Origin of the sequence: Oceanisphaera avium, assembly GCF_002157875.1 — a bacterium.
GTDB classification, from domain to species: domain Bacteria; phylum Pseudomonadota; class Gammaproteobacteria; order Enterobacterales; family Aeromonadaceae; genus Oceanimonas; species Oceanimonas avium.
The window spans coordinates 1,782,844-1,890,000 of the sequence record NZ_CP021376.1; the positions used below are offsets into that span (position 1 = coordinate 1,782,844).

Sequence of the window (107,157 nt, forward strand, 5' to 3'; positions counted from 1 at the left end):
GGCTGCGATTATTTGAGCCCATCCCTAAGCAAGAAATTTCTCAGCTAACCGGAGTTTCTGCTACCGAGCTAGAAGCCCCGCTAGCAGAAGCTTTACGCCGCGAGCTGCTTATTGAAACCGCGAACCATTGGCAAGTGAGCCCACTGGGACGGCGCTTTCTTAACCCGTTACTGGATTTGTTTATTGGCCACTAATCTGGGTAACATTAGCCCCATTACAGCCTTCACTCGCAGGCCGGAGCCTTATGTCGACACTGATTTACGAATATCCCCTTAATGAAAAATGCCGTAACTATTTACGCTTAAGTGATTTATTTCAACAAATTAATCAATGCCGTAGTTTAGAAGCCAGTGGCCAAACCGTGGCCTTATTTAAAGCATTGCTTGATATTATTGAATTATTAGAACGTTGCGATATTCGCACCGAACTCGCTAAAGACTTAACCATTGAAAAAGATAAATTAGCCGCGTGGTCAGAAGTCCCCGGCATCGACACCAGCGCGCTTGATCATATGCAGGTGCAGTTAGCTGACTTTAGCCAGCAACTGCCTCGTGCACCGCGCTTTGGCCAGCTATTACGCGAAGATAAATTGCTGGCTGCGGTGCGCAGTCGCTTTTCTATTCCTGGTGGCTTGTGCTCTTTTGATGTGCCCCAGCTGCACTATTGGTTACATCAACCTAAAGCAAATCAACAGCAAGATATTGATGGCTGGTTAAAGCAATTGCAGCTTTTACAACAAGGGCTAGAATTACTACTTACCTTGTGGCGCGAGGTAGGCCAGTTTCAGCCCCTCACCGCCCATAATGGCTTTTACCAAGATGATGCTGCCAATACTCATATTATTCGGGTGCGCGTCCCCGCTGCTCAGGCTATTTATCCGGTAGTCAGCGGTAATAAATATCGCTACACCATACGCTTTATGCCGGTGGATAATCATGAGATTGGTAATGTTGAATTTGAATTGGCGAATATAAAATGACTGCTCCTTTAACTGTCTCCTGCCCCACTTGTAACGCCACTGTGCCATGGGGCGAACAAAGCCCCTATCGCCCTTTTTGCAGTAAGCGCTGTCAGCTTATTGACTTAGGGGAATGGGCAGATGAAGAAAAGCGTATTGCCGGCGATCCGGTATGGCTACCCGAGCAAGATAATGAAAACGAGTACTAACACCACGCCAGCAGCCATAGCTAAGGTGCTAGTAGCGGTAGGCGTAATAGAAAATAGCCAAGGCCAAATTTTTATCTGTCGCCGAAGCGCGCATCAGCATCAAGCGAATAAATGGGAGTTTCCTGGCGGCAAGGTAGAAAGTGGCGAAACAATCCCCCAAGCACTGGCGCGCGAATTAGCAGAAGAAGTGGGGATTACCGTTTTAGCTTGCGAGCCGTTAATGCAAATAGAGCACGATTACGCAGATAAACACGTCTCCTTAGCCATTCGCAAAGTGATTGCCTTTAGTGGCGAGCCTAGCGGCTTAGAAGGCCAGGTCAGCCGCTGGGTGGCGGTGAGTGAGCTTAGTCATTACGACTTCCCTAAGGCTAACGGCCCTATTATCGCTAAGCTGCAACAAGCCGCACTCGACGAATCATCAAGTGATACTTTGGACGGGCTGTAGTCCGTTATCTTAGCGAAAGTCAGGAGCTCAGCTTTCGCTTTTAAGGACTAAGAACGAGATACCGAGGCAAGCTCGGTATGGCGATAGTATCGGCTTTATATATGCCGTCATCTCAGCTCAAGATGACGGCATGCATTTTAGGTTAGCTTACGGCTGCCCTACTCGGCGCTTGGCGTGACTTCCTCAACCTCTAAACTATCTACGCGCTGCAAGCCACGTGGCAAGAGTGCACCGCGACGGCCCCGCTCACCTTGATAGTGCGCGAGATCGGTCGCCTTTAAGGTGAGCTTGCGCTTACCGGCATACAAGGTGACGCTCGCACCCTCTGGCACCACCACCAATTGCTTAATAAAGTCTTCTCGAGCTTGGACTTTAGCACCTGTAATGCCGATGATCTTATTGCCCTTACCTTTACTTAATAGCGGCAAGTCTTGCAGCGGGAACAACAGCATGCGCCCCTCATTGGTTACTGCTAAACATTGGCTATTTTCAACCTGAGTAATGGCTGCCGGCGCTAATACTTGCCCGCCTTTAGGCACACTTAATAATGCTTTACCGTTTTTATTACGACTGAGCATATCGGCAAAACGACACACGAAGCCGTAACCTGCATCTGAGGCCAATAAGAATAATTGTTCCTCCTCAGCCATCAATACAAAACTGGGTTGTTCGCCAGGGCTTAAACTGCAGCGCCCTGTTAAAGGCTCGCCTTGGCCGCGCGCTGAGGGTAGGCCATGAGCTTCTTGGCCATAGGCACGACCAATGCTGGTTAAAAACACCGCCATTTGGTTACTGCGACCTTTAGCCGCCGACAAAAAGCTATCGCCAGCGCGATAGCTTAAACTGCTGCCATCGACCTCATGCCCTCTAGCCGAGCGGATCCAGCCTTTTTCTGACAAGACGACGGTGACCGGCTCACTGGGGATCAGCTCTTTTTCACTTAAGGCTTTTGCTTCACTGCGCTCTACTAAGGGCGAGCGACGTTCGTCGCCATATTTTTCGGCATCAGCTTGGATTTCTTTGCGGATCAAGGTGCTTAAACGACGCTCTGAGCCTAATAAAGCGGTGAGTTTATCGCGCTCGGCGGCAAGCTCATCTTGCTCCCCGCGGATTTTCATTTCTTCTAACTTGGCTAAATGGCGTAATTTTAACTCTAAAATGGCTTCTGCTTGAGTGCTAGTAAGCTCAAATCGACTCATTAGTACCGGCTTTGGCTCATCTTCGCGGCGAATAATCTCAATGACTTCGTCAATATTTAAAAACGCCGCTAATAAGCCCGCTAAAATATGCAGCCGAGCTTCCACTTTATCTAGTCGATGCTGCAAACGATTGCGCACTGTTTGGCGGCGAAAGCTAAGCCACTCGCTTAAGATGATATCGAGAGTTTTCACTTGCGGCTTATTATTTAAGCCCAGCATATTTAAGTTAACGCGATAGCTTTTTTCCAGATCGGTACTAGCAAACAAGTGCTGCATTAACTGTTCAACGTCTACCCGATTAGAGCGAGGAATTATTACTAGCCGAGTGGGGTTTTCATGATCCGCCTCATCACGCAAGTCCGCTACCATCGGCAGCTTCTTCGCCTGCATTTGCGCGGCAATTTGTTCTAAAATCTTGCCACTGCTGGCTTGGTGCGGCAATGCCGTCACAACAATATCGCCGTGCTCCATCTCATAAACGGCGCGCATCTTGATACTGCCGCGCCCCGTTTCGTAGATTTTTTGGATATCGGCAGGCGGCGTAATAATCTCGGCATCGGTGGGATAATCTGGCCCTTTTACAAACTGCATCAACTCAGAGACATCGGCCTTAGGATGATCTAACAGATGCACACACGCACTCGCCAGCTCACGAATATTATGGGGCGGAATATCGGTGGCCATGCCCACGGCAATGCCAGTAATGCCATTCATTAGAATGTGCGGTAGGCGCGCCGGTAACATGCGCGGCTCATCCATGGTGCCATCAAAATTGGGGATCCACTCTACCGTGCCTTGACCCAATTCTGACAAGAGCAATTCTGAATAACGAGACAGTCGCGCTTCTGTATAACGCATGGCGGCAAATGATTTAGGATCATCCGGTGCCCCCCAGTTTCCTTGACCATCTACTAATGGATAGCGATAAGAAAAAGGTTGCGCCATTAACACCATGGCTTCATAACAGGCCGAGTCGCCGTGAGGGTGATATTTACCTAATACATCGCCGACGGTACGCGCCGATTTTTTATGTTTAGAGCTGGCCGATAAACCTAGCTCACTCATGGCATAGATAATGCGCCGCTGCACCGGCTTTAGACCATCACCGATATGGGGCAAGGCCCGATCCATGATTACATACATGGAGTAATTAAGGTAAGCCTGCTCGGTAAAGGTGTGCATGGGCAGGCGTTCAACGCCTTCCATGGTAAAATCATTTGTACTCATTTAATCTTTTCCTCAAAGCAGCGGATCGACCAAGTTACCCTTGGTTTCTAACCATTCTCGACGATCCCCAGCGCGCTTTTTGGCCAGCAACATATCCATTAAGGTGTCTGTGGCTTGCATATCTTCTACGGTGAGTTGTACTAAGCGGCGCGTGTTAGGATCGAGCGTGGTTTCACGCAGCTGCTTAGGGTTCATTTCACCTAAGCCTTTAAAGCGGGTGACTTGGATCTTGCCTCGTTTTTTCTCGGCTTTAATGCGATCTAAGATGCCATCGCGCTCGCCTTCATCCAGCGCGTAGTGCACCTCTTTTCCAATATCAATACGATATAAAGGCGGCATCGCCACATAGACATGGCCTTGTTCCACCAGATGGCGAAAATGGCGCATAAAAAGCGCACATAATAGAGTGGCAATGTGTAAGCCATCGGAGTCGGCATCGGCCAAGATACAAATCTTGCCATAGCGCAGATCCGTTAAATCTGTGGAGTCAGGATCCAGACCAATAGCTACCGAAATATCGTGTACCTCTTGCGAGGCCAATACTTGGCCAGAGTCCACTTCCCAAGTATTTAAAATTTTACCGCGCAGCGGCATAATCGCTTGAAACTCCCGATCGCGCGCTTGCTTAGCACTGCCGCCTGCTGAGTCGCCCTCTACTAAAAACAGCTCACCGCGCAGCGGATCTGAGCAAGCACAGTCGGTGAGTTTGCCAGGTAAGGCAGGCCCTTGGGTAACTTTTTTGCGTACCACTTTTTTCGCTTGGCGCAAGCGACGCTGAGCACTGCTAATACACAGTTCAGCAATTTGCTCAGCTAATTCAGTATGTTGGTTTAGCCACAGACTAAAGGCGTCTTTAACCACGCCAGAGACAAAGGCCGAGCTTTGGCGAGAAGATAAGCGCTCTTTAGTTTGGCCAGCAAATTGCGGGTCTTGCATTTTTACCGATAAAATATAGGCACAGCGCTCCCAAATATCATCGGGAGTTAGCTTAACGCCTCTTGGCAGCAAGTTTCTAAATTCGCAAAACTCACGCATGGCATCAAGCAAGCCTTGGCGCAAACCATTTACGTGGGTTCCGCCTTGAGTTGTGGGGATTAAGTTTACATAACTCTCACCTATGCCCTCGCCCCCCTCGGGTAGCCAAGTGAGCGCCCATTCCGCAGCGCTAAATTCGGCGCTAAAATTGCCAACAAAGGGGACTTCTGGCAAACAAGTAAAGTCTTTTACCGACTCTACTAAATAATCTTGTAAGCCATCCTCATAAAACCACTCTAAGGTTTCGTCATTTACTTTATCAACAAAGCGCAGCGTCAGGCCTGGGCATAATACTGCCTTGGCTTTTAATAAGTGCTTAAGGCGAGAGACAGAAAATTTTCCGGAGTCAAAATAGCTAGCATCGGGCCAAAAATGCACGCGAGTCCCCGTATTACGCTGGCCACAGGTGCCAGTGACGGTAAGCTCGCTTACCTTAGTGCCATGCTCAAAGGCCATTTCATAGACTTGACCACCGCGGCGGATAGTTACATCTAGGCGGGAGCTCAGCGCACTTACCACAGAAATACCCACCCCGTGTAAGCCACCGGAAAACTGATAACTCTTATTAGAAAATTTACCGCCAGCATGCAGCTTGGTAAAAATAAGCTCCACCCCTGAAATACCTTCTTCAGGGTGAATATCCACCGGCATGCCGCGACCATTATCAATCACTTCCAGCGATTGATCGGGATGTAATATCACTTCTATCTTATTGGCGTGGCCGGCGAGGGCCTCATCAACGCTGTTGTCGATGACTTCTTGGCCAAGGTGATTAGGGCGCGTAGTGTCGGTATACATGCCGGGACGACGACGCACCGGCTCTAGGCCATTGAGTACCTCAATGGCATCAGCAGTATATTGACTGGATGACATATTGACCCTAAATAATCAGAATTCGTGGCCGCATCTTACTACTTAGCACTAGTGGCTGTCAGCTTTAAGAGAATTCGCGAATAAGGGAGCAGAGATTGAGGATGAGTAGGTGCGTGTAGATCAAAGCTGTAAAAAGCGAATGATTTGCGCGCAGTAATGATGAAAGCCAATAAAGGAATGATCGCCACCTTTTTGGATACACACCCGAGCAAAGCGGTAATATTCTAATGCCTCACGATAATCGAGTACTTCATCACCTTGTTGCTGTAATAGCCAAATACGATCCATGCAGCTGGGCGTATTTACTCGCAACTCCCTCAGCACTTGTATGTGTTGTTCAGTGAGAAGATAGCGCTGCTGAGTATAGGGATTAAGTTGCTCGCCTAAATAATCTTTAAGCAACCAATGAGGATTAACAGCCGGATTAATAACCACAGCCCGTACGCCATACGTTTCGGCGACACGCGTTGCTAAAAAGCCACCTAAGGAGCTACCCGCTACGCCAAATGGCTCATCGGCTTCAACTAAGGCCTCACATATAGTGGCGATTTGTGTCCAAGCGTCGGCAGGCGTAACCGCTAACTGCGGGCAAATAAACTGAATATCGGGGCGTTTTTGCTGCAGATAGGCCTGCATTTCTTGCGCCTTAATGGATTGCGGCGAGGAGTTAAAGCCGTGTAAGTAAAGCAGAGTCGACATCTTAATATCCGGTAGCGCTAAAATCGGGAGCAAAGGCATGGTGGGGTAAACGCCACACTTGGGTACTTAAACGGCCATCGGGATACAAAGACAGCGCTCGCCAACCTGGCGCCATGCTATCGAGCGCAAAGTCATCAGACAGTGGCTTGAATTGAATACAAGTAGCGGGACTCGCCAAAAAACGAATGCCTTGGTGATATTCGTCAAATCCTTGGTGGACATGCCCACATAACACTACTTTGGCCGCTTTATGTTGCATTAACAGCGCCTTTAGCGCCTCGCTGTTACGCAAATTATGTTGATCAAGCCAAGCACACCCCACAGGTACCGCCTGATGATGCACCGCCAGTAATAGGTGATGCTCAGGGTAGTGAGTGATGGCTTGCTCTAATAAGCTTAATTGCGCACTTGATAGCTCACCAAAAGTTTCACCGGGTATTTGGGTATCTAAAAGCAACATTTGCCATTGGCCACACACTAAATGTTTGGCGTTGCTAATGCCGGCCGCATCTAATTCCGCTTGCATCAATTGGCCATCATCGTGATTGCCAGGCAACCAAAATACCGGCGGAGCCAGCTCACTCATCAGTGAGCTAAAGTGACGATAAGAAGCCGGCGTTTGGTCTTGAGATAGATCGCCGGTCGCTAAAATAAAATCATGGGCCAGCGGCGTTAATTCAGTCGCATTTTCTAAGATAGCATCTACCACAGCACGCGCACTATGCCAGGGCGCTATACCTAAAAAGTCAGCATTTTTATCCGCAAATAAATGGGTGTCGGTAATTTGTAGCACTTCCACCACACGGTCTGTACGGTGCGGTGCAAGGAGTTGAGAATGTAATTGTTGGGGCGTGTGCGTCAAATTTGTTTAACCGTGCTAAAGCCATGTTGTAGGCAACATTTTAGCCATTCGGCTAAAAAAAGATTCACCTGCTCTTTTTCATTACGCTGGTGCATTTTGTCATTAGGGTAATAATAACTCGAACGCAGGGTCAATATCTGTTGGCTAGCACACACTTCGGCCATTCTTACATCATGATATAAGCGCGCTCTCACTTTCATGCGCATAAAAGAAGGTAAGTGAGGGCTACATTGCTCAATAGAGATATGCCAAGTGTAGGGGGCGACTTCTAATACCTTAAGCACAAACAAGATATGGTCGCTAATGGCCACCGACACGCAATCACCTACCTCGGCCTTGTGAGGTAGCAATTTCATCAACGCCATGTAATTAACCTCACAGGTTCGCTGTAAGGTTTTTAAATCAGGTACATAGCGGCGTGAGAGAACTGTGGTGGTCAAATAATTTCTCCTTGCCACCTCAATTAGGTGGCCTTTATTTCGCGTGCTTAATGTGTGTAAGCACCCGCTTTATTATGCACTATTACACCTGTTTTTAGGATTAACGCCAAGTGAGTCAGTCGGGGCCTGCGAAAGGGGCTTCATAAAGGACAGCTTAATTGAACACTTGTTCCCGATTTAGCGCCAACCATTGCAGAGCAATAATCGTACTGGCGTTATCTAACTTGCCTTCACTCATCCATTGCATCGCCTGCTGACGAGGCACTCGGTGTACGCGGATATCTTCACTCTCATCGCTTAATCCGCCAAGACGAGGGGCTAAACTGGCATCCACTTCCCCTAAAAATAAGCTAATACGCTCACTACACCCACCCGGGCTTGGGTAATAGGTGCTAATGGGGATAAGCTTATTTAAAGTGAGCCCAGCTTCTTCTTCGGCCTCGCGATGCACCACGTCTTCGGCGGTTTCGCCCTCTTCTACTATGCCGGCTACTACTTCTAGTAACCAAGGGCTACCGGGTTCATAAATGGCACCGACGCGAAACTGCTCCACTAAGATAATTTCATCACGCACAGCGTCATAAGGCAGCACAGCTGCCGCATGGCCGCGAATAAATAGCTCACGAGTAATTTCTTCGCTCCAGCCGCCCTTAAATAATTTATGGCGCAAATGCACGCGCAATAAGCGAAAAAAGCCGCGATATCCGACCTCTTGGCGAATAATTTCTGCATCTTCTGCCCCAAACTGGGCGTCATCTTTAATAGTCATAGCGACTCCTTCTTGACTTTTAAGCGGTAAATTTTAGACTAATGCTCCAAATGAATGAACGTTCATTCATAAAACGTTTTATATTTTAGTGACTGGGCTAAACTCTGAGTTAGGGAGTCATGAATAAGCTGCCTAACTCAGAATACTGATGTTACTCTTACATTTATCCATATCAAACATCTAGCCTGCCCGCTCGGCTTCATGGCTTACCTGTTACATAAGGCAAAAAAATAATGAAAAAAACGCTATTATCGACCTTGATCTTGCTTAGCGTCGCAGGTCCTACCCACGCCGAAGACTTACTCGATATTTATCAGCAAGCCACCCAAAACGATCCTGTGGTAAGAGAAGCTAAAGCGGTAAGAGATCAGGCATTTGAAAAAATAAACGAGTCACGCGCCCCGCTATTGCCGCAAGTTAATTTAAGTGCCGATGCAAATTACATTCAAAGCAGTCGAAGTGATCGCAACACCGCCGGCGCTAACTTAGGCTTAAGCCAAGCACTCTATCGCCGTTCGAGCTGGGTAAATCTAGATATTAGCGAAAAGCTCGCCACCCAAGCCGATGTTAACTATAAACAAATACAACAAGATTTAATTCTGCGTGCTAGTCGTGCCTACTTTGATGTCCTCAATGCTGAAGACGCCTTAAGCTTTGTGCAAGCCAATAAAGAAGCCCTTAATCGCCAGTTAGAACAAACCAAACAGCGTTTTGAAGTAGGGTTAAGTGCCATGACTGATGTGCATGAAGCCCAAGCACAATATGACCAAGCCTTAGCAGAAGAAGTTAGCGCTGAAAACGAGGTTAATAACAGCAAAGAAGCGCTGCGCGAGCTAACCAACATGGGCTACGCCCAGCTTGATAAACTCAACACTGAGTCCTTTAGTCCAGAAAAATCCATTATTAATGCCGATGCATGGTTAGAGATAGCACTAGAGCAAAATTTAGAGCTGCATAAACAGCGCATTGCTAAAGACATTGCTAATGAACAAATTGATTTAGCCCGCTCCGGCTATCACCCCACCCTCGACTTAAAAGCGGGCTTGGGTAGTAATTATGTGGATTATAAAGACGCCAATGTCCCAGGTAACCAAGATGGCACCGTGAACGAGGGTACCATCGGCTTGTCTTTTAATTTACCGGTCTTTACCGGCGGCGCCACCAATTCCCAAGTTAAACAAGCGCAATTTAATTATGTGGCGGCCAGCGAACAACTGGAGCGCAGCTTTCGCTCGGTGAAAAGCCAAGTGTATTCTAATTATAATGATGTGGGCGCCGCCGCAGGCTCAGTGCGAGCCTTTGAGCAATTTGTTATCTCAGCCCAAAGTGCGCTCGATGCCACTGAAGCCGGTTATGAAGTAGGGACGCGCACCATAGTTGATGTGCTCATTGCCACGCGCCAGCTTTATAACGCTAAGCAAAACCTAGCCTCGGCGCGCTATAACTATATTATTAACCAGCTCGCACTAAGACAGGCGGCCGGCAATCTTACCGAGCAAGACTTAGTAGCCATTAATAGCGGCTTAATAAGAAAGTAATTAAGCGCTATGCCCCAAAAATAATCAGCACCGCCTCAACAGAGGCGGTGCTTTTTTAGCCTCTCAATCGCCCCCCAAGCTCGCTCAGTCTCTTTGTAAATCCCAACTCTCATTTTTTTCAAGATGCGAAGCTAAGCTGTTAATTTGGCATCTCGTAGCGCCACCACTTAGCTAACTGTTATTTGCCTATAAAGCACTAACATCGCTAAATTTAAAACATCAAGAGCGCTAGTCCATTGTTATAAGGAGTGTAAATGAACTCAGCATGGTCCGCGGCGTGGTGGGGCTTAGTCGGTGGTGGCGCTTTAGTGTTTGGAGCGGCAACGGGGTATTGGCTTAACGTGCCTAAGCGCGTCATTGCCGGCGTGATGGCTTTTGGCAGTGGCGTTTTAATCTCGGCATTATCATTTGAGCTAATGGCCGCCGCTTTTAAGGGTGCAGGGATCACCGCTACTGCACTGGGCTTTTTGCTCGGTGCTGTTTGTTATGCCGCCGCTAATCGCCTGCTGGTTAGCTATGGCGCCAAGCATCGTAAACGCTCTGCAGATAAGCAACCCAGTGAAGCAGAGCAACCCGGCAGTGGCGCCGCCATTGCTATGGGTGCCTTGTTAGATGGCATACCTGAGTCGATAGTGATTGGCTTAAGCATATTACACGGTGGTGAGGTGAGTGTAGCGGTGGTGGTGGCTATCTTTTTATCTAATATTCCAGAGGGGCTATCAAGCTCAGCAGGTATGAAAAAAGCCAAGCGCTCCGCTTACTTTATATTTGGGGTTTGGTCGGTAATAGCCGTGCTCTGTAGCCTAGCCGCCTTGGGTGGGTATGTGTTATTTGCACAAGTGTCACCCTTTGTTATTGGCCTAACTACGGCCATCGCAGCCGGAGCCATGCTCACTATGGTAGTCGATACTATGATCCCCGAAGCCTTTGCCAGTGCACATAACTGGACAGGCTTAATTGCCGTATTAGGTTATTTGATGTCTTTTTCTTTATCTATGCTGGGCTGATAGACGTATTTTAAATAAAAAAACCGAGCGCTGAGCTCGGTTTCCTTCTTTAGCGGTATTAGAAACTCTGTTAACCTCGAGTACGGATCGCTTGAATAATGGCGGTGGTGGAGCAGCCTTCTTCAAAGTTCAGTACTTTAACTTCTCCGCCATTCGCAGTCACTTCCTCAAAGCCGGCAATCTCTTCGGGTTTATAATCACCGCCTTTTACTAATACATCGGGCAAGGTTTCGCTAATTAAGCGCTGTGGGGTATCTTCAGCAAAGGGCACTACCCAGTCTACTGCGCCTAAACCGGCTAATACCGCCATGCGTCTATCTACGGTATTCACAGGACGACCCTCGCCTTTAAGCGCGCGCACTGAGGCATCGGTATTCACTGCCACCACTAAGCGATCGCCTAGTTGGCGAGCATGGTTTAAGTAAGATACGTGGCCGGCATGCAAAATATCAAAGCAGCCATTGGTCATTACTATTTTTTCACCGCGGCGGCGTGCAGCTTCCATTACTTGCTTTAATTGCACCTCGGTAACCACCCCCATGCCCGACTCAGGCGTGCCATATAGCACATTAGCCAATTCAATCGCCGATACCGTAGAGGTGCCAAGCTTGCCCACCACGATACTGGCAGCCACGTTGGCTAAGGCACAGGCTTCATCTAAATGCAGCCCTGCGGCCAGTGCGGTGGCCAGCGTAGCAATGACGGTATCGCCCGCCCCTGTTACATCAAACACCTCATGAGCTTGGGCGGGCAAGTGTAACTCGTGCTCGTCGGCATGAATTAACGTCATGCCATGCTCTGAGCGGGTGACAAGCAGTGCTTTAAAGCCGAACTTTTTCATTAATTCGCGACCACGGCGCACTAAGTCTTGTTCATCTTGCACCTTGCCCACCACAGCTTCAAATTCGCTCATATTAGGAGTAAGCAAAGTAGCGCCGCGATATTTTTCAAAGTCGGATCCTTTAGGATCCACTAATACCGGCACTCCAGCGCGATTAGCTTCTTGGATAAGTGCTTGGACTTGTGTGAGAGCACCTTTGGCGTAGTCTGATAAAATAAGCACCCCCGCCTGAGTCAAGGCGCTGCGCGTTTTTTCAGTTAGCGGCGCGGCGTCATCAGGCCCAAAGCTGTCTTCAAAGTCTAAGCGCAATAATTGCTGATTACGGCTCATTACCCGCAACTTAGTAATAGTAGGGTGGCTATTTAAGCGTACAAAATCACATTCCACGCCGACACCGTGCATTTTCTCATGTAGCGCGCGAGCGGCTTCATCGTTACCGGTTAACCCTAGTAGACGCGCATTTGCGCCAAGGGCCGCGATATTAAGCGCCACGTTCGCCGCTCCCCCTGGGCGCTCCTCGTTATGCTCAACTTTTACGATAGGCACAGGTGCTTCTGGAGAAATACGTTGAGTAGGGCCAGACCAGTAGCGGTCTAGCATCACATCGCCAACAACTAGCACCTTGGCATGATCGAATTCCGGTAACTTGATTTTCATGGTCTGACTCTTTTGCACAGGAAAGGGGAAATCTTATCATAAACCCTCTTAAAACATAGCGCCCCGCCTAGCCGCTAGCGGGTGTATTAGTGGTCTTTGGTGTCGAAGTTAATTAGAATTCCTACATTCACTGTTCACGGCGATCACTGTTTATGGCTTTGCAACCTGCTTTCCAAGCGTCCTTTTCCTTAGCGCTACTTCATCCTCGTTATCTGGCTAATTGGTTAGGCTTAAGTCTGTTATGGCTATTAGTCACTTTTTTGCCTTGGCGCGCGCAAATGGCTATAGGCAGAGGTTTAGGTCGCCTATCGATGCGAGTATTAGGCTCGCGGGTAAAGATTGCTCAGCGAAATTTAGCCTTGGCTTTACCCGAGCTTGACCAAGCTGAACGCGAGCGCCTACTGATTGCTAACTTTGAAAGCGTGGGCTGTGCAGTATTTGAAACTGGTATGGCCTGGTTTTGGCCCGATTGGCGAATGCGAGCACTCACTCGCATGGAAGGCACCGAGCATGTGGATGCGGCCGTTAACCAAGGTCAAGGCATGCTGTTATTGTCGGCACACTTTTTAACGCTGGAGCTTAACGCTCGCCAATTTGGTCTCTATCGCCCAGGCGTTGGGGTGTATCGGCCTAATACCAATGCGGTATTAGAATATGCCCAAGTGAGTGGCCGCTGTCGCTCTAATAAATACTTAGTGGATCGGCTCAATATTAAAGGCATGCTTAAGGCATTGCGCCAAGGCGATGCGCTTTGGTACGCACCAGACCATGATTATGGTAGTCATGCCAGCGTTTTCGTGCCCTTTTTTGCCGTAGAGCAGGCCGCCACTATTACCGGTACTGCCACCTTGGCTCGCGTTAAAAAAACCGTGACCTTGCCTTGCTTTACTGTTCGTGAAGCAAATGGCTATCGCCTATTAATTCAAGCACCTATGGCCAACTTTCCGATTGGTGATGATAGACAAGATGCCATGGCAAGCAATCAAGTCATTGAAGCGGCTATTCGCTTAGCGCCAGAGCAATATATGTGGTTGCACCGACGCTTTAAAACCACGCCCGAGGGCGTAGCGTATCGCTATTAAAAGCCGTGATACGCTGTCCGTCACATAAAACTGTACGTTCTATGTAACACTGTCCTGCTGAACTTGATTCAGCATCTTGTACGTATGATAGATAATTCCAAATAAGATCCTGATTGCCATCAGGATGACAGCGTACTCATGGCGATCATGCGATTTTTATTTAACGTACGGCTTAAAGCTTGCGCTTACGGCTGTGTCTTGAGCCATTTTTGCCAACTGGCGATCACCCACTCTCTTTGTGTCAGCAACTCGCTATCGGGCACTCGACTTGGCTCATCCAATAAACTTAAACGGTGCCCGCGGTTGCGAATAGCACAATACGCGCTTTTAAGACGCTCGGCCTCTTGTTCACCTAACAAGTCGACCGCCACCGCAGCGTCTAAAATACGGATATTGTCCGACCAGCGCGTAAGCGCTTGAGTATATTGATGAGCCCAAGCCAACACTAAGTATTGCGTTAAAAACTCAATATCCACTAAGCCACCGGGTGATTGCTTTAAATCAAATTCGCCCGCTTGGCCTTTTATTAAATGTGCTCGCATTCGCTCGCGCATCTTCAGCACCTCTTGGGTAAGTGAGGTACAGTCGCGCGGCTGACTCAGTATTTGTTGGCGAATATTAATAAAGTCTTGTTTTAATGCCGCATCACCCACAATAAAGCGACTGCGTACTAAGGCTTGCTGCTCCCACACCCAAGCTTGATGTTGTAAATACTGCTGATAGGCATCGAGGGGGATAACCATTAAACCCGACTCGCCACTGGGGCGCAGTCGCATATCTAGCTCATACAAGACGCCACTGGCGGTGCGAGTATTAAATAAATGAATAATGCGCTGCGCTAAGCGCAAATAAAACTGGCGCACATCTACCGGTTTAGCACCATTGGTTTGGCCTTCAATACCTGATTGCTGCACAAAGACTAAATCTAGATCTGAGCTATATGCCAGCTCTATCCCGCCTAGCTTACCGTAGGCCACCACGCCAAAGCCGCGCTCTGTACTATGCGCCAAGCAGGTGGGCACACCGTGGCGGGCGCTAATTTGCAACCATGCTTGATTCACAACTTCTTCTACTATGGCTTCGGCTAACCACGTTAAGTGATCGCTAACTTGCATTAAAGGTAAGGTACCGGCGATATCAGCGGCGGCAATGCGCAGCAATTGAATTTGCTTAAATTGGCGCAGCGCCTCCATTTGTTGCTCTACGTCTTCTTCTGGCACCCGTAATAAAAACTGGCGCAATTCACTTTGATAGCTTGCTAATGGAATTGGCTCATAGAGCGTTTGGGGTAACAACAGCTCGTCTAAAAGAATAGGAAAACGCGCCAATTGTTCAGCGACCAAGGAGCTGGCTTCACAAAGACGTAATAGTTGTTTTAAGGCACCGGCATTTTCTACTAATAGTTGTAAATAAGCAGAGCGCGTCACTATATGTAATAAAATATGCTGCACCCGCGCAAACAGTCGATTCGGCGTAGCACTGTGATGAATTTTCTCTAGTAACACCGGCATCAGTTTATCAAGGGCTTGGCGCCCTTGTGGGCCCATGGCGCGCCTTGGATATTCCGCTTTAAAACTTAATAATTCGTTTGCTAAGTTTTGCGCCTTAAGCGCGCTTAATCCTTGTGCTTCTAATAACGGGCAAAGCTCAGCCGCACTGAGCTCGGTTTGCCAAATATCAAACCAAATTTGCGCCGCGTCCTCTTCTTCTGCTTCAGCGTTATCACCAATCAAGCCTTTAAACTGGCGATGCACTTGGTGCATGGTGGCTTGAATAGCCTGATAGCAGTCTTCCCAACGGTCGTAGCCGAGCAACCACGTTAAGCGCGTTTGATCGCGCTCCTCTTGAGGTAAGGTTTGGGTTTGTTGATCATCAAAGGCCTGTAAAAAATTTTCTACGCGACGTAAAAAACGATAACTTTGATGAAGTTGCTCGGCATCCGCTATGGATAAATCACCAAGCTGAGTAATGGCCGCCAATGCACTGGGGAGGTGGCGCACTTGTAATGAGGGCTCCCGCCCGCCTCGGATCAGTTGAAAGACTTGGGTAATAAATTCAATTTCACGAATGCCACCGCCACCTAATTTAATATTATCTTGCAGCCCTTTGCGACGAACCTCAGCGGCAATCATGGCTTTCATTTGGCGCAAAGAATCAATTACGCCAAAGTCGATATAACGACGAAAGACAAAGGGTCTAAGCATGGCGCGTAACTGATCACTATATTGGCCCTCCCCATTTATAATACGCGCCTTAACCATGGCGTAGCGCTCCCAGGTGCGGCCATGATTTTGGTAGTATTCCTCCATGGCATTAAAGCTCACCGCCAAGGGGCCTGAATCACCAAAGGGGCGCAGGCGCATATCCACGCGATACACTTGGCCATCTACCGTGGTTTGGTGCAAGGCATTAACCAGCTTTTGACCTAAGCGAATAAAAAACTGCTGATTGGCGAGCTCGCGGCGCCCGCCTTGAGTTACGCCGTTATGAGGAAAGGTAAAGATAAGGTCGATATCAGAGGAAAAATTTAACTCACGCCCACCCAGTTTGCCCATGCCAACAATTAACAAGGGCACCGCTCTACCTTGGCTGTCAGTCGGTGTGCCAATCTCGGCACAGAGTTTTTTATAATACCAGCGATACGCAGCCAAGATCAGCGCGTCCGCTAAGGCCGAAATATGTTCAAAGCTTTCTTCAACGCTCGCACCGAGCAGCATTTCACGCCAAGCAATTAATAGCAGTTGCTGATGGCGAAATTGCCGTAAGATACGCAGCAGCTGAGGCTCATTATCGACGTTATCTAGTAAGTCGGCTAATAAAGGCGCAAAAGTGGCGGCTCGCTGAGCATTTTCCAGATCATGATGTTCATCAAATTGCTGCGCCAATATGGGTTGCTGACACAAAGTGTGCGCCGCAAAGTCGCTGCAAGCGAAGAGCTGCTTTAGTTGCGCTACCCGCTGTGAAGATAAGGTAGCGGCGATATCAGGCGCACGCTCTAAAAAACGCGACCAGTGGTGTTCGCCTTGCTGTTGCAACAAGCGTGGCATTGCTAGCATGAAAATATCCTTAACGCTTAATCATATTCAATAACAGCCCTAGCTCTTAGCCTACTGCGGTTTGATTATATAAGTACTCGCTTAGCGCTAGCATTAAGTGCGCATAACGGGCGCTCTCACTCAAGGCCGTTAGTGCTTGTGCCTTAGCTAGCTTATTTTGTAGCCATAAAAGCTCATCTAAGAAGGCGCTGTGTTGCAAAGCAACCAGAGCCTGGTGTACCCACTGCACAGCCAGCCGCCACTGGTTAAGCCACGCTGAGTCTGGACTGTCTAATGCATTTTCCTGCCAACCTTGCTCATGATATTGCCAATGTTTAATGGCTTGGTTAAGCGATTTTAGCAATTCCTCACGGGTATCAGGTATGGCTGCTAGCGGGTAAGTGTTGGGTAAGAGCGGCGGCGCTAATTTAGCGAGTCGATAACCGCGCTGGGCTTTAGATACATCACTTAAGCGCAACCCATCCAAGGTGGCTAACTGCTTAGCTAAGGCAAATACCTGAGCCACGTCGCCACTCACTAACTCCAGCTCCAGCTCTTGGATGGGCTGGGGCTCGGCGTTGGCCGCCTTCACCTCTCCCACATCGAGTGCTAGCTCAATTTGAGTATGATGATAGTTAATTAGCCAGCGTTGGCGCATAAAGTCAGTACTAAAGAGCGGAGCTAACTGAGCTTGAATAAGCGCAGGCTTCACATCGGGCGGCCAAACAGTACGAGCAAAGGCACCGAGTTCAGGCCAAGGCGTAGCGAGGGCAAGATTATACTCAGGCCTTTGGTGTAAGCCGCCTACTTGGTGGCCGGCAAATTTAAGTGTTTGCTCTAGCTGGCCGTTTTGCTCTCGAATACGCAAGCCTGCTTTTAAGGCACTTAAGTCAAGATTAGGCGTATCGAAATAGGTATTACTCAAAAAGGTGTGATCGTGCTGGCAAACCTCAAACTGCATCAATTGTTCAGCCAAAAGCGCCATTCGCTTCGCTGAGACCAGAAATTTTAGCTCTATTTCAGTATTCATAGGCGCTTTCTACATTTCCAACTGTCTGATTTAGCATGTGAAAAATAAATAACAAGAGACAAAATCAAGAGTTTTATTAAAAAGGCTGTTTTCTTGCCTTTATAGTTAAGTTACCATTCGCGCCACTTTATTGTATCGAGTGTTTTTTCACCGACACAGGGTTGGCCATGCCAGTAAATACTATTTTGGGGCTTTTTGCTAAGTCTCCTATTAAGCCTTTGCAAAAGCATGTAGCGAAAGTACATGAAGCTGCTCAGCAGTTAATTCCTTTTTTTGATGCCATGTGGGAACGTGATTGGCAGCAAGCGGAGCTTGTTCAGCGGCGAATTTCTCAGTTAGAACGAGAAGCCGACGCCTTGAAACGAGAAATCCGTCTTAAGCTACCGCGCGGGCTCTTTATGCCAGTGGCAAGAACCGACATGCTGGAGTTACTCACTCAGCAAGATAAAATTGCCAATAAAGCGAAAGACATCTCAGGCCGCATTGTGGGGCGACAGATGGCTATTCCGCTGCCACTCCAATCTGCCTTTATGGTTTACCTCAGCCGCAGCATAGATGCCACGGCACAGGCAGCCAAAGCTATTGATGAACTCGACGAGCTATTAGAAACCGGCTTTAAAGGTCGTGAAATGGATTTGGTCTCAGATATGATCAACCAACTTGATCGTATAGAAGATGATACCGATGTTATGCAAGCCAAGCTGCGTCGTCAGCTGCATCTTATTGAAGACGGCTATAACCCCATCGATATCATGTTTTTATACAAAATCATTGAGTGGGTCGGCGAGCTAGCAGATCAAGCTGAGCGGGTAGGTGCCCGTTTAGAGCTAATGCTGTCTCGTTCCTGAGCGACATAATAAGGTACAACAATGGATATCCTTGCTAACTACGGCACTCTGCTAATTTTAATAGCAGCGGCCTTTGGCTTCTTTATGGCTTGGGGCATAGGTGCTAACGATGTGGCTAATGCCATGGGCACCTCAGTAGGCACTCGCTCACTGACCATCAAGCAGGCGATTATTATCGCCATGATTTTTGAATTTGCCGGCGCTTACTTAGCGGGCGGTGAAGTTACCTCCACCATTAAAAATGGCATTATTGACTCTGCGGCTTACGCTGATCATCCCGACCTATTAGTGTTTGGTATGATTGCTTCACTGTTAGCCTCTGGCACTTGGTTATTAGTGGCCTCATTTTTTGGCTGGCCAGTGTCTACTACGCACACCATTATTGGCGCCATTATTGGCTTTGCCTTAGTGTCTTTAGGTTCAAGTGCCGTTCATTGGAGCAAAGTGAGCGGGATTGTGGGCTCGTGGGTGATCACTCCCGCCATTTCCGGCCTGTTGGCCTACTTTATTTTTATTAGTGTTCAGCGTCTTATTTTTAACGCTGATAAGCCGCTCGCCGCCGCTAAGAAATACGTCCCCGCTTATATCTTTATGACGGTGATGGTGATTTGTTTAGTGACCTTGAAAAAAGGCCTAAAACACGTTGGCTTAGAGATGAGCGACCAAGAAAGCTTACTGCTCTCCGCCGCTTTATCCTTACTGTCTTCCCTGTTGGCGGGTGTTTACATCAAGCGCAAGCAATACGACAGCGCAGATGATAAGTCGATGCAATACACCAACGTAGAAAAGGTGTTTGGCATTCTCATGGTGGTCACGGCTTGTGCCATGGCCTTCGCTCATGGCTCTAACGATGTGGCTAATGCCATTGGCCCCTTATCTGCGGTGGTCGCCATAGTACAAAGCTCGGGTGAAATTGCCGCTGAGTCGAGCATCGCTTGGTGGATTCTACCTTTGGGCGGTGTGGGTATCGTGATTGGCTTAGCATCATTAGGGCATAAAGTGATGGCTACCGTGGGTACCGGTATTACTCACCTTACTCCAAGCCGTGGCTTTGCGGCGCAATTAGCCACGGCTGCGACAGTGGTGATCGCATCGGGTACCGGCTTACCCATCTCTACTACCCAGACCTTAGTGGGTGCGGTAATGGGAGTGGGCTTGGCTCGGGGTATTGCGGCGCTAAACTTGAATGTGTTGCGTAATATCGTGGTTTCTTGGGTGGTGACGCTGCCTGCAGGTGCCATTTTGGCCATTATTTTCTTCTATATTATCCAATGGTCTTTTAGTTAAGCGGCAAAAAAGTAGGTGCTTATCAATTATTAGAAGGGGGCTATCTTGCCCCCTTCTTCTTGTCCTCTTCTTGCTCAGCCATTACCATTAACTTATCAAAGAGAGTGAAGGAACATCAGGTGAAATCGAAACTTATTGCCACACTGCTGTGCAGCTTAGCTTGGCTAGGCACGGCTCAGGCAGCAGACCGCTATATCTCCGATAATGTGTACGCCTATATGCACGCAGGCCCCAGTAATAAATTTCGTATTTTGGGTACCATTAATGCAGGCGAAACCGTCACTCAGCTGGCGCGAGACCCGCAAACTAAATATATTCATATTCGTGACGCCGATGGGCGCACTGGCTGGGTCGAGGGTGAATTTGTTCAAAGCGAAGAAAGCTTTCGCTCTAAGTTTCCTAAGTTAGAAAGTGAGCTTAAAAAAACCAAAGAACAGTTAGCCTCGGTAGATGAGCGTCATGAACAAGACGTGCTCGATAAAACCAATCGTTTACAACAGCAAGAACAAGAGCTCACCGAGTTACAGTCTGAATTAGGTGAGTTGCGTATCGAGCATGATCAGCTACAACAAGAAAATCAGCGCTTAAGCAGTTTGATGGACGATAAAGAGCATCAAATGCGCCTAGATTGGTTATTAAATGGCGGTATAGTGGCAGGTATTGGTGCCTTAGTGGGCTTTTTATTGCCGCTGATCCCGTGGCGACGTAAAAGCCGCAACCAAGGCCGCTGGATGAATTAATCGTGCTGTCTTTTTACTCACGCTATCTTTAAGCCCCTTTTTGGGGCTTTTTTATTTTACGTGCACTGAGATCGCAAAATCACGCCATCATTAAGCTAATTGCCTAATAATCCGATACCTTTTACTTAACTGTTTTGCCGCAAGCGTACTAGCCGGCCTAAGTGCCTTAAGGAGGGAATATGTTTAGGGTTGCCTCGGTATTTGGCCCCAGCGCCGCTACCCGCTCGGCTCAAGAGTGGCGCGCTGACATTAGCCCCCATTATTGTGTGGATGAAGCCGCCTATCTGAGTGAGCTTATTGACTACACTCCCCCCGAGGGCGCTGAGCTTTGCATTCGCACCCAAGACTTAGTTACACAGGTGCGCCAAGATACTCGCCAGCAAAATGGCATAGCGGCATTTTTGCACCAATATAATCTCAGTACCCAAGAGGGCATTATCTTAATGTCGCTAGCCGAGGCATTGCTGCGCATTCCAGATAGCGCCAGTCAAGATGCCTTAATTAAAGATAAATTAGCAACTGGCGACTGGACCTCTCCCGCGTTGCACAATAATAGCCGGTGGCTAAAGGCGGCAAACTCAGGGTTGGCGCGCGCTACTGAGTTGTTATCACTCCATCAAGTTAGCACCTGGCAACGCTTGCTGGCACGCTTAGGCAAGCCGCTAGTACGAGCCAGTTTATTAACGGCCATGAAAATGATGGGGCAACAATTTGTATTAGGGCGCACCATAGAAGAAGCCCTTAACAAAAGCACAGACGATCGCCGCCGCGGTTATAGCCATTCTTATGACATGCTCGGAGAAGCGGCCATGAGCGCCGCGGATGCCGCCCTCTATTATCAAGCCTACTTTAACGCCATCACCGCCATCGGCGAGGCGAAATTTATTGAGTCTAAAGCGGGTAAAGCCAGTTTATCCATTAAATTATCGGCGCTGCATCCGCGGTTTCAAGAAGCTAATCGTAGCCGAATACTGGATGAGCTTTATGACAGCCTGCTGGCACTACTCAAACATGCCAAAGCCCACCAAGTGCAAGTCACCATAGATGCCGAAGAAATGGATCGCCTAGAGTTAACGCTAGACTTATTTGCCCAGCTTTATCATACCCGCGCATTACAAGGCTGGGGTGGGTTTGGTTTGGTAGTGCAAGCTTATTCTAAACGGGCGTTAGCTACTTTGGCATGGTTAGCGGCGTTAGCGCGTGCACAAGGAGATGAAATACCGCTGCGCTTAGTTAAAGGCGCCTATTGGGATAGCGAAATTAAACTCAGCCAACAAGCGGGTCTTGCAGGCTATAGCGTTTTTACTCGCAAAGCGGCGACCGATATTAGTTACTTAGTTTGTGCGCGTTTTTTATTAAGTGAGACTTGTCAGCACGCCCTTTATCCACAGTTCGCTACTCATAATGCGCATACGGTACTGGCTATTCACGACATGGCGCAACAAGCAAACTATCATCATTTTGAATTTCAGCGTCTGCATGGCATGGGCGAGGCACTTTACGATATTTTATTAAAAAAACTGCCCCATCTAAGGTGTCGAATTTATGCCCCCGTAGGCGCACATCGCGAGCTCTTACCTTACTTAGTGCGCCGCTTACTTGAAAACGGGGCTAATTCTTCTTTTGTACACCAATTAGCAGATCCTAAGACGCAGCTAGCCGAGTTAGCGCAACACCCACTCGCGCACTTAGCTAAACAGGCCACGTTGGCTAACGCCCATATCCCATTACCACCCGCTATTTTTAACAATCGCATCAATTCAGCCGGACTTAATCTTAATATTGCCAGCCAGCGAGCGCCGTTGTTAACAGCGCTCGCCGCTTTGGCTGATAAGCAGTGGCAAGCTTGCTCGCTGCTGGCTAACTTTACAGCGCCCTGTAGCGATTCAGGGCTGACTCAGCCCGTCCTTAGCCCCCACAATACTCAACACTCTGTGGGTCGGCGCACCTTTGCCCAAGCTAAAGAGGCCACCTTCGCTATTACCCAATCGTTAACCGCGTTAAATGAATGGCGGGCACAAGCGGTGGCGGCACGTGCGAGTATCTTAGTGCGCTTAGCGGATTTATTAGAAAGCCATCAAGAGGAGTTTATTTCGCTGTGTACGCGCGAGGCAGGTAAGTTATTACAAGATGGCATAGATGAAGTACGCGAAGCGGTAGACTTTTGTCGTTATTATGCCCAACAAGCTAACACCTTACTTGCACCACACACGCTGGCGGGTTACACCGGAGAAAGTAATGTGTTGTACGCTCAAGGGCGCGGCGTATTTATTTGTATTAGCCCGTGGAATTTCCCCTTAGCGATTTTTATCGGGCAAGTGAGTGCTGCATTAGTAACCGGTAATACCGTGATTGCTAAACCGGCTCCACAGACGTGTTTAATTGCCCATCTTGCCACCCAGCTCGCTCATCAAGCAGGGGTACCCAAAGCAGTATTACAATTGCTACTGGGAGGTAGCGAACTTGGCCAAGCACTAGTGAGCGACCCTCGCATTGGCGGGGTATGTTTTACTGGCTCTCATGCCACAGCCCAACATATTCATCGCACCCTCGCCCATCACCACGGCGCCATTATTCCGTTAATCGCAGAAACTGGCGGCCAAAATGCCATGATAGTGGACTCAAGCGCTCTACCAGAGCAGGTAGTACAAGATGTGTTACGCAGTGCTTTTCAAAGTGCCGGCCAGCGCTGTTCGGCGCTGCGCGTACTCTACTTACAAAGTGATATTAGCGAACGGATACTCACCTTATTGAGCGGTGCCATGGCTGAGCTCAGCGTCGGCGATCCGGCGTTATTGGCAACCGATGTTGGCCCGCTAATCGACCCTGATGCCCACGCTCGCCTTAGTGACCATCTTGTGCGCTTACAGGATAAACAGGTGATCGCTCGCACGCCCTTGCCAGCCAATGCAAGCCAAGGCCATTACTTTGCTCCCATAGCCATGTTAATTAATAGTATTAAAGAGCTCAGCCAAGAGCACTTTGGTCCTGTTTTACATGTGATTATCTATCAAGCCGAGCAATTAGAGCAGGTGATCGATGATATTAATGACAGTGGCTATGGCTTAACGCTGGGCATTCACAGTCGTAATCAAACCCTAGCTCACCATATTGCTCAGCGAGCGACTGTGGGTAATGTCTATATTAATCGTGACCAAATCGGCGCCATGGTCGGCGTACAACCCTTTGGCGGTCAAGGTTTGTCTGGCACGGGGCCCAAAGCGGGAGGCCCTCATTATTTAACGCGTTTTATTATTGAAAAGACCATTACTAATAACACGACCGCGATTGGCGGCAATGCCAGTTTGCTCACGCTCGACTCCCAAAAACCGGTCTAAACTTCAAGTCCGACTTAAGAAAATTAGAGCTAGCACTCAAATTTCCATAAGCTTACTAAGGTCTAATAGCTAAGCCTCATTGACTAAGCTAGCCTGACGGTGAGCGTGATGACATCCCTATTAGGCAGTTCAAATACCTAATATGCTCGTTAAAAACAAAGCAAAATACTAATAATTAGGGTGTATTGCCCTACCCCAAACTCTGTGTGACAAGGAGAGCGTCATGAGCAATATTAGCCGGCGCGATTTTTTTAAGATAACCGGTGCCACGCTAGCCACCTCCAGTATGGCGGTGCTTGGCATGACTCCGACTCCCGCCGTAGCAGCGGCGCGCCAATATAAATTACTGCGCGCTACCGAAACTCGCAGCACCTGCCCCTATTGTTCTGTGGCCTGTGGCATCTTGGTTTATAGCATGGGCGATGGCGCCAAAAACGCAAAACCCAGTGTCATGCACATTGAAGGCGACCACGACCACCCAGTAAACCGTGGCACCTTATGCCCTAAAGGCGCAGGCTTAGTGGACTTTATTCACAGTCCCAACCGACTCACTTTTCCTGAATATCGCGCGCCCGGCTCAGATACTTGGCAGCGTATGTCGTGGGAAGAAGCCTATCAGCGTATCGCGCGCTTAATGAAAGATGATCGTGATGCCAACTTTATTGAAAAAACGCCTGAGGGAAATACCGTTAACCGCTGGGTCACCACCGGTATGCTCGCCGCCTCGGCCAGTAGTAATGAAGTAGGTTATATCACCCATAAAGTCGTTCGCCCCATGGGCATGTTAGCTTTCGACAACCAAGCACGCGTTTGACACGGTCCTACGGTGGCAGGTCTTGCCCCAACATTTGGCCGTGGCGCGATGACAAATCATTGGGTCGATATTAAAAATGCTGACGTTGTTCTGATCATGGGCGGGAATGCCGCCGAAGCCCATCCTTGTGGCTTTAAATGGGTAACCGAAGCTAAGGCACATAACAATGCCACCTTAATCGTGGTCGATCCGCGCTTTAACCGCTCTGCCTCGGTGGCGGACGTGTATGCGCCAATCCGCACCGGTACCGACATCGTCTTCTTAGGTGGCGTGATCAAGTATCTGCTTGATACCAACCAGATACAGCATGAATACGTCAAAAACTACACGGATTTGTCGTTTTTAGTCGATGAGGATTTTGACTTCGAAGAAGGCATTTTCTCCGGCTATAACGATGCGACCAGTAAATACGAAAAATCCAGCTGGGATTATCAACTGGATGAAAACGGTGAAGTGATCGCCGATCCCACCTTGCAGCATCCACGCTCTGTGTATCAGCTGTTAAAGCAACATTATCAACGTTATACGCCCGAGATGGTCAACCGAGTGTGCGGTACGCCGATCGCTAAATTTAATCAAATTTGTAAATTGCTTGCCTCCACTCATACCCCAGATAGAGCAGGGACTATTCTTTATGCCTTAGGGTGGACGCAGCACTCGATTGGCTCGCAGATTATTCGCACCGGCGCCATGATGCAGCTGTTATTAGGTAATATTGGCATTGCTGGTGGCGGCATGAATGCGCTGCGCGGGCACTCTAATATTCAAGGGTTAACGGACTTAGGCTTAATGACCAATCTGTTACCCGGCTATATGACACTACCGAACGAAGCCGAGCAAGACTTTGATGGCTACATCACTAAGCGCACTCAAAAACCCTTGCGTGATAACCAGATGAGCTATTGGCAAAACTATAAAAAGTTTCATATTAGTTTAGCTAAAGCGTGGTGGGGCGATCATGCCCAAGAAAGCAATAACTATGCCTTCGATCTTCTGCCTAAACTCGATAAGCCTTATGACATGCTGCAAGTCTATGAGCTAATGAACCAAGGCAAGATGAACGGGTATATCTGTCAGGGCTTTAACCCACTGGCAGCGGCGCCTAATAAAGCCAAAATGATCAAGTCGCTATCGCAACTTAAGTTCATGGTGATCATGGATCCGTTAGTGACTGAAACCTCTGAGTTTTGGCGTAATATGGGCGAGTCTAATGATGTAAGCACAGCGGATATTCAAACCGAAGTGTTCCGTTTGCCGACTTCTTGCTTTGCCGAGGAAGCCGGTACACTTGTGAACTCAGGTCGCTGGCTACAATGGCACTGGAAAGCGACCGAGCCACCAGGGGAAGCGCAGACCGATATCGAAATTATGGCTACGCTGTACCAGCATATTCGCAAGCTTTATCAAGAAGAAGGCGGCACCTTTTCTGAGCCGATTACTGAGCTATCTTGGCCTTATGCTAATCCTAATGAGCCCACTGCTGAAGAATTGGCAAAAGAGCTGAATGGTCGCGCCTTAACCGACTTGCTCGATAGTGAGGGCAAGGTGGTGCGTAAAGCCGGTGAGCAATTGTCGAGCTTTAGCGAGCTAAGAGATGATGGCTCTACCTTAAGTGGTTGCTGGATCTACACCGGCTCTTGGACAGAACAAGGCAATATGATGGCGCGCCGCGATAGCAGCGACCCCACCGGTATTGGCCAAACACTAAATTGGGCTTGGGCTTGGCCGGCGAATCGACGCGTGCTCTATAACCGCGCCTCTTGTGATGTGAATGGCCAGCCTTTTGATCCCACTCGCTCTTTAGTGCACTGGGACGGCGCTAAGTGGACCGGTGCCGATGTGCCCGACTTTAAAGTCACTGAGCAGCCAGCGGATGGCATGGGACCATTTATTATGAACCCTGAAGGTGTGGCACGCTTTTTTGCCCGCGATAAAATGGCCGAGGGTCCCTTCCCTACTCACTACGAACCCTTTGAAACGCCACTGGGCTATAACCCCCTGTTTAAGGAGAACGCCAGAGCCACCAATAATCCAGCGGCAAGGATGTTTAGTGACGATCGCGCGGAGCTTGGCAAAGTGAGCGAGTTTCCTTACGTAGGCACCACCTACCGCTTAACTGAGCACTTCCACTATTGGAGTAAGAATGTGCTGTTAAACAGCATTATTCAGCCGCAGCAGTTTGTGGAAATTGGCGCCGAATTAGCCGGGGAGCTTGGGATCACCGAGGGTGATTTAGTAAAGGTTTCCTCAAACCGCGGCTATATAAAAGCAAAAGCGGTGGTGACAAAACGGATCCGCGGCATGGATGTAGACGGTAAACGTATCCACCATATCGGTATTCCCATTCATTGGGGATTTGTTGGCCTTACTAAACCGGGCTTCTTGGCCAATACCCTCACGCCCTCGGTGGGAGATGCAAACTCACAAACCCCTGAGTTTAAGTCTTTCCTGGTCAACGTTGAAAAGGTTTAGGAGTCGATTATGGCTGCACAAGATATGGATATTAAGCGTCGTTCAGCAACGACCACCCCCACTCCTAGTGCTCGTCAGTCCCCCGTGCAAGGCGGGGGCGTTGCTAAACTCATTGATGTCTCGCAATGCATAGGCTGCAAAGCCTGCCAAGTGGCGTGCATGGAGTGGAATGATCTGCGTGATGATATTGGTCATAACGTAGGTGTGTATGACAATCCAGCAGATATGACTGAAAACAGCTGGACTGTGATGCGTTTTTCGGAATATGAGAAAGACGATGGCGATCTAGAATGGCTGATCCGCAAAGATGGCTGCATGCACTGTGAAGACCCAGGCTGTTTAACAGCCTGCCCCTCTCCAGGGGCCATAGTGCAGCATGCCAACGGCATTGTGGACTTTAACCAAGAGCACTGCATAGGCTGTGGCTATTGCGTAACCGGCTGCCCCTTTGATGTGCCACGGATCTCTAAAACTGATAAGAAGGCTTATAAGTGTAACTTATGCGTTGACCGAGTGGAGGTAGGTCAAGAGCCGGCTTGTGTGAAAATTTGCCCCACCGGCGCCATCTCTTTTGGCTCTAAAGACGACATGCATACCCATGCCGAGGCGCGCATTAGCGACCTTAAATCACGGGGCTATGATAATGCCGGCTTATACGATCCAGAAGGCGTGGGTGGCACCCATGTTATGTATGTCCTACACCATGCGGATAAGCCACAGCTTTACAGTGGCTTGCCAAAGGCGCCAAAGATCAGCGCCATAGTGTCGCTTTGGAAAGGTCCAGCTAAGCCCATTGGCGTGGCCGCCATGGTACTGACTGCCTTAGTGGGCGCCGCACATTATATTCGCAACCGCCCCTCTGAAGTGTCTTTGGCAGATGAGCTCGCCGCTCAAGAGTTAGCCGATCAAGAGCAAGCACTTGATGAGCAGGCTCGTGTTAGGGCTGAGGAGGAAAGACATGGGCTTAAATAGAGAAATTGTGCGCTACACGGCTAACCAGCGTTTAAATCACTGGTTAATTGCGCTGAGCTTTGTGTTGCTGGCGGTGTCGGGGTTAGCTCTATTTCACCCCTCACTATTTTGGCTAAGTAACTTATTGGGTGGCGGCACTTGGACCCGCATCTTACATCCCTTTATTGGGGTAGTGATGTTTGTTAGCTTCTTTAACTTTGCACGGCATCTGTGGAGTGCTAATCGCATGTACTCTCGGGACTGGGCATGGTTAAAGGCCACCCCTAAAGTTATCTCTCATCAAGAACAAGGCGTCCCAGAGGTAGGAAAATATAATGGCGGACAAAAGCTGTTATTTTGGTCGCTGATTGTGCTGATGCTGGGTTTACTGGCCACCGGCGTTTTAATGTGGCGGGCATACTTTAGCTTTCCAGTGGAAGTAACACGCTGGGCGTCGATGCTGCATGCTCTATTAGCCTTGGTATTAATGTGCGCTATTATCGTGCACATTTATGCGGGCATTTGGGTAAAAGGCTCGGTGCGCGCCATGACCCGCGGCACTGTGACACCGGGGTGGGCGTTTAAACACCATAAAATCTGGTATCGCAAAAAAGTACGTAACACTAAACCCGATGAGCTATAAGCCAGCGACATTGATAATGTAACTCTCTATGCCGCCAAATGAGCCTCATTTGGCGGCTTTATAATAAGCGCGCCTAGCTTGCTTATCAGCAGACTCACTCAAGGAGTGCCCATGCAGCGAATTCTGACTCGTGGCGAAATAGAAACACTGGATCGTACCAGCATAGTTCGCCTGATATTACCTCTACCCACTACCTTCGGTATTAGAGCCGAGCGGTTGCGCTCGCTTGCGCCAGATAACCCTATTGGCGATTATTTATTATTAATTGCCGCGCTCGCCGCGGCTCAACAAAGTGTCTATGAAAAAGCGCCTCCCCTAGCTGAGCTTGATGAACTGCAATTAGCCCAAGCCCAAGCGCACGGCATGCCGCCCTTTAGCGCCCGCAGTTTTCATAGAGAGCCACAATGGCGTGCTCACTTAGAGGCTATAGGGCAATTACTGCTAGCTGATACGTCACTGAGCGCGCCCATTCATACCTTGCTTAATGAGCTGCTCAGCGAGCTTAAACAAGCGCCAGAGCAGATTGAGCGCCAAGCCGATGCCTTGCTTAGCCACGATATTGAGCACATAGATGCCGCGCGCGCGCCTTTTATTATGGCAGCCTTGCAAGTGTATTGGAGCCAACTGGTCTTAACGCTTGAGAGTAAGCAAGTGCCCGCCAATACGCCCTTTGGACTTTGCCCTTGCTGTGGCAGCCAGCCAGTGTCGAGTAGCGTGATGCTCGGCGGCCCAAAAGAACAAATTCGCTACGCCACTTGCTCCTTGTGTGCAAGTCAGTGGCATATTGTGCGTGTAACTTGTACCCACTGCGAAGATACCCAACAGGTGGCTTATCATACGCTGGAAGCCGACGCGGGCATTAAAGCCGAGTCGTGCGGACACTGCCAACAGTATCGAAAGATTTTTTACCTCGATAAAGAACAACATGCCGAGCCTTTTGCCGATGATTTGGCCAGCTTGCCCCTGGATATTTTAATGGGCGAGGAACAATTTTATCGTGCTAATAATAATCCTTATTTATGGCAGTTAGCACAGTGAATATCTCTCCCACTGCGTTAAATCAGCCCTTAGCACAACCGTCCGACTTGCCAGCGCTCGATAAGGTGCTTCATAGCCAAGCACTGGCGGGCGCACTAGAGCAATATGGCTTAAGCTTGGTCACCCAGCAGCTACGTTTATTACTGGCGAAGCTTCGCCACCAAGCATTACAGCAAACACTGAGCATAAATGAGGTGGCAGTGGCCGCGATTGCTAAGCAGTTATTAAGCCAGCTTCAGCAATTAACAGCGTCTAAATTAAAAACAGTGATTAACTTAACCGGCACTGTATTACATACCAATTTAGGGCGCGCTTTATTACCCGAGTCCACCGTAGCAGCGATTAGCCAAGTGCTTAGAGAGCCCACTAATTTGGAGTTTGACTTAGTCAGCGGTAAGCGAGGAGATCGCGACAGCCTCATTGAAGACTTAATTTGCGAGCTCACCGGGGCCGAAGCCGCCACTGTGGTTAATAATAATGCCGCCGCTGTATTACTGATGCTTAACGCCTTAGCCAATCACAAGCAAGTGATTGTCTCTCGTGGTGAGTTAGTGGAAATTGGCGGCTCGTTTCGTATTCCCGATATTATGAGCAGTGCCGGCAGCACCTTAGTTGAAGTCGGCACTACCAACCGCACTCATTATGCAGATTATGAGCGCGCTATCGGTGAGCACACCGCCATGCTGATGAAAGTGCACTGTAGCAATTATGCCGTGGTGGGTTTTACTAAGGAAACCCCCCTCACCGAGCTAGTGGCATTAGGAGAGCACTATCAACTACCCGTCACCGTTGATTTAGGGAGCGGGACTTTGGTCGACTTAAGCCAATGGGGTTTACCTCATGAGCCCACCGTTAAAGAAACCCTAGCGGCGGGTGCCGATTTAGTCACCTTTAGTGGCGATAAATTGTTAGGGGGACCGCAGGCGGGATTTATTGTGGGGCGTAAGGCGCTGATTGAGGCGATTAAGAAACATCCCCTTAAGCGCGCATTAAGAGTGGGCAAGCTCACTATGGCGGCACTAGAGTCGGTGTTAGCGCTCTATCGCAGCCCAGAGTTGCTTCCCCAGCGACTCACCACCTTACACTTACTGACTCGCAGTGCGCCCGATATTCAAGCTCAAGCCCAGACGTTGCAACCTGATTTACAGCACTACTTAGGCGAACAGTATCGCGTACACTGCCAAGCCATGTTCAGCCAAATAGGCAGCGGCGCTATGCCCATAGAATCGCTGCCAAGCTTTGGCTTAGTGATTGAGTATGTAGGTAAAAAATCAAGCCAAATTATGCAGCTAGAGCGCCAGTTTCGCAGTCAAACGCCCCCCCTTATTGGGCGCATTCATAAAGATGCTCTCTATTTAGATTGTCGCTGCTTAACGCCTACTCAAGCGGATTTATTACAAGCAACTTGGAGCCAAACCTCACTATGATTATTGGCACGGCCGGCCACATTGACCATGGAAAAACGGCGCTAATACGCGCGCTTACGGGTATTAATACCGACCGTTTAAAAGATGAACAGCAAAGAGGCATGACGCTGAGTTTAGGTTACGCCTATCAGCCATTAGCCAATCAGACGATGCTAGGTTTTGTGGATGTACCCGGCCACGAAGGACTGATCCATACCATGGTCGCCGGCGCCAGTGGCATTGATTTTGCGCTATTAGTGGTGGCTGCAGACGATGGCATTATGCCGCAAACCCGCGAGCACTTAGCGGTGTTATCGTTACTGGGCCTTACTCAAGGCGCGGTCGTTATCACCAAGCAAGACCAAGCCCAGCCCGAGCAACTGCTGAGCACTCAGCGCCAATTAACGCAAATACTTGCCACTACCTTTTTAGCCAGTGCACCGGTATTTATCGTGGACAGTTTATCCGGAGCAGGGATCCCCGCCTTGCGTGAGTATTTACACCACTTAGCCACTCATCAGCCTAAGGCGGCAGAGTCTGGCTTATTTCGCCTCGCCATCGATCGTTCTTTCACCTTAGCCGGTCAAGGTACAGTAGTAACGGGTACCGTACACAGTGGCGCTTTTTTGCTTAATGAAGCGCGCGCTAAGCTGCGCTTAATGCCGGCTAATACTCAGGTGCGAATACGCAGCATTCATGCGCAAAATCAGCCAAGCAACATGGCCTTAGCCGGACAGCGTTGTGCCCTTAATATTGCAAATATTGCCAAAGACGCCATTCACCGTGGCGATTGGCTCGCCGATGAGCGCTGCTTTGTGCCCTCGTTACGCATGGATGTAGAGCTGCAACTGACACACCTCACGCCAGTGATAACCGCCTGGACGCCCGTGCATGTGCATATAGGCGCAGATCATGTAATGGCGCACTTAGTGCCGCTTAGCCAAGACAAACTGGCGGCTAATGAGCGAGCCATAGCGCAATTAGTTTTTGAGCATAAGCAATGCGCCATGCCAGGTGACCGCTTTATTATTCGTAATGCGCACGCCAAGCAAACCCTAGGCGGGGGTCGAGTATTAGATGCTAATGCCCCCGACCGTAAAAGACGCAGCCCCGCCCGCTTAGCCTGGCTTAGCGCTATTAATCATTATTTAGATACCCAAGAGCTAGCTCCACTCCTTAGCCAAGCTCGTTACGGTATTGATGCCGCATTTTTACAGCGTTTAACGAATACTGAACTTCACCAGCTATCTCTGCCCGCTCACGCCTTGTGGGTGGAGACCAAGCGAGGACGCGTGCTCATTGATAAAAGTTGTTGGCACGAGGTATGTAAACAAATTGAACACCGCCTTGCCCAAGCGCATTTACGCTATCCAGATGAGCCAGGTATAGGGGCGGATAGATTAAGACGCATGACAGATCCCGCGCAGCCACTCGCACTATGGCACAGTGCGCTAGCGGCCTTGTTACACAGTGAGCGCTTAATGCTCACCGGCGCTTGGTATCATCTGCCCGAGCACAGCGTGAGTTTAAGTGAGTCTGAACAGCAATTAGCCCAGCACATTTTAGAGCTCGCCTATCAAGGGCAATACGACCCGCCTTGGGTACGAGACTTAGCGCGCTTATTAGCACTCCCTGAGCAAGATATTCGCCACTTAGCCCGAAAGCTGGTGCAACAAGGTTTGTTGTATCAGGTGCAACCCGACTTGCTCTACCATCATCACCATATTAATGAGCTCGCCACCTTGCTGTTAGCTTACCCAAGAGATCGCGGGGTGCGGGCGGCAGAATTTAGAGATCAATTAGACTTAGGTCGTAAGCGAACCTTACAAATTCTTGAGTTTTTTCAACGGATTGGCTTTAGCCGACGCTTACAAGACCGACATGTGATCCGCCCCGATAATCAGCTATTTACAAGTTAACATGATGTTGGCATTGTAAAGAGAGAGTGCTGAGAGAGCTTAAAAAGGAAAGTAATCGTATCCGGTGGTGCGGCTGGGCTTCAAACCCAGTTGGGGGTGTTAGACACTCCTAGGTAGGTTCGACTCCTACTACTTTCCGCCATCAGCTCAGCAAGTTAATCGCCGCAATATCATTAAGTGCTTTAGCCACATAGGAATAAATAATGGACGAGGCTAATTGGGAGGAGTTGGCGCCCAGCCAAAGTGTTCGCACCCTATCTGGTACCCACTATCGGCTTGCGACCGAAGTTCCTTTAGCCATTACCCTCAATGGGGTTAATCATGCAGTAATGATGGTGAGTCCTTACCAGCTAGAAGCCTTTATTATCGGCTTTTTACTTACCGAGGGCATCATTGAGCATCATAGAGACATTCACGACTTCGATTTTATCCGCCAAGATAACGCCATTATCGCCGACGTTACCTTAGCTAACCGCCGCCACCAACCTTGGCTTGCTCAAAAGCGCAATTTAGCAGGGCGTACCGGTTGTGGTATCTGCGGCATTGAATCACTAGCGGCAGCCCTGCCCATGTTATCGCCTTTGCCAAGCAGCCCCTTACCCGATACCCAGCTATTACTCGGGTTACGAGAGCAACTGCCCAAGTGGCAACGTTTAAATCAACAGTGTGGCGCACTGCATGCGGCTTTTTTTATTGATAGCGCCGGACAGATCCAACACGCCAGTGAAGATGTGGGACGCCATAATGCCCTAGATAAACTATTAGGCTGGCAGCAAAAAGCGCAGCCGCACCCAGGCTTAATCTTGGTCACTAGCCGCTGTAGCATAGAATTGATTTTTAAGATGGTACGCAGTAATAATCCGACTTTGCTCACACTCAGTGCGCCTACCCAATTAGCGGTAGAGCAAGCTCGGCGCTATCGGCTCAACTTAATACACTTGCCTTATCAGCAGCCACCGCGCGTGTATGCCCCTCTCGACCAATAACTGGCTGCTTTAGCCATAAACGGCGTTTTCTATAAGGAATTATCGTGGAGATTTATTTAGTCGGTGGTGCAGTGCGCGATGCCTTATTAGGGCTGCCCGTTTATGACAAAGACTATGTGGTAGTAGGCGCGCATCCTGAGCAATTATTAGCTTTGGGCTATCAGCAGGTGGGAAATGATTTCCCTGTCTTTTTGCATCCTACTACTAAAGCTGAGTATGCACTGGCGCGCACTGAGCGCAAAGCCGGCCAAGGTTATACCGGTTTTATTTGCGATTTTGGGCCTGATATCACCTTAGAAGAAGACTTGAGCCGACGTGATCTCACTATTAATGCCATGGCTCAAGATGAAGCCGGCCATCTCTACGACCCTTACGGTGGCCAAATAGATCTTCAGGCACGCACTTTACGCCATATCTCTGATGCTTTTTGTGAAGACCCACTGCGGGTAGTAAGGGTAGCTCGCTTTGCTGCGCGGTTTGCGCCGCTTGGTTTTAATATCGCTAACAGCACCCTTGAGCTTATGCGCCGCATTGCTCATAGTCAGGAATTAACTACCCTTACGCCCGAGCGGGTATGGCAAGAAACCGAAAAGGCACTCGCATGTACCGAGCCGCAAGTGTTCTTTGAAGCTTTGTTAGCCTGTGATGGCTTAACCGCGCTCTTTCCAGAATTAGCTAATTTATTAGCGACTCAAGAAAAAAATCACAGCCTAGCCGCCCTTTGGCAATGCGCACAGCTTAGCGAGGATATTGCTTGTCGCTTTGCGAGCTTAGTATTGCATCTGGATGAAGCGCGTATCACCACCCTGTGTGAGCGCAACAAGGTGCCGACTGAGCACAAACAGTTGGCGCTTTTAGCCAGCCGTTGGCATGGTGCCCTGCATGCACTGCGTGAGCCCACACTGGCTCAGGCCGACACCATATTGGCCTTATTCCAAGAAACTGACAGCTGGCGGCGGCCAACACGTTTTGAAAAACTACTGTGCTGCGCCCACGCCGATTGGCAAGCAAGCGCGCCTAGTACGCCTTACCCACAAAGAGCGCAGTTATGGCACTGGTTTACCCAATTGCAAACCATTAACGCCGCTCCTTTTGTGGCACAAGGTGTTAGTGGCTCCGCCATTGGTGAGGCCATTAAACACGCCCGCCTAGCCCAGTTACAAAGCTGGTTAACCGAAGAGGAATAAAAATTTACTGAGCCGAGCTAAAAGTAGCTAAACACTCAGTAAAGCCTTGGATTTAAGCCAATAAAATCGCGTGTCTTTTCAGCTGATTATTCTCATTGCCCATCATGGCACCATAATCCAAACAGATGAGAATTTAATGACCATGCACTACAAGGCGTTACTGCTGCTTATACTTTGCGAGTTCTTAAAATCTCCACACCCACGCCTTGGGCATTGACTATCGCATTAGGCTTAGTGAGGCGTACTTTTACAAACTGTACAGCAAAGCGCGCAAATATCAGCTCGGCGACACGCTCGGCCATAGTTTCAAGTAATTCAAACTGATGAGCAGCAACAAACTCAGTCACCACTTGGGACAAAGTGGCATAATCCAGCGCCTTGTTAATGTCATCTTCTTTAGCAGCAGGCGCGGTGTTAAACCCCATCTCTAGGTCAAAACGCAGCTTTTGTTTAATGTCCTTTTCCCAGTCATAAACGCCGATTGTGGTCAGCACTTCTAGACCTTCTACAAACACTTTATCCATCGTCTCAATCTTCTGTTAAGCTGAACTACATTAGGATCGAGCTAAAGATAAACGATTTTTTGCTTATTTTTAACTCGGTTTAAGCGTGCATAATAACGGATTGAACCCGAGGTATAAACCGCGATGACGGCCCTCATCTTTTTTATGATAGTACTTGCCTACTTGGGGGGTTCCATCTCCAGTGCCGTGCTGATCTCGCGCCTTTATGGCTTGCCAGATCCTCGTAGTCATGGCTCGGGTAACCCAGGCGCCACCAATGTATTGCGCACAGGCCATCGTAGCGCTGCGGTGTGGGTATTATTACTGGATATGATGAAAGGCACTTTGCCGGTATATATGGCGTGGTATTTAAATATCGGCCCGCTCTATTTAGCTTTTATTGGCATGGCGGCCTGCTTAGGCCATATGTTTCCGCTATTCTTTCACTTTAAAGGCGGCAAGGCCGTAGCCACTGCCCTTGGCACTATGTTGCCCCTAGGCATGGACATGGCAGCCTTGATGGTGCTGACTTGGCTAATTTGTTTAGGCTTGTTTGGCTACTCCTCTTTAGCCTCATTACTGACTGCATTAGTGGCGCCTTTGTATGTGTATTTTATCAAGCCTGAATACACGCTCTCGGTGGCACTCTTGTCTTGTTTAATTATTTTGCGCCATCACGCCAATATTACGCGCCTTTACCATAAGCAAGAAACGCCCATTATCGATAGGTCAAAGCGTGAAGATAAAAGCAGTAAAGAGTAATTAGGTGAGGAGCAACAGAACGACATCCCTAGCAACACCGTCCTTGGTGTAGCTTAGCACCCTTCCCACTTTCCTCTTCACTGCCCTTAATCTACCGCCGTTAACTCATCGAGTGGCCAGCGTGGCCGCGCGCGCACCGCGAGCGGCTCAACGTCACCGGCTTTTAAGCGCTGTAAGCCGGCAAAGGCGATCATGGCACCATTGTCGGTGCAATACTCATTACGCGGGTAAAACGCCTCACCCTTTAAACTGGCCATTAATTCACTCAGTTGCGCTCGCAACGACACATTGGCACTCACGCCGCCCGCGACCACTAAGCGATTTAGCCCCGTGTGCAATAACGCCCGTTTACACTTAATGGCCAAGGTATCGACTACCGCTTGCTGAAAGGCATGAGCGATATCGGCGCGGGTTTGTTCATCAACTGGGCCATTAGCGGCAAGTTTGGTTTCGTTGGCAATGGCAGTCGCGGTGGCGGTTTTTAAGCCGGAGAAGCTAAAATCAAGGCCGGGTTTATCCGTCATGGGACGCGGAAACTTAAATCGATTAGCCTCACCCTGTTCGGCTAACTTGGCTAGTCTTGGGCCGCCTGGATAATCTAGGCCCATTAATTTGGCCGTTTTATCAAAGGCTTCACCAGCGGCATCGTCTACCGACTCGCCCAATATTTCATAGCGGCCAATGCCATCCACCCGCACCAAAAGCGTATGACCACCGGATACTAATAGCGCCACAAAAGGAAACGCCGGCGCCCGCTCTTCTAACATAGGCGCTAGTAAGTGGCCTTCCATATGATGCACAGCGACCGCAGGCTTATCCCAAGCAAAGGCAAGGCTGCGCCCTATGGTGGCGCCCACTAATAGCGCGCCCATTAAGCCAGGGCCTGCAGTAAAGGCCACGCCGTCAATGTCGTCTTTAGTACAGCCTGCTTCGCGCAGGGCGGCGTCAATTAAGGGAATGGTTTTGCGAATATGGTCGCGACTGGCCAGCTCGGGTACCACGCCGCCATAATCCGCATGTAAGGCCACTTGGCTGTAGAGTTGGTGAGCCATAATGCCAAGCTGTTCATCATAAATGGCAATGCCAGTTTCATCACAGGAAGTTTCTATACCTAATACACGCATGGGGTCTTATCGCTGGACTATTGAACAAGAGGGGCTTATGTTACACTTCTAGTGGTTTTTTAACCAGCGGAGTGCCTTCGGACTTTACTTTAGGTAAGGCTTCGGAGTAGAATTTCGCACCATTTTATAGTCAGACTGGTTTAATAAAAAACCAGTTAACCGAGGTGAGAGGCACATGCCAGTAATTAAAGTACGTGAAAACGAGCCCTTCGATGTAGCTTTACGACGCTTTAAGCGTTCATGCGAGAAGGCCGGTGTTCTGTCTGAAGTGCGTCGTCGTGAGCACTACGAAAAGCCAACCACCGAGCGCAAGCGCGCTAAAGCGGCCGCTGTTAAGCGTCACGCTAAAAAGCTGTCTCGTGAAAACGCACGTCGCACCCGTCTGTATTAAGATTTTTTGATCTTATGTCCTTAAAAGACCAATTGTCTGAACAGCAAAAGTTAGCTATGCGTGCCAAAGATAAGGCGCGCCTTAGTACTTTGAGAATGCTGCTGGCAGAGATCAATCAAAAAGAGCTAGACAGCCGCGAAACCTTGAACGATGACGATGTCATCACCATAGTTACCAAAATGGTAAAACAGCGCAAAGACGCCGCCACTCAATATGAGCAAGCGGGCCGTCAAGAATTAGCTGATGGTGAGCTTCAAGAGATCGTGGTGCTGCAGGAATTCCTGCCGCAACCGCTAAGCGCAGACGAACTGGAAACTTTGCTTAATAATGCCATCGCCGACACTGGCGCTACCGGTATGCAAGATATGGGCAAAGTGATGGCGGCATTAAAACCGCATACCCAGGGGCGTGCAGATATGGGTAAGGTGAGCGCGAGCATTAAAGCTAAACTAGCTTAAGGTTTACGCATTATCTTTCCAACGGGCCGTGCCTCTTCGTGATGCACGGCTTTGTTTTTTTATACCGGTGAATAATGTCAGGCAGAATCCCTCAATCTTTTATCGACGACTTATTGGCCAGAACCGATATAGTCGATCTTATCGATCAGCGGGTGAAGCTAAAAAAAGCGGGCAAAAACTATCAAGCCTGCTGTCCGTTCCATAATGAAAAATCCCCCTCCTTTACCGTGAGTCACGAAAAACAGTTTTATCACTGTTTTGGCTGTGGCGCTCATGGCACTGTGCTGGGTTTTTTAATGGAATACGATGGCCTTGAGTTTCTTGATGCTATTGATGAGCTAGCAGGCATGCATGGCTTGACGGTGCCTCGCGAAAATAGCCATTCTTCGCAAACACCGCAGCAACAAGCGGCGGCCAAGGCCGTACGCCAAGATTTATATCAGCAATTAACTGACATTAGTCGGTTTTATCAACATCACTTACGCCAATCTAATACTGCCATTCAATATTTAAAAAACCGCGGCTTAAGTGGTGAAGTCGTTAAGCGTTTTAATATTGGGTATGTGCCTGACGAGTGGGATAGCGTAAAACGCCAATTTGCGAGCAATAGCGAGACCGAAAGTCAGTTGATTGATGGCGGCATGCTAATAAAAAATGACAATGGCCGAGTATACGACCGGTTTCGGGATCGCATTATGTTCCCTATTCACGACCGCCGTGGACGAGTCATTGGCTTTGGTGGGCGAGTGCTTGGTGATGGCACGCCTAAGTATTTAAACTCGCCTGAAACGCCAGTATTTCATAAAGGTCGTGAGCTTTATGGCCTTTATGAAGTGCGCCAAGCACAGCGCAGCCCCGAGCGCATTTTAATTGTTGAAGGCTATATGGATGTGGTGGCCTTAGCCCAATTTGGTATCGATTATGCAGTAGCAAGCTTAGGCACCGCCACCACGCCTGAGCATTTACAGCTCTTATTTCGCACCACCCGCGAAGTGATTTGTTGCTATGACGGCGACCGCGCTGGGCGAGATGCGGCTTGGCGCGCCTTAGAAAATGCCCTGCCGCTGTTACAAGATGGGCGCAGCCTTAAGTTTGTGTTTGTACCCGATGGCGAAGACCCCGACAGCTTAGTGCGTAAATTAGGAGCCGATGACTTTAGTCAGCTCTTAGATAACGCACAAGATTTTGGCGACTTTTTGTTTGAGCGCCTGAGCCAAGAAGCCATGAGTGGCGATGCAGGCCAACATGAGTTAGCTAATCAAGCGGCGGCTGCTATCGTGAAAGTACCTGAGGGCTTTACTCGTGAAGGACTGATCACCCAGCTTTCACGCCAACTTAATTGGGGCGAAAACGAACGCCGCGTCCGTGAGCTATTTAGCCGTTTACAGCCAGAGGCGAAGGCCGCAACTGAGGCTGCGCGCCCTAATAAGAAAAAGATTAAGTTGACGCCTATTCGCCGAGCTATTGCTCTTGTGCTACAATATCCGGCTGCCGCTGCCCGTTTATCGACAACTGACACCCAAGAGGTGGCCATGTTGCCTTTACCGGGCATAGATTTATTGCAAACCCTATTGGTACAAGTTCAAGCCCAACCTTCGATGACCACCGCCCAATTGCTCGAACATTGGCGTGATCATTCCTCAGGGCCCGCACTGGCGCGATTAGCCATGAGCGATGAACTTTTTGCAGGAGATCTCATTGAGCAGGAGTTAAAAGACACCTTTGCGGTATTAATCGAGGATTATTTTTCGAGTCGTATCGAAGCGCTGCAACAAAAAAGCAGCCAAGGCGGTCTATCTACTGCAGAAAAACAAGAATTAATACTGTTGCTAAGTGAAACTAAAGCCAGCAGACACTGAACATTGAAAATGGGCGTTTACGCCCCAATATAGAAAACTAAGCCTGAAATACGGCCATTTATGGGTAATTAGACCCAAGAAAGCTACAACACACTCACCGACTATATGGCAGGGCGTGTTGGCAAGCACATCAACGCCTGCAGCGTTGACTAAATTTTGTTAAAATCGGCTATTTGTGCGTCACATTGAAAGATGAGTGTGCCTCATTGCTTACACTTTCTTGCAAGATTTAATCGGATGAGTTTTATGGAGCAGACCCCACAGTCGCAGCTTAAACTTCTCGTTGCCAAAGGTAAAGAACAGGGCTACCTGACTTATGCCGAGGTCAACGATCACCTTCCACAAGACATTGTCGACTCAGATCAAATTGAAGATATTATTCAAATGATCAATGACATGGGTATTCAGGTGGTAGAAACCGCCCCCGATGCCGATGATCTTATGATGTCTGAAACCTCGGCCGATGAAGATGCAGCCGAAGCCGCCGCGCAAGCGCTCGCTTCCGTTGAGTCAGAAATTGGTCGCACCACAGACCCAGTGCGTATGTATATGCGCGAAATGGGTACGGTGGAGCTGTTAACACGTGAAGGCGAAATTGAAATCGCTAAACGTATTGAAGACGGCATTAATCAAGTGCAAAGCTCGGTATCTGAATACCCCGCGACTATCACTACATTATTAGATCAGTTCGACCGCTTTGAAGCAGGCGATATTAAGCTTAGTGATATTATCACCGGCTTTCTCGACCCAGATGCAGAAGAGCCGCCCGCCCCTACGGCCACGCATATTGGTTCTGAGCTAAGCGAAGAAGATAAAGAAGAAGACGAAGACGACGAAGATAAAGAAGACGAAGAAGAAGTTGATACCGGCCCTGATCCTGAATTAGCCCGTGAAAAATTTGGCGTATTGCGTGAGCAGTATGAAAAAATGCGGGGGGTTATTGACAGTAAAGGTCGAACGTCTGCTGAAGCGGCAAAAGAAATAGCCGAACTGGCTTATATTTTCCGTGAGTTTCGCCTGATCCCTAAGCAGTTTGACCGCTTAGTAAATGCCATGCGTGACACTATGGTACGGGTTCGTGTGCAAGAGCGCTTGATCCTTAAACTGTGTGTTGAGCAATGCAAGATGCCAAAGAAAACCTTCGTGCAAGCGTTTTCTAAAGATGAAGCTAACCCAGAGTGGTTTAATAGCTTAGTGGCTGCTGGCAAAACCGCGTGGGCAGTGCGCTTAAGCGAAGTGGCAGAAGATGTGCTGCGCTCTATTGGTAAGCTTAAGCAAGTTGAAGAAGAAGCAGACTTAACCATTACGCAAATTAAAGATATTAACCGTCGTATGAGTATTGGTGAGGCCAAAGCCCGCCGTGCTAAGAAAGAGATGGTAGAAGCTAACTTGCGTTTAGTTATTTCTATCGCTAAAAAATACACCAACCGCGGGTTACAGTTCTTGGACTTAATTCAAGAAGGTAATATCGGCTTGATGAAAGCGGTAGATAAGTTTGAATACCGTCGTGGTTATAAGTTTTCTACTTACGCCACTTGGTGGATCCGCCAAGCGATCACCCGCTCTATTGCTGACCAAGCGCGTACCATTCGTATTCCGGTGCACATGATTGAGACCATTAATAAGCTCAACCGTGTATCACGCCAAATGCTGCAAGAAATGGGTCGTGAGCCAACACCAGAAGAGCTGGCTCATCGCATGGTGATGCCTGAAGATAAAATTCGTAAAGTGCTGAAGATTGCCAAAGAGCCGATTTCCATGGAAACGCCCATTGGTGATGATGAAGACTCTCACTTAGGCGATTTTATCGAAGATACCACTTTGTCGCTGCCGGCTGACCAAGCGACCAGTGAGAGCTTGCGCAATGCCACCAAAGATGTGCTCTCTGGCCTGACCGCCCGTGAAGCTAAGGTACTGCGCATGCGTTTTGGTATTGATATGAATACCGATCACACGCTGGAAGAAGTGGGTAAACAGTTTGACGTAACGCGTGAGCGGATTCGCCAAATTGAAGCGAAGGCGCTGCGTAAATTACGCCACCCCAGTCGCTCAGAAGTGCTGCGTAGCTTCCTCGACGAGTAAGTCAGAAGTTACAGCAATAAAGGGCGCTTAGGCGCCCTTTTTATTAGCTCTCATCTGCTTGATAGGCTTTAGCTAGCAATTTGAATTTTAAACAGACCAAGTGTTTAAAAATCAAACGGATATTGAATAAGCTGACTAGACAGGCTCAGCCACTTTACCTATAATCACCCCACTTTTGGCCCCTTAGCTCAGTTGGTTAGAGCACACGACTCATAATCGTTAGGTCCCCAGTTCAAGTCTGGGAGGGGCCACCATATACAGCAAGGGTTAGCAGGTTAATATCTGCTAACCCTTTTTTGTTGCCTGCGATTCTTGGCTAAGCAATGACTCAAGTAAGCGGTTAGTTCGCTGGCTTTCTATAGCCAAAATAAATATTTTCTTTTTACCACCCTTCCCCATTTTTCCGAAAGCTTCTCTGTTTTGCACAAAAAATAATTAATTATACACATTTCTGACTGTTTGCTTTTCGGTACTCTGAATATTATATAAACAGTAAAATTACGATCGAATAATTCTCGTGTAGCTGTTACGGGAGTGAGTGGATGATGTCCCAAAGGTTTTGTAGCTCTGAGAGAAAAAAGTTTTTCTAAAGGCCATATTTAGCAAGGCGCGCGCGATGGAAGGCTGAAAGCCTAGCTAATTTTAGCGCATTAATCGTGATAAAAGTTTACTAAATACACTCTAAGCTTGAGAAAAGAGCATATTCTTTCTCTGCTCCCTGCTGTCTATAATGCTAATACAATAAAAAATCTAGTCTCTTAAGTTAGCAAACGAGTGTCTAGTGAGTAGAGCTCGCGATATAAAATATAGATACTCAAGAGTGTATCAAGTCATTGATACAAATAGACACGCAAGAGTGCGTATGGCAGGAACTAGTTTATTAACCTTACTTGATGACATCAGTGTGATATTAGATGATGTTTCGCTTATGACTAAGGTTGCCGCAAAAAAAACTGCAGGGGTGTTGGGCGATGATTTAGCATTGAATGCAGAACAAGTCTCAGGTGTTAAAGCCGACCGTGAGCTACCAGTGGTTTGGGCTGTGGCTAAAGGCTCATTCGTTAACAAACTTATTCTCGTACCATCAGCGCTGCTCATTAGTATGATTTACCCTCCTCTTGTCAACCTTTTGTTAATGTGTGGGGGAGTTTACTTAGCGTATGAGGGAGCTGAAAAAGTAATTCATAAGTTTTGGCCACATATTTTGCATGAGGATAAAAAACAAACCGCTCGCCTACGTGCCAATGCTGACAACACTGTCGATTTAGTAGCTTTTGAAAAGAAGAAAATTAAAGGGGCGATACGCACTGACTTTATCTTATCAGCCGAAATTATTGTTATTGCCCTTGGCTCGGCAGTAGGAGCGACGCTTCTAGAAAAAAGATTAGTGCTTGCCATTATTGCTATTAGTATCACTGTGGGTGTTTATGGCTTAGTCGCAGGTATTGTCAAAATGGATGATTTAGGTTTACACCTAATCAAGCAAGGAGGGAGGGTTAAGCATCTAGTAGGCGAATTTCTAATGTCTGCAGCACCAAAACTGATGAAAATTTTGTCAGTTGCTGGGACATTAGCGATGTTTTTAGTAGGCGGCGGGATATTAGTTCATGGGATAGGTTTTTTGCATCATGAGGTCGAAGATTTAGCGCACTTGTCCGGTATATTTGAAAATATAATCACCATGTTTTTAAACGCGATAGTAGGTTTAATGGTAGGCATTATAGCAGTGGCGATTATTACTATTGTTAACAAGGTACACGGCAATAAAGCCTCTTTAGAAAGTTGACCCATAAAACATAAAAAACCATTTTTCATACTGTAGCAGTCCGACTGAATAACAGTAACTGGAGAATATTGTGTTATTTTTTCAAAAAACTACACTCTTTAACATTTCTTTTTACAGAGAATAATCAGCCATGTTTGAGTTTGATTTAAACCTAAACCTATTGATATATCATCTGATTCAACTAAGCATTGCTTTTATACTTTCACTGCCGATTGCTCTCAATCGTGAAATGAAAGACAAAGGAGCTGGGTTGAGAACGTTTCCCTTGGTGAGTATTGCATCCTGCGCTTTCATGTTAGTGGCCGTCGACATTTATCACGGCTCGGAGCCTGAGGCTAGGATCATGTACGCTATTATTACCGGTATGGGCTTTATTGGTGGTGGGGCGATTTTTAAAGGTGAGAATACCGTTAAAGGCACGGCGACGGCAGCTAGCTTATGGAATACGGCAGCGATTGGCATTTCAGTCGCGTATGGGCGCTATGAAATAGCGATAATACTGTCGGTGGTGAATTTTATTATCTTACAATACTCAGACCCGTTTAAAGCCAAAAAATAGCTAAGTTAATTATTTTTTGGCTCATGTTTTTATTCATTCTACGAGCCTAAGCAAAGTTAACAGAGTGAATTTTATCTCACATAAAGCCTCATAGAGAAACCCACGGTGATTGGAAGCTTAATGAAGCCGTATCAACGCAGGTGCGCTATTGCTTGGGTTTCCAACTCTTTTTTCAGCTCTGGGGCCAGTTGTAATTGACGAGCAAGTTCATCAAGATAAGCTCGCTCCATATAATTTTCCTCATCCATGACGAGAATGCTGGCGAGATACATCTCTGCGGCAATTTCTGAGCTTTTAGCCTCACGAGCCAAGGCCGTGGGGTCCACAGGTTTTTGCATTTCTTGTTGAAACCATAATTGTAGCTGTGGCTCATTAGTGAGTTTAGCGATAGCATCATCAATTAACTGCTGCTCTCGCTCGTCTATGTGACCATCTGCCTTGGCAGCACTAATAATTGCGCGAAGAATAGCTTGGCTATGCATTTCCACAGCAGTCTGTGAAACTCGATCTACCGTCTGCGGTTGATGCTGAGGGGGCTGTGCTTGATTAATATTATTATTTTGCCAATTGCTATAAGCCTTATATGCCAAGAACCCTAGCCCGGCCAGACCGCCATAAGTAGCAACGTTACCGCCCACCTTGCGTGCTTTTTTACTCGACATCAGTAAGCTGATCATACCGCCACCTAAGGCTCCTCCCCCAATATTTCCAAGCAGGCTACTTATATCTGTATTTGACTGGGTTGAACCTGCCTGATGGGTTTGGTGGGACTGTGCTGTATGCTGGGTTTGAAGTAATTCTTTACCTGAGCTGAGAAGTTGATCGAGTAAGCTGCGAGTATTCATTTTTTTCTCCAATGCGATGATTAATATCCTCTTATTGACTACATAGTGCTTAAATCGTTCTAAATATTGAGCATTCAGTTAACTTAGAAGAGATATTTTTTATCATAGCTCGAGCAGCAACGCCGTGTTTTCTATACTGAGACAGGTATAACAAGACAAAGAGGCTACTTACTCAGCTCGCAGCGCGCTTTATGAATGTTAAGCAACTGAAAAGATAGCATTAAATAGGTAAAAAATGCCTAACATTTCTCGTGAATACTCAGCACTTTTTAGCATTAAATTGCAGTAAATCATTCTAGTCGTAACTGGTGGTATGGGCGCTAAGCAGTTAGAATTAGTCACTCAATTATAACTTAAACGCCGCCTTTTATTTACAGGAAGCGTAAGCGCTATCTTCCCTTGTTCCAACCATATTATTTTTAATACTAATAGGATCCCTAATGAAATTTGTTCTTATCGCCGTCATTATCATATTGGCTGCATTTTATTTTATAAAAAATTCAAATAATAAAAAAATTGCTATCGAAAATATTAATGCGGGTAAAGCACAACTAGCACAAAACAAGGAAAATGCCGAAATTATAGAAACCGCTTCTGGCTTGCAGTACCAAGTGCTAGCAAAGGGCGAAGGTAGCGAGCATCCTAGCGCTAAGTCGACAGTAACTGTGCATTATCATGGTACTTTACTGGATGGCACTGTGTTTGACAGCTCAGTAGAGCGTGGTGAAGCTATCAGCTTTCCCCTAAATCGAGTGATCTCAGGCTGGACCGAAGGGCTACAGTTAATGGTGGTGGGTGACAAGTTTAGGTTTTTTATCCCTTCGCGACTGGCGTATGGCAACGCTGGGGCCGGTCAAATACCACCAGGCTCGTTATTGATTTTTGAAGTGGAGCTATTAGCTATTCAATAAAAAATAAGAGGGTAAGCTTTCTTAATAACAAAGGGCATAAGAGCAAGATGGCGGATAACCGCCATCGTTGCTTTTATTACTGGGCGCAGTTACAACTGGAATGTTCACAGCCAGTACCTTGAGCACAGCCTTGGCAGCAAAAAACGCCTTGTGCGGTGGTAACAGGATGCTCTGCTTCTTGAATTTTGCAATGACAGCCTTCAAAAGCACACTCTTTAGTATGATCGCTGTTCACGTTAGCCATTATCTGCTCCTTCTTTATTAGCAAAGTATTGATAAGTTTTATAGTAACTTTCATTGTTGTTACACTTTACTAACATAGCTGAATTTTAGCGATTTACGAAACTTTTACCTGTTCGCGAAACGCTATTAGGCACATACAGTACAGTTACGCCCCTGTGCTTTTGCTAAATATAAAAGTTGATCAACACCTCGTAAACTCGCCTCCAACTCACAGCTGGCCGTTAACGTACTAATGCCAATACTGACTGTCATAAAAATGGCTTGCTGCTTTAGCTCTAAGATAGGCTGATTTTTTAATAGCTGCTGTAAGCGCTCAGCCGCTTCCAGCGCCTGGGCTTGAGAAGTATTAGGTAATAGCACCACAAACTCTTCTCCTCCCCAGCGACTGATCACATCTGTTTGGCGAAATACTTGATGACAGAGTTCGGCAAAATTACGAATAACACAGTCTCCGGCCGCATGGCCAAACTGGTCGTTAATACTCTTAAAGTGATCAAAGTCGATCATTATTAAGGCGGCACTTTGTTCATTACGTTTAAGCCGAAGTAATTCGTTTTCTAAGCATTCTTCAAAGGCGCGCCGATTTAATAAGCCCGATAAAGAGTCGGTAGAAGCGAGGGCAAGCAGCTCAGCTTGAGCCGCTTGCAGCTCTTGAATGAGGCTTGCCTGCTTACTATGCGCTCTGAGTAACTCCAGCTGTGTCATGACTTGACCCGCGAGAGCCGTTAGCGCCGATAACTGCTTTTCATTGAGCTCTCGGGGTTGGTAGTCCAGCACGCACAAGGTGCCGATAGGGTAGCCCGTTTCACTTCTTAGTAGCGCGCCTGCATAAAAACGCAAATAAGGCTCACCCCTTACCAGCGGATTATCGGTAAAGCGCGCGTCTAGGCGGGTGTCAGGTACAATAAATAAATCTGGCTGCGTAATGGCGTGCACACAGATAGAGATATTTAAGGGCGTCTGTCGCACATCCAAACCCAGTACCGATTTAAACCATTGTCGGTCGCGGTCAATAAAATTAATAACCGCAATGGGCGCATCACAAATCAAAGCCGCGATTTCAGTAATAGCATCAAAGGCGGCTTCAGGAGGCGTGTCGAGTATGTCATAGGCAGCAAGCGCCGCTAGCCGTAACTCTTCATGGTCGGCATAGTCATCTTCAAGAACAGCGTTGTTCATAGTGTTAAACCAATATAATAAAGTAAGAAAGCTATTCTCCTAGTCACTACTAGTAAACCCTGGCTGCTATTAACTATCACGCTTATATAGCACTTAATTATTAGAAGTGAGAGTGCCTAACTTCATAAGGCAACGACTTATATTACCATTAATAAATAAACTAAGCTGTACCGTAAGTTAATGAAGCCGTTGGAGCTTAGGCTACTGTTACTTAAACTGCTGTTTAATAAAGAGAGTACTGAATAAAAAAATATTTATGAATAATAAAAAAACTTATTATTCATATTAAATAGGAGTATCAAATAAACATTTAATTAATACCCCCACCACTAGTGACTTATTTTTTGATAAACCCGTAACATAAAATCGGCGTCACATTTTAGCTCCGCCATAGCGGTTAACGCTTGGCGCACCTCAAGGCTGGCCTTCCAAGCAAACGGGGTCATTTGTAAGAGGTCATCAGCTTGCTCACCGGTTAATGCCATGTCGTAAGTCAGCTTAGTTGCTGCTATTAGCGCAAATCCGGCTAGCTCTTCACTTGTTTCATCGTGCAAGTGCACGTTTTCATAAATCAGCTCTTTAAGCTGGTAAAGGTGGCGCGCGGCGGGCGTGACTGTGATAACCACCCCTTGTTTGTTTAATACTCGCGCCAGCTCTAGCGCCTCGCAGGGGGCATAAATGCGGACAATGGCATTCAGGCTGTGATCGGCAAAAGGTAAGCGCTGACTAGAAGCCACACAGAACTGCATATGAGGCGAGCTATATCGCTTTGCAGCATAACGAATTGCAACTTTTGAAATATCTAAGCCATAACAAGTGGCACACTGTGACTGCGCCATGAGTGCATTTGCCAGAAAAGCGGTGTAGTACCCTTCACCACAACCAATATCTAGTATTTGACGAGGCGTATGTTGGGTGTAGTGCAAACACAAATCGACTACAGCTTGGCGCAGCGGATGATAATGCTCTGTGGCTAAAAACCGTCGGCGCGCCTGCATCATCTCCACATTATCGCCCGGCTCTTTAGAGCGTTTATGCTGCACCGGCATTAGGTTAACGTAGCCTTCTTTAGCGCGATCAAATTGGTGGTTATTTTCGCACTCTAACCCACCTACCCGAGGAGTAAGAGCCAAATGACAAAGCGGACACTGATAAGACATGTAAACCTGCAACGAAAGAAGATAAGCAACATAACGAAGCGCAGTGTAATTGTTTTCTTTAGCACATGCGATTGTTAAGCTTATCGCGCTTTAATCGGTGCTCGCCCACTTAAGTGAACAAAAATTCGTCAAATTGTTAATCAAACCTCTCATGTCAGGGCAAAATACTGTATATTCTGGCCTCGTTTTTTGACTGTAGCGACTCTACAGAGGATCTCTTATGCAATTTTCATCTTTAGATTTAGCCCCCGAGCTACAACGTGCCTTAGTGGCCTGTGGCTACAGTGCAATGACGGCCGTACAAGAGCTGGCCATAGTGCCCGCACGGCGCGGTAAAGACTTACAAGTAACGGCGCAAACCGGCACTGGCAAAACTGCCGCCTTTGCGGTGCCAGTATTGCAGCGCATGCTAGATAACCCAAAACAAACGCTAGCGCGCCGCCCACGCACCCTGATATTAACGCCCACCCGTGAGCTTGCCGAACAGCTTGGCGACTCGATTAGTGACTATGCCCAGTTTTTACCTATTAGCGTCACCGCTCTCTATGGGGGTGTAAAAATGGGTGGCCAAGCCAATAAGTTAAAGGCAGGCGTAGACTTGGTAATCAGTACTCCTGGGCGCTTAATGGAGCACTTAACGCTTGGCAACTTAACCTTAAGCGATGTCGAATTTGTCGTACTCGATGAAGCGGACCGTATGTTAGATATGGGCTTTATCAATGATGTGCTTAAATTAATACAACTGACCGCCAAGAAGCGCCAAACCTTATTGTTTTCTGCCACCACTTCTCCTGCAGTGAATGAGCTATCCCATAAAATTTTGCATGATCATCAGCAGATCCGGGTAGCTAAAATCAATAGTACCGCCGAAACCGTGACTCACGTGGTGTATCCGGTAGAAGAAAGCCGCAAAATTGAATTATTTGAAGCGCTGTTAGCCGAGCATAACTGGTTTCAGGTGTTAGTGTTTACGAGCACTAAAGAGCAAGCGGATCGACTCTTAGCAGGGTTAAAAAAGAGTAAAGTTGCTGCAGGCGTATGCCATGGCGATAAGAGCCAAGGTTCACGTCGTCGCGCCATTGCCGATTTTAAAGCCGCAAAAATTCAAGTGTTAATAGCCACGGAAGTCGCCGCCCGCGGCTTAGATATCCAAGGCTTAGATTATGTAGTTAACTTTAATTTGCCCTATTTAGCAGAAGATTATGTGCATCGTATTGGGCGTACCGGCCGTGCGGGCGCTCGTGGCACCGCCCTGTCGTTTGTTAGCCGTGAAGAAGAGCAATCCCTAGAGCGTATCCAAAAGCTCATTGGCACCGAGATCCAGCGCATTATAAAGCCTGGCTTTGAAGTCACTAGCCGTGCCTCTTTACTAAAGAGCTTATCGCGAAAAGTCATTTCTGGACGTTCTAATCGCGCCAGTGAAACAATCATTGAGTTGGCCAGCTCTGGTGATAAGCAACCTCAAGGTAAACCTCGTCGTGCACGCCCAAGTGCTGACACTGAGCAAAAAGTAGCAGCTAAGCCAGTGCATTATAAAAAGAGTCAAAAGCCAACAGAAACAGGCCCGAAGAAAAAGAAATTGCGCGGCAAACGCGCGCAGCAACATTCTCGTTAAAATATAAGCGTTAATATTAAACGCTAGCATTAACAGCACTAACCAAAAAACCAAAGCCGCCAGTGGAGTGCTCCACTGGCGGCTTTTTAGTAGCAACAGCCTGAGCGTAATAAGAGCGGCTACTTAGCTTATTAATAGCAGTTTGGATAAGAGCAATTTTTTAAGTCATTGTTCTAAAAATATTTAGCCAAAACAAAGGTCTACTCACCGTCATACCGATACTGAGTCCAGTTCAGTATGCTCTCACCTCGTTAGCGAGTAGCTAGTTGACGCATGCGGCTGTCGAAGCGATCCACACCATCGGTGCCATTAATGGCTAAATTAAGGCGCACACTGGCGATATTTTGGTGCGCGCTGTGAGCGTGAGTCGCGCTGATTTGACGCATTTTTGCATCGAAGCGATCTACGCCATCGGTACCTTGGCTGTCCACATTAAGAAAGATATCTGCAGGTACACAGTCAGCAATCGTGCTGCCGGCACGTTTTGCTTGGTGCTGGGCCATCTTGGCATCAAAGCGGCTTGCGCCATCTGTGCCTTGATTAAGGACGCTAAAACAAGCGCCGCTACTTACCAGCGAGCTGCTAGTAGCCGTGTTAGCAACAGCGGCTTGAGTAGACAGTAAGCTGGTGGCGGCAATAATAAGCAGTGCAGAAGTTTTTAACATGATGTGTATCCTAGGTGACCGGCCCGTCCGGTTGTTAGACACAGCATACGCTGCCTATACTGACCACAGGCTGACGGCTAAATGACATTCTTGTCATAAATAAAAAGCCATAAACAGGGCATTTTTGTTTTAGCTATTATTTAGAACTGGTATTTATTTAGATTAGGATTAGTGGATTATTAATTAGAAGAGATAAGTAACATAAGGAATCTATTATGGCATTGAATTTATTAATTTTTTTAGGTTCGGTGCGCACGAGTGGACCGCCATTTCCGGCGCGATTAGGTGAGCGCGTCGCGTTATACAGTGCTCAACAATTAACAGCCGCAGGCCATAAGGTAACGGTTATTGATCCGCTAGATTACCCTCTAGGTGAACAGTTTAAGCCCCACTTTGCTTACTCAGCAGATAAGGCGCCGCCCGCATTACAACAACTTAGTGAGCGGATTAAAAACGCCGATGGCTATGTCATGGTCAGTCCTGAATATAATCACAGCATGAGCCCCGCCTTAGCGCATTTGCTAAACCATTTTGGCAGCTCACTGTTTTCTTATAAACCCTGCGCTATTGTTACCTATTCTGCAGGACAATGGGGTGGCGTACGGGCGGCAGTGAATATGCGCAGCTTCTTATCAGAGTTAGGTTGCTTACCGGTCTCGGCCATGATCCATGTTCCGCACGCACAACTTATATTAAACGCCAATGGCGCTTATCTTGAAGGGGTTAACGAGGAGCAATGGCAGAGCTATTTTGCACGAACGTTTAGTCAACTAACTTGGTGGGCGAATGCCACTAAAGAATATGCACGGCGCTCAGACGGCCAGTCTAAACCCAGCGCTTTTACGAGCCATCCTGCACAGCGCAATGCGCCTAGCCAAGATTAAGTTAGTCACTGTGGCCCGTCATTCGCAAGCTCAATAAGGCACTATAGCGCTGGCGTAACTCAGCAAGATACGCAGTCACATCGTCATTAAACGCCAGTGCCTCGCCCACAATAACATCACAGTTAAATGGCACTAATAGCGCTTCACCTTTAGGCAAGGCTTTATCTAAACCATGTAAAATAATAGGGAACACTTGAGTGGTTGGGCAGTGTTGCGTTAAATAATAAATACCGCGCTTTAATTTAAACTCCCGCTGTTGCGTTAATGAGCGGGTGCCTTCAGGAAAGAACACAATAATTTGCTGATCAGCCAAGGCCTGATAGCAACCCGCCAGTAATTGCTCCCGAGGCAGCTTACCGTCACGAGCAATGGGGATAATATCGAGGCAATGGATAGAAAACCACGCTATCCACTTATTCTTCATAAAGTAATCCGCCGCTGCCACTGGGCGCACCCGATGTAATTGCGATAGCGGATATAGGCTCATGAGTACCAAGGTATCTAAATGGCTGCTGTGATTGGCCGCTAGAATCGCTGGTCCCTTACTAGGCAGCGCTTGGCGATTAATGACATTTAGACCCAGCGCCACCAAAACGGTTGGTTTAACAACAAATAAGAAAAAAGCCATTTTCAGCCACTTTTGCTGAGCAAGGTGGCGTAATCGCTTTTTAAACGGATAAGTCATGGCGTCTTCCTTAGCCGACAATGTCTTGGGTGATGTAGTAAAAATAATGGAAAAACAGCGGTGTGCTATACATTAAGCTGTCCATCCTATCGAGCAAACCTCCATGCCCCGGAATTAAGGTTCCCGTGTCCTTAATACCAAGATCCCTTTTAATAGAAGACAGCACTACATCGCCAATAAAGCCCATAACAGCAATTAAAAATCCCGCAACTAAGCCTTGTTGCCAGCTTAAAATTGTTAGCCAAGGCGCCATTAGCATAGCCAGCACACTGGTGGTGAACACGCCACCAATAAAACCTTGCCACGTTTTATTAGGGCTCACTTTTGGAATAATTTTATGTTTGCCAAACTGCTTACCAAACACATACTGGCTGACATCATTACTTTGAGTAATAAATAACAAGAACAGCACTAAGCCAATAAAGCCTGCTTGTTCATGAAACCGGCCAAGATTCACTAAATATGCAATATGACTTAAAGTAAATACCGCCAGCATTAAGCTCCACTGTATAGTGGCATTCGCCTTAATATAGCCTTTAGTTTCACCGATTAAGGTGGCGCGCATTGGCAAAAATAAGAACATATAAACGGGGATAAAAATGATAAACATGCCATACCACTGGATATAGGCAAAATAGTACTGCACCGGGATAGCGAGATAAGCCCAAAATACTAAGCGGCGATCCACTACTCGCAAGGGAGCAATGGAATAAAATTCTTTTAGCGCTAAGAAACTAATAAAGCCAAAAAAGACAGTGGTCGCCAGTTGTCCCATATACAGCGCCGCTAACACTAAGCCTATCATCCACCACCAAGATTGAGTGCGTAGTATGAGCTCTTGGTAATCTCGCTCTGGATATTTATATTTTTTATAAAGCGCAATCGCGGTGGCCAGCACTAACGCCAAGATCAAAAACAACGTCATGTAAGTAGAATGCGGCATGGGTATCTCAGCTTTTTATAAAGAGAAAGAAACAACTTACTACTAACGAAACGCTATTAAATTAAGCCCTTCGCTTCTTGCAAGCCTTTGCGCACTCGGTGGTAGAGGGTGTACGCCAACAAGGCCAATACCAGCCACAATGCCACCGCTATCCAGCGGCTATCAAACACATTAATAGCCACCAATAACCCTAATAAACCAAACACAAAGGCGCGGTCGCTTTTACCCATAGGGCCGTCGTAGCGACGTGAGGCTCCCACCATCAAGCCCAGCACACCAGCGTATTCTACTAAAACAGCCATGAGCACTACCCCTATTACCAATAAAGGGGGGACAGCGGCGACTAAAGCAAAAGGCAAGTATAAGGCACTGTCTGCTACTAGATCGCATAACTCGTTTAAATAAGCCCCCAATCTTGACTGTTGGCCATATTCGCGCGCCAGCATGCCATCAATCGCATTAAGCGCCATGCGCAGCAACATCCAGATAGGGATTAATAGGAATACCCAAGGGTGATGTACCTGCCAAGCTACCACTAAGGCGATCAGCACAGAGAGCCCGGCGGCGGCCAGCGTTACCTGATTAGCCGTGACACCCCGCTGCGCTAAGCGCAACACTGCGGGGCGCAATAGGTTTTGAAAACGCGGTTTAAGGGAATAAATAGAAATCATGACAATCCTTAGTCTGATTAGGTATTAGCACAGTCATCGCACGCAATGATTCAATAACACAGCGTAAGCGTCTAGGTAGATTGCTATTAAATTTGATATGAATACAAAAAGCCACTGCCAAGGTCTACTTAACAGTCATTAATTCAGCGTATCTTGGCACTGGCAATCTTGCTGAAGCGTTAAAAAATCACTTCAATGATCAAGGAGTCTGCATGGCGGTTGCTGACAATAAAGGCTCACCCATTCCAAAGGGACGCCTAAGGCGGATGGCCAGTTTAGCCTCTCTAGCCGCGCGCGTGAGTGGGGGCATGCTTGGCGAGGGGGCGCGCCAATGGGCACGAGGCAAACGCCCCAGCACCAAAGACTTATTATTAACGCCCGCCAATGCCAGTCGTATTACTGAGCAATTAGCGCAGTTGCGCGGTGCAGCAATGAAGGTGGGCCAGCTCTTATCCATGGATGCAGGCGACTTATTACCCCCAGAGCTAACGCTAATTTTGTCACGTTTACAATCTAATGGCACGCCCATGCCTGCTCGCCAGTTAAGCCAAGTATTAGCTAAAGAATTAGGTGAAAACTGGCAGCACCACTTTGCCCAATTTAGTTTTAAGCCGATGGCGGCCGCCTCTATTGGTCAGGTACATCTGGCTCATGCAGATGATGGTCGAAAATTGGCCATTAAGGTGCAATACCCCGGCGTTAGCGCCAGCATCGACAGCGACGTCGATAATGTGCTGACACTCCTTAAAATGAGCCGTTTATTACCCGAGCAGCTGGATTATTCAGAATTATTAAATGAAGCTAAGCGCCAATTACACGCCGAAGCCGATTATATATTAGAAGCCCAACAGCTGGCCAAATTTGCCAGCTTGTTAGCCGATGAACCGCAATTTGTATTACCCCGTGTTGATAGCCAATTAAGTAGCTCTCGCTTGTTGACTATGACTTATATGGAGGGCGTGGCATTGAGTGAGTTGCAACAGCAACCCCAAAGAGTGCGTAACTCAGTTATTAGCCAGTTGTTTAGATTATTGTTTAAAGAGTTGTTTGAATTTCGGTTAGTGCAAACCGATCCTAATTTTGCTAACTACTTATATCAACCCGAGTCGCAACGCTTAGTGTTATTAGACTTTGGCGCTACCCGCACCTCCCCCAGCACCATTAGTGAAGGTTATCGTCAGCTATTAACTGCAGGACTAAATAATGACGAGGCAACCATGGAGCAAGCACTTAGTCAGATTGGCTTTTTTAGCCAAGATATTAAGGCCAGCCAGCGCCAAGCGGTGGTAGCTATGGTGCAATTAGCCTGCGAACCGGTGCGTTGTCCCGATGTTTATGACTTTGCGAACAGCACCTTAGCCATACAAGTTCGCGACGCCGGCTCTAAACTCAGCCTAGAGCAAGGTTATTGGCACACCCCTCCCGCCGATGCACTATTTCTACATCGCAAAATCGGTGGTCTCTATCTATTAGCCGCTAAGCTTAACGCCCAAGTCAATGTGCAGCAGTTATTACGGCCTTACTTAATCATATAAAAAAGCCCCTATATTGGAATCTCCAACATAGGGGCTTTTTAGCGCCTTAGTTGTTACTTAGTCACAACTCGGCTGGAGCACGGCGAGGCATTTTACTTAAATTATCTTAAAACGCCCTACTAAGGTTTGTAGTTGGCTGGCTAAGCGCGCTAATTCTTGGCTAGCTTGCGCCGTTTGGCCTACCGACTGCTCACTTTGCTCGGCAATATCACTAATGGTATTAATGCTGCGATTAACATCTTCCGCCACATGAGACTGCTCTTCTACTGCAGCTGCCACTTGAGTATTCATATCGTGAATCGCATCTACTGAGACTTTAATGTCGCCCAAGCGATCCGCCGTGGTATTGGCTTCAGTCACTGCCGAGTCAGTTTTAAGGCGATTGCGCTCCATGGCTAGAACCACATTTTGGGTACTGCCTTGAATACTTTGCACAATTTTTTCTATCTCGCCGGTAGATTGCTGAGTACGCTGGGCTAAGCTTCGTACTTCATCGGCCACCACTGCAAAGCCCCGCCCCTGCTCACCGGCGCGTGCCGCTTCTATAGCCGCATTTAAAGCAAGCAAGTTCGTTTGATCGGCTATATCGCCGATCACTTCTAATACTTGGCCAATGTCATTACTTTGCTGCTCTAACTGTTGAATAGTCTGAGCGGCGGCCAACACTTCTTGGGCTAACTCGTCAATGGTGGTGACGTTACGTGTGACGGCGGCGCGCCCTTGGTCAGTGGTGGCCGTGGTATCTTCGGCTCTACTCGCCGCTTGGTTAGTATTAGCGGCTATCTCTTGAATAGACACTGTCATCTGGTGCATGGCGGTAGCCACTTGGCTAGTGTGATCACGCTGTGCAAGTGCGCCCTCTTTACTTTCACTCGCAATATGTGATAGCTCTTCAGTAGAGGTAGCCATTTGGTTAGTGGCATCGGAAACTTGGCGAATTAAGTCTTGAATTTTATCGACAAACACATTGTATACTGCAGCTAATTGGCTTAATTCATCATTACCAGCTTCATTAAGGCGCTGGGTTAGATCGCCCTCACCTTCGGCAATATCTTGTAAATTAGCCACAGTTTCGCGCAAAGGTCGCACAATACTTTGTGCTAATAAATAAGCCACCACTAATGCCACTGCAATGGCGATCACCGCCATAAGCGCCACAAATAGCTGAGTTTGCGCCAAACTGGCCGCATAAAAGCTGCGATCGGCAGCAATTTCTACTACTGCGATAGGCTGGCCGGAAAAGTCATCTATTTTATGGCTCAACACCGCATAGGCTGTTTGGCTATCCTGATGGCGACTCAACACGGCTTCGCCTTGCCAAGCACGTTGAATATCCTGTGTATTTACTAAGCTTTGGCCATTAATAGTCGAGGCTAGTGTTTCTACTCGCTGATTATTCAAGACATGAATAGCCATCTTAATACCAAACTCTTTACTAAAACGCTCAGTAAACTCTTGCGCTAAATTAAGACCAAACTCCACCGAGCCTAGATGTTGGCCGTGGCGAATAATAGGCGATAACCCGCGAATACCAATGCCCGCTACGCCGCCATCTAAGCCTCGCACCGGTACTTTTGTACGATTCGTTTCTACTATAGTGGGGCGCAGTGGCGTTAAATCGTCGCCAAATTGCGCGAGTTTGTGTAACCGTAAAAAAGAAGTAGCAGGGGCGGTATGAAACTGAAACTGCGCCACCCCATAATCTTGCTTTAGCTTATCAAAAACTCCCTTAAACTCACTGACTAAGCCCTCACGGTTGCGCTCATCAAAGAGGCTTTGCACCTGTGGCTGATTAGCCACCAATACACTCATGGCTTCGGCAAATAACGACTGCGTCTCTATTTGCGCTTCAATTGAAATAAAGAGATTTTGCAGCTCGCGCTTTTCAGCTTGGGCAATTAATCGATTCGCATTAGCTAAATAAAATAGTGCCATCACTAACACCGTTATCGCCACTAACGAGCCAAAGCCAAGGCCAAGGCGAGTTCCTATTTTAAGGTTTCTAAGCACCTGAACATCCTTCATGCGGGTAGATAGGTATTGCAGATATACGTTAGCGGCCAGCAGCTAATAAACTTAAGGCATTGTTAAGTTTATTAGCGCATTTTATAAAAGTAGGCTGAGCAGCCACAGAGAAAAGAGATCTCACTTTTTTATCTTACGCAGTGAGAGTCAGCATAGTATTTAGTGGTTAATTAAAGGCCACCTCATAGCCGCTAAATTTTCGAAGATTAATCACGCCGGTGTCGAGCATTAAATACTGGCCTTTAATGCCCAGTAACACACCTGTTACTTGGGGGTTTTTATCAAAATTATGACTGACAATTTTTGTCGGGTACTCTATGACCGGATAGGTCAGTGAGACCACTGTTTCATTTAAGAGAGTGACGGCTTGGGCACCATGATTAAGTTGCAGTTCATCGATTTTCGGTTGAATGGCAGTGATTAAGCGCGCCGCTTCGGCTGTTAAGTCAATATCCGCTTCGCCCCCTTTGAGCATAGTGCGCCAGTTAGTTTTATCGGCTACCAGTTTGGCTAACTCTACTTCCAGCAACCCCGATAATTGGCGCGTAGCCACGTGCACCAGCGGCAGTGCTTGAGTCGCGCCTTGATCTATCCAACGAGTGGGCACTTGGGTTTGGCGGGTAATGCCTACTTTTAGACCAGAGGTATTAGCCAAATAAACGATATGGCCCACCATACAATGTTGTTCACCCCACTGTGGCTCACGGCAAGTGCCGGCAAAGTAATGACAAGTCTCTGGTTTTAAAATGCACATATCACAGCGCGCCAGCGTTTTCATACAAGGAAAACAATGGCCTTGGGCATAACTTTTATTGGTTTTTCGCCCGCAGGCGCTACAAAAAATTTGCCCTTGGTAGGTTAAGCTAATTTCCTTACCTAAGTGCTCATTAAGGTTAACGCTGTGCTCACCTAATCGCAGTTGATAGCGAATAGGCGTATCCAGCACTGCTTGCATCTTGCTTAAAGTACCGCTTAGCGTAGCGTTGTGGAGAGAGGGGTCATTAATAACCGTCATGTAAGCTCTTACACCAATAAATTTGTGGCCACTTTACCAGCGCCCTAGGCACAAGGCACGCTTAGTGCAAAATGCTGTAGACGTTATCTGATCAATATCAAGGACACGGCCTGTAAAAAGTGATAAAAGATTGTGAACAAAAATTAACATAAGAGTACAGGGATGCACAGATTCTCTATTAAACAAAAAATACTATTACTAGCACTGGTTCCCCTGTTATTACTGGCTGCCGTTAGTACTTGGATTAATGTACAACAATCTCTTCACCTTAATAAGCTCAGTGGCGATAGCCTTTATCGCTCACTCTACGATGCGCGCAAGCAACAATTAGCCAACTATGCCGAGCTTGCGCTAAGTGGCATCGCGCCTTTTATTAATAATAAGGATTATGCCGGTGCTAAACGCCACTTACGTGGCCTGCGCTTTGATGAGGGTAGCGGTTATTTTTTTGTTTATGACCAGCGAGGAGTACAGGTCATGAGCGCCGATAATCCGGCCCGAGAAAATAATAACTACCTCGACTCGACTAGTCCTGATGGGCGCCACTTAGTAAAAGAGTATGTGGCATTAGCACGCCAAGGCGGCGGTTATATTAACTATGACTGGCCAAAGCTCGACACTCAAGTGAATGCCCCTAAGCTTGCTCATATTACGCCTATCCCAAATACAGATTGGCTATTAGGGGTGGGCTTTTATATTGATGACTTACAAGCCACCTTAAGCGAGCTTGAGCAAGAGCTTGCCACCTCAGTACGCCAAGGTCTTATGAGCTCCATTATTTCTGCTGTTATCTTATTTTTACTGATTGGCGGGGTAGCGCTGGTGTTAGTGCGCAGTATTCACTCACCGCTGCGCCAAGCCGTGCTTACGATGCAAGATATTGCCCAAGGAGACGGTGACTTAACACAGCGTCTTAATAGCAATCAAGGCCATGAATTAGGCAGTTTAGCGCAGGCTTTTAATATCTTTGCTAGCCAAATTAGCAGTTTAGTGCAAAGTAGCCGCCACTCGGCTGATGCGCTACACACCGCCAGCAGTCAGCTACAACATTATATGGCCGATACTAAACACGGCATTAGCCAGCAACACCATGAAAGCGATCAACTCGCCGCGGCGATGAACCAAATGGCCGCCACCGCCCAAGAGGTAGCGTCCAGTGCCGCCCAAGCGGCGCAAGCCGCACAACACGCTCAAGAACAAGTCGCCAATGCGCAGCAGTTGTTAACAGGAACAGTCAGCGTGATTGAAGGGTTAGAAAACCAAATTACTCATGGGGTTGATATTATTCAGCGCTTAAGTCAGGAGTCTGAGCAGATCGGCAGCGTATTGGATGTAATACGTGGTATTGCTGAGCAAACGAACTTACTCGCTTTAAATGCCGCCATCGAAGCTGCCCGCGCCGGTGAGCAAGGTCGGGGTTTTGCGGTGGTCGCCGATGAGGTGCGCACTCTTGCAGGGCGCACCCAAGCCAGCACCGATGAAATTAATACTATGATTTCCCGCTTACAACAAGGAGCACAGCAAGCCGTAAACGCCATAGAACAAATCAGTCACAGCAGTAGCCAAACGGTACAAGAAGCCCATCGGATTGATGTGGCATTACAAGATGTGGATGGCGCCGTTAACACCATCAATATGATGAATGAGCAAATTGCTAGCGCCGCTGAGCAACAAACCCAAGTCTCTGAGAGTATTAATCTTAACATGCATCATATTGTATCTATTGCCCAACAAACCGATGAAGGCGCGACGGCCGCCTCTCAAGTTAGCCAGCAAGTAGAAGAGTTTGCTACTCAATTACAGCAACTGGTCAGTCGCTATCGCACCGAATAGTCCAAAGTGCAAGCCACAAGCTTAAGGCGCCTTTATTTGGGCGCCTTAAGCTATCGTTACTTAACCAATAACAGTCAACACAAGACAAGCCTTTAAATCCATGGCTTAATTACCAGTCATTTAGCTTTATCTTTACTGATTATGATATTTAGGGAAGTGTTATGCGAGACGCACTGGAACGGCGCTCTTTTCTTATTCTGTTACTGTTAGTCAGCTTATTATTTGTGCTGTTGCTTAAACCCTTTTGGGGCGCCATTTTTTGGGCCAGCGCCATCAGTATTATTTTTAATCCCATGCAAACTAAGCTGCGCAAGCGCCTAGGTGATAAGCCCAACCGCATAGCGTTACTCACGCTCTTTATTTGTATGGTGATAGTCGTGCTGCCGTTAATGTTAATTGGCACCACCTTTGTCCAAGAAGGGCTGGCGTTGTATCAACGCATTGATAATGGCGATATCAAACCTGCAGAATGGGGGGCGCAACTAAGTGAAGCCTTTCCTATGGTACCTCAGTGGTTTGAGCGAGTGGGCATAGATTTAGGCAGTATTAAAGAAAGCTTAGCCAGTGGCGCCGCCTCTACCGGTAAAGTGATGGCGGAAAAAGCGCTAGGGGCTGGGCAAATTACCTTTAGCTTTATTATTAACGTCGCCATGATGTTGTATTTAGCCTTTTTCTTATTGCGTGATGGACGAAAACTCATTGAGTTAATGATTAAAGCGCTGCCCTTAGGCGATGCTCGAGAGCGCAAGCTCTTTACTAAATTTGCCGAAGTGACCCGAGCCACAGTAAAAGGCAATTTAGTGGTCGCCATCGTCCAAGGCGCACTCGGCGGCCTAATTTTTTGGGCGCTATCGTTACCCAGTCCACTGTTATGGGGGGTGGTCATGGCGTTCTTATCACTGATCCCGGCAGTAGGAGCAGGACTGGTCTGGTTGCCGGTAGCTATTTACTTATATGCGACGGGCGATTGGGGTAAGGCCTCTATTTTAGCCGTCTTTGGCGCCGTCGTTATTGGGATGGCCGATAATGTGCTACGCCCCATCTTAGTAGGTAGAGATACTAAACTACCGGATTACTTAGTGCTGTTTTCTACTTTAGGTGGCATTAGCTTAATGGGCATTAATGGCTTTGTGATTGGCCCCCTAGTGGCGGCCTTATTCTTAGTAATTTGGGATATTTTTATGCGCGAGTTTAACGGCGAAAATCCCCAGCAAATTATGACCCCCGCCGCCGAGACTAACCACAAATACGAACGTATGGTCGCACCACCGGAGCGCCAAGATAAGGATCATTATTGAGTTTCATCTTGATTTTTACCAAGCAGGATTTAAATAGAAGCAGCAAAAATACCGCTTAGGTAAGTAGGAAGGAAAAGCAAAAAAGAGGGGTTAAAAGCCTCTTGCCGAGCGGCAAGAGGGCATTATTTAAGCGAGCTTAGTCCAGTTCAACTGTCATTTTGATGGAGTCATCAAAGAAGAACTCATCGCAGTTATTGCCAGGACCGGTACGGTCAACAACCAAGAACTCGTCGTCATCACGCAACGCCATAATCGGGTGGTGCCAAACGTTTCTGTGGTAGTTAACACCTTGACGGGCGTTAGCACGGAAACAACGTACTGTCTCAGGATCTATGTTCATAGTGCCATCGCCCACTGGCGCCACTACTAACAAAAACTCATGACCAAACAACGGGATGAAAGACTGTGAGCCAAACGGATGGCGCTCCAGCATTTTCACCTGCAGAGGATATTCCAACATTTTGGCGCGGAAAATACTGATGATACCTTTTCCATCTTCATCTAACTGCACTTCACCCACGTTATGGTAGCGCTCGGTAGAACCGTTGTTGATCATGAAGTGATCACGGCCAACAGACTCGATAACATCGCCAAAAGGAGCGAACGCTTCTTTGGTCAACGGCTCTATTTTAAGCGTCTTGATCATTACTGCCTCCAAATATTCATTAAAACGGGGTGCCAGAGTTTATAGACTCTAGTCACCCCGCATCTTTATTACGCACTTAGGCCATTAGGCACAAGGGCGAATAAAATTACATGTCGTTTAAGCGAAACTCAGCAATTTTATTGATTTCGTTTACCGCACGAGCAAATTCGGTGTCGTAGTCGTTATTAATACGCTCTTCGAACGCCGCCAAGATCTGGTGACGGTTTGAACCTTTAACGGCCATGATAAAAGGAAATTGGAATTTTTCCTTATAGGCATTGTTCAATTCGGTGAAACGGGCAAATTCTTCCGCGTTACACTCGCTGATACCAGCACCGGCTTGCTCATTAGTAGAGGCTTCAGTCAACTCACCACGCTGAGCGGCTTTGCCTGCTAAATCTGGGTGAGCATTGATCAGATCAAGCTGTGCTTTTTTATCAGCATTGCTCATTACACCGGCCATGCGGCGATGTAAATTAGCAATAACGTCATCTTCAGCAGTTAAACCTTGATCGAAGGTTTGCTCAGCAACCCAAGGAGAGTGCTCATAGATATCGGCAAAAGCGGCAACAAATTCGTCGCGGCTCATGGTGCTAGGCGTACAGGTAGTAAAACGGCTCATTACTTGCTTCCTTCATAAGGGTGGTGCTCATACCAATGGTTAGCAATATCGATACGACGGGTAAACCACACATGATCGTGGCTGCGCGCATATTTAATAAAGCGCTCCAGACCAGCCATACGACCAGGGCGACCCAATATACGACAATGCATACCAATGGACAGCATCTTGGGTGCATCCGCACCCTCTTCGTATAATACGTCGAAGGCATCTTTCAGATATTGGAAGAATTCTTCGCCATTGTTATAGCCATTGAGGCCAAAACGCATGTCGTTCGTGTCCATAACATACGGGATCACCAAGTGGCCTTTGCCCTTGTTGTCTACCCAGTACGGCAGATCATCACCATAAGAGTCGGAGTCATAAAGAATACCTTCATCTTCCATGACTATCTTGCGGGTATTTGGGCTGTCACGGCCGGTGTACCAACCTTTTGGACGCTCACCACACACGCGCTCAAAAATTTCCATGGCTTTGTGATAGTGCTCGCGCTCTTCTTCTTCGCTCATAAACTGATAAGTGATCCACTTATAAGCATGTGAACAGATTTCGTGTCCTTCAGCCTTAAACGCTTCGGCTATTTCTGGGTAGCGCTCAATGGCAGTGGCTACCGCAAAAATAGTCATCGGAATATTGTAACGTTTGAACAAACGCAGCAAACGCCATACGCCGGCACGGCTACCGTATTCATAAATAGATTCCATGCTCATATGACGAGCATCTTTAAACGCCACGGCAGTCGGCATTTCAGATAAGAAGGCCTCAGACTCGCCATCACCATGCAATACGTTACGCTCGCCGCCTTCTTCGTAGTTTAATACGAAGTTTATGGCGATACGTGCCTTGTTTGGCCACTGGGCATGAGGTGGGTTAGCACCATACCCAACGAGATCGCGGGGATAGTCGGTTTTTTGGCTCATCAGGAAACTCCTTGAAACGCAGGTAAGAGCACCAGCCGAAACAAGAATATGCGAAGGGCTGGCGGATCAGGATAATCGCTATGATTGTATACAATAAAACCAATATATGTAAATGACAGGTTTGGTTTTTGTATCAGATCTAGCAGCTTATCTTGCTTTGGTGCTCTAAAGCAAAGACAATCCTTAATCATCGAGATAAATCTCAGCTCAGCAACTTCTTAAAAATGTGACCGGACGGTCATATTTTTGTTAATGAAATGTAGACACTCAATAATATCTCGATGTAAAATTAGTTCTGTCGTCGCCAAGACGACAGTGCCTTGAATTAATGGAGACGCATAACTGCGCAAGGTAACTGACAATGGGTAGATTAACGACACATATTCTCGACGCTTCTAAAGGTCAGCCAGGTTCAGATATTAAAATTGAACTGTATCGCGTTGAAGAAGGTGAAAAAACCACTTTAATCAACACTGTTTACACTAACAGCGATGGCCGTACCGATGCCCCTGTGCTAGAAGGCGCCGATTATGTGCCAGGTAAATACCAGTTGGTGTTCCACACCGGTACTTACTTACGCAAGCAAGGTGTTGAACTCCTTGAGCCGGCCTTTTTGGATGATGTTGTCATTCGTTTTGGTTTGGCTGCAGGCCAAGAGCACTATCACGTACCTCTGCTGATCTCACCTTATAGCTACTCTACTTACAGAGGCAGCTAACGGGTAATAAGCAGTAGCATCTGTCAATGCTGGGTTCGGCAACGCCTCCGGCATTGACAGTTTGCCGCCACCCTACTTGAGGAAATACGGCTATGGAAAATGCCAATAAAGAAACAATACAGCAAGCAGCAACCTCCTCTCCTCCTACAGGATTTTTAGATAAATTCTTTAAATTACAAGCCCATGGTACTTCGGTAAAAACCGAACTGGTGGCCGGTTTAACTACCTTCCTCACTATGGCCTACATTATTTTTGTTAATCCACAAATTATGTCTTCTACGGGCATGGATCCGGGTGCCGCCTTTGTCGCCACCTGTATCGGTGCCGCTATTGCCACCCTACTTATGGGGTTGTATGCCAACTGGCCGGTAGGTCTTGCCCCAGGCATGGGCCTGAACGCCTTATTTGCTTATACAGTGGTTGGCCAAATGGGTTACAGCTGGGAAGTGGCGCTAGGCGCCGTGTTCTGGTCTGGCGTGATTTTCACTGCCATGAGTTTTTGGAAAATACGAGAATGGGTATTGGATGCCATTCCTGAGTCATTGCGCTTTGCTATGACCGCAGGTGTCGGCCTGTTCTTAGGCATGGTGGGCTTACAAAGTGCGGGAATTATTGTCGCTAACCCTGCCACTATTTTAAGCATGGGCGATTTAACCACCCAAAATGCTTTCTTATCTATCGTCTGTTTCTTAGGGATTGCGGTACTGGCTCACTTGCGAGTCTTTGGTGCCGTATTAATTGGCATGCTAGTGGTGACTTTAATTGGCTTTTTTATGGGCACTGTAGTGTATAACGGCTTTTTCTCTATGCCGCCCAGCCTAGCGCCGACCTTTATGAAACTGGATATCATGGGCGCACTCAATGTCGGCATGATCACCGTTATCTTGGCCTTCTTGTTTGTAAATATGTTTGATACCGCCGGCACCTTAATGGGGGTGGCCGAGCGTGCTAACTTGCGTAATGCAGATGGCACCATCGAAGGCTTAGGCAAGTCCTTAAAAGCCGACAGTGCTTCTTCCGTGATTGGTACTTTTGTCGGTTGCCCACCGGTCACCAGTTACGTTGAAAGCTCGGCAGGTGTGGCTGCCGGTGGACGGACAGGCTTAACTGCCGTGACCATAGCGGTATTATTTGTACTCGCTATGTTTTTACAACCGCTCGCCGCGATGATCCCCACTTACGCCACCGCCGGTGCGCTGTTATACGTGGCCTTTGCCATGACCAGTAGCTTGGCAAGAATTAATTGGGAAGATTATACCGAAATGGCGCCGGCTATGATTACCGCTTTAATGATGCCACTGACCTTCTCTATCGCCAATGGTATTGGCATGGGCTTTGTTAGCTATGCGGTGCTTAAGCTTGCCACTGGCCAAAGGCGTCAGGTATCGATTGGAGTTTATGTTTTGGCCGTGATCTTTATCTTAAAGTTTGCCTTTATGCCCGCCTAACCCTTGTTTTTCTCTATTCAGCCATCGCTAGTCGGTGGCTGAATAGCTAACTAAAAACCATTAAAGCACTTCTTTTACTCTGAATAACGCCCTCTTTTCTCCCTCCTAATTCTTAAGTTAGCGACAGCTTATACCAACCCCTTTTTTTAAAAATAGTAACGTTTACTTTTTATAAGACCTCTGTTTTGCTGCCTTTATTACGCCAACATCTGGCGCATCTTTATTAAAAAATACGTTAAAGTTCAAATGAATCCTTTAAAAACTTCCAAACTTTAATTTCTGTGCTAATACTTTAACTGTTTTATCTAATTACCCTGTTAAATCAGAAATTTAGCAGTAACTAACACAGTTATTACTAAATTAGAACTGCAAAGGAAACTGCAGTTTATTGATGTGAGTCCATTTTAATTAGCCTTTCTATTAAGGAAATAGATGAATGTTGGAAACAGCCATTGCACCGAATAAAACTAGTGTTCTGCACGAGCTTACCGAAGCTCATCCATCATTAGCTTTTTACGATATGATAGTTTTTTGCCATTTAAGGTGGGATTTCGTCTATCAGCGACCACAACATTTAATTAGCAGAATGTCTAAGCACTTTAAAATTTTAATGATAGAAGAGCCGTTAGGTGAGGGTAAGGATGGAGAAAAAAGTGCTAATTTAATTAAAGTTAAGCCTCAGCTCTTTGTTTTACAGCCTAAGGTTAATACCATTGAAGATATCGCTGAGTTATTACCAAAATATATTAGAAATGAACAAATAGAAGTGGGTTGGTGTTATTCACCGTCATTTTATCCATTAGTGAATAAACTCACCTTTAATCATCTTATTTATGACTGTATGGATGAGCTGTCCTTATTTAAAGGTGCGCCTGACGCTCTGATTAAGCAAGAGCAATTATTACTTAAGAAAGCCGATGTTGTCTTTACCGGTGGTAAGTCACTTTATGAGTCTAAAAAGCAATTACATAATAATGTATTTTGCTTTCCAAGTTCAGTTGATGAAGCACACTTTGCTAAGGCAAAAGATATTATCGCTGTGCCACACGATATGAAGCAGATACCTAAACCTATAGTAGGGTATTTTGGTGTCATTGATGAGCGCATTGATTTTGAACTTATGGTAGCCGTCGCCACAGCTATGCCCCATATTTCTTTTGTGATGGTAGGCCCTTTAGCAAAAATTCATGACAGTGATCTTCCAAGACTCCCTAATCTGTATTATTTAGGGATGAAAACTTATGAAGAGCTTCCTACCTATTTAAGCCAGTTTGATATGGCTATGATGCCGTTTGCACTTAATGATGCCACTAAGTTTATCTCACCTACTAAAACGCTGGAATATATGGCGGCAGGTAAGCCCATTATCTCCACCCGCATTAAAGACGTTGAGCGTGACTATCACCACTGCGTCACTCTCATAGACAATGCCGATGACTTTAGTCGCGCGTTAGTGGCGATTGAAGAACAGTTAGAGAGTGAAAATAAAGATTACCATGAGGTGCTTAGTCGCACTTCTTGGGATAACACGGCAACGAATATGTACGACATCATTAAAGAGCGCACGTTATGAAACAGATTGATATCTTAATTGTAGGTGCTGGCATTTCTGGCGCAGTATTAGCGGAGCGCTATGCTGCTATAGGTAAAAAAGTCTTAATTATAGAGAAAAGAGATCATATAGCTGGCAATTGCTATGACTACCTTGATGCAAACGGTATTCTTGTTTCTAAATACGGCGCTCATCTGTTTCATACTGATGATGAGCAAGTATGGGAATATGTGAATCAGTTTAATGACTGGTATCCTTGGGAGCATAAAGTTATTGCCCGAGTCGATGATAAAAGTGTGCCCATTCCGGTCAATATCACTACCGTAAATACCTTATTTAATGAAAAAATCGAGAACGAAGACCAAATGCAGCGTTGGCTTGATAGCAATCGTATTGCGATTGAACAGCCAAGCAACGGTGAAGAAGCGGTATTAAGTAAAGTAGGGCCCGTGCTTTATGATAAAATGTTCAAACACTATACTAAAAAACAGTGGGATAAATATCCTAGTGAATTAGATGCCGCAGTTCTTAATCGTATTCCGGTGCGCACTAATTATGATGACCGCTATTTTTCTGATAAATACCAAGCTCTTCCTCAAGGCGGTTATACCAAAATATTTGAGAATATGCTGGACCACCCTAATATAGAAGTATTACTTAATACCGATTATTTTGAGGTAAAAGATCAATATACAGGTTATGAAAAGCTTTTTTATACCGGCCCGGTCGATAGGTTTTTTGACTTTAAACACTCGCTATCAGAAAAACTCGAATACCGCTCCATTAACTTTGTAAGCGAAACCATAGACCAAGCTTTTTTCCAAGAAAACTCTGTCGTTAACTATCCAGGTCAAGAAGTGGCATTCACCAGAATTGTTGAATATAAACACTTTGGTAATCAAGTAACAGATAAAACTACCATTGTTAAAGAGTTTACCGTTGATGAAGGTGAACCCTACTATCCTGTCCCCAATGCTAAAAACCAAGCAATATATGAGCGCTATCAACGGGAAGCAGAGCAGTTAAAAGATATTTATTTTGTTGGTAGGTTAGCCAACTATAAATACTTTAATATGGATCAAGCCTTTAAAAACGCCTTAGACTTATTTTACTCCCTAGAAACTCCCATCCAGGCGGTTGAACCTAGGTTAGCAAGCGTATGAGCCCTTTTAAAAGTTACTTTATGGGGGCTTTGAGTGTGCCGATCATATTAATCGCCATGGAGTTAGAGTTAATCTATTAAAAGAGACACAACACGATACGCGAGTAGAAGAAGACTATCGTCTACTCCATGAACTAGGTATTCATACGGTCAGAGAGGGGATTTGTTGGAGCTCAGTTGAGAAAACGCCTAATCGTTTTGACTTTAGTGAAGTATTAGTCAGATTGCGAGCCGGTGAAAAATATCAGATGCAGCAGATTTGGGATCTTATCCATTTTGGTTACCCCGATGATATTTTTCCCGGCCACCCTAAGTTCGCAGAGCGCTTTCAGAATTTATGCCGCGCCTTTGCGCACTTTTATCAAGAATATAGCACTCAACCTTTATGGGTGGTGCCAATCAATGAAATCAGTTTTTTAGCTTGGCATGCAGGAGAAGCCAAGGGCACAGTGCCCTTTGCCACTAATAATGGCTGGGAGATTAAATACCACCTGTGCCAAGCCGCCATCCTTGGCATTGAAATATTAAAGGAAGAGATTCCTGATTGTAGAGTTATTTTAGTAGAGCCTCTTATCGCCATTCATGACAGTGAAACAAGTGACTCACAGCAAGTGTTTGAGGCAAACGAGCACCAATTTCAAGCCATGGACATGATAGCGGGCCGGCTTTGCCCAGAACTTAACGGCAAGGAGGAATATCTTGATATTCTTGGCTTAAATTATTACTGGAATTGCCAATGGCAGTTTGGTGGAGAAACACTTGTCTGGCCAGAGCTTGAGCCACGGCGTATTCCGCTACGTCACTTGCTTACTAAGGTGTATCAGCGTTATCAAAAGCCGATTTTTTTGTCGGAAACCGGGCACATTGGCGTTGGACGAGCACAATGGTTAAAAGAAGTGGCCACTGAATGTCGAGCGCTTCAAACGCAAGGCGTACCTTTTTATGGTATCTGTCTTTATCCAGTCGTAGATAGACCTAACTGGGATAATCTGCATGAATATCACGATTGCGGTATTTTTGATGTTGACCTCAATCTTAATAGACAGCCTCACTTTGAGCTCATTTCGAGTATTAAAAAAATCCAAGCTGCTATAACTACGTCTCTGGGCCAGCGTCACCCACCGTTAACGGCTCTTACTGGTATAAAACGTGAGCTTACCCCTCAGGACTAACCTGATGCACTGCTTATGTGATACTAAGCAGTGCATTTATTGTTAGTGGTTGTGTGGCTAGCTGATAACGCTTCTTTCTTCTCTTATTTTACTCTCATCCGCGACTAAATATGACATCTGACTCGAGTCCCTGTAACAGGCTGCAATAAGATATACTTAGCACAAGTCTTAAGCCAAAGGAGTGCCTGCTAAGATGTCAAACCCAGTGCCCCCATCTCGCAAAAAATGGACGCGATTTTTACCATTTTTACAATGGACGCCGCACGTTAATGGCGCCAGCTTACGAGCCGATGCGCAGGCTGGCCTAACTAACGCCATTATTGTCCTCCCCCAAGGCGTGGCTTATGCCTTAATTGCGGGTTTGCCTCCTGAATATGGCTTATATGCCGCCATAGTGCCGGCCATTATCGCCGCCCTTTTTGGCTCATCTTGGCATTTAATTTCTGGCCCTACGGCCGCCATGTCAATTGTGGTTTTTACTTCGGTCAGCCCGCTCGCCACACCCGGCACTGCTGAGTTTATTGCGCTCGCATTAACGCTCACCTTAATGAAAGGGGTATTTCAATTAGTGCTGGCCTCAGCCAGGCTGGGAGTATTAGTTAACTTCGTTTCGCACTCAGTAGTGATTGGTTTTACGGCCGGTGCGGCAGTTATCATAGTGGTTAGTCAGCTGCAAAATTTATTGGGTTTAACACTGCACACTAAAGGGACTTTTACGGATAATGGCTGGCAGGTATTACGCCATGTATCTGATGCCGATCTTAAGAGTTTAGCGGTGGGGCTCACTACCTTAATTGCGTGTGTGCTGATAAAAAAATTACTGCCACGTTGGCCTAATATGTTAATGGCGCTAGCGATTGCCAGTGGCTTGGCGTGGTTACTAGACCCTCGCCAAGAGCATATCGCCATGGTGGGAGCAATTCCCGCCAGCTTACCTCCTTTAAGCATGCCTGACTTAAGCTTTAGCAATATCAGTGCTTTGTCCTCTGGAGCGCTGGCTATTAGTTTGCTGGGGTTGGTTGAGGCCTCTTCTATCGCCCGCGCAATCGCCGCTCGCTCTCATCAGCGCTTAGATGATAACCAAGAGTTTATTGGCCAAGGTTTATCCAACGTAGTGGGCGCGTTTTTCTCTTGCTACGCTTCCTCAGGTTCTTTTACTCGCACCGGCGTTAACTTTACCTCAGGTGCGCGCACCCCGATGGCCGCCATTTTTGCTTCTTTGTTTTTACTGGTTATTTTACAGCTCTTTTCTGGCATAACAGCGTGGTTACCCATTCCTGCTATGGCCGGTCTGTTATTAGTAGTGGCCTGGAACCTCATTGACTTTCATCATATTAAACTAATAGTGCGTGCAGCTAAGTCTGAAGCCTCGGTATTAATTGTTACCTTTGCCGCCACTCTATTAGTGGCGCTAGAGTTTGCCATTTATGCGGGCGTGATTTTATCCTTAGTCTTTTACTTAAAGCGTACCTCTCATCCACGCATTGTCACCATTTTGCCCGTGCCTAATGCTAAATATCCGCAATTTACTAATGCTGATAAAAAACGCCTGCCCTATTGTCCGCAGCTGCGCATTATTCGCATTGAAGGCTCGCTCTTTTTTGGTGCTGTTAACCATGTTCAAGAATACTTACAAAGTGTGCGCGAGCCACGAGTGCTTATTGTGGGCAATGGCATGAACTTTGTGGATATGGTGGGGGCAGAAATGCTCTTACAAGAGGCCAATCGGCGCCGTGCCATTGGCGGCGACTTGTATCTGTGTAATGTAAAAAGAGGGGTGCTGCGCATGCTAAATCGCAATGGCATTCTTAAAGAGCTGGGTCGCGACCATCTATTTCATAATAAGGGGCAAGCCATTCATCGTATTTATGAACAACTCGATGCTCAGATATGCCAAACCTGTACCGCCAAAATCTTTCAAGAGTGTCATATAGCGCCTCCTGGCGCTAAAGGTCAGCCAATTACGCCACCGACCCCAGATAAACTCGCAGCTATGAGCGAGGCGATAACATACAAAAATTTAGCACCAGACAAGCCCGACTCAGTCCACATAAGTTAATGCTTTAGTGCAACTAATGCTGTTTGCACCATACTCATTTGTTATAGTCAATGCTCAGCACCGCGTGGCGTTATTTGGGTGTTTTCCCTAAGGATGTGTCTATGTTGCCAAAGATTGATAAAATTTTATATTGCACCGACTTATCAAAAAATGCGGTGTTTGCCTTTCGTTATGCGGTTTACCTTGCACAAAAAACCGGTGCCGATGTGCATATTTTAAGCGTATTAGAGCAACTCCCCAGTGATGAGCGCTTAACGTTACAGTCTTATATTTATAACCAAAGTAATAGCGTCGAGTTTTTGCACCAGCGCTTAAGCTTTTCTCAAGCGCAGTTGCAGCAACGCTTGAGCGATTTTTGGCAAAGCTTGCCTGTTGAAGAGCAAGGCTTAGCGCAAAAAGTGCTTAGTTGCGAAGTCGTGGAAGGGAATCCTAAACAAACAATTTTAGAACACGCCGATACTCTTAACTGCGACCTAATTGTGATGGGTGGCCATGAGAAAGGCTGGCTACAAGCGCTGTTAGGTAGTGTGGCGCGAGAAGTATTAAAAGACTCGCGTATTCCAACCCTTATTGTTCCCCAACCTAAAGAATAACCATAAAAAAATCGCCCCGATGAACACCTTCATCGGGGCAGCTTTTAACGATTACAAGTCGTTAGTTGGCTCTGACACTCGCGTGTTTTTTTACCACATCTGAAAACACTACATGTAAGTCGGTTGAAGCAGACTCAGTTTCTAAGTTCAACTTACCTTCAATATGATCCAGATGATCTTTCATCATAGCGACAGCTTGTGCGGGATCGCCCGCCTCAATAGCTTGCAGCAAAGCGTCATGCTCATTAAAAGAACATTGGGCTTGGTGCCCTACTTCGTACTGAGCAATAATCAAGGAAGTTTGCGACACTACGCTGCGCTGAAAATTCAGCAAGGGTAAGTTATTCGCCATTTGCGCGAGTTCAAGGTGAAACTCGCCTGATAAACGAATGCCGCTGCCAATATCACCGCGATCAAAAGCATCTTGCTCGGCTTGTACCATGGCACGAATACGGCGCAAACTTTGTGGTGTCGCGTTTTTAACCGCTAATTCAATCACTGCCAGCTCAACCACGCGGCGCGCAGCAAAAATTTGCTTTGCTTCTTCCACACTAGGCGCGGCCACCACAGCACCGCGGTTAGGACGAATGCTTACTACTTGCTCATGAGAAAGACGCAGTAAGGCGCGGCGAATAATAGTACGGCTGACCCCAAAAATCTCACCTAAGGCTTCTTCACTTAGTTTAGTGCCGGGTGCGAGGCGCTGTTCTAAAATGGCATCGAAGATATATTCGTAAACAATATCGTCTTGCGTATTTGAGCTCGACTTGACAGGTCTTGGCTCCAGTTGACTGAGTGAACTCATAATCTAGGTTTCCAGTTAGGCCGACCTTGCTCTGCATTAGCAGCGCTTAATGTTTGCCGGTTAGTTAAATATTTGTAACTACGTATACAATGTTACTGGTTTTTGTATTTTTCTACAGCCGAGATTGTCTAGATTGTGACTAAAGACAAAAAACGCCCGTTATTGGGCGTTTTTATGTGACTTAGCTTAAGCTTAAGCGGTTTTTTGATATTGGCGTTGTCCAAAAATATAGGTCTCGCTAATCGCGCGATCGTCTCCGAGCATCATCAGCACAAATAATTGCTCAAATAAATGCGTACTATTATTGATGCGGGCATCCATTAACGGTGTGGCATGTAAGTCGAGCACCAGAAAGTCAGCTTCTTTACCTACGCTTAAGTTACCTATTTTATCCTCTAAGCTAAGTGAACGGGCGCCACCTAGAGTAGCCAGATACAAAGCTTTAATAGGATGAAGTTTATGTTCTTGAAGTTGCTGGATTTTATAAGCCTCAGCAATGGTACGTAATATAGAAAAGCTGGTGCCCCGCCCACATCTGTGCCTAAGCCTACGCGAATGCCGTGCCCTTCTACTCGTGGCAAGTCTAATAAACCAGAGCCTAAGAATAGGTTTGAAGTAGGACAAAAAGAGATCACTGAGTCGGTGTCAGCCATACGCTGACATTCTGCCTCTTCTAAATGCACCGCATGGGCAAATACAGAGCGATGGCCTAGTAAATTAAAGTGGTCGTACACATCTAAATAGCCAGCACGCTCTGGAAACAAAGACTTTACCCACTCAATTTCTTGTTTGTTTTCCGATAAATGCGTTTGTAGATAGACATCGTCATATTCCTGCAGCAAACGTCCAGCCATGCTTAGTTGTGCTTCGGTACTGGTAGGAGCAAACCGTGGCGTGACGGCGTACAGTTGGCGGCCTTTTTTATGCCAGCGCTCAATTAAGGCTTTACTGTCGCTATAACTAGACTCAGGCGTGTCTAGCAGATAATCCGGACCGTTACGATCCATCATCACTTTACCGGCTATCATACGCATATTGCGCTTATGAGACTCAGTAAAGAAGGCCTCCACCGACGCTTTATGCACGGTACCAAACACCATGGCGGTAGTAGTACCGTTACGTAATAGTTCTTCTAAGAAGAAACTGGCGACCCGCTGAGCATGTTGGGGATCGCTAAATTTTCCTTCTTCAGGAAAAGTATAATTATTAAGCCAGTCTAATAATTGCTCACCATAGGAGGCAATCATTTCTGTTTGTGGAAAATGAATATGAGTATCAACAAAGCCGGCGGTAATCAGTTTATTACTAAACTCGGTAATGGCTGTGTGCGGTGCTAAGCGTGCCAATACTGCTTCGGCAGGACCAATGTCACTGATTATACCTTGGTCAACGACTAACAAACCGTCTTCGTAATAAGCATAACTGTCTTCTAATCCCACTTGGCTGGGGTCGCCTAAGCTATGTAAAATAGCGGCGCGATACGCGTGTAGTTGCGTCATAAGACGACTCCTGTCAATGCGCCCATCGGGCAGTCTTTATAGACTCCCGCACTGGGCGGGCGTTTAAATTAATGAGTAAGGGTTAAGTTAGAGATAAAAAATGGCAACTCAGCTAGAGACAGATAATGAGGGTGAAGCTAATTCCTTAGTATAAGTCGCAGCGACTTGCATGGCGGGCGCTGACGGCTGAGGCGCCACAAAGGTACCTTGGTAGACACTGATCAGCTGACCGGCGACTGAGACTGCAATTTCTGCCGGATGCTTACCCACCACACTGCTAATGCCTATGGGACATATCATTTGGCTTAAATCGCGGGCATTAAAGCCACGCTCACTGAGTTTATAGTCAAAGCGTTTGCGCTTAGTGGCAGAGCCAATTACGCCAAAATAGGCGGCGTCTTGGCGTTTTAGGATAGCGGCGCACAGTTCAAGATCTAATTGATGGTTATGAGTCATCACCAAATACATGCTAGCGGCAGGTTGGCTGGCAACTTCTCCTACTGGATCGTCGCTAACTAGTTGCGTAACACCGCTAAACTGCTCTGGTGGAAACTCAGCTTGGCGCTCATCTATCCACGTAATACGAAAAGGTAGCGTAGCCAAAATATGCACTAAGGCTTTAGCCACGTGCCCCGCGCCAAACAGCACTAAATGGTGGCGCGTGCGCACCACAGGCTCGAGCATAATACTGGCCATACCTCCGCAGCACTGGCCTAGGCTAGCGCCTAAGTTAAAGCGCTCTACTCGCATGGTTTGTTCGCCACTTAATAGCATATCGCGCGCCAGCTTCAGCGCTTTATACTCCAAATGGCCGCCGCCGATAGTGGCGTAGCAGGCATGCTCGGTCACTAACATCTTAGTGCCGCTATCGCGGGGGGTGGAGCCTTTATGCTCCACCACAGTGACCATGACACAGGGCTCACCTTTGCGCTCTAACTCCGCTAAGACTTGGATCCAGTTATCTTTAAACATAACTTTACCTCTGTAAGGTCAAAGCGACGAGGCGTGTTGTTCTTGCCACGCTTGTAATTGCTCTACCGCTAATAACACCCGCTCAGGTGTAGCGGGCGCATCAATATGGGGGTATTTTTTATAATCGCTAACACTCGCAATCGCATCTTTAAGCGCGCACCACACCGAGATGCCTAACATAAAGGGCGGCTCACCTACGGCTTTAGAGTGAAACACTGTGTCCTCAGGGTTTTTGCGGTTCTCGACCAACTTGGTACGAAAATCAATGGGCATATCGCTTATCGCCGGGATCTTATAGCCCGCCGGACCTTGGGTCATCAGCTTGCCTTTATCATTCCACACTAACTCTTCCGTGGTGAGCCAGCCGACCCCTTGCACGAAGGCGCCTTCTACTTGACCAATATCGATCGCCGGATTGAGTGAGTCACCCACGTCGTGCAAAATATCGGCGCGCAGTATCTTATATTCCCCTGTTAAGGTGTCGATAATCACTTCGGAGCAAGCAGCACCATAGGCAAAATAATAAAAAGGGGAGCCGGAGCCCGTGGCATGATCGTAGAAGATCTTAGGTGTGCGATAAAAGCCGGTACTCGATAATGAAATCTGATTGAAATAGGCCAGCTCAATAAACTCAGGAAAGCGCAAAACTTGGTCCCGGATCTTGACCATGCCATTTTTAAATAGCACTTCTTCCGGCGTTACTTGAAAATGCCCCGCCGCCCAATCAATTAGCCGCTGCTTAATGGTTCGAGCCGCATTTTGCGCCGCCTTGCCGTTAATATCAGTACCACTTGAGGCCGCAGTAGGCGAAGTATTAGGGACTTTATCGGTATTGGTAGCCGTGATCTGGACACGGTCTATTTCTACCTGAAACTCTTCAGCAACAATTTGCGCCACCTTAATATTTAAGCCTTGGCCCATCTCGGTGCCGCCATGGTTAAGGTGAATACTGCCATCGGTATACACGTGTACTAAGGCGCCGCCTTGGTTAAGGAAGCTAGCGGTAAAAGAAATGCCAAACTTGACCGGCGTCAGCGCCAAGCCTTTCTTCAAAATGGGGCTTTGCGCATTAAAGTCGCGGATCTCGTTGCGCCGTTTAGCATATTCACTGGACGCTTCTAACTCTGCCACCATCTCATGAATAATATTGTGCTCAACGGGCTGATGATAGTGCGTTACGTTGCGTTCATCTTGGCCGTAAAAGTTAATTTTACGGATCTCAAGCGGATCTTTACCTAGGTAGGAGGCGATCTCGTCCATCACATGTTCGATGGTCATCATCCCCTGGGGGCCACCAAAACCCCGATAAGCCGTATTTGAAGCGGTATTGGTTTTACATCTGTGCCCTACTACAGTGGCATCCCCTAAGTAGTAGGCATTATCCGAATGAAACATGGCACGATCGACAATCGATGAAGATAAATCCGGCGAATAACCACAGTTGCCCGCCACGATAATATCCGTGGCTTGAATACGCCCAGTATCATCAAAACCCACTTTATATTGGTTATAAAAAGGGTGGCGCTTACCAGTCATATTCATATCTTCCATACGCGGCAAGCGGATCTTAGTAGGACGCCCAGTCAGATGGGCTGCCACCGCCGCCATACACGCCGGGCCCGCAGCCTGGGTCTCTTTACCGCCAAAACCCCCACCCATACGGCGCATATCTACTACTACCTTATGCATGCTTACGCCTAGCACGCTGGCTACTAGCTTTTGAATTTCTGTGGGGTGCTGGCTAGAGGTAAACACCATCATGCCGCCATCTTCAGTGGGCACTACCGAGCTAATTTGTGTTTCTAGATAAAAATGCTCTTGACCGCCAATATGTAAGCTACCTTCAATCACGTGCTTAGCATTGGCTAAGCCTGCTGCCGAGTCACCGCGCTGTTGCTTATGGCTTTCGGTCACAAAGTGGCGTTTAGCTAGCGCTTCTTCAACACATAAAATCGGCGTTAAGTCTTCATATTCCACAATGGCTAACATAGCGGCTTTACGTGCTGTGGTTAAATCTTTAGCCGCTACCGCAAACATCGGCTGACCGACATACTCGACCACACCATCGGCAAACAGCGGATCGCCCGGTAAAATGGCACCAATATCTAGCTTACCTGGCACATCCTCGGCGGTGATCACTAAAGTCACCCCTTCTACTTCATAGCAAGGGCTAACATCTAGCTTGGTAATACGGGCATGAGCTCGTTCCGACATACGAGCATAAAGATGCAGCTGATTGGGAAATTCCAGGCGATCATCTATGTATTGCGCCTCGCCTGCCACCTGTTTGGCGGCACTGTCATGGGGCACAGATTTACCGACGCCGGTTTGCAGGTTTTGCTTTACTTGCTCCATCATCTGTTCGATGGTCAAAGTATGTGGTGTGGTTTTAGACATAAGACGTCACCCTAGTTTCCAGTTGCAGACTTTGTTGCTCCAGAAAGTATTTGTAGAGCAGATTAGTAGCTGTTTTAGTACGATATTCTTTACTCGCTCTAAAATCAGACAGCGGCTCAAAATCATTGGCCAAGGCAGCCATGGCTGTTTTTACCGTTGCTAAGTTCCACGGCTGATTAAGTAGCGCTTGCTCACAAGCTGCGGCTCGTTTAGGGATTGCCGCCATGCCACCAAAGGCAATACGCGCTTGGGAGATGGTGGCATTGGTAATAGTGAGGTTAAAGGCACCACATACCGCAGAAATATCGTCATCTAAGCGTTTAGACAGCTTATAGACTTTAAAATACTGATCCGCTTGGGGCTTAGGAATAATGATTTTTTCAATAAACTCACTGCTTTGTTGCGCCGTTTTTTTATAATCGATGAAATACTCTGCAATCGGTAGCTCGCGGCGAGTTTCACCTTGGCGTAATACTAAGCGCGCATTTAGCGCAATTAACACCGGCGGTGCATCACCAATCGGCGATGCATTACCTATGTTGCCGCCAAGCGTACCTTGATTGCGAATTTGCAACGACGCAAAGCGCTCTAACAATTCACCCATATCCGGGAATACCCGACTTAGCGCTTCATAGCTATCACTTAAACTGCGGGCTGCGCCTATAATGAGCTGCGTATCATCTTCTTCTAGTTGCTTAAGCTCAGCCACATTACCTACATAAATCATGGTAGGTAATTCACGATAAAACTGGGTCACTTGCAGCGCTAAATCGGTGCCGCCTGCAAGTAATTGCGCATCTGGGTGTTCAACTAACAGCTGTGCTAACTGGTCACTAGACACCGGTGAGAAGCACACCTTATCGTTTCCGTTAAGGGTAACTAAGGTGTCGGTTTCTATCGTATCAAGCTTGGCTAATATCTCTTTTTCATAACGTGAGAACTGATCAACTAACTGCGGCTGCTCAGCAATGGTCTTGGCAGCATCGACAATTGGGCGATAACCCGTGCAGCGGCACAAGTTACCTGCGAGTGCTTCATAGATATCATGCTGCTTAGCGCTGGGCTTATTTTTGCTAAGGGCAAACATTGACATAATAAAGCCAGGCGTACAAAAGCCACATTGTGAGCCGTGAAAATCCACCATGGCCTGCTGTACCGGATGTAGGCTGCCATCTTTCTCTTTTAGATCCTCTACTGTGAGTAGCTGTTTGCCATGTAAGGTAGACACGAAAGTAAGGCAAGAATTAACAGTTTGGTAGCGGATATGCTCGCCTTCGCGCTCTCCCAAGACCACGGTGCAAGCACCACAGTCACCTGAGCCACAGCCTTCTTTAGTGCCGGTTTTACCGACGCGCGTGCGTAAATAATTAAGCACCGTCATATTGGGCGACAGGTCACTTTCCTCTCGCAATTCTTGGTTAAGTAGGAACTTAATCAAGCTAACCTCCTCAAGCATAAACACGGCACACCTAAGTTGGCGGCACAGCAATAATATCTTCATGTGTAATTAAAATAAAAGCTGACCAATTAGTCAATATAAATTTTACTTTTTGGTAACTTTAATAGAGATATAATCTGATGGGTAACAGTTAACATAGTAAAATCATGAGGTTAGATAAGGAAGGAATAAGATGGGTATTTTTAACGTTTTAGTTACAACAACGACTAACGGCTAAGCCATCACCTAATGATAGTCGCTACCTGAATAAATAACTTATCTGCCACTGTGCTACACCCAGTGGCAGATAGCGCTTAGCGACGCTCATCCGTACTTGATTAAGAATTAGGTAAGGACTTTACGGCGCAGCCGGTAATCACCATGCGTGTAATTAGCTCGGCAGCACGCTCAAAGTCGGTATCCTCTAACTCTTCTTTACCGAGTGCTTGAGTAATTTGCCAATTAAAATCGGCATAAGTTTGAGTCGCAGACCAAATAGCAAACAGTAAATGATGGGCATCTATGTCTGCCATTAAGTCTCTTGCTATCCAATCTTTTAGCTTGCTGCTTAAGGTGCGAGTTTGCTCGGCAAGCTGGGCTATGATGTCGGCAGGGAGATGGGGAGCGCCATGCATAATTTCATTAGCAAACACCTTAGAGGCATAAGGGTAGTGTTTGGAAATACTCAGCTTAGATTTAATGTAGCCCGTCAGTGCCTCTACCGGATCTTGATATTCAATAAAAGGAGCAGAAGCCGCTAACAAGGGCTCAACCACGCTCTCTAGCACGGCGCGATACAGCTTTTCTTTGCTACCAAAATAATAATAAATATTAGGTTTGGGTAATTGGGCAAGCTCAGCAATAGCTGCCGTTTTAGTGGCAGCATAACCGTGCTCGGCAAAGACTCGGCTGGCCGCTTTTATAATAATCTCTTCGTTCTTGGCTCTGATCCGAGACATAGGTTGAACTCCTTATTTTTCGCCCGCTATTATAAGTAAGTTTACGCACATTAGAGCGCGATTGTTTTAAAAAACAAAAAAGCGCCCAATAATATGGACGCTTATCATTATTAATAGCAGTGAGGGGGCAATAAAGTTTCGTCTAATAAAACGGGGTTATTGTTACCCACTCCTGTTTTCGACTAATACATCACATTAGTAATTCACGCTGATAACCACTTAAGCTGCCTTGCCGCCGTGCTTATCAACGCCAATAAATACTGACTTATTTACAATCAGCAACTAATTCTGCTAGTTCTACGCCCGCTACCGCGCAAATTTCATCTACATCTGGCGTATCGCCGCTAATACCCACTGCACCAATAATATTATTTTGGGCATCGCGGATCAGCACGCCACCGGGCGCGGGAATAATATGTCCTTGCGCCATCACATTAACCGCACTCATAAAAGTAGGACGTGCTTCGGCGACTTCAGCTAAACCACGCGAGCTACGCCCAAGTGCCACCGCACCCCATGCCTTGCCCTTAGCAATGTCAGGGCGTAGCAGGCTGGCACCGTCTTGGCGCTGTATGGACACTACATAGCCGGCACTATCGAGTACCGCAACGGTTAAGGGTGCGGCAGAAATCTCTGCCGCACGGGCTAGTGCGCCACGGGTGATGGTTAAGGCTTGATCAAGTGTAACTGTACTCATTGTTAAGACTCCCTGTCGATTTTAGTGTTAGTCGAAGATATGAATGAATTTAATGGGGCACTAATAAAACATAAAACACACACAATGTTAAGAACTTTTGTATACTCTTTACGTTAAGGTAATGTATAAACAGCACCACTGACTGAGTCTTTTTATTCTTTATGCTCTAGTGAGTGCGCTGCCTTAAGTGGCTAAAAGACGGCAACAGGACGCTAATGGCATGTATCTTGCTAAACGCTGTACAGCACCACGCAGATATGAGAACGGCAACAGTTCTCAACGTGCATCTTATACCGGAGAATTTCATGTGGGATTTAAGACAAATTTCGTCCTTTAATCGCTTTATGTGTTGGCTGTTATTAAGCTGCACCTTAGTGAGTGCCTTACCTGCTAGCTGGTTTTCTGGCGCTTTCGGCCTGTGGCTTCGCGATTATCGGTTAGTTTTTATTTTAGGCATGGTAGGTGCAGGCTCTTACTTCTTATCTCACGCCGCTGTGTTGGCCTTTCAATACGTGTTTTATCGCAAGCAGCGTTTAATGCAAGAGCGTCTTTTAAAAGAATTACTCGATTACTTAGATGCTAATGAAAAAGCGGTGTTACGCGAATTTGTGATCCAACGAAAAAGCGTCATAAAATTGCCAGTCACCGAGCCTGCCGTCAAAAATTTGCTCGAGCAAGGCATTCTGACTTATGCCTTTGGTGAACCAGGAGAGGCCGGTTTAAATGCCATTAAGCCGTTGATGATCGCCATTGCGGCGCGCCCTTTGCTTACCTTTAAAGTGTTGGGCCTAAATCCGGCTAATATGACCGACGAGCAAAAAAACCTAATCATGAACAACCGACCAAAATATGCTTATAAGCAATTAGATAGGCATTAGACGAAAACCAGCCTTACGTTATAAGCCGTACGCCATACGACAAAAACTAAAAACGTAGGGCGTACCGCGTAAGGCGTTGTTAACCGCTATTCCTTGGTTCTCTCGGCCAAGTAGCCTTCGTAGTCAGGCACGCTTATACTAAAATCCTTACTCATTTGCATGCTGTCCATCAACATATCAGCGGTGGCCATATTGGTCGCCACTGGAATATTCCAGACGGTGGCTAAGCGTAATAAGGCTTTTACATCAGGATCATGAGGTACGGCATTTAGCGGATCCCAAAAGAAAATCAAGACGTCTATTTTTCCTTCGGCAATTAAGGCCCCCAGCTGTTGATCTCCGCCCATAGGGCCAGACATTAAACAGCGCACCGGTAAGCCCACTTGGCGGCTTAGCATAGTGCCGGTGGTGCCGGTCGCATAAAGATGGTGCAACTTTAAGGCTTCGGCACGCCGTCCTACCCAGTCTAATAACTGGCTTTTCTTATGATCATGCGCCACAAGAGCGACATTTTTATGAGCAGGCAGAGTGCGAAAGGTTTCTTTCATCGGTATGTGAGTCCCTATAACAAGCGAGCCCCATACTAGCGAACTATCGGTGACAAAGAATAGCCTTGTGCACAAATAAAGTACGCAAATGAGGGCGGTGGATCATAGGCACACTCAAAGCCCCCAATGGGGCCAGACTGTAAGCAAAGCTAAGGAAAGGTGTAACGGGAGGAAGCGGCTAAGCCACTTGGTAGTAAGGTGCGGTCTTGGCGTTTTCTTCGGCTAAAATTGCCATGGCAACGGGTACACACTTACCACACTGTGAACCGACGGCCAGTTCTTGTTTTAACTGTTTAAATTCATTGCCACCGCTGGCTATTGCCTCTCGTAACTGGCTATCAGTAATACCTTTGCATAAACATACATACATAGCTCACCTCCTCGCATCAATGAGGCAAATCTAAATGATATTAGTTATCAATGCAAGTCAGATATGCTTAAAAATTAACTAATTTGTGGCCAACCACTTATTTTCAGGTTTTATTAACTCCCTTAAGCGGGTTGATAGAGGCGATTCAATTCAGAAGTCAATCCAGATAAATCATAACCTGCGGCTTTAGCCTGTTGTATCAGCTGGCTACTGGGCGTATGTTGAGCTTGAGTCAGTGCCCACAGCGAGATAGAGCGCATGCCGCTTCGACAAAAAGCTAATACCTTGCGCTGTTGCTGCTCAGCCTGCCTAAGTAGCTCGGCAAAATCACTCACCTGCGCTTGGCTAAGCTCGCCTGGAGTAATGGGTAGCCAATGCCACTCTAACCCTAGCGCCCTAGCCTGCTCGTTCAGGCTCTGCGCTGTGGGCTGCTCGCTAGCCTCACCATTAGGCCTATTACAGATAACAGTGTCATAGCCGGCATCTTTTAGAGCAATAAGATCGTCGTTGTTAATTTGGCCTGCCACCGAGAAAGAAGGGGTCAGTGATTTAATCTCCATAAATGCCTCTTATTAAGTTAAAAATCCGTTAAGCGCTAAATTAAGCTATAGCGCATCTTAAACATTAGAAAAAACTAATTATTGATGTCAGGCATAAAAAAAGGAGGCCTAAGCCTCCTTTTTTATTAGTGTATAGCGTTATTAAGCAATGATTTTTGCAACAACACCAGCACCAACAGTACGACCACCTTCACGGATAGCGAAACGCAGGCCATCTTCCATCGCGATAGGCGCGATCAAAGTAACAACCATGTTTACGTTATCACCAGGCATTACCATCTCAACGCCTTCTGGCAACTCGATGGTACCGGTCACGTCAGTAGTACGGAAGTAGAACTGTGGACGGTAGCCTTTAAAGAAAGGAGTGTGACGGCCGCCTTCTTCTTTTGACAGAACATAGATTTCTGATTCAAAAGTAGTGTGTGGCTTGATTGAGCCTGGCTTGGCTAGAACCTGACCACGCTCAACGTCTTCACGCTTGGTACCACGCAGCAGAACACCTACGTTCTCACCGGCACGACCTTCGTCAAGCAACTTACGGAACATTTCAACACCAGTACAGGTGCTCTTAACGGTGTCTTTCAGACCAACGATTTCGATCTCTTCACCCACTTTGATGATACCGCGCTCAACACGACCAGTTACAACAGTACCACGGCCTTGGATTGAGAATACGTCTTCGATTGGCAGCAAGAAAGCACCGTCAACCGCACGCTCTGGATCAGGGATGTAAGAGTCTAATGCGTCAGCCAACTCAAGGATCTTGGCTTCCCACTCAGGCTCACCTTCCAGACCTTTCAGTGCAGAACCTTGGATTACTGGCGTGTCATCACCTGGGAAGTCGTACTCAGACAACAACTCACGGATTTCCATTTCAACCAGTTCCAACAACTCTTCATCGTCAACCATGTCACATTTGTTCATGAATACAACGATGTATGGAACGCCAACCTGACGTGCCAACAGGATGTGCTCACGAGTCTGTGGCATAGGACCATCAGTAGAAGCAACAACCAAGATAGCGCCGTCCATTTGAGCAGCACCAGTGATCATGTTTTTAACGTAGTCAGCGTGACCTGGGCAGTCAACGTGTGCGTAGTGACGAGCTTCAGTATCGTACTCAACGTGAGAAGCGGCGATGGTGATACCACGTGCTTTTTCTTCAGGAGCGTTATCGATCTGTGCGTAGCCGCGAGCGCTACCGCCCATTTTCTTAGCTAATACAGTAGTAATAGCTGCAGTCAGCGTAGTTTTACCGTGGTCAACGTGGCCGATAGTACCTACGTTTACGTGTGTTTTTACGCGTTCGAATTTTTCTTTAGACACGGACTAGTCCTTCCTAGTTTGTTCCCACTTCATTTTTGTAAGCGGGGAGTTTAAACAAAGATTAATAACCTTTACGAGCAGCAACCAGTGCTTCAGCCATGCTTGCAGGTACTTCGGCGTACTTATCAAACTCCATAGAGTATGAAGCACGACCTTGCGACTGTGAACGCAGATCTGTAGCGTAGCCAAACATTTCCGACAGCGGGATCACGGCGTTAATTACTTTGCCTGACGAGCCATCTTCCATGCCTTCGATGATACCACGACGACGGTTAACGTCACCGATTACATCACCCATATAGTCTTCTGGCGTCTCTACTTCAACCTTCATTACCGGTTCAAGTAACACGGGGTCGCACTTCATGAACCCTTCTTTAAACGCCATTGAACCGGCGATTTTAAAGGCCATTTCTGAAGAGTCAACATCGTGATAAGAGCCATCGTATAGTGTGACCTTGATATCTTCAATCGGATATCCGGCCAATACGCCCTGTTTCATCTGTTCTTGAATGCCTTTATCTACCGACGGGCAGTATTCTTTAGGAATAGCGCCCCCGATGATTGCATTCTCAAACAGATAACCTTCACCGGGCTCGCGAGGCTCAATTTTAATCCATACATGACCAAATTGCCCCCGACCACCCGACTGGCGGACGAACTTCCCTTCTTGCTGAGCACTAGAGCGAATCGTTTCGCGATAGGCCACCATGGGTTTACCCACGTTAGCTTCAACACTAAACTCACGCTTCATGCGCTCTACTAAGATATCTAGGTGCAGCTCACCCATACCGGCAATAATGGTTTGACCGGATTCTTCATCGGTATGAACGCGAAAAGACGGATCTTCTTGCGCCAGACGTCCCAAAGCCATGCCCATTTTTTCTTGGTCAGCTTTAGTTCTAGGCTCTACGGCCACAGAAATAACTGGCTCTGGAAACTCCATGCGCTCTAAAATAATAGGTGCGCTAGGATCACACAGGGTATCCCCTGTTGTCACATCTTTTAAACCGATAGCCGCGGCGATGTCACCCGCACAAACGGATTTAATTTCTTCTCGTTTGTTAGCGTGCATCTGTACGATACGACCAAAACGCTCACGTTTACCCTTAACTGAGTTCATCACGGTATCACCGGTGCTAATAACACCCGAATAGACGCGGAAAAAAGTTAAGTTGCCCACAAAGGGGTCGGTTGCCACTTTAAACGCCAAGGCGGAAAAAGGGGCTTTATCGTCGGCAGGACGCGTATCTGGCGTCTCACCGTCGAGTTTAAGACCAGTAATGGCATGAACTTCTACTGGCGAGGGTAAATAGTCGACCACTACGTCTAGCATGGCTTGCACCCCTTTATTTTTAAAGGCAGTACCGCACGTCACTAGAATAATTTCGCTATTTAACACTCGTTGGCGCAAAGCGGCTTTAATTTCAGCTTCGCTTAGCTCTTCGCCTTCCAAGTATTTGTCCATCAGTTCTTCATTGGCTTCAGCCGCAGCTTCTACCATGTTCTGACGCCATTGTTCGGCTAACTCTTGCATCTCGGCTGGAATGTCGTGATATACAAAAGTTGTGCCGTGATTTTCTTCATCCCAGTCAATGGCTTTCATTTTAACTAGGTCGATCACGCCTTTAAAATCTTCTTCGGCACCGATCGGCAATTGCACAGGAACAGCTTCGCCTTTAAGGCGGCTCTTGATCTGGCCAACTACACGCAGAAAATCAGCACCGGTACGGTCCATTTTATTAACGAACGCAATACGCGGTACTTTATATTTATTTGCCTGACGCCATACGGTTTCAGACTGCGGCTGAACGCCACCAACAGCACAGTAAACCATGACAGCACCGTCGAGTACGCGCATAGACCGTTCTACTTCAATGGTGAAGTCAACGTGGCCGGGCGTATCGATAATGTTGATCCGATGCTGTGGATATTGGTGCTCCATCCCATCCCAAAAACAGGTGGTGGCGGCAGAGGTGATAGTAATACCACGCTCTTGTTCCTGCTCCATCCAGTCCATGGTAGCGGAACCTTCATGAGTCTCACCAATTTTATGGTTTACGCCAGTATAAAACAGCACCCGCTCAGTAGTGGTGGTTTTACCAGCGTCGATGTGAGCACTAATACCAATGTTACGGTAGTACTCAATTGGAGTTGTACGAGCCACAATAAGATCCTCTTTCTAAGGTCAATGCCCTTAGTAAGTAATAAACAAGGAGCGCAAACTGCGCTCCCAGCAAATTACCAGCGGTAGTGTGCAAACGCTTTATTTGCTTCAGCCATGCGGTGCACGTCTTCACGCTTCTTAACCGCAGAGCCTTTGTTGTCAGCTGCATCAAGCAACTCGCCAGCCAAACGCTGAGCCATAGACTTCTCGCCACGCTTACGTGCAGAGTCTACTAACCAACGCATGCCTAAAGCATTACGACGGACTGGACGTACTTCTACTGGCACCTGGTAGGTAGAACCACCTACGCGGCGTGATTTAACTTCAACTGTAGGACGAATGTTTTCTAAAGCTTCTTCAAACAGCGCCAGATGCTCTTTACCACTCTTAGTGGCAGCAGCTTCAAGGGCGGTGTAAACGATAGCTTCAGCAGTAGATTTTTTACCATCTACCATCAGGATGTTTACAAATTTTGCCAGCAAATCGGATCCAAACTTTGGATCTGGTAATATTTTACGCTGGCCGATAACGCGACGTCTTGGCATTGAAAATTCTCCGTAACTTCAGGGATAACCCAAAACACAATAGTGTTATTGAATAAAATGTTTGGCCTTACTTAACAGAGAACTATTAAGACTTGGGCTTCTTAGCGCCGTACTTAGAACGACCTTGGCGACGTGCACTTACACCTGAGGTGTCCAGTGCGCCACGCACGGTGTGATAACGCACACCTGGTAAATCTTTAACACGACCGCCACGGATCAGTACCACAGAGTGCTCTTGCAGGTTGTGGCCTTCACCACCAATGTATGAGTTAACCTCAAAACCATTGGTCAAGCGTACACGACATACTTTACGTAATGCAGAGTTAGGCTTCTTCGGGGTGGTGGTATATACACGGGTACATACGCCGCGTTTTTGCGGGCACGATTCCAACGCAGGTACGTTGCTTTTGGCAACAGCTATCTTGCGCGGTTTACGAACCAGCTGGTTAATTGTAGTCATTAACAGCTCCTGAAAATATATCGTTCTACAGTTGTGAAAAACGGTCCTCAAAAAGCGAGGACGCAAAATTCTATGCTTGCTGGTGCTGGGAGTCAAGACGTATACCGCTTTAGCGGTACAATTTATATGCACTCTTTGCCAAGCGCAGTTCTACCAAGCGTGCGGGCTGCCCCACTTAGCCACTAGATCGACCCAGTCAGACATAGTGATGGGGATCCCCATTACATGGCGTAAGCCGCGGGCTTGCAGATCGGCTTGCATCACATATAAGCGCCCTTGTTCAGCCAGCGGCTGTAAGTGGCACTGCCACTGCGCTACAGTGACAGCTATTACGCCATCTTGCCAGAGCAACAATCGATCTTGCTCTTGTAGCTCTGCTAAGGCGTGAGCCAGCGCTTGGTGACTAAAAGGAGAATTTTTTACAGTATGCAGCATGCTCACTTCCCTTTAAAAACTTAGTCTGACGGTGAAGTTCGCTAAGTGCTGTTGCCACTCGGGTGGAGAAAGCACCTGAGCGGGAATACTGAGTTGCTCGCTACTAATGCCTCGCTCTGTTAATGAGTGCTGACAGACATACACTTGTTCTATATCGTATAACTCCAATAGGCCAAAGGTCGGCGCATAATGACGAGCTAAAATAGCACTGGGATCTTGTGCAGTTAATAACTGATAAACACCATCGTGACTAAAGAATACGCCTATGTCTTCACTTAAGGCTGACGTGGCCAACAGCGCATCTAGCCCTTCTCGACCCGAAGCTGAGCCATGAGGAGGGGTGCGAAACATAAACGCCAGCTTATTCATTGTATGCTCTCATTATTGTTTGCCTCGCTCACTGTTTGTTGGCGTCGTCGTTAAAATTGTACCACGCGATCGGCTGTTAACGCCGCCTTAGCCAGCTCACCTAGGCCACTCAAATAAAAAGGCTCATTAAGATTCCAATGAGTAAGTTTGGCTTGGCTAGCGCTCATTTGGTCGCACACCCCACGGCGCAGCCCTGCTGCTACGCAAACTTCTAAGCGTATCTTTTGTTGAGTAGCCAGCTCCACCCACGCCTGTTGCAAGTTAGTTTCATCACTTGCAGGCAACACTAAACTATTGCCATTAGTGACGCCGGCTTGGTAAAAAAAGATGCAACTTAAGACATGGCCCTGCGCAATCACCGCTTGCGCAAAGCGATAGGCGTCAGCCGCCGCTTGGCTACCATAACAAGCACCTGTCACTAATAAAGCAAAGCTCAGCTTCTGGTTTGATACGGGCGCAGGCCTTTTATTAGCTATCGGCGCCGAGACTGGCTTATCTGCCGGCTTAATCGAAGTAGGCAATGGCTTCCACTTCCACTAACACGTCTTTAGGTAAACGCGCCACTTCCACACAAGAGCGCGCGGGAGCACCGAGCGTAAAGTAGCTGGCATAGACTTCGTTAAAACGTAAAAAGTCATTAATGTCTTTTAAATAACAGGTAGTTTTAACTACGTGAGTCGCATCGGCGCCAGCCGCCGCTAAAATGGCCATTAAATTGTCCATGACTTGTTTAGTTTGTGCTTCAATGCCGCCCGCAACTATGTCCATGGTGGCGGGATCCAATGGAATCTGACCCGAGGTGAATAACATATTGCCTACCCGAGTGGCTTGTACATAAGGGCCAATAGCAGCGGGAGCGTGCTCGGTCGCGATAATAGTTTTAGTCATGAAATCTCCGGTTGTGAGAGCGAGAGTGCTAAGTCATCGCAGTATTTGATACAAATTAGTGGTATATAAAAATAGACAGGCTGCTCAGCGATATAAAAAGGCAATCCTTGACAGTTAAGCCAGCTATTAAGCAACCACTGGCTAAATGGCAGTACGTCTGTGTATTTTTCTATTATTTTACAGGCAAGGATTGCTAAGCTGTGCCGATTTTCAACGGCTGGGTTAAGAAGTCAACTTATTTTGTGCGCTAACTTTCTCTCTTAGCTAACCCCTCTCTTTGCCAACAACACCAGCAATAACGGACTGTGCAAGCGGCTTTTTTCAATAAAAAAACCGCCCGAAAGCGGTTTTAATATCAGGTTGGTGCCCTTAAGGGCGCAGCGATTTCTCGCCGCGAGAAATGCCACACACGCCACTGCGCACCACTTCTACCACTTCAGTACTTTCACTCATATTACGAATAAAGGCATCGAGCTTATCGCTGGTGCCCACCAACTGTACTGTGTACAGATGCGGCGAGACATCAACAATTTGACCGCGAAAAATATCGGCAGTGCGTTTTACTTCATCACGATTTGCCCCATCGGCTCGCACTTTAACTAACACAATTTCTCGCTCAATATGATCGCCTTCGCTTAGCTCATTTACTTTTAGCACGTCGACCAACTTATTGAGCTGTTTCATGATTTGCTCAATTTGGCGCTCATCCCCGCCCGTGACAATAGTCATGCGCGATAAAGTAGGATCGTCGGTGGGTGCCACGGTTAAGGTTTCGATGTTATAAGCGCGCTGAGAAAATAACCCAACCACACGACTCAAGGCACCGGATTCGTTTTCCAGTAGCAAGGATATAATACGTCGCATTAAGTTCTCTCCGTTTTGCTTAAATACATGTCATCCATGGCGCCAGTTTTAATTTGCATGGGGTAAACGTGCTCTTCAGGGTCGATAAGGATATCCATAAATACCAGCTTATCTTTCATGGCAAAGCACTTCTCTAATGCTGCATCCAGCTCTTTAGGATCAGACACTCGGATCCCAACATGACCATACGACTCAGCCAGTTTGACGAAATCAGGTAGTGAGTCCATATAAGAGTGACTTTCTCGTCCTTCATAGAACATTTTTTGCCACTGCTTCACCATCCCCAAAGAATGGTTATTGAGAGAAATTATCTTCACCGGTAAGTTGTACTGCATACAGGTAGACAGCTCTTGAATATTCATCTGAATAGAGCCATCCCCCGTCACACAAATAGAAATCGCATCGGGGCAAGCCATTTGCGCGCCCATAGCCGCCGGCAAACCAAAACCCATGGTGCCAAGCCCACCGGAATTAATCCATTGGCGAGGTTTATCAAAAGGATAATACAGGGCGGCAAACATTTGATGCTGGCCTACATCAGAGCTGACAATGGCCTTGCCTTCGGTGATGCGATAAACAGACTCAATCACCTGTTGCGGTTTAATATATTGTTCACTCTTGGCGTAATCTAAGCACTTTTTTGCGCGCCATTCATTAATTTGTGCCCACCAATCGCTCATAGCCTGGGCGTCAGTGTTTAAATCTAGCTCACGGATCACGTCCAGCATCTGCTCGAGTACTGCATCTGCTAAACCGACAATTGGAATGTGCGCTTTAATATTTTTCGATACTGAAGTGGGGTCAATATCCACTTGGGCGATAGTCGCGTCGGGGCAAAACTTAGCCACATTATTAGTGACGCGGTCATCAAAGCGCGCCCCTATGGCGAGGATAAAGTCTGAGTTATGCATCGACTTATTCGCTTCATAGGTACCGTGCATCCCCAACATGCCTACAAATTGTGGATGAGTACCTGGCATAACCCCTAAGCCCATTAAGGTGTTAGTCACGGGCAGATTAAACTTCTCTGCCAGCTTCACCACCAAGGCGCTCGCTTCTGCGGTAACAGCGCCGCCACCCACATACATAATGGGGCGCTTAGCTGCAGCAAGCGCTTGCATGGCTTTTTTAATTTGTCCTTTATGACCAGTGCTGGAGGGACTATAAGAGCGCATCGCGACTGAGTCTGGGTAGACATAGGGATGTTTTTCTAACGGGTTTTGCACGTCTTTTGGCAAGTCAATCACCACAGGTCCCGGACGGCCACTGGCAGCGATATAAAACGCTTTCTTAATGGCTAAGGGAATATCCGAGGCTTTCTTACAGATAAAGCTGTGCTTCACGATCGGGCGAGAAATACCCAGCATATCGGTTTCTTGGAAGGCATCATCACCAATATAAAAAGTCGGCACCTGGCCTGACAATACCACCATAGGAATAGAGTCCATGTAGGCGGTAGCAATACCCGTAATACAGTTAGTGGCACCGGGGCCTGAAGTGACTAATACCGTACCTACTTTACCCGTAGCACGGGTATAGCCATCGGCCATATGCACGGCGGCTTGTTCGTGGCGCACCAACACATGCTGTATTTTACTGTTTTCAAATAAGGCGTCATAGATATCAAGCACTGAACCGCCGGGATAGCCGAACAAATGTTCAACCCCCTGATCTTCCAGCGCTCGTACAACCATTTGCGCGCCTGATAACATCTCCATGATAAGCCCTCCAGGCTTTGTTCTATTTGCTGTGCGACTGGACATGAGGCAGCAGTGCGCACAGCAAATAGCTTTTATCTGTATAAAAAACGCTTCTGCTTGATGAAATAAATAAGCAGAAAAGGGGAAGAAAATCACCTTAACCTGCTTTAAATCCCTTGTCCACGAGCTTTATAAAAAGCGGTGATGATTGATTATCTCAGCATTCGGGCAAAGGGATAAGCATAAAAATTGTCACTAAATTTATTAGTGAAATAACTGAGTCTGTTTACAAGGCTAGCAGTTCATCGACACAGCGTCACATACTTAGCAAAAAATTGAGCGCAACCGACCCTTTTAAAGGGCACTCACCTTGGGGCGTTAGCAAATTCAGCTAATAAAAAGCGGCAATCGAACATCTTTTCGCGGGCGGCTTTTTGGGATCCCCTCTGCACATGCAGCACAAACTCTCACTTCAAACCCAAACAGCAGAACAACTATTCAACCTTGTCTAAAACAGCAACTTATCTGGCTAATAAGTACCGGATTTACGACCACAATCAGGTTGACGTGGTGATCGTTTGTCGTTATTGCTATACTCTTATCTAAGAAAATTCATCGGTGATGGGTGCTATGTTCAAAAACCTGCAACTACTACTATTACTCCCTCTCTTGGCGCCTTCGCGCACGGGTCGGTGGTAGCTGGAGTCTCTCATCCACATCTAACCATAAAAAACCCGTGCAAGCGCACGGGTTTTTTATTGTCGCAGGCGGCAAATAGAACACTCTCTGTACACATTACGAGGAAAGCGACATGTCGAACCAAGTTATAATATTCGATACCACTTTGCGAGACGGCGAACAGGCGCTTTCCGCGAGCCTTACAGTAAAAGAAAAGCTACAAATCGCTTATGCACTAGAACGCCTTGGGGTCGATGTTATGGAAGTAGGCTTTCCTATTTCCTCGCCCGGTGACTTTGAGTCGGTGCAAACCATAGCCCGCCATATTAAAGACAGTCGGGTATGTGCTTTATCTCGCGCTTTAGAAGCCGATATTGATGCCGCCGGTGAAGCTTTAAAGGTTGCAGATCAGTTTCGCATTCATACCTTTATCTCCACTTCTGATATTCATGTGCAAAGTAAATTACGCAAAGGTTTTGATGACGTTTTAGCCATGGGCGTGCACGCCGTAAAACACGCCCGACGCTACACCGATGATGTAGAGTTTTCCTGTGAAGATGCCGGCCGTACACCTATCGATAACTTATGCCGCATGGTTGAAGCGGTAATTAAAGCCGGGGCCACCACCGTCAATATTCCTGATACCGTGGGTTACACTGTGCCCAGTGAGTTTGGCGGCATTATCCAGACCTTATTTAATCGAGTCCCTAATATCGATAAAGCGGTGATTTCCGTTCACTGTCACGATGACTTGGGCATGTCGGTCGCTAACTCCATTGCCGCTATACAACATGGCGCTCGCCAAATTGAATGCACGATTAATGGCATTGGTGAGCGAGCAGGGAACTGCTCGCTCGAAGAGATTGCCATGATCTTGAAAACGCGCAGCGAGCTGCTGGGCGTGCACACCAACATTAAGCATCAAGAAATTTATCGTACCAGCCAGTTGGTGCGTAACTTATGCAACATGCCCGTGCAGCCCAACAAAGCCATCGTCGGCGCGAATGCCTTCTCTCACTCTTCGGGTATTCACCAAGATGGGGTGTTAAAAAGCAAGAACACTTACGAGATCATTACTCCAGAAAGCATTGGCTTACAAAAAAATGAGCTCAACTTAACCTCGCGCTCTGGCCGCCATGTGATCAAGCATCGGATGAGCGAAATGGGCTATAGCGAGCAAGACTATGAACTCGATGCCTTGTATGAAAGCTTCCTCGCACTCGCCGATCGTAAAGGCCAAGTCTTTGATTACGATCTCGAAGCCTTAGTCTTCTTTAGCCAAATTCACGAAGAACCCGAGCAGTTCAAATTAAAGTACGTCAGTGTACAATCTGGTAGCAATGTGATGGCGACCGCCAGCGTACGTATGGAAGTTGGTGGCGAAGTGATTAACGAAGCGGCGGTAGGTAATGGCCCCGTCGATGCCGTGTACCAATGTATTAATCGTGTTACTGGCTACGATATCCGCGTGGATAAATATGAATTAAAGAGCAAAGGCGAAGGTAAAGACGCCTTAGGTCAAGTGGACATAGTGGCCGAATATAAAGAGCGGATGTTCCATGGTATGGGCTTGGCGACAGATATAGTAGAATCATCAGCCCAAGCTTTAGTGCATGTTATTAACAGCATTTGGCGTGCCGAGCAGGTCGCAGAAAAAAAAGAAGCTATTCAAAAGAAAATTCGCATGGAGACAGTGTGAGCATGAGCGCAAATTACAAGGTCGCAGTATTGCCAGGAGACGGCATAGGCCCAGAAGTGATGGCAGAAGCCCTCAAGGTATTAGACAAGGTGCAAAGTGAGTTTGGCTTTAGCCTAACCTACAGTCACCACGATGTGGGTGGCGTTGCTATCGATAATCATGGCACTCCCCTGCCGGCGTCAACCTTAGCAGGCTGTGAAGAAGCCGATGCGGTGTTATTTGGCTCAGTTGGCGGCCCTAAGTGGGAGCACTTAGCGCCAAATGATCAGCCAGAGCGCGGTGCTCTGCTGCCGTTGCGCGGTCATTTTAAGCTGTTTTGTAATATGCGCCCCGCTCGTATCTACCAGGGTTTAGAAGGTTTCTCGCCATTGCGTGCCGACATCAGCGCCCGTGGCTTTGATATCGTCTGTATGCGTGAGCTCACTGGCGGTATTTACTTTGGCCAACCAAAAGGCCGCGAAGGCGAAGGCGCCCAAGAAAAAGCCTTTGATACCGAAGTGTATCACCGCTTTGAAATTGAGCGTATTGCACGCTTAGCTTTTGAAGCTGCCCAAGGGCGACGCAAAATAGTGACTTCTGTGGATAAAGCCAACGTCTTGCAAGCTTCTATCTTGTGGCGTGAAGTGGTGATTGAAGTCGCTAAAGACTACCCAGATGTGACGTTAAATCATATTTACATCGATAACGCGACTATGCAGCTGATTAAAGACCCCGCACAGTTTGACGTTATGCTGTGCTCTAACTTGTTTGGTGACATTATCTCCGATGAAATGGCGATGCTCACCGGCTCCATGGGCTTATTACCTTCGGTCAGCTTAAATGATCAGGGCTTTGGCTTATATGAGCCCGCCGGTGGCTCTGCTCCCGATATTGCTGGCAAAGGCATAGCTAACCCTATTGCACAAATTCTATCCGCCGCCCTAATGCTGCGTTATAGCTTTAAGCTAGAAGAAGCAGCACAGGCTATCGAGCGCGCAGTGAGTGAAACCTTAGCTGAGGGTTTCTTTAGCGGTGATTTGTTCAGTAGTGAGGCTAAACACCCGGTGCAAACTACGGCGCAAATGGGCGAGCACATTACCAACCGCATTCGGAGAGCAAACTAATGTCTAAAACGCTGTATGAAAAAGTCTTTGATGCGCATTTAGTGCGCGATGAAGCCGGCGAAACCCCCTTACTTTATATTGACCGCCATTTAGTGCACGAAGTGACCTCACCGCAAGCCTTCGATGGTTTACGGGAAAAGGGCCGCAAGCTGCGCCGCCCCGATCGCACGTGGGCGACCATGGATCATAACGTCTCTACCGAGACCAATGACATTGCCGCTTCGGGTGAAATGGCGCGCATCCAAATGGAAACGTTGGCTAAAAACTGTGAAGAGTTTGGCGTGCCCTTGTATGACTTACACCATAAGTATCAAGGCATAGTGCATGTGATTGGCCCCGAGTTAGGTTTAACTCTGCCCGGTACCACTATCGTGTGCGGCGACTCCCATACCGCTACCCACGGAGCCTTTGGTGCTTTAGCGTTTGGTATTGGCACCTCAGAAGTTGAACATGTAATGGCCACCCAAACCCTAAAGCAGGGCCGCGCCAAAACCATGAAAATCCAAGTAAATGGCGCGCTTAAGCCCGGCATTAGCGCCAAAGACGTGGTATTAGCCATTATCGGTAAAGTAACCCACGCCGGGGGTACCGGTTATGTGGTGGAATTTTGCGGTAGTGTCATTGAAGCGCTGTCTATGGAAGCGCGCATGACCATTTGTAACATGGCTATTGAGCTGGGTGCTAAAGCTGGTTTAATTGCGCCTGACCAAACCACCTTTGACTACTTAAAAGACAAGCCATTTGCCCCTAAAGGGGAAGAGTGGGAAAAAGGCGTGGCTTATTGGCAGACCTTGAAGTCTGATGCCGATGCTAAGTTTGATGCCGTGGTTGAACTGGACGGTGCCGATATTGCACCGCAAGTCACTTGGGGCACTAATCCAGGGCAAGTAATGGCCATTAACGCCACGATTCCTGTACCTGCAGAGATGACGGACGGTATCGAGCGCCACACTGCAGAACGCTCATTAAAATACATGGCCTTAGAAGGCGGTACTAAGCTGACTGACGTTAATATCGATAAAGTCTTTATTGGCTCTTGTACTAACAGTCGTATTGAAGACTTACGTGCTGCAGCCGAGATTGCCAAAGGTCGTAAAGTAGCCGCTGGCGTACAAGCACTGGTGGTGCCGGGCTCTCAGCAGGTAAAGGCTCAAGCCGAAGCAGAAGGCTTAGATAAGATTTTCTTAGACGCCGGCTTTGAATGGCGCTTACCCGGTTGCTCTATGTGTTTAGCCATGAATAACGACCGTTTACTGCCCGGCGAACGTTGTGCTGCCACCAGTAACCGTAACTTTGAAGGCCGCCAAGGCCGTGGCGGACGCACTCACTTGGTGAGCCCAGCCATGGCGGCTGCCGCTGCGGTATTCGGTCACTTCGTCGATATTCGTGATTTATAAGGGGTTGTTAAGATGAGCGGATTTAAGCAATTAACCGGTATTGCCGCCCCGTTAGATGAGGCGAACGTTGATACCGACCAAATTATTCCTAAGCAATTTTTGCAAAAAGTGACGCGTTCGGGCTTTGGCAAGCATTTGTTCCATGACTCACGCTTCTTAGATGACGCCGGCGAGCAGCCCAACCCCAATTTTGTGCTTAACCAAGCACCCTTTGATAAAGCGGTGATTTTGTTAGCACGTGAAAACTTTGGTTGTGGCTCGAGCCGTGAACACGCACCTTGGGCCTTAGCCGACTTTGGTTTGCAAGCCGTGATCGCACCAAGCTTTGCCGATATTTTTTATGGTAATGCCATTAACAATGGCATGGTGCCGGTAAAATTAACGGATACCGAAATGGATGCGCTGTTTACTTATGTACAAGCCAATCCTAATGCTCCAGTGACGGTAGATTTAGAAGCACAGCAAGTGCGCGCGGGCGAGCTTAGCTTTTCATTTGAAATTGATGAATTTCGCCGCTATTGCTTATTAAATGGCTTAGATAGCATTGGACTGACCTTACAGCATAAAGAGCAGATCGACCGCTTTGAAGCCGAGCAACCTAGCTGGCTATAAGATGTTTTAGCCCATACAACAACGCCGACGAATGTCGGCGTTTTTATTGCTCTAGCTACAACAACTGACGTTTAAGTGTTTCAGTTAACAGAGCCTTATTGCTTGGCGTTTTCTCTATCATCACAATGCCCGTGGATGATCATTGATGAGCCTAGTTTGATGCTTCTTACTAAAGCCGTAATCCGCGATCCGAGACAAGGAGCGTCTCGAAAAAGATAATACGCGCTGGTTTCAAAATAGCGAAACTATACAGGCTATTATTGACCTGCTGTAGCGCCGCCCTATCTCACAGGCTACTGAAATATCTAAGCTTACGGAGCACTTGCTTTAGCTGCGCTCATCAGATTAGCGAACTTGAGTTAAGGAGAGTCCTACCAGATCCTGACTACCTTGATTATCAACTCTTATCACCTCGGCATTCGCTTTTAAGGGCGGCACTTGAGCATTCGCGCCCGGCATAACTAACTGCCACTGCTCACCTACTTGGCACTGGCCGCTGGGTACTTCCATTAATGCACCTAGCGCGCTGAGATTGCGACACACGCCCTCAATTTGCTGATCTCCCTTAGCTAAGTGCGCAGTGGTGTTAATTTGCATACGGTTAAAGTCGCGTTGTTCTTCATTAGCTAACATAATACTTCACCTGTTTAAAATTACGTTTCCTTCGGAAACTGGTTTAGCTAAAACAATAGCCATACAATGACCAAGACACGTTGAACAATATAAAATTATCTACTCGCGTTTTATGTAACGTATTTTTGGTAGGCAGCTTACTATCTTTTACTCGGAGTACTCAGTGTATAAATTTTTAGGGCTAGTGCTATTACTTATTACCGCCCCTGCACTATCGAAAACATTAACCATTTATACCTATAGTTCATTTGCTTCCGATTGGGGGCCTGGCCCCGCTATTAAAAAAACCTTTGAAGCCCAATGTCATTGCCAATTACAGCTTGTAGCGCTTGATGATGGTGTTGCTATCTTGAATCGCTTACGCCTAGAAGGCAAACGTAGCAAAGCCGATATTATTTTAGGACTAGATAATAGTTTATTAAGTACGGCTAAAGACACTGGCCTATTAGCTCAGCACCAAGTTGAACTCCCTAAACTTAATCTCCCTAATGGCTGGCACGATGATACCTTTTTGCCTTATGACTACGGCTACTTTGCATTTATTTATAATGCCGAGCAACTTAGCCAGCCTCCTCATAGTTTTGCCGAGTTACTTGAGCGCCCAGAATTAACCCTACTCTATCAAGACCCTCGTACTAGCACTGTGGGCCAAGGCCTGATGCTATGGGTACAAACGCTCTATGGCGAGCGTGCAGCCAGGGTGTGGCAAAATCTGGCTAAGCGCACGGTTGCCGTCACCAAAGGTTGGAGTGAGTCGTACGGGATGTTTTTAAAAGGCGAAGCCGATCTGGTGTTATCTTATACCAGCTCACCGGCTTATCATCTTGAGATAGAACAACAAACACAATATCAAGCGGCCAACTTTAGTGAAGGACATTACCTTCAAGTTGAGGTAGCGGCCATGCTCAAAGCCAGTAAAGAGCCCGCACTAGCACGCCAGTTTTTGACCTTTATGCTCAGCCCTGATTTTCAACAGCATGTTGCGCAAGGTAATTGGATGTTCCCCGTCATTGATACTGAGCTGCCCGATAGTTTTACTACCTTGATCACGCCTACACCTAGCTTGAGCTTAGATTCTGAGAAAATACGCTTACATCGTAGCCATTGGCTAAAAGAATGGCGCAATAGTGTGCTTCAATAATGAAAATTGGTGGATGGTGGCTACCGGGTAGCATTAGTTTATTGGGGATGGTGCTGCTCACACTCGCCCCTATTACGGCGCTACTTATCCAGACTCAGCACCATGAATTAGCGCCGCTAGCCAGTGATCCTTATTTACGCCATCTTATATGGTTTAGCTTTTATCAAGCCCTCCTTTCTACGTTACTGAGTGTGCTATTAGCTATTCCTCTGGCTCAAGCCTTATCTCGACGTCGCTTTATCGGTCGCCATCTATTGCTACGTCTATTTGGTTTATCGCTAGTGTTGCCCGTTATTTTAGTGGTCTTTGGTCTAATCACCGTTCATGGCCGTCAAGGTTGGATCAATCAAATATTAGAGGCATTGGGATTTGAGCCGTTGAGCTATCTTTATGGCTTAAGTGGCATCTTATTAGCCCATGTGTTTTTTAATATGCCACTGGCAGCTCGGGTATTACTGCTGGCTATTGAGTCTATTCCCCCTAGCCAATGGCGAATTGCTCAGCAGTTAGGATTTAATCCATGGCATGTTTTTGTTCAACTAGAATGGCACGCTCTTCGTCTTGCGTTACCCGCCTTAGCTAGCATGATTTTTATGCTGTGCTTCACAAGCTTTGCCACCGTTATGGCCTTGGGCGGTGGACCTAAGTCGACCACCTTAGAGGTGGCAATTTATCAAGCTATTCGTTTTGATTTTGACTTGCCTTATGCCGGTATGCTGGCTTTATTACAGCTCCTATTTTGCAGTACCTTTTTGGTTTTACAATATCACTTTACGCCAGTTAATAGTGCAAACTCGGCTCCACTCACCACTGTATTGCGCCCAGACCGAGATATTTTAGCCTTAAAATTATGGGATAGCGTTATTCTGATAATATGTTTAGCGTTATTTTTACCCCCTTTACTCGCTATTATTAGTAGTGGATTAAATGCCAAATTACTTACGGCTTTTAGCTCTAGTGTCTTATGGCGTGCGACCTTCACTTCTTTAGCTATCGCCACCGGTGCTGCGCTTTTGGCATTGTTATTCACTACCAGTTTATTATTCACCAGTCGTCATCTAAGGCTGCAATTAAACCGACGTTTTATAGCAAACTTAATGGAAGCCAGTGGTTCAGCAATTTTAGTATTACCGGCGGTGGTGCTCTCAACAGGCTTATTTATATTATTACGTGATATTAGCGATGTTTTTTCTCTTGGCCCACTCTTAGTGTTACTCGTTAATGCACTCATGGCACTCCCTTATGGTCTTCGCACCTTACAGCCGCCCATGGAAAGCGTGAGCCTTAATTATTATCAATTAAGCGAAAGTCTAGGTATTACAGGTTGGCTACGCCTTAAGCTAATTGAATGGCCGTTATTAAGAAAACCGCTCGCATTAACTTTTGCCTTAGCGATGATGCTATCTCTGGGCGACTTAAGCGCTATTGCGCTCTTTGGTAGTCAGTCATTACAAACACTGCCTTGGTTGCTTTATCAACAGCTAGGTAACTATCAAATGACAGAAGCCAGTGCTACAGCGCTGATTTTACTGAGCTTAAGTGTGGGATTATTTAGCTTAATTGAGGGCGTATTAGGAGGGAAAGATGTTAGAGCTGTGTAATGTGTCAACAACCTATCCTGAGCTCACGCTGAATTTTAATGTTATCGCAAAACCTGGCGAAATTACGGCGCTCATTGGCCCAAGCGGTGCTGGCAAGTCTACTCTATTGGCCTTAATAGGCGGCTTCGCTCATATAGATGCGGGGGATGTTTTGTTTAATGGTTCAAGTATTAAACACTTATCTCCGGCGCAGCGCCCTATTACCACGCTTTTTCAAGAACATAATTTATTTTGGCACTTAAGCGTTTATCAAAATATTGCTATTGGGCTTTCGCCTTCGCTTAAACTCAGCGTTCAGCAACGAGACCTCATTGCTCAGGTCGCCCAGCAAGTCGGCTTAACGCCACTGCTAAAGCGCATGCCTAACACGCTATCTGGTGGGCAACAACAAAGAGTGGGGTTAGCTCGAAGCTTAGCCCGCCGTCGTCCTATCCTGCTCCTCGATGAGCCTTTTTCCGCACTCGATCCGGCACTACGCTTTGAACTATTAACCCTACTGCGTCGCCAAACCGATGACTTACAACTGACCTGCTTACTTGTTACCCATCATCCCGAAGAAGCGGCTAGAGTAGCCGATGCCTTGGTCTTTATCGACCAAGGCCAAGTAATAGAACAAGGGACCAAAGAGCTGCTCACTGCTCCCCAGAGTGATGCGCTTAGCGCATATTTAGGTCAACATTAATGGCTAACTAAAGTAAGTCCTAAAGATTTTCCTCGGCAAAGGCTGCTAGGCGACTGCGCATCACTCCATTTAAATAGACATTAGCACTGCCTTCAAAGTCTTTAAATCGCTCTACTATATAAGTTAAACCAGAAGTGACCGGCGTTAGATAATTAGAGTCAATTTGCGCTAAGTTCCCCGAGCACACTATTTTAGTCCCTTCCCCACAACGGGTAATAATCGTTTTTAATTGTGATGCTGTTAAATTTTGACATTCATCCAACAACACAAAGGTGTTTTGAATACTGCGCCCTCGCATAAAGTTAACTGACTTAAACTGCACATTGGCTTTATCCATAATATATTTTAATGAGCTGTCCATGCATTCGTCTTGTTTATGTAATACTTCTAAGGTATCCGTGATGGCGGCTAACCAAGGGGCCATTTTTTCTTCTTCGGTACCCGGTAAAAAACCGATACTTTCTGCTATTTCTGGCGTATTTCGAGTGACGATGACTTTATCGTAAACACCTCTTTCAATGGTCATCTCTAATGCCGCAGCCATGGCCAGTAGTGTTTTACCACTGCCCGCAGGCCCGGTTAAAATAACTAAGTCAATCGCGGGATCTAATAAGGCATCGAGTGCCATGGCTTGATAAATATTTTTAGGTTGAATACCCCAAGCCTTACGTCCAAGCATGCGCTCACGACCTAAATCAACAAAACGGATTTTATTAGGTAGCTTTTCTAACACCCGTCCGGCAAAGTCATCGGTATCATCTATTAAATATTGGTTAATATGAGCGCCGGGTAACAGCTCATCAGCTACCGTATGGATCACCTCTCGGCCTTGCGTTTCACTGTCACACTCACCTACTCGCTCCCAAAAGCTATTTTCTTGATGGTAAAACCCTTTAGCTAATAGCCGAATATCATCCACTAACTGATCAGAGCGATAATCCTCGACTTGCTGCAAGCCAGCGCCTTTTGCTTTTAAGCGCATGTTAATATCTTTGGTAACTAAAACTGTTTTACTATCGGGGCAGTGATGTTGCAGGTATAAGGCGGTATTGATAATACGATTGTCGGCTTCATCATCTGTAAAGGTGGCATAGCCTTCAGGTAGGTGCTTATCAGTAACGATAGCAATTCGCCCACTCTCACTTTCATTATTAGGATTAAGTGCAACACCGGCGATAATTTCTTCAGGCGTGGCATCGTGAAAAAGACTCTCTAGCGTTCTAATGGCTACTCTGGCATCTCGACTGACATCTTTTTGTCGGTCTTTAATACGATCTAGCTCTTCCAGTACCGTCATAGGGATCAAGACGGTGTGTTCATCAAAAGAGTAAATAGATAGCGGCTCATGTAAGAGCACATTGGTATCCAGAATAAAGCGCTTACGAGTATTATCATCCATAGATTTACTCCCTTGGCCTCAAGCCTTATTGGCCACCATTAGGTGGCGAGACGTCGCACTCCTCAGTTACTTAACGCTATGACGTTTAAAGATACTCGGCAAGATTAAGCTAACATCAAGAGCTTAAGAATGCGCTCTTACTCACCAATTGCGAAAATAAAATAAAAAGTCCATCGTTCCTGCTAGCAAGGATCTTCAAACGAAAAAAAGCCCGACTCTTTCGAGTCGGGCTTTTTAAATTTGGCGCCTAGCGTGGCCCATGCCCTCGCAGAGCGAGGGTCGCGCAGCACTAAAAAAGCGATGCTTTTTCCGGGCGTGCTACGCCCTACTTTCACAGTAGAGCCGTCGCTACGCTCCACTTTATCCACCTTGCCAGGTGAAATGAGTGTCTCGAAAGCATAAAAAAAGCCCTTCACATCAGCGAAGGGCTTTTTGAATTTGGCGCCTGGCAGTGACCTACTTTCACATGGCAGCTGCCACACTATCATCGGCGCGGCTGCGTTTCACTACTGAGTTCGGCATGGGTTCAGGTGGTTCCACAGCGCTATGGCCGCCAGGCATAAATGGTATCTGGAAAGCGACCGCCAGGGATGGCGGAAGTACAGAAAATGCATGGAGCAATTTTTCTGCCTGATGTTTGGTTATCGTACTGTTGAGTACGGTAATCTGAATAATTTGTTTGTTGCTCTTGCGCGCAAGGTCTCACACTTCTTGGGTGTTGTATGGTTAAGCCGCACGGGTCATTAGTATTGGTTAGCTCAACGCCTCGCAGCGCTTACACACCCAACCTATCAACGTCTTAGTCTCAAACGGCCCTTTAGAGGGCGTAAAGCCCTTGGGATGACTCATCTTGAGGCTCGCTTCCCGCTTAGATGCTTTCAGCGGTTATCGATTCCGAACGTAGCTACCGGGCAATGCATCTGGCGATACAACCCGAACACCAGGGGTTCGTCCACTCCGGTCCTCTCGTACTAGGAGCAGCTCCTCTCAATCATCCAACGCCCACGGCAGATAGGGACCGAACTGTCTCACGACGTTCTGAACCCAGCTCGCGTACCACTTTAAATGGCGAACAGCCATACCCTTGGGACCGACTTCAGCCCCAGGATGTGATGAGCCGACATCGAGGTGCCAAACACCGCCGTCGATATGAACTCTTGGGCGGTATCAGCCTGTTATCCCCGGAGTACCTTTTATCCGTTGAGCGATGGCCCTTCCATACAGAACCACCGGATCACTATGACCTACTTTCGTATCTGCTCGACCTGTCCGTCTCGCAGTTAAGCTGGCTTATGCCATTGCACTAACCGTACGATGTCCGACCGTACTTAGCCAACCTTCGTGCTCCTCCGTTACTCTTTAGGAGGAGACCGCCCCAGTCAAACTACCCACCAGGCACTGTCCGCAACCCCGATAAGGGGCCTACGTTAGAACATCAGACATACAAGGGTGGTATTTCAAGGATGGCTCCACGGCGACTGGCGTCACCGCTTCACAGCCTCCCACCTATCCTACACATGTAGGGCCAATGTTCAGTGCCAAGCTATAGTAAAGGTTCACGGGGTCTTTCCGTCTAGCCGCGGGTATACGGCATCTTCACCGCAAATTCAATTTCACTGAGTCTCGGGTGGAGACAGCGTGGCCATGATTACACCATTCGTGCAGGTCGGAACTTACCCGACAAGGAATTTCGCTACCTTAGGACCGTTATAGTTACGGCCGCCGTTTACTGGGGCTTCAATCAAGAGCTTCACCCGAAGGCTAACCCCATCATTTAACCTTCCAGCACCGGGCAGGTGTCACACCGTATACGTCCTCTTGCGAGTTTGCACAGTGCTGTGTTTTTGATAAACAGTTCCAGCCACCTGGTCACTGCGGCTGACCCAAGCTCCATCCGCAAGGGATTTCACCTGTTTCAGCGTACCTTCTCCCGAAGTTACGGTACTATTTTGCCTAGTTCCTTCACCCGAGTTCTCTCAAGCGCCTTAGTATTCTCTACCCGACCACCTGTGTCGGTTTGGGGTACGATTCACGTGCATCTGAAGCTTAGAGGCTTTTCCTGGAAGCGGGGCATCAATGACTTCACCGCCGTAGCGATTTCGTCTCAGGTCTCAGCATTGAGCGTCCGGATTTACCTAAACACCCTGCCTACACCCTTTCACCAGGACAACCAACGCCTGGCCCATTTAGCCTTCTCCGTCCCCCCATCGCAATGCACGTCAGTACGGGAATATTAACCCGTTTCCCATCGACTACGCCTTTCGGCCTCGCCTTAGGGGTCGACTCACCCTGCCCCGATTAACGTTGGACAGGAACCCTTGGTCTTTTGGCGTGGAGGTTTTTCACCCCCATTATCGTTACTCATGTCAGCATTCGCACTTCTGATATCTCCAGCATGCTTCACAACACACCTTCGCAGACTTACAGAACGCTCCCCTACCACGCACTCTAAAAGAGTGCATCCGCGGCTTCGGTGCATAGTTTAGCCCCGTTACATCTTCCGCGCAGGCCGACTCGACCAGTGAGCTATTACGCTTTCTTTAAATGATGGCTGCTTCTAAGCCAACATCCTGGCTGTCTGAGCCTTCCCACTTCGTTTCCCACTTAACTATGACTTTGGGACCTTAGCCGGCGGTCTGGGTTGTTTCCCTCTTCACGATGGACGTTAGCACCCACCGTGTGTCTCCCGGATAGTACTTTGCGGTATTCGGAGTTTGCATAGGGTTGGTAAGTCGGGATGACCCCCTAGCCTAAACAGTGCTCTACCCCCGCAAGTATTCGTCCGAGGCTCTACCTAAATAGATTTCGGGGAGAACCAGCTATCTCCCGGTTTGATTGGCCTTTCACCCCCAACCACAAGTCATCCCCTAATTTTGCAAC

94 protein-coding genes, 2 tRNA genes and 2 rRNA genes (2 of these 98 cut by a window edge) are annotated in these 107,157 nt (G+C 47.2%); 49 read left to right on the forward strand and 49 right to left on the reverse strand.

The genetic code is table 11. The features are described 5' to 3' along the window. The 4 genes in view from hemW to mutT are tightly spaced (at most 50 nt apart) and all read left to right on the forward strand, a layout consistent with a single transcriptional unit that may run on beyond the window. Nucleotides 1-194 carry the end of a radical SAM family heme chaperone HemW gene (gene hemW / locus CBP12_RS08235; protein ID WP_086964001.1) on the forward strand. Its footprint begins 952 nt before the window's first position, so only the last 194 of its 1,146 coding nucleotides appear in the window; the start codon falls outside the window, past its left edge; the stop codon is at nt 192-194. Between the two features lie 50 nt (nt 195-244). Continuing rightward, a complete protein-coding gene (gene zapD, locus CBP12_RS08240; RefSeq protein WP_086964002.1) occupies nt 245-979 on the forward strand; it encodes a cell division protein ZapD in 735 nt (244 codons plus the stop codon). Further along, complete coding sequence (gene yacG / locus CBP12_RS08245; protein ID WP_086964003.1) at nt 976-1,167, forward strand: DNA gyrase inhibitor YacG; 192 nt, start codon at nt 976-978, stop codon at nt 1,165-1,167. Before zapD ends, yacG begins: the two co-directional genes overlap by 4 nt. After that, the gene (gene mutT, locus CBP12_RS08250) at nt 1,151-1,612 is read left to right on the forward strand and encodes an 8-oxo-dGTP diphosphatase MutT (protein ID WP_086964004.1); all 462 of its coding nucleotides are present in this window, start codon (nt 1,151-1,153) and stop codon (nt 1,610-1,612) included. The genes yacG and mutT overlap by 17 nt, the downstream gene beginning before the upstream one ends. Nucleotides 1,613-1,770: 158 nt before the next feature. On the opposite strand, the gene parC is transcribed toward mutT, so the two are convergent. The 6 genes from parC to nudF all read right to left on the reverse strand — a co-directional run bounded on the left by parC (nt 1,771) and on the right by nudF (nt 8,716). Further along, nucleotides 1,771-4,038, reverse strand: coding sequence for a DNA topoisomerase IV subunit A (gene parC, locus CBP12_RS08255; RefSeq protein ID WP_086964005.1), 2,268 nt, complete (start codon nt 4,036-4,038; stop codon nt 1,771-1,773). Nucleotides 4,039-4,050: 12 nt separating this feature from the next. Next, a complete protein-coding gene (gene parE, locus CBP12_RS08260) occupies nt 4,051-5,946 on the reverse strand; it encodes a DNA topoisomerase IV subunit B (RefSeq protein WP_086964006.1) in 1,896 nt (631 codons plus the stop codon). Nucleotides 5,947-6,066: 120 nt separating this feature from the next. After that, nucleotides 6,067-6,645, reverse strand: a complete 579-nt coding sequence (locus CBP12_RS08265) for a YqiA/YcfP family alpha/beta fold hydrolase (RefSeq protein WP_086964007.1) — start codon at nt 6,643-6,645, stop codon at nt 6,067-6,069. Nucleotide 6,646: 1 nt separating this feature from the next. Then, nucleotides 6,647-7,444 carry a 3',5'-cyclic-AMP phosphodiesterase gene (cpdA, locus tag CBP12_RS08270; protein ID WP_408634973.1) on the reverse strand — a complete coding sequence of 266 codons (798 nt, stop codon included), beginning with the start codon at nt 7,442-7,444 and terminating at the stop codon, nt 6,647-6,649. 59 nt (nt 7,445-7,503) lie between these two features. Beyond that, a complete protein-coding gene (locus tag CBP12_RS08275) occupies nt 7,504-7,872 on the reverse strand; it encodes a DUF1249 domain-containing protein (protein ID WP_086965484.1) in 369 nt (122 codons plus the stop codon). A gap of 229 nt (nt 7,873-8,101) precedes the next feature. Next, nucleotides 8,102-8,716 carry an ADP-ribose diphosphatase gene (nudF, locus tag CBP12_RS08280; RefSeq protein ID WP_086964009.1) on the reverse strand — a complete coding sequence of 205 codons (615 nt, stop codon included), beginning with the start codon at nt 8,714-8,716 and terminating at the stop codon, nt 8,102-8,104. 233 nt (nt 8,717-8,949) lie between these two features. Between nudF and tolC the strand changes: the two genes are divergently transcribed. Further along, on the forward strand, nt 8,950-10,254 hold the full coding sequence (tolC, locus tag CBP12_RS08285; RefSeq protein WP_086964010.1) for an outer membrane channel protein TolC: 1,305 nt from the start codon (nt 8,950-8,952) through the stop codon (nt 10,252-10,254). A 254-nt stretch (nt 10,255-10,508) separates the two neighbouring features. Next, on the forward strand, nt 10,509-11,261 hold the full coding sequence (locus CBP12_RS08290) for a ZIP family metal transporter (RefSeq protein WP_086964011.1): 753 nt from the start codon (nt 10,509-10,511) through the stop codon (nt 11,259-11,261). Between the two features lie 70 nt (nt 11,262-11,331). On the opposite strand, the gene hldE is transcribed toward CBP12_RS08290, so the two are convergent. Next, complete coding sequence (hldE, locus tag CBP12_RS08295; RefSeq protein ID WP_086964012.1) at nt 11,332-12,759, reverse strand: bifunctional D-glycero-beta-D-manno-heptose-7-phosphate kinase/D-glycero-beta-D-manno-heptose 1-phosphate adenylyltransferase HldE; 1,428 nt, start codon at nt 12,757-12,759, stop codon at nt 11,332-11,334. A 152-nt stretch (nt 12,760-12,911) separates the two neighbouring features. On the opposite strand from hldE, the gene lpxL reads away from it, so the two are divergent. Beyond that, on the forward strand, nt 12,912-13,841 hold the full coding sequence (lpxL, locus tag CBP12_RS08300; protein ID WP_086964013.1) for an LpxL/LpxP family Kdo(2)-lipid IV(A) lauroyl/palmitoleoyl acyltransferase: 930 nt from the start codon (nt 12,912-12,914) through the stop codon (nt 13,839-13,841). A 185-nt stretch (nt 13,842-14,026) separates the two neighbouring features. Here the strand turns inward: lpxL and glnE are convergent, their stop codons facing one another. Together glnE and CBP12_RS08310 are read right to left on the reverse strand one after the other, a co-directional pair. After that, entirely contained in the window at nt 14,027-16,897 is a 2,871-nt protein-coding gene (glnE, locus tag CBP12_RS08305; RefSeq protein ID WP_086964014.1) for a bifunctional [glutamate--ammonia ligase]-adenylyl-L-tyrosine phosphorylase/[glutamate--ammonia-ligase] adenylyltransferase, read from the reverse strand. A 46-nt stretch (nt 16,898-16,943) separates the two neighbouring features. Further along, on the reverse strand, nt 16,944-17,906 hold the full coding sequence (locus CBP12_RS08310; protein WP_086964015.1) for a CYTH domain-containing protein: 963 nt from the start codon (nt 17,904-17,906) through the stop codon (nt 16,944-16,946). A 167-nt stretch (nt 17,907-18,073) separates the two neighbouring features. On the opposite strand from CBP12_RS08310, the gene CBP12_RS08315 reads away from it, so the two are divergent. The 13 genes from CBP12_RS08315 to CBP12_RS08380 all read left to right on the forward strand — a co-directional run bounded on the left by CBP12_RS08315 (nt 18,074) and on the right by CBP12_RS08380 (nt 35,535). Then, nucleotides 18,074-18,754: a TIGR00153 family protein gene (locus CBP12_RS08315; RefSeq protein ID WP_086964016.1), complete on the forward strand. Its 681-nt coding sequence runs from the start codon at nt 18,074-18,076 to the stop codon at nt 18,752-18,754. Nucleotides 18,755-18,775: 21 nt separating this feature from the next. Further along, a complete protein-coding gene (locus CBP12_RS08320; RefSeq protein ID WP_086964017.1) occupies nt 18,776-20,041 on the forward strand; it encodes an inorganic phosphate transporter in 1,266 nt (421 codons plus the stop codon). A 119-nt stretch (nt 20,042-20,160) separates the two neighbouring features. Further along, nucleotides 20,161-20,781 carry a TIGR04211 family SH3 domain-containing protein gene (locus CBP12_RS08325; RefSeq protein ID WP_086964018.1) on the forward strand — a complete coding sequence of 207 codons (621 nt, stop codon included), beginning with the start codon at nt 20,161-20,163 and terminating at the stop codon, nt 20,779-20,781. 179 nt (nt 20,782-20,960) lie between these two features. Then, the gene (putA, locus tag CBP12_RS08330; protein WP_086964019.1) at nt 20,961-24,119 is read left to right on the forward strand and encodes a bifunctional proline dehydrogenase/L-glutamate gamma-semialdehyde dehydrogenase PutA; all 3,159 of its coding nucleotides are present in this window, start codon (nt 20,961-20,963) and stop codon (nt 24,117-24,119) included. A gap of 223 nt (nt 24,120-24,342) precedes the next feature. Then, nucleotides 24,343-27,405: a formate dehydrogenase-N subunit alpha gene (fdnG, locus tag CBP12_RS08340; protein WP_157420083.1), complete on the forward strand. Its 3,063-nt coding sequence runs from the start codon at nt 24,343-24,345 to the stop codon at nt 27,403-27,405. 9 nt (nt 27,406-27,414) lie between these two features. Continuing rightward, the gene (gene fdxH / locus CBP12_RS08345) at nt 27,415-28,377 is read left to right on the forward strand and encodes a formate dehydrogenase subunit beta (RefSeq protein ID WP_086964022.1); all 963 of its coding nucleotides are present in this window, start codon (nt 27,415-27,417) and stop codon (nt 28,375-28,377) included. Beyond that, nucleotides 28,364-28,999: a formate dehydrogenase subunit gamma gene (locus CBP12_RS08350; protein WP_086964023.1), complete on the forward strand. Its 636-nt coding sequence runs from the start codon at nt 28,364-28,366 to the stop codon at nt 28,997-28,999. Before fdxH ends, CBP12_RS08350 begins: the two co-directional genes overlap by 14 nt. Nucleotides 29,000-29,110: 111 nt before the next feature. Continuing rightward, on the forward strand, nt 29,111-30,037 hold the full coding sequence (gene fdhE / locus CBP12_RS08355; protein ID WP_086964024.1) for a formate dehydrogenase accessory protein FdhE: 927 nt from the start codon (nt 29,111-29,113) through the stop codon (nt 30,035-30,037). Further along, nucleotides 30,034-31,464, forward strand: a complete 1,431-nt coding sequence (gene selA / locus CBP12_RS08360) for an L-seryl-tRNA(Sec) selenium transferase (RefSeq protein WP_232455042.1) — start codon at nt 30,034-30,036, stop codon at nt 31,462-31,464. Before fdhE ends, selA begins: the two co-directional genes overlap by 4 nt. Then, entirely contained in the window at nt 31,461-33,362 is a 1,902-nt protein-coding gene (gene selB, locus CBP12_RS08365; protein ID WP_086964026.1) for a selenocysteine-specific translation elongation factor, read from the forward strand. Before selA ends, selB begins: the two co-directional genes overlap by 4 nt. 46 nt (nt 33,363-33,408) lie before the next feature. Beyond that, a tRNA-Sec gene (locus tag CBP12_RS08370) sits at nt 33,409-33,504 on the forward strand. Between the two features lie 61 nt (nt 33,505-33,565). Continuing rightward, nucleotides 33,566-34,348 (forward strand): formate dehydrogenase accessory sulfurtransferase FdhD, encoded by a 783-nt coding sequence (fdhD, locus tag CBP12_RS08375; protein WP_086964027.1) that lies wholly within the window; start codon nt 33,566-33,568, stop codon nt 34,346-34,348. 44 nt (nt 34,349-34,392) lie between these two features. Further along, nucleotides 34,393-35,535, forward strand: coding sequence for a multifunctional CCA addition/repair protein (locus CBP12_RS08380; RefSeq protein ID WP_086964028.1), 1,143 nt, complete (start codon nt 34,393-34,395; stop codon nt 35,533-35,535). 167 nt (nt 35,536-35,702) lie between these two features. Here CBP12_RS08380 and folB read toward each other — a convergent pair whose 3' ends face one another. After that, complete coding sequence (gene folB, locus CBP12_RS08385) at nt 35,703-36,059, reverse strand: dihydroneopterin aldolase (RefSeq protein WP_086964029.1); 357 nt, start codon at nt 36,057-36,059, stop codon at nt 35,703-35,705. Nucleotides 36,060-36,182: 123 nt separating this feature from the next. Here folB and plsY point away from each other — a divergent pair, with 123 nt between their 5' ends. Beyond that, the gene (gene plsY / locus CBP12_RS08390; protein WP_086964030.1) at nt 36,183-36,800 is read left to right on the forward strand and encodes a glycerol-3-phosphate 1-O-acyltransferase PlsY; all 618 of its coding nucleotides are present in this window, start codon (nt 36,183-36,185) and stop codon (nt 36,798-36,800) included. Between the two features lie 86 nt (nt 36,801-36,886). On the opposite strand, the gene tsaD is transcribed toward plsY, so the two are convergent. After that, a complete protein-coding gene (gene tsaD / locus CBP12_RS08395) occupies nt 36,887-37,924 on the reverse strand; it encodes a tRNA (adenosine(37)-N6)-threonylcarbamoyltransferase complex transferase subunit TsaD (protein WP_086964031.1) in 1,038 nt (345 codons plus the stop codon). Between the two features lie 175 nt (nt 37,925-38,099). Here tsaD and rpsU point away from each other — a divergent pair, with 175 nt between their 5' ends. The 7 genes from rpsU to CBP12_RS08430 all read left to right on the forward strand — a co-directional run bounded on the left by rpsU (nt 38,100) and on the right by CBP12_RS08430 (nt 45,059). Next, nucleotides 38,100-38,315 carry a 30S ribosomal protein S21 gene (rpsU, locus tag CBP12_RS08400; protein WP_086964032.1) on the forward strand — a complete coding sequence of 72 codons (216 nt, stop codon included), beginning with the start codon at nt 38,100-38,102 and terminating at the stop codon, nt 38,313-38,315. A 14-nt stretch (nt 38,316-38,329) separates the two neighbouring features. Further along, nucleotides 38,330-38,773, forward strand: a complete 444-nt coding sequence (locus CBP12_RS08405) for a GatB/YqeY domain-containing protein (protein ID WP_086964033.1) — start codon at nt 38,330-38,332, stop codon at nt 38,771-38,773. A gap of 74 nt (nt 38,774-38,847) precedes the next feature. Next, nucleotides 38,848-40,632 (forward strand): DNA primase, encoded by a 1,785-nt coding sequence (gene dnaG / locus CBP12_RS08410; protein WP_086964034.1) that lies wholly within the window; start codon nt 38,848-38,850, stop codon nt 40,630-40,632. Between the two features lie 246 nt (nt 40,633-40,878). Beyond that, nucleotides 40,879-42,714 (forward strand): RNA polymerase sigma factor RpoD, encoded by a 1,836-nt coding sequence (gene rpoD, locus CBP12_RS08415; RefSeq protein WP_086964035.1) that lies wholly within the window; start codon nt 40,879-40,881, stop codon nt 42,712-42,714. A gap of 177 nt (nt 42,715-42,891) precedes the next feature. Then, a tRNA-Ile gene (locus CBP12_RS08420) sits at nt 42,892-42,968 on the forward strand. Between the two features lie 608 nt (nt 42,969-43,576). Beyond that, nucleotides 43,577-44,500, forward strand: a complete 924-nt coding sequence (locus CBP12_RS08425) for a DUF808 domain-containing protein (RefSeq protein WP_086964036.1) — start codon at nt 43,577-43,579, stop codon at nt 44,498-44,500. A 130-nt stretch (nt 44,501-44,630) separates the two neighbouring features. Further along, nucleotides 44,631-45,059 carry an MgtC/SapB family protein gene (locus tag CBP12_RS08430; RefSeq protein ID WP_086964037.1) on the forward strand — a complete coding sequence of 143 codons (429 nt, stop codon included), beginning with the start codon at nt 44,631-44,633 and terminating at the stop codon, nt 45,057-45,059. A 131-nt stretch (nt 45,060-45,190) separates the two neighbouring features. On the opposite strand, the gene CBP12_RS08435 is transcribed toward CBP12_RS08430, so the two are convergent. Further along, on the reverse strand, nt 45,191-45,904 hold the full coding sequence (locus tag CBP12_RS08435; protein ID WP_086964038.1) for a tellurite resistance TerB family protein: 714 nt from the start codon (nt 45,902-45,904) through the stop codon (nt 45,191-45,193). A gap of 440 nt (nt 45,905-46,344) precedes the next feature. Between CBP12_RS08435 and CBP12_RS08440 the strand changes: the two genes are divergently transcribed. Then, nucleotides 46,345-46,815, forward strand: coding sequence for an FKBP-type peptidyl-prolyl cis-trans isomerase (locus CBP12_RS08440; protein WP_086964039.1), 471 nt, complete (start codon nt 46,345-46,347; stop codon nt 46,813-46,815). Between the two features lie 76 nt (nt 46,816-46,891). Here the strand turns inward: CBP12_RS08440 and CBP12_RS08445 are convergent, their stop codons facing one another. The 3 genes from CBP12_RS08445 to rlmA all read right to left on the reverse strand — a co-directional run bounded on the left by CBP12_RS08445 (nt 46,892) and on the right by rlmA (nt 49,397). Beyond that, complete coding sequence (locus CBP12_RS08445) at nt 46,892-47,059, reverse strand: metallothionein (RefSeq protein WP_157420085.1); 168 nt, start codon at nt 47,057-47,059, stop codon at nt 46,892-46,894. A gap of 125 nt (nt 47,060-47,184) precedes the next feature. Then, a complete protein-coding gene (locus tag CBP12_RS08450; protein WP_086964041.1) occupies nt 47,185-48,237 on the reverse strand; it encodes a GGDEF domain-containing protein in 1,053 nt (350 codons plus the stop codon). Between the two features lie 329 nt (nt 48,238-48,566). Then, nucleotides 48,567-49,397 carry a 23S rRNA (guanine(745)-N(1))-methyltransferase gene (gene rlmA, locus CBP12_RS08455; RefSeq protein ID WP_086964042.1) on the reverse strand — a complete coding sequence of 277 codons (831 nt, stop codon included), beginning with the start codon at nt 49,395-49,397 and terminating at the stop codon, nt 48,567-48,569. 220 nt (nt 49,398-49,617) lie between these two features. On the opposite strand from rlmA, the gene CBP12_RS08460 reads away from it, so the two are divergent. Then, complete coding sequence (locus tag CBP12_RS08460) at nt 49,618-51,012, forward strand: DEAD/DEAH box helicase (RefSeq protein WP_086964043.1); 1,395 nt, start codon at nt 49,618-49,620, stop codon at nt 51,010-51,012. 251 nt (nt 51,013-51,263) lie between these two features. Here CBP12_RS08460 and CBP12_RS08465 read toward each other — a convergent pair whose 3' ends face one another. Next, nucleotides 51,264-51,677, reverse strand: a complete 414-nt coding sequence (locus CBP12_RS08465; RefSeq protein ID WP_086964044.1) for a hypothetical protein — start codon at nt 51,675-51,677, stop codon at nt 51,264-51,266. A 215-nt stretch (nt 51,678-51,892) separates the two neighbouring features. Here CBP12_RS08465 and CBP12_RS08470 point away from each other — a divergent pair, with 215 nt between their 5' ends. Next, nucleotides 51,893-52,561 (forward strand): NADPH-dependent FMN reductase, encoded by a 669-nt coding sequence (locus CBP12_RS08470; protein ID WP_232455043.1) that lies wholly within the window; start codon nt 51,893-51,895, stop codon nt 52,559-52,561. A 1-nt stretch (nt 52,562) separates the two neighbouring features. Here the strand turns inward: CBP12_RS08470 and CBP12_RS08475 are convergent, their stop codons facing one another. The 3 genes from CBP12_RS08475 to CBP12_RS08485 are packed head-to-tail and all read right to left on the reverse strand — an operon-like array spanning nt 52,563 to nt 54,860. Continuing rightward, a complete protein-coding gene (locus tag CBP12_RS08475; protein ID WP_086964045.1) occupies nt 52,563-53,246 on the reverse strand; it encodes a lysophospholipid acyltransferase family protein in 684 nt (227 codons plus the stop codon). 10 nt (nt 53,247-53,256) lie between these two features. Further along, nucleotides 53,257-54,189 carry a phosphatidate cytidylyltransferase gene (locus tag CBP12_RS08480; RefSeq protein WP_086964046.1) on the reverse strand — a complete coding sequence of 311 codons (933 nt, stop codon included), beginning with the start codon at nt 54,187-54,189 and terminating at the stop codon, nt 53,257-53,259. Between the two features lie 56 nt (nt 54,190-54,245). Further along, nucleotides 54,246-54,860 (reverse strand): CDP-alcohol phosphatidyltransferase family protein, encoded by a 615-nt coding sequence (locus CBP12_RS08485; protein WP_086964047.1) that lies wholly within the window; start codon nt 54,858-54,860, stop codon nt 54,246-54,248. Between the two features lie 212 nt (nt 54,861-55,072). On the opposite strand from CBP12_RS08485, the gene CBP12_RS08490 reads away from it, so the two are divergent. Next, nucleotides 55,073-56,395, forward strand: a complete 1,323-nt coding sequence (locus CBP12_RS08490; RefSeq protein ID WP_086964048.1) for an ABC1 kinase family protein — start codon at nt 55,073-55,075, stop codon at nt 56,393-56,395. Between the two features lie 96 nt (nt 56,396-56,491). Here CBP12_RS08490 and CBP12_RS08495 read toward each other — a convergent pair whose 3' ends face one another. Together CBP12_RS08495 and CBP12_RS08500 are read right to left on the reverse strand one after the other, a co-directional pair. Beyond that, nucleotides 56,492-58,405, reverse strand: a complete 1,914-nt coding sequence (locus CBP12_RS08495) for a methyl-accepting chemotaxis protein (RefSeq protein ID WP_086964049.1) — start codon at nt 58,403-58,405, stop codon at nt 56,492-56,494. A gap of 181 nt (nt 58,406-58,586) precedes the next feature. Beyond that, complete coding sequence (locus tag CBP12_RS08500; RefSeq protein WP_086964050.1) at nt 58,587-59,435, reverse strand: DUF2797 domain-containing protein; 849 nt, start codon at nt 59,433-59,435, stop codon at nt 58,587-58,589. A 162-nt stretch (nt 59,436-59,597) separates the two neighbouring features. Here CBP12_RS08500 and CBP12_RS08505 point away from each other — a divergent pair, with 162 nt between their 5' ends. After that, nucleotides 59,598-61,268 (forward strand): methyl-accepting chemotaxis protein, encoded by a 1,671-nt coding sequence (locus CBP12_RS08505; protein ID WP_086964051.1) that lies wholly within the window; start codon nt 59,598-59,600, stop codon nt 61,266-61,268. Between the two features lie 161 nt (nt 61,269-61,429). Further along, the gene (locus CBP12_RS08510) at nt 61,430-62,566 is read left to right on the forward strand and encodes an AI-2E family transporter (RefSeq protein WP_086964052.1); all 1,137 of its coding nucleotides are present in this window, start codon (nt 61,430-61,432) and stop codon (nt 62,564-62,566) included. A gap of 136 nt (nt 62,567-62,702) precedes the next feature. Here CBP12_RS08510 and CBP12_RS08515 read toward each other — a convergent pair whose 3' ends face one another. The 3 genes from CBP12_RS08515 to puuE all read right to left on the reverse strand — a co-directional run bounded on the left by CBP12_RS08515 (nt 62,703) and on the right by puuE (nt 64,754). After that, nucleotides 62,703-63,212, reverse strand: a complete 510-nt coding sequence (locus tag CBP12_RS08515; protein WP_086964053.1) for an ureidoglycolate lyase — start codon at nt 63,210-63,212, stop codon at nt 62,703-62,705. Between the two features lie 106 nt (nt 63,213-63,318). After that, nucleotides 63,319-63,834 carry a 2-oxo-4-hydroxy-4-carboxy-5-ureidoimidazoline decarboxylase gene (gene uraD / locus CBP12_RS08520; protein WP_086964054.1) on the reverse strand — a complete coding sequence of 172 codons (516 nt, stop codon included), beginning with the start codon at nt 63,832-63,834 and terminating at the stop codon, nt 63,319-63,321. Beyond that, nucleotides 63,834-64,754 (reverse strand): allantoinase PuuE, encoded by a 921-nt coding sequence (gene puuE / locus CBP12_RS08525; RefSeq protein WP_086964055.1) that lies wholly within the window; start codon nt 64,752-64,754, stop codon nt 63,834-63,836. The genes uraD and puuE overlap by 1 nt, the downstream gene beginning before the upstream one ends. 361 nt (nt 64,755-65,115) lie before the next feature. Here puuE and uraH point away from each other — a divergent pair, with 361 nt between their 5' ends. The 7 genes from uraH to CBP12_RS08560 all read left to right on the forward strand — a co-directional run bounded on the left by uraH (nt 65,116) and on the right by CBP12_RS08560 (nt 73,458). Beyond that, the gene (gene uraH / locus CBP12_RS08530; RefSeq protein WP_086964056.1) at nt 65,116-65,472 is read left to right on the forward strand and encodes a hydroxyisourate hydrolase; all 357 of its coding nucleotides are present in this window, start codon (nt 65,116-65,118) and stop codon (nt 65,470-65,472) included. 92 nt (nt 65,473-65,564) lie between these two features. Beyond that, nucleotides 65,565-66,920, forward strand: coding sequence for an NCS2 family permease (locus tag CBP12_RS08535; protein ID WP_086964057.1), 1,356 nt, complete (start codon nt 65,565-65,567; stop codon nt 66,918-66,920). Nucleotides 66,921-67,356: 436 nt separating this feature from the next. Beyond that, the gene (locus CBP12_RS08540; protein ID WP_086964058.1) at nt 67,357-68,493 is read left to right on the forward strand and encodes a glycosyltransferase; all 1,137 of its coding nucleotides are present in this window, start codon (nt 67,357-67,359) and stop codon (nt 68,491-68,493) included. Then, complete coding sequence (gene glf / locus CBP12_RS08545; RefSeq protein ID WP_086964059.1) at nt 68,490-69,635, forward strand: UDP-galactopyranose mutase; 1,146 nt, start codon at nt 68,490-68,492, stop codon at nt 69,633-69,635. The genes CBP12_RS08540 and glf overlap by 4 nt, the downstream gene beginning before the upstream one ends. Nucleotides 69,636-69,882: 247 nt before the next feature. Continuing rightward, on the forward strand, nt 69,883-70,806 hold the full coding sequence (locus tag CBP12_RS08550; RefSeq protein WP_198341777.1) for a hypothetical protein: 924 nt from the start codon (nt 69,883-69,885) through the stop codon (nt 70,804-70,806). Between the two features lie 193 nt (nt 70,807-70,999). Continuing rightward, complete coding sequence (locus tag CBP12_RS08555) at nt 71,000-72,865, forward strand: SulP family inorganic anion transporter (protein ID WP_086964060.1); 1,866 nt, start codon at nt 71,000-71,002, stop codon at nt 72,863-72,865. A gap of 101 nt (nt 72,866-72,966) precedes the next feature. Further along, a complete protein-coding gene (locus CBP12_RS08560) occupies nt 72,967-73,458 on the forward strand; it encodes a universal stress protein (protein WP_086964061.1) in 492 nt (163 codons plus the stop codon). 61 nt (nt 73,459-73,519) lie between these two features. On the opposite strand, the gene CBP12_RS08565 is transcribed toward CBP12_RS08560, so the two are convergent. The 8 genes from CBP12_RS08565 to CBP12_RS08595 form a co-directional block, all read right to left on the reverse strand. After that, nucleotides 73,520-74,263: a GntR family transcriptional regulator gene (locus CBP12_RS08565; protein ID WP_086964062.1), complete on the reverse strand. Its 744-nt coding sequence runs from the start codon at nt 74,261-74,263 to the stop codon at nt 73,520-73,522. Nucleotides 74,264-74,455: 192 nt separating this feature from the next. Continuing rightward, on the reverse strand, nt 74,456-74,773 hold the full coding sequence (locus CBP12_RS13745; protein ID WP_232455198.1) for an amidohydrolase family protein: 318 nt from the start codon (nt 74,771-74,773) through the stop codon (nt 74,456-74,458). Further along, the gene (gene guaD / locus CBP12_RS08570; RefSeq protein WP_232455044.1) at nt 74,683-75,762 is read right to left on the reverse strand and encodes a guanine deaminase; all 1,080 of its coding nucleotides are present in this window, start codon (nt 75,760-75,762) and stop codon (nt 74,683-74,685) included. The genes CBP12_RS13745 and guaD overlap by 91 nt, the downstream gene beginning before the upstream one ends. Nucleotides 75,763-75,870: 108 nt before the next feature. Then, nucleotides 75,871-76,734, reverse strand: a complete 864-nt coding sequence (xdhC, locus tag CBP12_RS08575) for a xanthine dehydrogenase accessory protein XdhC (RefSeq protein ID WP_086964063.1) — start codon at nt 76,732-76,734, stop codon at nt 75,871-75,873. 18 nt (nt 76,735-76,752) lie between these two features. Next, on the reverse strand, nt 76,753-79,131 hold the full coding sequence (gene xdhB / locus CBP12_RS08580) for a xanthine dehydrogenase molybdopterin binding subunit (protein ID WP_086964064.1): 2,379 nt from the start codon (nt 79,129-79,131) through the stop codon (nt 76,753-76,755). Then, entirely contained in the window at nt 79,124-80,569 is a 1,446-nt protein-coding gene (gene xdhA, locus CBP12_RS08585; protein ID WP_086965488.1) for a xanthine dehydrogenase small subunit, read from the reverse strand. Before xdhA ends, xdhB begins: the two co-directional genes overlap by 8 nt. Nucleotides 80,570-80,907: 338 nt before the next feature. Further along, nucleotides 80,908-81,528 carry a TetR/AcrR family transcriptional regulator gene (locus CBP12_RS08590; RefSeq protein ID WP_086964065.1) on the reverse strand — a complete coding sequence of 207 codons (621 nt, stop codon included), beginning with the start codon at nt 81,526-81,528 and terminating at the stop codon, nt 80,908-80,910. A gap of 265 nt (nt 81,529-81,793) precedes the next feature. Continuing rightward, nucleotides 81,794-82,225 carry a GlcG/HbpS family heme-binding protein gene (locus tag CBP12_RS08595; RefSeq protein WP_086964066.1) on the reverse strand — a complete coding sequence of 144 codons (432 nt, stop codon included), beginning with the start codon at nt 82,223-82,225 and terminating at the stop codon, nt 81,794-81,796. Between the two features lie 305 nt (nt 82,226-82,530). On the opposite strand from CBP12_RS08595, the gene CBP12_RS08600 reads away from it, so the two are divergent. Continuing rightward, the gene (locus tag CBP12_RS08600) at nt 82,531-83,103 is read left to right on the forward strand and encodes a superinfection exclusion B family protein (RefSeq protein WP_086964067.1); all 573 of its coding nucleotides are present in this window, start codon (nt 82,531-82,533) and stop codon (nt 83,101-83,103) included. An 86-nt stretch (nt 83,104-83,189) separates the two neighbouring features. Here the strand turns inward: CBP12_RS08600 and CBP12_RS08605 are convergent, their stop codons facing one another. The 13 genes from CBP12_RS08605 to CBP12_RS08665 form a co-directional block, all read right to left on the reverse strand. Next, a complete protein-coding gene (locus tag CBP12_RS08605; protein ID WP_086964068.1) occupies nt 83,190-83,651 on the reverse strand; it encodes a methylglyoxal synthase in 462 nt (153 codons plus the stop codon). 178 nt (nt 83,652-83,829) lie between these two features. Continuing rightward, nucleotides 83,830-84,021, reverse strand: a complete 192-nt coding sequence (locus CBP12_RS08610) for a bacterioferritin-associated ferredoxin (protein WP_086964069.1) — start codon at nt 84,019-84,021, stop codon at nt 83,830-83,832. Nucleotides 84,022-84,143: 122 nt separating this feature from the next. Further along, the gene (locus CBP12_RS08615) at nt 84,144-84,581 is read right to left on the reverse strand and encodes a TIGR01244 family sulfur transferase (protein ID WP_086964070.1); all 438 of its coding nucleotides are present in this window, start codon (nt 84,579-84,581) and stop codon (nt 84,144-84,146) included. 141 nt (nt 84,582-84,722) lie between these two features. Next, nucleotides 84,723-85,907 carry an elongation factor Tu gene (gene tuf, locus CBP12_RS08620; RefSeq protein ID WP_086964071.1) on the reverse strand — a complete coding sequence of 395 codons (1,185 nt, stop codon included), beginning with the start codon at nt 85,905-85,907 and terminating at the stop codon, nt 84,723-84,725. 61 nt (nt 85,908-85,968) lie between these two features. Continuing rightward, on the reverse strand, nt 85,969-88,071 hold the full coding sequence (gene fusA / locus CBP12_RS08625; protein ID WP_086964072.1) for an elongation factor G: 2,103 nt from the start codon (nt 88,069-88,071) through the stop codon (nt 85,969-85,971). Between the two features lie 74 nt (nt 88,072-88,145). Then, complete coding sequence (gene rpsG, locus CBP12_RS08630; RefSeq protein WP_086964073.1) at nt 88,146-88,616, reverse strand: 30S ribosomal protein S7; 471 nt, start codon at nt 88,614-88,616, stop codon at nt 88,146-88,148. 85 nt (nt 88,617-88,701) lie between these two features. Further along, nucleotides 88,702-89,076 (reverse strand): 30S ribosomal protein S12, encoded by a 375-nt coding sequence (rpsL, locus tag CBP12_RS08635; RefSeq protein WP_086964074.1) that lies wholly within the window; start codon nt 89,074-89,076, stop codon nt 88,702-88,704. 150 nt (nt 89,077-89,226) lie between these two features. Continuing rightward, nucleotides 89,227-89,511 carry a sulfurtransferase complex subunit TusB gene (gene tusB, locus CBP12_RS08640; protein ID WP_086964075.1) on the reverse strand — a complete coding sequence of 95 codons (285 nt, stop codon included), beginning with the start codon at nt 89,509-89,511 and terminating at the stop codon, nt 89,227-89,229. A gap of 12 nt (nt 89,512-89,523) precedes the next feature. Next, a complete protein-coding gene (gene tusC / locus CBP12_RS08645; RefSeq protein ID WP_086964076.1) occupies nt 89,524-89,880 on the reverse strand; it encodes a sulfurtransferase complex subunit TusC in 357 nt (118 codons plus the stop codon). Nucleotides 89,881-89,930: 50 nt separating this feature from the next. Next, complete coding sequence (gene tusD, locus CBP12_RS08650) at nt 89,931-90,317, reverse strand: sulfurtransferase complex subunit TusD (protein WP_086965490.1); 387 nt, start codon at nt 90,315-90,317, stop codon at nt 89,931-89,933. Nucleotides 90,318-90,384: 67 nt separating this feature from the next. Continuing rightward, a complete protein-coding gene (locus CBP12_RS08655; protein WP_086964077.1) occupies nt 90,385-90,768 on the reverse strand; it encodes a RidA family protein in 384 nt (127 codons plus the stop codon). 369 nt (nt 90,769-91,137) lie between these two features. Beyond that, the gene (gene ilvN, locus CBP12_RS08660) at nt 91,138-91,632 is read right to left on the reverse strand and encodes an acetolactate synthase small subunit (protein ID WP_086964078.1); all 495 of its coding nucleotides are present in this window, start codon (nt 91,630-91,632) and stop codon (nt 91,138-91,140) included. Beyond that, nucleotides 91,632-93,350, reverse strand: a complete 1,719-nt coding sequence (locus CBP12_RS08665) for an acetolactate synthase 3 large subunit (RefSeq protein ID WP_086964079.1) — start codon at nt 93,348-93,350, stop codon at nt 91,632-91,634. Before CBP12_RS08665 ends, ilvN begins: the two co-directional genes overlap by 1 nt. Before the next feature lie 793 nt (nt 93,351-94,143). On the opposite strand from CBP12_RS08665, the gene leuA reads away from it, so the two are divergent. The 4 genes from leuA to leuD are packed head-to-tail and all read left to right on the forward strand — an operon-like array spanning nt 94,144 to nt 98,821. Next, nucleotides 94,144-95,709: a 2-isopropylmalate synthase gene (gene leuA, locus CBP12_RS08670; RefSeq protein ID WP_086964080.1), complete on the forward strand. Its 1,566-nt coding sequence runs from the start codon at nt 94,144-94,146 to the stop codon at nt 95,707-95,709. Nucleotides 95,710-95,711: 2 nt separating this feature from the next. Then, on the forward strand, nt 95,712-96,812 hold the full coding sequence (gene leuB, locus CBP12_RS08675) for a 3-isopropylmalate dehydrogenase (protein WP_086964081.1): 1,101 nt from the start codon (nt 95,712-95,714) through the stop codon (nt 96,810-96,812). Further along, on the forward strand, nt 96,812-98,209 hold the full coding sequence (leuC, locus tag CBP12_RS08680; protein WP_086964082.1) for a 3-isopropylmalate dehydratase large subunit: 1,398 nt from the start codon (nt 96,812-96,814) through the stop codon (nt 98,207-98,209). The genes leuB and leuC overlap by 1 nt, the downstream gene beginning before the upstream one ends. A gap of 12 nt (nt 98,210-98,221) precedes the next feature. After that, nucleotides 98,222-98,821 carry a 3-isopropylmalate dehydratase small subunit gene (leuD, locus tag CBP12_RS08685; RefSeq protein WP_086964083.1) on the forward strand — a complete coding sequence of 200 codons (600 nt, stop codon included), beginning with the start codon at nt 98,222-98,224 and terminating at the stop codon, nt 98,819-98,821. Nucleotides 98,822-99,166: 345 nt separating this feature from the next. Here the strand turns inward: leuD and CBP12_RS08690 are convergent, their stop codons facing one another. Then, complete coding sequence (locus CBP12_RS08690; protein WP_232455045.1) at nt 99,167-99,454, reverse strand: PilZ domain-containing protein; 288 nt, start codon at nt 99,452-99,454, stop codon at nt 99,167-99,169. Nucleotides 99,455-99,617: 163 nt separating this feature from the next. Between CBP12_RS08690 and thiB the strand changes: the two genes are divergently transcribed. From thiB to thiQ, 3 genes are read left to right on the forward strand one after another with little or no spacing between them, the layout of a single operon-like run. Then, nucleotides 99,618-100,595 carry a thiamine ABC transporter substrate binding subunit gene (thiB, locus tag CBP12_RS08695; protein ID WP_086964085.1) on the forward strand — a complete coding sequence of 326 codons (978 nt, stop codon included), beginning with the start codon at nt 99,618-99,620 and terminating at the stop codon, nt 100,593-100,595. Continuing rightward, nucleotides 100,595-102,196, forward strand: a complete 1,602-nt coding sequence (gene thiP / locus CBP12_RS08700) for a thiamine/thiamine pyrophosphate ABC transporter permease (protein WP_086964086.1) — start codon at nt 100,595-100,597, stop codon at nt 102,194-102,196. The genes thiB and thiP overlap by 1 nt, the downstream gene beginning before the upstream one ends. Next, the gene (gene thiQ / locus CBP12_RS08705; RefSeq protein WP_086964087.1) at nt 102,180-102,878 is read left to right on the forward strand and encodes a thiamine ABC transporter ATP-binding protein; all 699 of its coding nucleotides are present in this window, start codon (nt 102,180-102,182) and stop codon (nt 102,876-102,878) included. Before thiP ends, thiQ begins: the two co-directional genes overlap by 17 nt. Nucleotides 102,879-102,897: 19 nt before the next feature. Here thiQ and CBP12_RS08710 read toward each other — a convergent pair whose 3' ends face one another. The 3 genes from CBP12_RS08710 to CBP12_RS08720 form a co-directional block, all read right to left on the reverse strand. Further along, nucleotides 102,898-104,277 (reverse strand): PhoH family protein, encoded by a 1,380-nt coding sequence (locus tag CBP12_RS08710; RefSeq protein WP_086964088.1) that lies wholly within the window; start codon nt 104,275-104,277, stop codon nt 102,898-102,900. A gap of 443 nt (nt 104,278-104,720) precedes the next feature. After that, nucleotides 104,721-104,835: ribosomal RNA gene (rrf, locus tag CBP12_RS08715) — 5S ribosomal RNA — on the reverse strand. A gap of 164 nt (nt 104,836-104,999) precedes the next feature. Further along, nucleotides 105,000-107,157, reverse strand: a 23S ribosomal RNA gene (locus tag CBP12_RS08720); it runs 734 nt beyond the window's last position.

What these genes read in the sequence shown, in the direction of transcription:
- fdxH (WP_086964022.1), top strand. Translation starts at nt 27,415, where the DNA reads ATGGCTGCACAAGATATGGATATTAAGCGTCGTTCAGCAACGACCACC.
- CBP12_RS08590 (WP_086964065.1), bottom strand. Translation starts at nt 81,528, where the DNA reads ATGTCTCGGATCAGAGCCAAGAACGAAGAGATTATTATAAAAGCGGCC.
- CBP12_RS08615 (WP_086964070.1), bottom strand. Translation starts at nt 84,581, where the DNA reads ATGGAGATTAAATCACTGACCCCTTCTTTCTCGGTGGCAGGCCAAATT.
- hldE (WP_086964012.1), bottom strand. Translation starts at nt 12,759, where the DNA reads ATGAAAATCAAGTTACCGGAATTCGATCATGCCAAGGTGCTAGTTGTT.
- CBP12_RS08480 (WP_086964046.1), bottom strand. Translation starts at nt 54,189, where the DNA reads ATGCCGCATTCTACTTACATGACGTTGTTTTTGATCTTGGCGTTAGTG.
- CBP12_RS08540 (WP_086964058.1), top strand. Translation starts at nt 67,357, where the DNA reads ATGTTGGAAACAGCCATTGCACCGAATAAAACTAGTGTTCTGCACGAG.
- leuC (WP_086964082.1), top strand. Translation starts at nt 96,812, where the DNA reads ATGTCTAAAACGCTGTATGAAAAAGTCTTTGATGCGCATTTAGTGCGC.
- CBP12_RS08655 (WP_086964077.1), bottom strand. Translation starts at nt 90,768, where the DNA reads ATGACTAAAACTATTATCGCGACCGAGCACGCTCCCGCTGCTATTGGC.
- glf (WP_086964059.1), top strand. Translation starts at nt 68,490, where the DNA reads ATGAAACAGATTGATATCTTAATTGTAGGTGCTGGCATTTCTGGCGCA.
- plsY (WP_086964030.1), top strand. Translation starts at nt 36,183, where the DNA reads ATGACGGCCCTCATCTTTTTTATGATAGTACTTGCCTACTTGGGGGGT.
- CBP12_RS08465 (WP_086964044.1), bottom strand. Translation starts at nt 51,677, where the DNA reads ATGTTAAAAACTTCTGCACTGCTTATTATTGCCGCCACCAGCTTACTG.
- dnaG (WP_086964034.1), top strand. Translation starts at nt 38,848, where the DNA reads ATGTCAGGCAGAATCCCTCAATCTTTTATCGACGACTTATTGGCCAGA.
- puuE (WP_086964055.1), bottom strand. Translation starts at nt 64,754, where the DNA reads ATGAGCCAAAAAACCGACTATCCCCGCGATCTCGTTGGGTATGGTGCT.
- leuA (WP_086964080.1), top strand. Translation starts at nt 94,144, where the DNA reads ATGTCGAACCAAGTTATAATATTCGATACCACTTTGCGAGACGGCGAA.
- CBP12_RS08265 (WP_086964007.1), bottom strand. Translation starts at nt 6,645, where the DNA reads ATGTCGACTCTGCTTTACTTACACGGCTTTAACTCCTCGCCGCAATCC.
- CBP12_RS08610 (WP_086964069.1), bottom strand. Translation starts at nt 84,021, where the DNA reads ATGTATGTATGTTTATGCAAAGGTATTACTGATAGCCAGTTACGAGAG.
- leuD (WP_086964083.1), top strand. Translation starts at nt 98,222, where the DNA reads ATGAGCGGATTTAAGCAATTAACCGGTATTGCCGCCCCGTTAGATGAG.
- CBP12_RS08440 (WP_086964039.1), top strand. Translation starts at nt 46,345, where the DNA reads ATGAAATTTGTTCTTATCGCCGTCATTATCATATTGGCTGCATTTTAT.
- parC (WP_086964005.1), bottom strand. Translation starts at nt 4,038, where the DNA reads ATGAGTACAAATGATTTTACCATGGAAGGCGTTGAACGCCTGCCCATG.
- CBP12_RS08500 (WP_086964050.1), bottom strand. Translation starts at nt 59,435, where the DNA reads ATGACGGTTATTAATGACCCCTCTCTCCACAACGCTACGCTAAGCGGT.
- parE (WP_086964006.1), bottom strand. Translation starts at nt 5,946, where the DNA reads ATGTCATCCAGTCAATATACTGCTGATGCCATTGAGGTACTCAATGGC.
- CBP12_RS08445 (WP_157420085.1), bottom strand. Translation starts at nt 47,059, where the DNA reads ATGGCTAACGTGAACAGCGATCATACTAAAGAGTGTGCTTTTGAAGGC.
- CBP12_RS08555 (WP_086964060.1), top strand. Translation starts at nt 71,000, where the DNA reads ATGTCAAACCCAGTGCCCCCATCTCGCAAAAAATGGACGCGATTTTTA.
- tusB (WP_086964075.1), bottom strand. Translation starts at nt 89,511, where the DNA reads ATGCTGCATACTGTAAAAAATTCTCCTTTTAGTCACCAAGCGCTGGCT.
- CBP12_RS08600 (WP_086964067.1), top strand. Translation starts at nt 82,531, where the DNA reads ATGTGGGATTTAAGACAAATTTCGTCCTTTAATCGCTTTATGTGTTGG.
- yacG (WP_086964003.1), top strand. Translation starts at nt 976, where the DNA reads ATGACTGCTCCTTTAACTGTCTCCTGCCCCACTTGTAACGCCACTGTG.
- ilvN (WP_086964078.1), bottom strand. Translation starts at nt 91,632, where the DNA reads ATGCGACGTATTATATCCTTGCTACTGGAAAACGAATCCGGTGCCTTG.
- glnE (WP_086964014.1), bottom strand. Translation starts at nt 16,897, where the DNA reads ATGCTAGCAATGCCACGCTTGTTGCAACAGCAAGGCGAACACCACTGG.
- fdhD (WP_086964027.1), top strand. Translation starts at nt 33,566, where the DNA reads ATGGACGAGGCTAATTGGGAGGAGTTGGCGCCCAGCCAAAGTGTTCGC.
- CBP12_RS08485 (WP_086964047.1), bottom strand. Translation starts at nt 54,860, where the DNA reads ATGATTTCTATTTATTCCCTTAAACCGCGTTTTCAAAACCTATTGCGC.
- CBP12_RS08690 (WP_232455045.1), bottom strand. Translation starts at nt 99,454, where the DNA reads ATGTTAGCTAATGAAGAACAACGCGACTTTAACCGTATGCAAATTAAC.
- CBP12_RS08430 (WP_086964037.1), top strand. Translation starts at nt 44,631, where the DNA reads ATGTTTGAGTTTGATTTAAACCTAAACCTATTGATATATCATCTGATT.
- xdhB (WP_086964064.1), bottom strand. Translation starts at nt 79,131, where the DNA reads ATGTCTAAAACCACACCACATACTTTGACCATCGAACAGATGATGGAG.
- CBP12_RS08435 (WP_086964038.1), bottom strand. Translation starts at nt 45,904, where the DNA reads ATGAATACTCGCAGCTTACTCGATCAACTTCTCAGCTCAGGTAAAGAA.
- thiQ (WP_086964087.1), top strand. Translation starts at nt 102,180, where the DNA reads ATGTTAGAGCTGTGTAATGTGTCAACAACCTATCCTGAGCTCACGCTG.
- CBP12_RS08605 (WP_086964068.1), bottom strand. Translation starts at nt 83,651, where the DNA reads ATGAAAGAAACCTTTCGCACTCTGCCTGCTCATAAAAATGTCGCTCTT.
- CBP12_RS08310 (WP_086964015.1), bottom strand. Translation starts at nt 17,906, where the DNA reads ATGAATACTGAAATAGAGCTAAAATTTCTGGTCTCAGCGAAGCGAATG.
- CBP12_RS08490 (WP_086964048.1), top strand. Translation starts at nt 55,073, where the DNA reads ATGGCGGTTGCTGACAATAAAGGCTCACCCATTCCAAAGGGACGCCTA.
- uraH (WP_086964056.1), top strand. Translation starts at nt 65,116, where the DNA reads ATGGGTAGATTAACGACACATATTCTCGACGCTTCTAAAGGTCAGCCA.
- CBP12_RS08565 (WP_086964062.1), bottom strand. Translation starts at nt 74,263, where the DNA reads ATGAGTTCACTCAGTCAACTGGAGCCAAGACCTGTCAAGTCGAGCTCA.
- tusC (WP_086964076.1), bottom strand. Translation starts at nt 89,880, where the DNA reads ATGAATAAGCTGGCGTTTATGTTTCGCACCCCTCCTCATGGCTCAGCT.
- thiP (WP_086964086.1), top strand. Translation starts at nt 100,595, where the DNA reads ATGAAAATTGGTGGATGGTGGCTACCGGGTAGCATTAGTTTATTGGGG.
- zapD (WP_086964002.1), top strand. Translation starts at nt 245, where the DNA reads ATGTCGACACTGATTTACGAATATCCCCTTAATGAAAAATGCCGTAAC.
- CBP12_RS08425 (WP_086964036.1), top strand. Translation starts at nt 43,577, where the DNA reads ATGGCAGGAACTAGTTTATTAACCTTACTTGATGACATCAGTGTGATA.
- lpxL (WP_086964013.1), top strand. Translation starts at nt 12,912, where the DNA reads ATGGCTTTGCAACCTGCTTTCCAAGCGTCCTTTTCCTTAGCGCTACTT.
- CBP12_RS08290 (WP_086964011.1), top strand. Translation starts at nt 10,509, where the DNA reads ATGAACTCAGCATGGTCCGCGGCGTGGTGGGGCTTAGTCGGTGGTGGC.
- selB (WP_086964026.1), top strand. Translation starts at nt 31,461, where the DNA reads ATGATTATTGGCACGGCCGGCCACATTGACCATGGAAAAACGGCGCTA.
- rlmA (WP_086964042.1), bottom strand. Translation starts at nt 49,397, where the DNA reads ATGTCTTATCAGTGTCCGCTTTGTCATTTGGCTCTTACTCCTCGGGTA.
- CBP12_RS08460 (WP_086964043.1), top strand. Translation starts at nt 49,618, where the DNA reads ATGCAATTTTCATCTTTAGATTTAGCCCCCGAGCTACAACGTGCCTTA.
- mutT (WP_086964004.1), top strand. Translation starts at nt 1,151, where the DNA reads ATGAAAACGAGTACTAACACCACGCCAGCAGCCATAGCTAAGGTGCTA.
- CBP12_RS08665 (WP_086964079.1), bottom strand. Translation starts at nt 93,350, where the DNA reads ATGGAGATGTTATCAGGCGCGCAAATGGTTGTACGAGCGCTGGAAGAT.
- rpsL (WP_086964074.1), bottom strand. Translation starts at nt 89,076, where the DNA reads ATGACTACAATTAACCAGCTGGTTCGTAAACCGCGCAAGATAGCTGTT.
- CBP12_RS08315 (WP_086964016.1), top strand. Translation starts at nt 18,074, where the DNA reads ATGCCAGTAAATACTATTTTGGGGCTTTTTGCTAAGTCTCCTATTAAG.
- CBP12_RS08595 (WP_086964066.1), bottom strand. Translation starts at nt 82,225, where the DNA reads ATGAGTACAGTTACACTTGATCAAGCCTTAACCATCACCCGTGGCGCA.
- CBP12_RS08475 (WP_086964045.1), bottom strand. Translation starts at nt 53,246, where the DNA reads ATGACTTATCCGTTTAAAAAGCGATTACGCCACCTTGCTCAGCAAAAG.
- guaD (WP_232455044.1), bottom strand. Translation starts at nt 75,762, where the DNA reads ATGACGCAACTACACGCGTATCGCGCCGCTATTTTACATAGCTTAGGC.
- CBP12_RS08405 (WP_086964033.1), top strand. Translation starts at nt 38,330, where the DNA reads ATGTCCTTAAAAGACCAATTGTCTGAACAGCAAAAGTTAGCTATGCGT.
- CBP12_RS08505 (WP_086964051.1), top strand. Translation starts at nt 59,598, where the DNA reads ATGCACAGATTCTCTATTAAACAAAAAATACTATTACTAGCACTGGTT.
- CBP12_RS08470 (WP_232455043.1), top strand. Translation starts at nt 51,893, where the DNA reads ATGGCATTGAATTTATTAATTTTTTTAGGTTCGGTGCGCACGAGTGGA.
- nudF (WP_086964009.1), bottom strand. Translation starts at nt 8,716, where the DNA reads ATGACTATTAAAGATGACGCCCAGTTTGGGGCAGAAGATGCAGAAATT.
- CBP12_RS08550 (WP_198341777.1), top strand. Translation starts at nt 69,883, where the DNA reads ATGCAGCAGATTTGGGATCTTATCCATTTTGGTTACCCCGATGATATT.
- CBP12_RS08450 (WP_086964041.1), bottom strand. Translation starts at nt 48,237, where the DNA reads ATGAACAACGCTGTTCTTGAAGATGACTATGCCGACCATGAAGAGTTA.
- CBP12_RS08510 (WP_086964052.1), top strand. Translation starts at nt 61,430, where the DNA reads ATGCGAGACGCACTGGAACGGCGCTCTTTTCTTATTCTGTTACTGTTA.
- CBP12_RS08535 (WP_086964057.1), top strand. Translation starts at nt 65,565, where the DNA reads ATGGAAAATGCCAATAAAGAAACAATACAGCAAGCAGCAACCTCCTCT.
- CBP12_RS08350 (WP_086964023.1), top strand. Translation starts at nt 28,364, where the DNA reads ATGGGCTTAAATAGAGAAATTGTGCGCTACACGGCTAACCAGCGTTTA.
- rpsU (WP_086964032.1), top strand. Translation starts at nt 38,100, where the DNA reads ATGCCAGTAATTAAAGTACGTGAAAACGAGCCCTTCGATGTAGCTTTA.
- rpsG (WP_086964073.1), bottom strand. Translation starts at nt 88,616, where the DNA reads ATGCCAAGACGTCGCGTTATCGGCCAGCGTAAAATATTACCAGATCCA.
- tsaD (WP_086964031.1), bottom strand. Translation starts at nt 37,924, where the DNA reads ATGCGTGTATTAGGTATAGAAACTTCCTGTGATGAAACTGGCATTGCC.
- xdhC (WP_086964063.1), bottom strand. Translation starts at nt 76,734, where the DNA reads ATGTTTAAAGATAACTGGATCCAAGTCTTAGCGGAGTTAGAGCGCAAA.
- folB (WP_086964029.1), bottom strand. Translation starts at nt 36,059, where the DNA reads ATGGATAAAGTGTTTGTAGAAGGTCTAGAAGTGCTGACCACAATCGGC.
- CBP12_RS08275 (WP_086965484.1), bottom strand. Translation starts at nt 7,872, where the DNA reads ATGGCGTTGATGAAATTGCTACCTCACAAGGCCGAGGTAGGTGATTGC.
- CBP12_RS08710 (WP_086964088.1), bottom strand. Translation starts at nt 104,277, where the DNA reads ATGGATGATAATACTCGTAAGCGCTTTATTCTGGATACCAATGTGCTC.
- CBP12_RS08515 (WP_086964053.1), bottom strand. Translation starts at nt 63,212, where the DNA reads ATGATCAAGACGCTTAAAATAGAGCCGTTGACCAAAGAAGCGTTCGCT.
- rpoD (WP_086964035.1), top strand. Translation starts at nt 40,879, where the DNA reads ATGGAGCAGACCCCACAGTCGCAGCTTAAACTTCTCGTTGCCAAAGGT.
- fdhE (WP_086964024.1), top strand. Translation starts at nt 29,111, where the DNA reads ATGCAGCGAATTCTGACTCGTGGCGAAATAGAAACACTGGATCGTACC.
- CBP12_RS08320 (WP_086964017.1), top strand. Translation starts at nt 18,776, where the DNA reads ATGGATATCCTTGCTAACTACGGCACTCTGCTAATTTTAATAGCAGCG.
- tolC (WP_086964010.1), top strand. Translation starts at nt 8,950, where the DNA reads ATGAAAAAAACGCTATTATCGACCTTGATCTTGCTTAGCGTCGCAGGT.
- CBP12_RS08560 (WP_086964061.1), top strand. Translation starts at nt 72,967, where the DNA reads ATGTTGCCAAAGATTGATAAAATTTTATATTGCACCGACTTATCAAAA.
- putA (WP_086964019.1), top strand. Translation starts at nt 20,961, where the DNA reads ATGTTTAGGGTTGCCTCGGTATTTGGCCCCAGCGCCGCTACCCGCTCG.
- leuB (WP_086964081.1), top strand. Translation starts at nt 95,712, where the DNA reads ATGAGCGCAAATTACAAGGTCGCAGTATTGCCAGGAGACGGCATAGGC.
- uraD (WP_086964054.1), bottom strand. Translation starts at nt 63,834, where the DNA reads ATGAGCCGTTTTACTACCTGTACGCCTAGCACCATGAGCCGCGACGAA.